Here is a 111,460-nt window from a genome sequence, read left to right as displayed (position 1 = left end):
CCCCGATCGTCGGCGATGGGGCGTTCATCCGACCAGACCTGCTCGATAGCTATCGGGAGGTTCGGGACCTTTCAGACAAAGCCCAGGTTGATCGCGTGGCGCGATCACTCTACTTTCCGCCGTTCGAACCGGCTTTCTTTCGTGTGGGCGAGCAGAAAATCTATCTGCTTCCATTCCACAGTCTTTCGCACAGGACACCGTTTAGCAAATGACACCGAACGTACTTCGCCGAATTACCAGCGATTGGGTTGAGGCCTACTTGCAGGAAGATGACTTGGCAGGCCTGCTGGATGAAGTCTCGTCCGAACAGGACGAACGCTTGGTCTGTCAAACCTGGCTGCGCAAGACGGCGCCCAAGCGCTTGATCTTTCGGGAACTGTATGGCGACCTCCTAAACCAGGGCGGGCGCGGCGTCCTTGATGTTGGCGGCGGACTAACCGCGCTCACGCGTCTTATGGCGGAACGCAATACTTTCGAATTGGTTGACCTGCTTGCACACGACGATCAGGCGACCGTTGACTCCTTCTTGGCTCGCACACCAGATCTCGCGATTTCCAGGACCGATTGGCTCGACTATGAGATAAAGCATGACCTCGACATTGTCGTTGCGAACGATTTGTTCCCAAATGTCGACCAGCGTCTTGAAATGTTCCTCGAGAAGTTTCTGCCGCGCTGCCAGGAAGTCCGCCTATCGCTCACATATTACAACGAGCCGCGCTCCTACCTCACGCGACGCCTAAATGGCGATGAAATCCTTTGCATGCTGGCGTGGGATGGCGCACTGACTGCACGATGTCTAGCCAAATTTGGCGCAGCCCAAAGCCAGGCGGAGGTGGATTTGCTCCAAAGAAATGATGATTCTGCGTACCAGAACGGCCGTCAGGTGAGCCTAATTGCGATCGAGGGGTATCGGCGGGACTGAGAGTTTGGGGGACGAGATGTGGGATAATCGGGAAAAAGTTATTTTCTTTGGTGATTCGATCTGTTTCGGGCAAGGGGTGTCACCCCATCGCACGTGGGTAACGCGTGTCTCCGCCGATGTGGAAGCCCTGGGGGCGCGTCATGGCGTAGCTCTGGCGACGGTAAACACCAGCATCAACGGAAATACCACGCGTATGGCTCTTGAGCGCATGCCATTCGACGTCCAATCGCACCGCCCGGACTTCCTGGTTGTGCAGTTCGGTATGAACGACTGCAATTTCTGGCGCACCGACGGTGGGGTCCCCCGGGTCAGCCAGGAGGGATTCCGTGCTAATCTCAAGGAAATCGTGAAGCGGGGACAGGTCTTCGGAGCGCGCAATGTGTTCCTGCTGACCAATCATCCCACCACACTCGATGCTGAACCTATGGCGTGGTGCGACATAACGTATCAAGCCAGCAACATCATTTATAATCGGATCATCCGCGAGCTGGCCGCAGAGCTTGAGCTATTGGGCGTCACATTAATCGATGTCGAGAAGCACTTTGACGCGGCCTTGCATCGAGATAGCAAACCACTAGGAGATTATCTGCTTTCGGACGGATTGCATCTTGGTTCCCGCGGCCATGACCTCTATTACGAAGCTGTTGCACCCCGATTGCTGACCGGCTTGGAGCAATGGTACCTGAGAACCCCATCCAGTGTCAGTGCTGAAAACACGACAACGGGGTGCTAGACATCGGACTGACCGTCGAATCCATCGTATCCTGAAACAAAGGTCACAGGCATACACGTTTATGAGCGCCAGCAACCGAATTGATTCGCTACCCAACCCTGGCGACGCGATCGCGGATGATCTGATCGCGCAAATCGAACGCCGCTCCAGCCGCGTTGGCATTATCGGCATGGGATATGTGGGGCTTCCTCTTGCCCAAAGCTTCGCAGCCCAGGAATTCGACGTCGTTGGTTTCGATGTGGATTCCGAAAAGGTGGCCCAGCTTAACCGCGGCGAAAGCTATATCCGTCATATTCCGTCGGACACCCTTGACGCAATGTGCCGTGACGGTCGCTTTCACGCCAGCAGTGAGCCAGACGCGCTTCGGTACATGGACATCATCATAATGTGTGTGCCCACGCCTCTCACCCGTTACAGGGAACCGGATATACGGGCGGTAGAAGCCAGCACACGGATGATTGCCGAGCGCCTACGCCCAGGGCAGTTGGTGATTTTAGAGTCAACAACCTATCCAGGCACAACCGATGAGGTCGTGAAGCCTATCCTCGAGGCAACTGGCCTGTTGGCGGGGAGAGAATTTTTCCTCGCTTATTCACCCGAACGAGAAGATCCTGGTAACGCCAAGTACCGAACCGTCGCTATCCCCAAGGTTGTCGGAGCAGACGACGATAACTCGCGACGTGTTGCCGAATGCTTATATAATCAGGTCGTGGTTCAGACCGTTCCCGTATCCAATTCCCGGACGGCCGAGGCGATTAAGCTGACCGAGAACATCTTCCGCTCCGTCAATATCGCCCTCGCGAACGAACTCAAAGTGATTTTCACGGAGATGGGCATCGACGTCTGGGAGGTAGTCGACGCAGCGAAGACCAAACCTTTCGGTTTCATGCCGTTCTACCCCGGCCCAGGTCTTGGCGGCCACTGTATCCCGATAGACCCCTTCTATCTCACCTGGAAGGCGCGCGAGTACGAAATCGCGACCCGCTTCGTGGAGTTGGCGGGGCAAATCAATACCTCGATGCCGCGGTATGTCATCGATCGCTTGGCCAAGGCGTTGGACGAACGGTTCAGCCGTGGACTTAACGGAGCCCGGATCCTGATATGCGGCATCGCCTATAAGAAGAATGTCGACGACATCCGCGAGAGTCCCGCCTTGCGTCTTATCGAGCTGCTCGAAGAGCGGGGCGCCCATGTCAGCTACCATGATCCCTATGTGCCCACGATTCCGCAGACACGGGAACACGGGCCCCTCGCTGGACGCACGTCGGAAGCACTGGCGCCAGATACGATCGGGGCCTATGACGGGATCCTGATTTGCACTGACCACGACGACGTAGACTATAGAGCCCTCGTCGATCACGGTGCACTGGTTGTCGATAGCCGCAACATCCTCGCCAAGTGCGGACTGCACGCCGGGAACGTCGTCAAGGCATGAGCACGAATTTGTTTGGCGGCAACTCACGCCTGTAAGAGTCCCGTCGCGGCTAATCGAAATTGTGTCCCGGAAAAGGACTAGACGCTGGAGCATGACAGCTAACCCGAACACCCCCCATATTGCGGTCGTCGGCTGCGGTTATTGGGGCAAGAATCTTGTTCGCAACTTCCACGAACTGAATGCCCTAGCAGCGGTTAGCGACGGAAACCCAGGAGTCGCCGCCGAGTTCGGTGCACGCTACGGGGTCCCGGCGCTTAGCTGGGAGAACCTGCTTGCTGATGACAAAGTCGACGCTGTTGCCATCGCAGCACCGGCGGCAAAGCACGCTTCTCTTGCCCGGGAAGCGCTAACCGCGGGCAAGGACGTGTACGTCGAGAAACCGCTTGCTCTCAAAGTCGGCGACGGTGAGGAACTATGCCGGTTGGCGGATGAACACGGCCGTGTGCTGATGGTGGGACACCTGCTGCAATACCACCCGGCCTTTCTCAAGCTTCGCGAGATGATCCGGCTAGGAGACATCGGGCGGCTCCAGTATGTCTATTCGAACCGGCTGAACCTCGGAAAATTCCGGCGCGAGGAGAACATTCTGTGGAGCTTCGCCCCGCACGACATCTCTATGATCCTGTCGCTGTGCGGAAGTGAACCTGAGACAGTCAGCGCTGTCGGCGCTTACTACCTGCATCGCCGCGTCGCCGACGTGACGACCACCCATCTCGACTTCCCGACCGGCGAGCAGGCCCACATCTTCGTTTCCTGGCTGCACCCCTTCAAGGAGCAAAAACTCGTCGTCGTGGCTGATGACGGCATGCTCACCTTTGACGATAGCCAGCCATGGGAAAGCAAGCTGACCCTTTATCCGCACAAGGTCGAGTGGCGCGACAATATGCCGGTGCCGACAAAGGCCGACGCCGAACCTGTGTCGGTCGAGCCGGCGGAACCGCTACGCAATGAATGCCAGCATTTCATTGACTGCGTCACTGACCGCTCCCGTCCGCGGACCGATGGCCGCGAAGGGCTGCGGGTGCTCAAGGTTCTGCACCGGGCGGAGACCTCCCTCGCGCAAGGTATTGACGGCAACGGCCCTTTGACATCGAGTGCCAAGGCCCCCGATGAGGCTTCATCGCGCTTTCCTGGTGTAAACGTCCACGAATCGGCCTACGTCGACGATGACGTTCAGATTGGCGAGGGAAGCAGGATCTGGCACTTCACCCACGTTCTGCCACGCACGCGTATCGGCCGTAACTGCGTCCTGGGCCAGAACGTTGCCGCCGGGCCGGAGGTCGTGATCGGCGACAACTGCAAGGTCCAGAACAACGTCAGCCTGTACAAGGGGGTCGTTCTGGAAGACGGCGTCTTCTGCGGTCCCTCCTGCGTTTTCACCAATGTGATGACGCCTCGCGCAAAAGTGGAGCGCAAGAACGAGTTCCTGGAAACCCGCGTCAAGCGCGGTGCGACCATCGGGGCCAATGCCACCATCGTCTGCGGAAACACCATCGGTGCATATTCGCTCATCGCTGCCGGCGCCGTAGTAACCAGCGACGTCCCGGCACATGCCTTGATGGCAGGCGTTCCCGCCCGGCGAATTGGCTGGGTCAGCCATGCCGGTGAACGCTTGGGTCCCGACTTGATCTGCCCGCGCGAAGGCAGGCGCTATCGCGAAATCGATGACAACACGCTTGAGGAAATCGCCGAATGAGTACCGCTAACGCCAGCACAGCCGAGCGTCCCGATGCGGCAGGACCAATCCAGTTCATCGACCTGGGCGCCCAGCGCCGTCGCCTGGGTGAGCGCATCGACGTCGCGATCAAGCGGGTGCTCGATCACGGCAAGTACATTCTCGGGCCGGAGGTCAAGGAGCTGGAGGCGAAGCTGGCGGAGTGGGCTGGCGTCAAGCACGCGATCGGTGTTTCCAACGGGACCGACGCCCTCGCGCTGGCCCTGATGGCCTGGGGCGTGCGGCCGGGAGACGCCGTCTTCGTTCCCGATTTCACCTTCGCGGCAACGGCGGAAGTGGTCGCGTGGCTGGGCGCCACGCCGGTGTTCTGCGACGTGCTGGAGGATACCTTCAACCTCGATCCGGCCAGCCTTGAAGCCGCCATTTCGAAGGCCAGGGACGATGGCCTGACACCGCGCGCCGTCATCGCCGTCGATCTATTCGGCCAGCCCGCCGACTATCGCCGGATCGAGCCGATCGCCCGGGATCATGGCCTGAAGCTACTGGCCGATGCAGCCCAGAGTTTCGGCGCTTCCCTGGACGGCCGGCCAGCTGGCGGCATCGGAGATATCGCCGCCACAAGCTTCTTTCCGGCCAAGCCCCTCGGCTGCTACGGCGACGGCGGTGCCGTGTTCACCAACGACGACGATGCCGCGCAAACCATGCGGAGCCTCCGTGTCCACGGCCAGGGCAGCAACAAGTACGACAACGTCGCGATCGGGATGAACGGACGTCTCGACACGGTCCAGGCTGCGATCCTGCTGGAAAAACTCAGTATCTTTCCCGAGGAACTCGAGGCTCGCCAAGCCGTGGCCGACCGCTACGCCGAAGCGTTGGGTGAGGTCGTGACCGTACCGAGTTTGATGGCTGGCAGCACGTCGGCCTGGGCGCAATACACGATCCGCACGCGCAACCGCGATGCCCTGGCGGCGCGCCTGAAGGACAAAGGCATTCCCACGGCGATCTACTATCCGAAGCCGCTCAGCACACAGACCGCGTATCGCAATTACCCGACGGCGCCCGGCGGAACTCCCGTCTCGGCGGAGCTGGCGGAAGAGGTCATCAGCTTGCCGATGCATCCCTATCTGGAAGCGGACGTACAGGCGCGAATCGTGACAGAGGTAAAACAAGCCATCTCTGCTGATTGACCCGCTGGCCCCCGCGTCCACGCGGAGGCCGAAGCCGGCTATCGCCCCTAAATAACCCCCCGCTGCGCCAGCATATCGACCACATCCTTCGCAAGCTGCTCAGCCTCGCGCTCGCCGGCCTCCAGGCGCAGTTCAGGGTTCTCCGGCGGTTCGTAGGGGCTGCCGATGCCGGTGAAGTTGGGGATTTCGCCGGCGCGGGCGCGCTTGTAGAGGCCCTTGGGGTCCCGCGCCTCGCAGACCTCCAGCGGCGTATCCACGAAGATCTCGAGGAATTCGCCGTCGTCCAGCATGTCGCGGGCCATCTGGCGCTCGCTGCGGAACGGTGAGATGAAGCTGACCAGCACGATCAGTCCGGCATCCACCATCAGCTTGCTGACCTCGGACACACGGCGGATATTTTCCACGCGGTCCTCGTCGGTGAATCCCAGATCACGGTTCAGGCCATGGCGGACGTTGTCGCCGTCAAGCAGCATCGTGTGCTTGCCCATGGCGTTCAGCCGCTGCTCCACCAGGTCGGAAACCACGGACTTGCCAGCGCCCGACAGCCCTGTGAACCAGAGCACGCATGGCGCCTGCCCCTTGGCCGCCGCGCGGACCCGTTTGTCCACCTTGGTGGCGTGCCAGTGCACGTTGGTGGACCGGCGCAGGGCGAAATCGATCATCCCGGCGCCGACGGTCGCGTTGGTCATGCGGTCGACCAGGATGAAGCTTCCCATCTGCGGGTTCTCCGCATAGGGATCGAAGGGCACCGGCCTGTCCAGATGCAGGTCGCCGATGGCGACGTCGTTCAACTCCAGGTGGGACGCGGCCAGCGCCTCCAGCGTGTTGACGTTGACGGTGTGCTTGATCCGCGTGACGCGCCCGCCGACGAAGGAGCTGCCGGTGTGCACCAGGTAGGAACGTTCCGGCAGCAACGCCTGCTCGCTCATCCACACGACGTGCACGGAGAACTGATCCGCCACGCCCGGCCGATGCTCGGCGGCGGCGATCACGTCGCCGCGGGAGATGTCGATCTCCTCGTCCAGCACCAGTGTCACGGCCTGTCCGGCGAACGCACGATCCAGTTCGCCGTCCATCGTCACGATCCGCTTCACCGTGGTGGTTTTGGCCGACGGCAGAACAACGATCTCATCGCCGCGCTTCACCGTGCCGCTGGCAATCGTGCCGGAGAAACCCCGGAAGTCGAGGTTCGGGCGGTTGACCCACTGCACCGCCATCCGGAACGGCCGGTCGGTGACATCCTGCCCGACCTTCACCTGTTCCAGATACTCGAGCAACGTCGGCCCGTCGTACCACGGCATATGCGTGGAGCTTTGCGAGATATTGTCGCCCTTGAGCGCGGACACCGGAATGCAGGTGACGTGCTCGATGCCGAGCCGGCCGGCGAAGGTGCGGTATTCGGCGGCGATGCTCTCGAAGGTCGACTGGTCCCAGTCCACGAGATCCATCTTGTTCACGGCCAGCACGACCTGCCGGATACCGAGCAGCGAGACCAGATAGCTGTGTCGCCGCGTCTGGGTCAGGACGCCCTTGCGCGCATCGACCAGCAACACGGCCAGATCCGTCGTCGAGGCGCCGGTGACCATGTTCCGGGTATACTGCTCATGTCCCGGCGTGTCGGCGACGACGAACTTGCGTTTGTCCGTCGTGAAAAAGCGATAGGCAACGTCGATGGTGATGCCCTGCTCACGCTCGGCGGCCAAGCCATCCACCAGCAGCGCCAGATCCAATTCGTCCGGCCCCTGCGTGCCGTAGCGGCCCGAATCGTTGTTCAGCGCGGCAAGTTGATCCTCGAACAGAAGCTGGCAGTCGTAGAGCAGGCGGCCAATCAGGGTCGACTTGCCATCGTCCACCGAACCGCACGTCAGGAACCGCAGAAGGTCCTTGTCCTCCTGGCTCTTCAGATAGGCCGCGATCTGCGCGGCCGAGTCGTTCTCCTGGTGTGGGGCCGGGCTGGTGTCGGGTGCCATGACGTCGCTCGCGCTGCTGCCGGTATCCGTGGTGTCTTCTCGCTCGGAGGCCATCAGAAATAGCCCTCCTGCTTCTTGGCTTCCATCGACGCGGCCTGATCTTGGTCGATCACGCGGCCCTGACGCTCGCTCGTCTTTGCCAGCAGCATCTCCAGGATCACCTCTGGCAGGGTGGTCGCGTCGCTCTCAATGGCGCCGGTCAGCGGGTAACAACCCAACGTGCGAAAACGAACCTGCCGGTATTCCGGCGTCTCGCCGGGCTCCAGCGGCATCCGCTCGTCGTCCACCATGATGAGCGTGCCGTCGCGCTCCACGACCGGACGCTTCTTGGCAAAGTAGAGCGGCACCACCGGGATGTCGTTCAGGTAGATGTACTGCCAGATGTCGAGTTCCGTCCAGTTCGAGAGGGGGAAGACACGAATGCTCTCCCCCTTGCCGATACGGCCGTTATAGAGGTTCCAGAGCTCCGGGCGCTGGTTCTTCGGATCCCAGCGGTGCGTGGCGGTGCGGAAGGAGAACACGCGCTCTTTCGCCCGGCTTTTCTCCTCGTCCCGCCGGGCACCGCCGAAGGCTGCATCGAAGCCGTACTTGTCCAGCGCCTGCTTCAGGCTCTGCGTCTTCATCACGTCCGTATGTACGGCCGAGCCGTGCGTGAACGGGCCGACACCCTGACGCACGCCCTCCTCGTTGATATGGACGATGAGGTCCAGGCCGAGCTCCCTCGCCCGCCGGTCGCGGAACTCCACCATTTCCCGGAACTTCCAGGTCGTATCGACATGCAGCAGGGGGAATGGCGGCTTCGAGGGATAGAACGCCTTGAGCGCCAGATGCAGCATGACGCTGGAGTCCTTGCCGATTGAATACATCATCACGGGATTGCGGAACTGCGCCGCCACCTCCCGCATGATATGGATGCTCTCGGCTTCGAGACGCTCAAGGTGCGTCAGACGCTCGGCGGTCAAGGCGGTCATAGGCTACGGCTACCTCGTTCGGTCTTCCAACGATGGAGAAAGCTGAAAGTAGGGATTACGATCTGTCCTCACAAGCTGCCTGAACGGCATCGGAAGCGAGCGATTCCGTGCTAACTCCAACTCACCGGAAAACCGCCCCCCGGCCTCATGCCACGCGTGATTATCGCGGCGCTGGCCGACAATGAAATCCAGCATTTTGAATATTAGATACTTCATATCTAGTCGCAACGCGAATACGCAGGCTTGTTAGATGACCCGCTTCATGTATGCAACACTTCGATGGGGTTCATGACAGCGGCCCTTCGAGGCCAGAGAGGCAGCACTTCAGAGGCAGCACTTCAGATGCCTGATATCCTGGTGACCGGAGCGGGCGGGTTCGTCGGCCGCCATGTGCTGGCCGCGGCAGAGGCCGCCGGTGCGCGGGCGGCCGGAACAGGCTCGGCGGGCCTGCCAAGCCTGGGCAATCGGCAAGCGCGGGACGACCTCGTCAGCGGCGAGGCGGCCTCGCATTGGCGGGAACTCATGCACGGGATCGACGCCGTCGTTCATCTGGCCGGACGCGCACACGTGCGCGATGGCGGGCAGGCCGATACCGAAAGCGCTTTCGAACGCGACAACACGGAGTTGACTTTCGCTCTGGCCAGGGTGGCCGCCGATGCCGGCGTCCGTCGATTCGTCTTCCTGTCCACCATCGGCGTCAACGGGACATCGACCGACGTGACGCCGTTCGCACCCGACGACCGGCCGAATCCGGCCAGCCCCTACGCCAGGTCCAAATGGCATGCCGAGCAGCGTCTGTGGGAGATCGCCAGCAATGCCGGGTTGGAGGTCGCGATCGTGCGACCGCCGCTGGTCTACGGCGCCGGCGCGCCTGGAAACATCCGCCGCCTTGCCCGCGTGGTGGAAAGAGGATGGCCGATGCCATTCGGCGCCGTGCGCAACCGCCGACACTTCATGAACGTGGAGGATCTCGCGGACCTGCTCGTACGCTGCGCGCTCCGCCCGGAAGCGGCCGGCCGTCTTTTCCTGGCCGCGGATGCGGTCGCGATATCGACGCCGGAACTGATCCGCTGCCTGGGTGATGCCCTGGGGCGGCCGGCGCGGCTTTTCCCGGTCCCGCCGTCCTTACTGGCGCTCGGCACGCGCTTGGTTGGGCAGCCTCAACTTGTTGACCAGCTTCTACGGTCGCTGGAAATCCGGATCGAGGAAACGAAACAGACTCTCGATTGGGTGCCGCGGCGCGGGCTGCATGAAGGGCTCCGTGCGATGGCGGCCGATATGCGTGGCAGTCAGGGCAATTCTGACACCTCACAGTAAGGACCGAAGGCTTCGGCCTTGCGCGAACGCGGCTGGCAGCGCACTCTCCCGGCTGCCCTGCACGGACCTTACAATCTGTCGCCGAAGCCCACTGTGAGACCTTTCCACGCCGCCTCCAGTCATCCGACAATCGACCACACCCGAACCTTGGCGCTTCCGGGTTCGTTGCGCTTCGCGATGCGGCTCCTTTTGCTGGCGCTGCCGGCCATGGCTCTGCTTGCCGACAAGGCCGTGGTGCCATGGCTGTTGATTGCGGCCACGCTTGCCGCGATCCCCGCGGTTCGGAAAAGGCGGCTCCCGTTGCGCGATGTCGCCACGGCAGTCTTTCTGGCGGTGCTCCTGGCCTACGCCGGAATCTCCGCCGCGTGGGGTCCGGACCCGATGGATTCCCTCGGCCTGGCCGTTCGGATTGCCGGAACCGTGGGAATCGGCATGATCCTGATCGGCGCCCTTATGGGACTGGCGGCGGATCAGCGCGCGGCACTGCTACCCTGGCTGCAGGCCGGCGTCGCGCTCGCGCTCGGCCTGTTGATCGAGGAGCAAATCAGCGACTTCGCAATCTGGCGTCTTCTGCACGATCCCGAGCCAAGCCGCTACCACATGATTTCCAGCTTCAACCGTGGCGTCACCCTGCTTGCGTTGCTGGTTTGGCCGGCCGCACTTTTTGCGCTACGGCGTTGGGGGCACCTTGTGGCAGCTGCATGTCCGCTCCTCGTGCTCGCACTCATCTCCGGTTACGAAAGCGCGGCGGCGATAGCGGCGCTGGGCATCGGCGGCGGCGTCGCCGTGCTGGCCTGGCTGAGCCCGATCATCGCCTTCGCCGTGCTGGTTGCGGCCCTGGGTTTTGCGTTCCTCGGCGCACCGCTCGTGCTCTGGGCGGCACCTGCGGACGTCCTTGCGAAACTGGACATTTCGGCACTGCCCGCGACGATTGATGTCCGTATCGACATTTGGCGCTTCGTGACAGCGCGCTTCCTGGAGAAACCCCTTTTCGGATGGGGCCTCGACGCCGCCCGCTTCATGAACGGTGCGGGGGAGTGGCCGGGCGAATCCCCGATCCGCCTCCACCCGCACAACAATGTGCTGCAACTCCTTATGGAGCTGGGGTTCGCGGCCGCGCTCCCGACCGTCATCTGGCTTGGCGTCCTGGCGCGTCGCGTCAGTCGCGCTGGCCGATCAGAACGTGCCTGCTTCGCCGGCTTTTTCGCGACCGCCCTGGTCATTGCATGCACCGCCTACGGCCTGTGGCAGACCCAGTGGCTTTCCAGCCTGCTCGTGGCCGTGGCGGTGCTTATGCTGGCCGCCCGCCCTTCTTCGGGCAGCAATGCCGAGCTGGAAAGCGCTAGCTCAGTTCATCGCCGACCGTCAGGAAATAGGTGATGTCCTGAACGTTGCCCGGCGTGCAGCCCGTTGCGCGCCAGTGAATGACGTGGTCGCCGGGCGATAGAGGAAATACGTACAGGTAAACCCCTTCTTCGGCCGAAGGACTGAGGACCAGTTCCGGGATCTTGCCCTCGTCACCGGGTCCCGCCTCGGCTCCAAAGATGTTGTCGGGGGGAAGCTGTACATTGAACAGAGGCGAAAGGCTGCCATCCGGACCGGTGCTGAAACGTTCCGGTCTCGGAATTCGGAAGCCGTCAATTTCGACAATCGCCTGAACAGGCTCCTGGCAAGCGGCAATGCTGCGAAGAAACTCCTCTGTCCGCTCCTCGGGCGGATCGTCCAATAGAGCGGAGAAAAACTGGTTGGCCAAGGGGAAGAACAACGCCTTGCCGGCCGGTATCGTGCACTCTCGCGTTACCGGGTGCGGTTCGTCGCCCGGAAAGAAAATCATGCCGGACAAGAACCACGTATCGTCGACCTGCCGCCTGTCGCAGTTCTCGCCCGTTTCGTCGAAAAGCGGGTTGGAGCCCGCTGGCACGCCTAGTGCCCACTGCCACCACTCCACCGCCCAGCGACCATAGCTTTGACCCCCCGGCCTCGTGCGAAGCTGCGCGATCCGCGCCCGTCCGCGAGACCCGCGAATATCGGTCACACGGTCGAGTATACCATCATCAAAAAACGCAGCCTGCGCATTATCCTCGGCGCGGGCAGTGGACTCCAAGGCAGCCGTTGCGGCCGCCACAGCCAGGATTGCGGCAATCGCTGACGCGAAGCTGCACTTGGCCACACTGGTCATGTAAGGAGCGCCCATCTGCTTTCTCCTTCAGGATAAGTTTTCGGAAGGAAAAATAATTTTACTCTTATTTGCGGATTTTATGGAATGAAATTGCGTATGCATTTCAGTCCTAAATTGTGCGTTCTAGTGTGTGAATACAGTCGTTCTCAAAAATTTATTTCTTATAACGTTTTATATGAGAGAAAAGTTAGACGGCGGGTCCGAAAGAACATGACGGAAAAAGCGGCCGAATCCCGGTCAAACGACGAGGTCGCCGTTAATTCGGTCGGATTGGAACGGCCTCGGCCTCACTCGAACCGCTCCCGGCCGTCGGCACCCAATCGGGCACGAGTTTACCAAGAAGACGCTTGAGCTCGCGGTCCTCGCCGTCGCGCGCGACGGCCGCAAGCCCATCGATCCCGCGCCTCAGCAGGGCAAGATTGGCGGTCCGCGCCTCCGCCAGCTTCAAGCTGGGGTGGCTGGTCGCGACCATGGGCTCGTTGGTATGGAACAGCTTCTCGTGCAGCTTTTCGCCGGGGCGCATGCCGGTAAAGACGATCTCGACATCCTTGTCCGGGCGCAAGCCGGCCAGCCGGATCATCTGACGGGCCAGGTCGACGATGCGGATGGGTTCGCCCATGTCCAGGACATAGATCTTGCCGATCTCGGCGGATTCGCCACCCGCCGTGCCTAGCGCCGAAGCCTGGAGCACCAGTTGCACGGCCTCGCGCACGGTCATGAAATAGCGCGTCATCTCCGGATGGGTGACCGTAATCGGCCCGCCACGGCCAAGCTGGCGCTGGAACAGTGGGACCACGGACCCGGTAGAGCCCAGGACATTACCGAAACGCACCGTGACGAAGCGTGTCGCCTGCCCATCGCCGTCGCCGCCCCGCTCGGCCAGGTCCAGCGCCTGGCAATAGCTTTCCGCCAAACGCTTGGTCGCGCCCATGACGCTCGTCGGGTCGATCGCCTTGTCCGTGGAAACCTGGATCATGGCGCGGGCGCCATGCGCGCGGCTGAGTTCCGCAACATTGCAGGTGCCCATGACGTTGGTCAGCACGGCTTCGCCCGGGTTGCTCTCGGCAAGCGGGACGTGCTTGAGCGCTGCGGCATGCAGGACAAGTTCGGGCGCCTCGTCCGCGAACAGCCGCTCAAGGCTGGACCGATCGCGAACATCGGCCAGAACCGGGCGGCGCGGCAGATCCGGGCAACGCTCCGACAACTCGAGGTCGATGTTGTAGAGCAGGTGTTCGGCGTGATCGACGAGGATCAGGCGGTCGGGGCCGAAGTCGGCCGCTTGGCGCACCAATTCCGAGCCAATGGAACCGCCGGCCCCGGTGACCAGAACACGCCGGCCGGCAATCAGACGTGCCATCGCCTCCCGATCCAGCGATGCCTGCGGGCGGCCCAGAAGATCCTCGATGGCGATCGGACGAAGCTCCGGCTTCTGCTCGCCGCCGGTCTCACCCGAGCCCGAGCCCGACTTGAACTCGGTCAGGCGTGGCAAGCGCGCGAGCGTCATGCCGTACTCATCCGCCAGATCCAGCAGCCGCGCCATCTGCTCCCGGCCGAGCGGGCGTGTCACGATAAGCCGCTGCGGCGACCGTCCACGCCTGCGCAGCGATTCGACGACTGTGGGCAGTCCGTCGAGCCCGTCCATGACCGGCACCCCCCGGATCTGCCGGCCGACCCGCGTGCCCTTCTCGTCAAGGATTCCGACGGGCTCGTAAGTGGCCTCGCGGTCACGGCGTAGATCGCGGATGAACATCTCCGCGGCGTCGCCGGCGCCGACCAGCAGCACCGGCACGCGATAGCCCGTCTGGCGCTCCAGTAGATGATCGAATCCCCGATCCTTGAAGACGCGGTAGATCATCCGCGACGCGCCAAGCAGGAAGATCAGGACGAACCAGTCGATGACGAGGAACGAGCGGGGAACCGCATCCAGGCGCGTGATCAGGAACGTCACCGGCAGGAAGATCAGAAGCGAGAGTGTCACCGCCTTTGCAATAGATACGAGATCCTGCAGAGACGCGTATCGCCAGATACCGCGATAAAGTCCGGTGAACCAGAAGACGACCGCGCAGACCGCCGTAAAGGCCACCCATGCGCGCAGCATGTCCGGATCGCCGATATCGCTCCAGACGTCGTCGCCCAGGCGCAGACCGAGGGCGAGGAAGAAAGACACCGCCGCCATGATCACGTCATGCACGAACGCGATCACGGCGCGCACGCTGACGTTACGCGGTAAGGGCAACGATACTTCCCCCATTCATCCAGGCGGCTGCGCAGGCTACCACGCCCACGAAACGCCACATAGCCGGGCCGACCATGGCCTGCGCAAACCTATCGGGCCGCCAACTGACTCATGATATCCCTAGCGATTTGCTGGGCGATGTCGTTCGCCCCGCGCTCCCGCGCGTCACGCTCGGCAACCGTGGTCGCATAGGGCTGGTCCAGCGTGTTGGCACTGTTGATCGACCGGGCGCGCCCCCGGCTGACGACCTGCCGCGTCGCCGCATCGACCAGCATGTAGAGGGCTTCGACTTCCAGATTCGCACGGGTCGAAGTTTCGTCCTTACGGAATCCGGTTTCCCGAACGTCCTCCTCGATTTGCAGGCTTAGCAAGTACGCCGGATCGCGGGGCTGCCCGCCGGGGTTAAGCCTTGCGACAAGCGCGTTGTGGACAAGCTGGCCGATACGATCGCGAGCCGGCTGAACGCGCACGCTGGCTGCTTTCGCATGCGTCGTGTCGCCGGTTTGCCCACCAGAATACACCGGCTGGAAACCGCAGCCGGCAAGGATCAGCAAGCAGAAGAGAACGAGATTGCGCAACATCGCATCGCGCTCCAAGACGTTATCGACCTAGCCAACGGTTCCACGAACAGTGGCGCGTGACCGCTCAGAATACGTCAATATCTCAAGAACGCCTGGAACACCACCGCTACCACCGGGACACGCAGGGAATCTTGCTTTGGTCGCATCGCTCGGCATAGCGGCGCGCGACGTCGCTGACCTCGTGCATCAGGCCCTGTTCCAGGGTGATTGGCTGCAGTCCCAGGCTCTTCAGCGCCTCGTTCCTGACGAAGAGGTCGTTCGCATCCGCCTCTTTGCGTGGATTATCCAGATGCTCGATAGGCACGCCCGTGGCGTCCGAGACCATCCGGGCGAGTTCCATCACGCGGTGCGTTTCCGTCATCTGATTCATGATGCGCACACGTTCGCCCGTCTGTGGCGGGTTCTCGACCGCCAGTGCGATGCAGCGAACCGTGTCTCGGATATGAATGAACGCCCGCGTCTGCTGTCCGGTGCCGTGCACGGTCAATGGATAGTCGATGGCGGCCTGCATCAGAAAGCGGTTCAGGACGGTGCCGTAGTCGCCATCGTAGTCGAACCGATTGATGAGACGCTCGTCCAGCCCGGTCTCCTGCGTTTCGGTCCCCCAGACGATGCCCTGGTGCAGATCGGTGACCTTCACGCCGTCGTTCTTGTTGTAGAAGGCGAAGAGGAGTTGATCCTGCGTCTTGGTCAGGTGGTAGATGCTTCCCGGGCTGGCGGGGTAGAGGATCTCCTGTTTCACCTCCCGCCCGTCCCGGCTTTCCACCTTCACCTGAAGGTAGCCTTCCGGAATCTCGATGCCGGCATTGCCATAGCCGTAAACGCCCATCGTGCCCAGGTGGACGAGATGCGCATCCACGCCCGATTCAACGATAGCCGCCAGGACGTTGCTGGTCGCGTTGATGTTGTTGTTGACGGTGTAGCGCTTGTGCCACGACGACTTCATCGAGTAGGGGGCCGCGCGCTGCTCGGCGAAATGCACGATGGCATCAGGCCGCCAGTCCCGCAGTAGCGTCAGCAGCCGATGGTACTGCTCCGCCACGTTGAAGTTGTGGAAGCCGATCCGATGCCCCGTCAGCTCTTGCCACGCGCGCAGCCGTTCCCCCATCGGACGGATCGGTGTGAGCGATTCGGCCTCCAACTCATTGTCGATATTACGGCGGGAAAGATTGTCGACGATGACGACGTCGTGGCCTGTCCGCGACAAATAAAGCGAGGTCGGCCAGCCGCAAAAGCCGTCCCCGCCGAGGACCAGCACCTTCATATTCCCTGGACGCCCCCTTCGTGTCCCCTGGAAAGGCACGATAGTCGCGGACGCGCCATCCTGGCAATGCGGCACCGGCCCGTCAGGTCTTGTCGGGCAGCGTATCCGGCCGGTCCCCCAGCCGCGCCGGCTGATTCAGCCGCTCCAGCTCCAACAGCACGGCGCTGTGATCGTAACCGCCGCCGCCATGCGCGACCAAATCCTCGAACAGCTTGGCGACTGCCTCCGACAGGGGCAGATGGAGATGATTCTGTTTCGCCGCCTCCAGGATGGTCCGAAGGTCCTTCAGGTGAACCTTCGCCGGACCGCCGGGGATGAAGGTCCGCTCTAACATCCGCTGCCCGTGGATCTGCAGGATCTTGCTGTCGGCAAAGCCGCCGGTCATCGCCTCGCGCACCTTAGCCGGGTCGGCGCCCCCGGCCTGCGCCAGCAGCAGCCCCTCGCCCACCGCGCCGATGGCAAGCGCGACGATCACCTGGTTGGCAAGCTTGGCCATCTGCCCGGCCCCGGCCGGCCCGACCCGCGTGGGACGGCCAAGCACCTCAAGAAGTGCCCGGACACCGTCGAAGGCATCCGCCTCGCCACCCGCCATGATGGCGAGGGTTCCGTCCTCCGCCCCGCTCGGGCCGCCGGAAACCGGCGCGTCCAGGTGCGAAACGCCGCGATCGCCGAGGTAGCGCGCATGCTCGCGCGCCGTGTCGGGCGGAATGGAGGAGCAGTCGATCACCACCGTCCCGCGAGCCAGCACGTCGGCAACCCCGTGCTCGAACAGCAGTTCCGTGACCGCAGGGCCATCGGTCAGCATCAGGAAGACCGCCTCGGCGCCGCGCGCGGCCGCGGAGGCGTTCTCCGCCGCCCGGCCGCCGGCGTCGACGACAGGCTGCGCCTTGGCGGGCGTGCGATTCCATGCGGTGACTTCATGACCGGCCTTGACGAGGTTCACCGCCATGGGTGCGCCCATCAGCCCGGTTCCAAGGAACGCTATTTTCGCCATGCCGTGCCTCCAGAATGTGCTCCTCGTTCCGTGTAGCTATGCAGCCCTACCAAGGCAACACTCCACCGAGTGAAGACTTCGCACGCAGGGGCGGATTGCGCTACAAGGCGCGCATGACCGGCGAACCCCAGCTCTCGGCCCTCGTCGTCGCGCACAACGAGGCGGCGAACCTTCCAGATTGCCTGGACTCACTGCGGTTCTGCGACGAGATCGTGGTCGTCCTGGATCGCTGCACCGACGATTCGAAGGCGATCGCCGAAGCGGCTGGCGCGCGAACACTCGAAGGCGCCTGGCCGGTGGAAGGCGACCGCCGGAACGCCGGCAACGACGCCTGCCGGGGCGCCTGGATCTTCGAGGTCGATGCCGACGAGCGTGTGCCGGAAGCATTGGCACAGGAAATCCGCGCCACGGTCCGGGCATCCGACGCGGATTATCACCTCGTTCCCTTCGACAACTATATCGGCGGCCGTCTCGTGCGCCACGGCTGGGGCGCGTCCTTCGGGGTCAGTTCGGCGCCGCGCCTGTGCCGCAAGGGAGTCAAGACCTGGGGCCGACAGCGGGTGCATCCGGCACTCACCTGGAAGGACGGCGCGCGGCAGGGCGAGCGTCTGCGGGCGCGGATGGTGCACTACGCGGACGCCAGCATCTCCGACATGCTGGCGCGGCTCGACCGCTACACGACGGCGCGGGCGCGGGACCTGCGCGAATCCGGGAACCTCGGCTCGGCCGCGCGCAACTACCGGCGCATCGTCACGCGCTTCTGGAAGTGCTTCGTCTCTCGCAAGGGCTACCGGGAAGGGGGGCTCGGCTTCCTGGTTGCGGTATGCGCGGGACTATACCCGATTTTGTCGTACCTGAAGGCGCGCTACGACGAGACGGATTGAGCAGCCCCGGCAAGCCGCCACAGCAGCGCTGCGATAACCCCGGCCCCGACAGCGAGACCGGCGACAGGGGCAAACAGCGCGGCAAGGGCGCAAGCCACGAGCGCCAGATTCGCCACGGCGATGTTGAGCGCCACGCGGGCATGGCTCCATCCTGCGTCGACGGCTTTCTGATAGGCGTGCTCCCGGTGCGCCCGCCAGATCTTCTCGCCGCGGAACAGGCGCTTGAGCAGCGTGATCGTCGCATCCGCCAGATAGTAGCCCGGCAGGATCAGCGCCGGCGCCCACAGGCCCCTCGCGGCCGCGTCGAGGAGCAGCCACCCAAGCAGGAAACCCAGGCCGATGGACCCGGCATCTCCCAGGAAGATACGCGAGGGCTGCCAGTTCAGGACGAGAAACCCTGCAGCGGCGGCGGCCAGGAAAAGTGGCGGCAGCACTTGGTAGCCTGGCAAGCCGACGCTCCACGCCACCACGGACAGCCCACCGCCGATCGCAATGGCCTCCACCCCGCTGATGCCGTCAATCCCGTCCATGAAGTTGAACAGATTCACGAACCACAACCACGCGAGACCGGCCAGTAGCCTGTCCAGCCAGACCGGCAGCAACCCCTGAAACACCGGCCCGCCGTCGAACACGGCAAGGCCAAGGGCAACCGCCGCGACCTGCGCCGCGAATCGCGGCAGTGGGGGAAGACTCTGAACGTCGTCGATAAAGGAGACGCCCGCGAGCGCGACCGCGACTGCTAGAATCGCCCACGGGGAGTCTGGCAAGCCGATGACGGCCCATGTGGCAATCCACGCTACAGCCGTCGTCGAAATAACCGCGACTCCACCTCCGCGCGGCTTCGGCACGGTATGGGACGAGCGATCGTTCGGCGCATCAAAGACTTGCAGTTGAAGCAACGCTTTTCGAACGAATATGGTCGTTACCCACCCCAGCAGGCCGACAACAAGGCTGGCAGTGGCAACGAGGGCGATATCCGTAAACACCAACATGGCGCTATCCCTGCCACGGCAAAGCCGGAAGTGCCAGCCTCGTCCACGAATTCGCCGAATGCAGAAGTCGGGACTATAAGGAAACGCCTTCCGACCACCTCCCTGGAACCGCGCCATGCGGCAACGAGGTTCGTGCAGCCGTTCCTTACCGCATGCCAGGGACCGAAAGCATGCGGCGCGCGCCTTCGAGTGCAATTTCGGGGTCTTCGCCAAAGGGCCGTGCGAGAACAGCAATAACTTCCTCTGCCGCGAAAACCCTGTTGCGCCCGTATCCGGTTCGCTCCCGCGCGATGTGGTGGCGTTCCAGCATGTTCAGCGCGCTCGAGGCTGCTTGAAACGAAACGCCCAGTTCCCTTGCGAGCGTACGGGCGGTCAAGATCGGCATTCGCATCAGCACCGTCAGCGCACGCAGCGCCGAAGACCCTTTGCGAAAACGCCCGCGCGCTTCCCAAACGGCTGGAAGGCCGCCGATCAGGGCCTTGCTGGTTTGCTCTTCCGTGTGCGAAGCAACGATGGCGTCCGCCATGTACTCTGCGATGGCTCCGTAAGACAGCCGTTTCTGGGCAGCCTCCAAGGCGTGTCGGTATGCTGTACGGTTCCTTTCGATATAGCCGGAGACGTACAGGGGAAGGTGCCCCGAAGCGGCGATTTGCAGGGGCCAGAGAATGCGGCCGACGCGGCCGTTGCCGTCGCTGAATGGATGGATCGCCTCGAAGTGAGCATGACCGACGGCCATTCGCACGGGCAGAGTCATTCCCATGCCCGCGTCGCCCATTTCGATCAGGGTCTTGTCGCGCATCCAAGCCATGACGGCATCGAGACAACCGCTCACGTACTCTGGTGGGGCGGGGTTGTAGATCGACTCTTCCTTGCGGCCGAGGCTGCCAATCTGCACCACGTCGCCCGGCAGGCCCGGGGTTCGCATTCGCCCCGCTACGCCCTGAAAGCCCGGGTCCCGGTTCATCACCAACTCATGGAGCTTGCAGACAAGCTCAGTCGTCAGGGCCTCGATGCCGGCTCGCTGCACACGCGCGAAGCCGTATTCGAGCGCCGCAGCGTACCCCCGCACCGAAAGGTGCCCGGACTTGCCTTCCTGCTCGTCATGGACTTCACCCGGCGTCAGAACATTATCGATGGTGGACCAGGTCCCTTCCATACGTGAGGAGGAGACCGCCTCACGCCGGGCAAAGAGATAGGCCGTCAACTTGTCGAGGTCCGACGCTTCGGCCACGCACGGGCGGCCGTGGAGGATCGAGTTGGCCTTCCCAATCGCACCAGCTGGCAGCCCCGGCGGAAGGTCCAGAGGCGGCGCCGGCGGCACCACGAACCAGATGTTTTTGTAGTCGGGCTTGTCAACGTGCGTAATGCCGAATCCACGCTCCGGCGTGTACGGCTGCCTCAACTTCCCTGTCAATTCTGCCCGTCGCATGCGCTCTACAACCTTGAACATGCCACTCCATATTCAAGATTATAGAAAAAGGCTTGAATTTAAAGGGCTATGTTGAAGGTTCCACCCCCGTCCATCTACCAAGGATCAGCGAAACAGAGTTGAGCATGCAGGTCGACGGCGCTGCGTTACAATGGCAAACGGTTGCGGTTGCACGACCTTCGATCATCAAGACACGGGAGCCCCGGTTCCGCCATGGTACAAATTGAAACCACCTCGCGAACATACAAAATCGCCGCCATCCCCGGCGACGGCATCGGCGCCGAGGTGATCGGTGCCGGCCTGGAGGTCCTGCAGGCGCTTCAGGCGCGCCACGGCGGTTTCGCGCTCGATGTGGAGGAGTTCGAGTGGGGCTCCGACTACTATCGCAGGCACGGGCGGATGATGCCGGCGGACGGGCTGGCGCGGCTGGCGGACAAGGACGCGATCTATTTCGGCGCCGTGGGCGATCCGGAGATTCCCGATCACGTCACGCTGTGGGGTTTGCGGCTCGCGATCTGCCAGGGCTTCGATCAGTACGCCAACGTCCGGCCGGCCCGCCTTCTGCCCGGCATCGAAAGCCCGCTGCGCGGCGTCGCACGGGGCGACCTCGACTGGGTCATCGTGCGCGAGAACAGCGAAGGCGAGTATGCTGGCGCCGGCGGCCGCGTCCACCAGGGCCTGCCCGAGGAGGTCGGCACCGACGTCGCCGTCTTCACCCGCAAAGGGGTCGAACGGGTCATGCGCTTCGCCTTCGAACTGGCACGCAGCCGCCCGCGCAAGCACTTGACCTGCGTCACCAAGTCGAACGCGCAGCGCCACGGCATGGTGCTCTGGGACGAGGTCTTCGCCGAGATGGCGGGAAACTACCCCGACATCGCGACCGACAAGGTCCTGGTAGATGCCATGACCACCCGCATGGTGGGCCGGCCGCGCGATATCGACACCGTCGTCGCCACCAACCTGCACGCCGACATCCTGAGCGATCTGGCCGCCGCCCTCTCCGGCTCCCTCGGCATCGCGCCGACGGCGAACCTGAACCCGGAAAAGCGCTTGCCCTCGATGTTCGAGCCGATCCACGGCAGCGGCTTCGACATCGCCGGCAAGGGAATCGCCAACCCGGTGGGCGCCTTCTGGACCGCGGCGATGATGCTGGACCACCTGGGCGAGGGCGAGGCGGCGGGCGCGCTGATGAACGCCGTCGAGCTGGCACTCGCCGACGGAGAAGCCTTCACGCCCGACCTTGGCGGCAACGCCACCACGCGGCAAGTTACCGACAAGGTGCTAGCCGCGCTGAACGGGACCAACGCCTGAACCGCGCAAAGCCGCGCCCGCACGCGGCCTTCAACGCGATTTGATTGGGCCGTGTCCGGGCTTCGGGCGCATGCTCAAGGCATGAAACGAGGCATCCGTTCGACACTGACGCTTGGTGCGGCCCTTACGGCCTGGCTGGCACTGGCGACGGCCGCATGGGCGCAGGCCCCTGGCTCGTGGACCCGAGCCTTTCCAGAGACCGACTTCACGCAGCATTCGATCGAACTCGATTCGATCATGTCCGGCGGCGTGCCGAAGGACGGCATCCCTTCCATAGACGAACCGGCGTTCGAGGCCGCGCAGGCACGGCGCGACTGGCTGGCCCCGACGGAGCCGGTGATCGGCCTGGAGATCGGCGGCGACGCGCGCGCCTATCCGCTTCGCGTCCTGACTTGGCACGAGATCGTCAACGACAGCGTCGGCGGGCAACCCGTCGCCGTCACCTTCTGCCCGCTCTGCAACGCGGCCATCGTGTTCGATGCCAGGGTCAAGGGCCAACACCTCACCTTCGGCACCACCGGAAAGCTGCGCCACTCCGACCTCGTGATGTACGACCGCCAGACCGGAACCTGGTGGCAGCAGTTCACCGGTACCGGCATCGTCGGCGAACTGACCGGCACGAAGCTGGAGATGCTGCCGGCGCGTCTGGAGTCCTGGGAAAGTTTCCTGGAACGCCACCCGGATGGAAGAGTGCTGGTCCCGAACGACCCGAACGCCCGCCCCTATGGCCGCAATCCCTACGCCGGCTACGACAGCGCAAGCTCCCCGTTCCTCTACCGCGGACCGATGCCGGAGAAAATGCCGGCCATGTCGCGCGTCGTCGTCGTGGGCGACGAGGCTTGGGACCTGCGCCTGCTGCAAGACAAGGGCCGGGTGGAGACCGCAACGCACGTCATCGAATGGCGGGCCGGCCAGAACTCGGCCCTGGACACCGCCGACATCGGCCAGGGCCAGGACGTGGGCAACGTCATCGTCCGCGAGAAGACGGATGACGGCCTGAAGGATGCCGTCTACGACGTAACCTTCGCCTTCGTCTTCAAGGCCTTCCACCCCGAAGGCACGTGGCACGTCAAGGGCGACGGCGGCGAAGGGTGAGCGGCTCAGCCCCGGCGGATTCCGCTGCGCTGCCCATCCCTCCAAGCGGACGGATCAACACCGTATCGGGCCTTGAACGCACGCGTGAAGTAGCTACGGCTGCGATAGCCGGCCCGAGCGGCTACTGATTTCACCGGAAGAGCCGTTGCGGCCAGGAGTCTCGCCGCCTGCTGCAAACGGATCTCAGTGAGAAAGGCATGCGGCGGCTGTCCGAAAACCTGCCGAAAGCGCGCAGCGAAGCTGGAACGGCTCATACCGGACAACGCGGCGAGATCATCCAGGCTGGCATCCTCCGCGGGTTGCGCAAGCATCCTGGCAACGGCAGGTGCAAGCTGCCGGTCGGCCATCGCTTTCAGCCATGGCAAGCGGTCGTCGCCACGCTCGGCCAATCGGCGGAGCAGCAGGATCAGCCACTGCTTCATCAGGCTCTCCGCCATCGCGCGGCTGCCCAACCGCGGCGTGGCAATCTCGTTTAACAACACCTGAAAGGTCATAGCCAGCGCGCTTTCAGGACCGGCAGCCTCCACAAGCGGCGCCGGCAGGCCATCAAAGGGCGTCGCCAGCGCGCCGCCCGCGGCTGCGATGCGCCCGCAAGCCAGAAGCACCTGCGGCCCGTCCTCGCCAGCGGCCAGCCATTCCAGCCCGAGCTTGGGATCGACGCAGCGCGTAGCGCCTCTCTCTCCCGCCGTGGCCTTGATGCTCTGAGACAGGCCGCGTGGACAGACCACAAGCGTGTCCGGCCCTACATCCACTATGCTCCCGTCAGAGAACCTCAAACGGCCCCGCCCGCGCAGCGCATAGTGGACGGTTGCCTCTTTCTGGCCGGACACCTCCAGCGTCTGCCCCTCGCGGACATCGCAGAGTGCAAACGGCTCGACGTTGAGGTCGAGACCGGAAAGCAGGTCGTCTATCGCGGCCACACCGCCTCCATTACGGACGCTATTTGGACGCAAGCGCACACTATGAGCACCATAAGGCACGCGCGCCCGAATAGTATCAAAGGCTGTCAAATACAGGCATATCAAGAGGCAAGGACACTTTCCATGTGCGATAGCCACGACAATGTGAACAGCCGAACGGATGCGATCGTAACGGCCACGGAGAACGAACACGCGCAGTCCGTCAACCGGCGGACCTTCCTGCGCTCCGGGGCGGCCGTCGTCGCCGGCGCCGCGGTGGCGGGCACCGTAATTCAGCAGGCGGATGCCCACGAGGCGACCTATGACGCGCCGGAGAAAGGCGCGTTGCCCGACACGGGTTTCCAGCTTGATGCCACCCGAGCCGCGCTGGTCGTCACCGACCCGCAGATCGATTTCCTCAGCCCGGAAGGCGTTACCTGGAAGGTGGTCGGCGAGAGCGTCGAGCAGAATGGGACGGTTCCGAACATCGAGCGGCTGTTCAAGGCGGCGAAGGAGAGCGGCATGACCGTCGCGATCTCGCCCCACTACTATTACCCGCAAGATCATGAATGGGATTTCGGCGGGCCGCTGGAAAAGCTGATGCACAATATCGGCATGTTCGACCGCAGCAGCCCGACGGATACCGCCGGTCTCGATGGCTCCGGCGCAGATTTCATGCCGCAGTACAAGCCTTACATCGAGGACGGCCAGACCATCGTATGCTCGCCGCACAAGATTTACGGTCCGGAGCAGAACGATCTGATCCTGCAGCTTCGCAAGAAGCGCATCGACCAGGTAATCCTGGCCGGCATGTCAGCGAATCTCTGCGTCGAGGCCCATCTGCGTGAATTACTGGAACAGGGCTTCGAGGTCGCGGTCGTCAAGGATGCCACCGCCGCGGCAAAGTTGCCTGAGGGCGACGGGTATCTCGCCGCGCTGATCAATTTCCGCTACATCGCCAACGCGTTGTGGAGCACGGAGGAAGCCGTGCGGCACATAAACGACGGCGCGTAAGGCTGCTCCTCAGCAGGTCAGCGGGAAGCCCACGGGCGCGGCCCCTACGACGCCGCGCCCAGGCGCTCTCGCAGGCCGTCCAGATAGGCCCTGACACGCGCGGCGTTGGCGCCGACGTCGCTGATGCCCTTGCGCGAGGCGGAGCGAACGTCGATGCGAGTGCGGCCGTCCTCGGTTTCGCGGATGCGGACGACGACATCGTCCTTGAAGCCGTACCACAGGCTGGTTTCCGTTGCCTCGATCCGTCCGGCCTGTGCGTCTTGGGCGGCAATCGCCCATCCGGCCTCGCGCACCTGCGCCAGCGCCGCGTCGAATGCCCGCTCCGGCGTGGCGTCGACGACGAGAGGCTGGATATCCGGATAGGCCTCTTTCTGCTGCCTCGTCGTCTCCCCGCCCGGATACGCGACCTCGTTCGGCGCCGCCTCGCGGGCGTCGCGTACGGCCATGAACTCCGGCGGGTTCTCCAAATCGGTGGTGATGTCGTGTATGCGCGGCACCGTCTCGGCATACTGCAGGTAACTGAGCGGCACCGCCACCACCAGCAGGCCCAGCGCCAGGGCCGGCAGCGCCGCCAGCATCAATGCCTTCCGCCGCAGCAACGCGGCCGCCAGGAAGCCGACGACGGAAAGTCCGGCCCCGGCAAGGGCGGCATAGACCGCCCAGCGCAGCACGGTGAATCCGGTGCGGAAATGCCACCAGTCCCATCGGTGCCCGAGGCCCGAGAGCGCCGCCGCCAGCGCGGCCCCGCCCGCCAGCGCAAAGCCCAGCCAGAGAAGCAGGCGGATGAAGGCGAGGCGGCGTGGCGCGGCTTCGCTTCCGGTCGGCTGCTGTTCCGTCATTGCGCGGCGATCTCCCGTTCATCCACTTCTTCGGCGCCGAGCGGGCGCTCAACATGCGCGAAGGCCTCGGCGATGACCTCCGGCCCGGCATCCTTGTCCCGCCCGACCTCGCTGAGGTGGCGGCGCCACGCCCGGGCACCGGGCAGACCGGCGCAAAGCCCCATGATGTGGCGCGTCAGAACTTTGACTGGCAAGCCTTCGCTTTGCAACCGCTGAGCGTATCCCATCAGGGCCGCAATGACATCGGCGCGCGTCGGGAGCGCTGAAGCGGCGCCGAAGAACCGCCGGTCGGCCTCGGCCAGGATCCAGGGCGTGTGATACGCCGCGCGCCCCAGCATGACGCCATCCATGCCGGCGTCCAGATGCGTTTTCGCGGTGTCCAGGTCCGGCACGCCGCCGTTGATGATGATCTCAAGGTCCGGCCGCGCCTGCTTCAGGCGATAGACCCGACCGTAATCGAGCGGCGGAACGTTCCGGTTCTCCTTGGGACTGAGCCCCTGCAGCCAGGCCTTGCGCGCATGAACGATGAAGGTCCGGCAGCCCGTCGCCGCCACGGTATCGACGAAATCGCGCAGCGCCGCCTCGCTATCCCGATCGTCGATGCCGATGCGGGTCTTCACCGTCACGGGGATCGACACCGCATCGCGCATTGCGGCCACACAGTCCGCCACCAGCCGGGGCTCAGCCATCAGGCAGGCGCCGAAGCGCGCGTTCTGCACCCGGTCCGAGGGGCAACCGACGTTCAGGTTGACCTCGTCATAGCCCCAATCCTGGGCAATTGCCGCACAGTCCGCGAGCGGGCGCGGCTCCGCCCCGCCCAACTGGAGCGCCACGGGATGCTCGACGGGATCGAAGCCCAAAAGCTTCTCCCGGTCGCCGTTCAGCACCGCGCCCGTCGTCACCATCTCGGTATAGAGCAGCGTGCGCCGGGTGATCTGGCGCAGGAAGAAGCGGTCGTGCCGGTCGGTGCAGTCCATCATCGGCGCGACCGACAGGCGGCGATCCGGGTATGTCCCTGTGTGGCTCATGCGGACCTATATAGGCGCAAGAACCCCGTGATGACCATGATCGATCGGAAGCGACTCGGCGCGGGAAGCGATCCCGGTTAGACTGAACGGCGGGCGCGCGCAGCCAACGGAGGGCCGTGATGCTGCGATGGATCGTGCTGGCCGCTGCGGTGCTCTGGGCCGCACCGCAAGCGTCGGCGGACGAGTTCGCCGAGGCACGGCAACAGATGCTGTTGGGCATCGCCGCGCAGACCGAGGCGGCGGCACCCTTGACCGGCGTGGAGGAGATCGACGAGCGCGTGCTCGACGCGATGGCAAGCGTGCCGCGCCACCTGTTCGTACCGGGGCCGCTGCAACCCTTCGCCTACCTGCCGACACCGCTGCCGCTCGGTTACGGACAGAATCTCGCCTCGCCCTATCTGGTCGCGCTGATGACCCATCTGGCCGACATCCAGCCAAGCGACCGCGTCTTCGAAACCGGCACCGGAGCGGGCTACCACGCCGCGGTGATCGCAAGGCTGGCCGAAAAGGTCGTCAGCGTGGAGGTCGTGCCGGAGATCGCCGACGAGGCCCGCATCCACCTTGCCCGCGCACGTGCCGGCAACGTCGAGACACATATCGGCGACGGCTATTATGGCTGGCCCGAGGGCGCGCCCTATGACGTGATCCTGGTCAAGGAGGCGCTGGACCATGTGCCCGACCCATTGATGAAACAGCTCGCGCCCGGCGGGCGCCTGGTCCTGCCGCTGGGCCCGCTCGACGATGCGCAGGAACTCACCGTGATCCGCAAGGGACCGGACGGAGAGGTCAGGCGCCGGCAGGTGCTCTCGGTGCGCTTCTCACCCCTGCAGGGCGGCCAGCGGCTCTAAGACGGATACTCGGCCGTCCTCAGGGCTCGACGGCATAGACGAGGCCGGCGGAGGCATCTTTGATCCTGTCCACGCGCCCGCCGTTCCAGTGATAGGCCAGATGCCGGCCCTGCGTGGGGACGGTGACGACATCCGGCCAGAACGCGGCGATGCAGTCGCCATCGGGATAGCGCACGCTGGGATAGACGACCCCGTCGGCCCCCTCCTGACGCAGCCGGCGGGCGAGCGACTGCGAACGGCTGTAATCGTCCGGATCCAGGCAAGGTGTGAAGATGCTGTCGCCACGAAGGTCATGCAACTCCGCGTCGATGGACCCGATCAGTTCCCGGAACTCCGATGTCCAGCCCGGCGGCTCCGCCGTGCGGGCCATGAAGCGGCCGTGGTGATAGACCGTCTCAAACAGGGCGACCTCGAAGCGATCGCCGGCGGAATAAACGCCCCACGTGCCGTCCGTGAAGCGCCCTGGCCGGTCGGTCGAGACGTGCACGAAGGGCGCCATCACCCAAGACGCGCCGGCCCCGCCGACACGCCGCTCCGGCGGCACGAGGTCCAAGTTGCCGACGCTCTCCGACAGGCGCGGGTTGGTCCTTGCCTCCCCGGCGGCGATCAAGGGCCAGTCGGCCGGGTCGGCTATATCCTCGAACAGATCGATGGGCGGGAAGCGCGAGCGGATGATGCGGTGAGTTTTCGGCCAGGCGACCCGGCGCAGCGGCGGGTCCGGCAGGCTCACCAGCCACCCCGTTCGGCGTCCAGATAATGCCTGACGCGCATCAGATCGGTGATCTCGCCGCCCAGCATGACTTGGAGCGCCGAGCGGCCGCCGAACGCCGCGTTCGGGCGCTTGACCCAGGCATAGGCGCGCTCCTTGTCGGCAAAGACGATGCGCAGCGCCTTGTGGATGCCCATCAGATTGGATAGCCGCGTGCGCAGGTCACGGCCGATACGGCCGAACCGCCCCGCCTTCCAGCGGGCATAGGTTCTGAGCGAGATACCGCCCAGGAGCACGGTGGCTTCGTGGTCGCTGACGCCCCACCGATCGAACAGCTTCACGGCGGCGCGGGCCATCGCGGCCGCCTCGGCGTCGCTCGGCTCGGCGACGGGCGGAACATCCTCCGCCGTGTGGATCAGTCGCAATTCCGGCATTGCGCGCCTCCTGTCATACGGCAAATATATGCTGTCTTATGCCAAATGGCAATTTCAACAACGCAAGCCGGATCATCCCTGCTGTCCACGATGCAGGCGCGTAACTCCCCGCGGCGGATTGCTCAGGGGCCGCACACCGGGCTAGAGTGCCGCTTCTGTCCTCAGCGGCGAAAGACCGGAGAACCGTGCGTTACGTTTCCACACGCGGCCAGGCGCCCCGCCTGTCCTTCGACGACGTCCTGCTTGCCGGGCTGGCCCGCGACGGGGGCCTCTACCTGCCCGAGGAATGGCCAACGCTGTCACCGGAAGAGCTGGCGGGCTTCGCGGGACGGCCCTACGCCGAGGTGGCGGCGGCGGTCATGCGCCCGTTCCTGGCGGAGTCCTGCGCGGCGGAAGCGCTGGACGACCTGACGGCGCGTGCCTATTCAAGCTTCGCGCGCACCGGGACCTGCCCGCTGGTCCAGCTCGACGAGGGGCGGTGGCTGCTGGAGCTTTTCCACGGGCCGACGCTTGCCTTCAAGGACGTGGCGCTGCAGCTTCTGGGCGAGCTGTTCGATCACGTCCTGGCCAGGCGCGGCGAGCGCATCACCATCGTCGGCGCGACCTCCGGCGACACCGGATCTGCGGCGATCGAGGCGTGCCGGGACCGCGAGCGCGTGGACATCTTCATCCTGCACCCGAAGGGCCGCGTTTCAGAGGTGCAGCGCCGGCAGATGACGACGGTGGAGGCCGCGAACGTCCACAACATCGCGGTCGAGGGCACCTTCGACGACTGCCAGGCGCTGGTGAAGGCGATGTTCAACGACCCCGCCTTTCGCGACCAGCAGAGGCTGGCGGCGGTGAACTCCATCAACTTCGCACGCATCCTGGCGCAGATCGTCTATTACGTGACCGCCGCCGTCGCGCTGGGCGCGCCGCACCGGCGCGTCGCGTTCTCGGTACCGACCGGCAACTTCGGCAACGTCTTCGCCGGCTATGCGGCCAAGCGCATGGGCCTGCCGGTGGAACGGCTGATCGTCGGCTCGAACAGCAACGACATCCTGACCCGCTTCTTCGAAACCGGGGCGATGGAAGCGCAGGGCGTCATCCCAACGTTGTCGCCGTCGATGGACATCCAGGTTTCCAGCAATTTCGAGCGGCTGCTCTTCGACCTGCTGGACGGCGACGGCGCGGCGGTGGCGCGGGAGATGGAGCGCTTCAAGCAGAGCGGACGCTTCGCCGTGGAGCGGTCCCGACTGGAGAGAGCGCTTGAGACCTTCTCGGGCGCGCGATATGACGACGCGCGGACCAGGGCGGAAATCGCGCGCGTGCGCCGGGAGACGGGCCTGCTGGTAGATCCGCACAGCGCCATCGGCATCGCCGCCGGGCGCGAGCTTCACGGCAAGAGCGACGTGCCACTGATATCGCTGGCGACCGCGCATCCGGCCAAGTTTCCCGATGCCGTCGAAGCCGCGACGGGCGAGCGGCCGGCCCTGCCGGAACGGCTGGCCGACCTGTACGAGCGCCCCGAACGTTGCACCGCGCTGCCGAACGACCTTGCCGAAGTCGAGGCGTACGTGCGCGCGCACAGCCGGGCGGGCGAGCGCGCGCCGAGCGCTTGAGCGGGGGCGATGACGTGCGGCGGGGGACGCACCATTTGATAGGATCGCATTCAAGGAAAGAGGATACGCCAGCATGACCGTGCAGGTGACACGCCTGGACAATGGGCTGACCGTCGCGACGGATACCATGCCGCACGTCGAGACCGTGGCGCTCGGCGCCTTCGTTGGCGTCGGCACGCGCCAGGAGCCTTCGGAGATGAACGGCGTCGCCCACCTGCTGGAGCACATGGCGTTCAAGGGCACCGCAAAGCGCAGCGCCCGCGACATTGCCGAGGAGATCGAGGCCGTGGGCGGCTACCTGAATGCCTATACCGGCCGCGAGACCACGGCCTACTACGCCAAGGTCCTGAAGGAGCACGCGCCGCTCGCGCTCGACATCATCTCCGATATCCTGCTCCATCCTCGCTTCAGCGAAGAGGAACTGCGCCGGGAGCGACAGGTGATCCTTCAGGAGATCGGCCAGGCGCACGACACGCCGGACGACATCATTTTCGACCACTTCCAGGAGACGGCCTATCCCGAGCAGGGCATCGGCCGTCCGGTCCTCGGCCGCTCCGAGATCGTGCAGACCCTGGGACGCGACGATATGATTTCCTACATGCGCCGGCATTACGGCGCCCAGCGGATGGTCGTGGCCGCCTCGGGCAATATCGAGCACGAGCGCTTCGTCGATATGGTGGCGGATGCCTTCGCGGAGCTGCCGCAGGCCACCGCCGCGCCGGTGGAGACGGCCCGCTACTCGGGCGGCGATTTCCGTGAGCGCCGCGACCTGGAGCAGGTGCACGTCATTTTAGGCATGCCGGGTGTGGGCTATCTGGACGACGACTATTATGCCTGCGCCGTGCTGTCGACGCTGCTTGGAGGGGGCCTGTCCTCGCGTCTGTTCCAGAAGGTGCGCGAGGAGCGCGGCCTCGTCTACAATATCTTCGCCTTCCATGCCGCCGCCAGTGACAGCGGCCTGTTCGGCGTTTATGCCGGCACGGGCGAGAGCGAGGTGGCGGAACTGCTGCCGGCCGTGTGTGACGAGATCGCCGCCGTCGCCCGCGAGGTCGGGGACGCGGAGATGGAGCGCGCGCGGGCCCAGCTCAAGGCCAGCATCCTGATGGGCCGGGAAAGCACTGGCGGGCGCTGCGAGCAGCTTGCCAGTCACCTGCTGATCCATGGCCGGCCGCTGTCGCCGGAAGAGATCGTCGCCGCCATCGAAGCGGTCGACATGCCGCAGGTCCAGGCACTGGCCGAACGTCTGGCCGGCAGCCGGCCGACGCTTACCAGCATCGGCCCGATTGACCGGGTCGAATCCTTCGATACCGTCGTTCGACGCTTCGCGGCATGATTTCGTTGTTCACCGGCCCATGCTTTCCTGGTTGCGCCTGCCTCCCGACCGCGGCCCGACGCTAAGTTACGGGCGCGTGCGCCTGCGCCCGGCCCGGCCGGGCGACTGGCGCGAGTGGGCCCGCCTGCGCGAGCACAGCCGGCAGTTCCTGACCCCGTGGGAGCCGACATGGCCGGCGGATGCCCTGTCGCGCGGCGCGTTCCGCAGGCGCCTGAACCAGTACCTGACGGAGATGCGGGACGGCCACGGCTACAACTTCCTGATCTTCCGGAAGAGCGACCGGGCGCTGGTGGGCGGCATCTCGATGAGCAACGTGCGCCGGGGCGTGGCGCAATCGGCCAGCCTCGGCTACTGGATCGGCGCGCCCTATGCGCGCCACGGCTATATGTCCGAAGCCCTGACGGCGGTCCTGAACTTCGGCTTCACCACGATTGGCCTGCACCGGATCGAGGCCGCCTGCCTGCCCAGCAACGAGGCCTCGCAAGGCTTATTGCGCAAGGTCGGCTTCACTGAAGAGGGATATGCGCGGGAATACCTGCGCATCAACGGCGTCTGGCGCGATCACGTGCTGTTCGCCGTCCTGCGCACGGACCAATGGGGCATCGACGCGGGCGCGATCGCGGCGGACGGCGACAGTCGCCGCCGCGAGGTCGGCTGACGAAGGGCGCCCGCGGACGGCGCGCGCTTCAGGCGTGGCCAGCTTCGCCGGACAGGCTGCTGGGATCGAAGCCGAGCTTGCCGATGGCCTGCTCCCACTTCGCATCCAGGTTCTCGTCGAATACCAGGCCTTCGTCGGCATCGACGTTCAGCCAGCCGTTTGCCTGGATCTCCGAATCGAGCTGCCCCGGTCCCCAGCCAGCATAGCCAAGGGCCAGCAGGCTGCGCCGCGGCCCACGGCCGTCGGCGATGTCGCGCAGGATGTCGATGGTCGCCGTGAGAGCGACCGTTTCGTCCACCTGCATCGAGCCCGACTTCACGTAGTCCGACGAGTGCAGGACGAACCCGCGCCCACGCTCCACCGGCCCGCCGAAGTGGACCCGTATCTCCTCCGCCGTCTGGCCGGTCTCGATGCCAACCTGCTCCAACAGCTCATGGAACGTCAAAGACCCCATCAGCTTGTTGACGACTAACCCGATTGCGCCCTCCTCATCGTGGGCGCATACATAAATCACGGAACGCGAGAAGCGCGGATCGCTCATGTTGGGCATGGCGACCAGAAGCTGTCCCGCCAGAGAGGTGTGTTGCTCATCCGTCATATCGAGACACCCACTTTACACCTGTCGCGATAAGTCGCAACCTAACAGGACCAGCCACGGGAATGTGACTGCGGACATGTCACCTTGAATTGCTATATAGGGTGCATGGCCGATGATATTAACGCCCCTGGCGGATCGAATGTACGAGATGTCGGAATGATGCTGCGTCGCTACGCCATAGCTGCCCTGTCAGCGATCTTTCTATCACTGGTTGTATTAGCGCAGCCCCAGGCAGCGGGGGGCGATGGCGCCACGGCCAGCGACTGGGCGGCGCACGAGAACGGGCGCATGCGTCTGATCTCGGCTTCCAGCGGCGTCGGAGAGCGGGAAACCCTGCGCCTGGGCCTGCACTTCCAGCTTGAGCCCGGGTGGAAGATCTACTGGCGCTCGCCGGGCGAGGCGGGTTACCCACCGAAGGTGGATTGGAGCGGTTCGAAGAATCTGGCGGAAGCAAATCTGCGCTGGCCGGTGCCGCATCGGTTCGAGCTGTTCGGCCTGCAGACCTTCGGTTATGGCGGCGAGGTGGTGCTTCCGATTGTCGCACGCGTCGAACGCGCCGGCGAAGGCGTCACACTGAACGCCAGCGTCGATTACCTGACGTGCGAGGAGATCTGCATCCCCCGGAAGGCGCAGCTCTCGGTGACGCTGCCGCCCGATTCGGCGCAGCCCTCGGAGCACGCCTACCTCATCGACCGGTTCCGCGCCCGCGTGCCCGGTGACGGTGCCGGAAGCGGCCTGTCTCTGGACGAAGCCGCCCTGTCCGACGGGGACGAAACCCCAGTCCTCTCATTGGCCGTGACCAGCACAGCCGAGCCGTTCGACGCACCCGACGCCGTGGTCGAGGGCGCGGACGGCTATGCCTTCGGCAAGCCCATCGTCGCACTGAAGGACGGCGGCAAGCGCGCCGTGCTGGACCTGCCGATCCAGGCGGATCCCACCGCCGAAGGCAAGCTGGAAGGCCGGCAGGTGACCGTCACCGTTTTCGACGGGGAGCGCGGGCTGGAAAGGGACATCGCGCTGCGGACCGGCGACATCGGCGCCGGCGGCGCACTGCTGCCGGGCCTCGGCGAGGACAGCGGCGATGGCCTGCTTCGCCTGGCGGGCATGCTCGGCCTTGCCGTGCTGGGGGGGCTGATCCTCAACCTGATGCCCTGCGTCCTGCCGGTCCTCTCGCTCAAGCTGTTGAAGGTGGTCGGGCACGGCGGCCGGGAACTGGGTCACGTCCGGGCAAGCTTCCTCGCTTCGGCGGCGGGCATCCTTGTCTCGTTCCTGGTCCTCGCCGGCGGGGCCATCGCGCTGAAATCGGCAGGCGCGGCCGTCGGCTGGGGCATGCAGTTCCAACATCCGGCGTTCCTGGTCGGCCTGACGCTAGTGGTGACGCTGTTCGCCTGCAACCTGTTCGGCTTCTTCGAGATTCCGCTGCCGCGCTTCATCGCCGATTCGCTCGGCGGCCAACATCAGGGGCACGAGGGGATGGCCGGTCACTTCCTGACCGGCGCGCTGGCGACACTGCTGGCAACGCCGTGCTCCGCGCCGTTCCTGGGCACCGCCATCGCCTTCGCCCTGTCGCGCGGGGCCATCGAGATCCTGGCGATCTTCATCGCACTGGGAATCGGCCTTGCCCTGCCCTATCTGGCCGTAGCCGCCGTCCCGTCGGTGGCCGCGCGCATGCCAAGGCCGGGACGCTGGATGCTGACCGTCAAGAAGGTCCTGGGGCTTGCGCTGGCGGGCACGGCGGTATGGCTGCTGACCGTGCTGGCGGCGCAGGACGGCACGCTCGCCGCCGGCGCCGTCGGTGGCCTGATGGCGGCGCTCATCGCGGTGCTCGGCCTCAAGGGCCTGGCCCCCGGACAGTTGCGGCGGGCGGTGCCGATCCTCGTCGCGGTTATCGGGGCCGCGGCCTTTGCCGCGCCGCCGGGTCTCGGCTCGGCGCCGCAGCCGGCGAAGCAGACGGCCGCGTCCGATTGGCAGACGCTCGACCGCACGAGAATCCAAGACATGGTCGACGCCGGCAAGGTGGTCTTCGTGGATGTGACGGCGGATTGGTGCATCACCTGCAAGGTCAACAAGGCCGCCGTCATCAATACGGAGACTGTGCAGGCAAGACTGGACGGCAAGGACGTGGTACGCATGCGCGGCGACTGGACCCGGCCAAGCGACGAGATCGCGGAATACCTGGCCAGCTTCGGGCGCTATGGCATTCCCTTCAACGTCGTGTACGGCCCGAACGCGCCCAAGGGAATCGCGCTGCCGGAAATACTGACGAAGTCGGCCGTGCTGGATGCGATTGACACGGCGCGGGCCGGCTAGGGATTCTCTGCGCCACGCGGGCCCATGGCCCCGCAAAAGTTCTCACGGCAACGAAAAACGGGAAAGACCGCAATGATCAAGGTGGGTGACAAGATTCCGAGCGCCACGCTCCGCCGCATGAACGACAGCGGCATCGAGGAGGTGCAGACAAGCGACTACTTCGCCGGGCGCAAGATCGCCATGATCGGCGTTCCGGGCGCCTTCACGCCGACCTGCTCGCAGCAGCACCTGCCCGGCTACATCCAGAAGGCCGCCGACTTCAAGGGCAAGGGCGTGGACGAGATCGCCTGTCTGTCGGTGAACGACCCCTTCGTGATGCAGGAATGGGGCAAGGCGTCCGGCGCCGAGGGCAAGGTGACCCTGCTGGCCGACGGCAACGGTGAATTCACCAAGGCGATGGGCCTTGAATTCGACGGCAGCGGTGCCGGCCTCGGCACCCGCAGCAAGCGCTTTGCCATGATCGTCGAGGACGGCGTCGTGAAGAGCCTGCACGTGGAGGACAGCCCCGGCGCGCTGCAGGTCACCGGTGCGGAAAAGCTGATCGAGGAAGTCTGATCGGGTGGCTCGCGATCCTGTCGCGAGCCTGATCCGGATTGGTCGGCCGGGCGGCATGAATGTCGCCCGGCCGATTTTCGTTGCTACTTGAACTGCTTCAGCGCCTCGCGCGCCAGGACGTCGGCGCGCTCGTTCTCCGGATGGCCGGAATGGCCGCGCGTCCATTCCCACTCGACCCGGTGCGTCGCAAGCGCCTGTTCCAGCCGCTGCCAGAGGTCGCGGTTCTTCACCGGCTTGTTGTCCGCCGTCTTCCAGCCCTTGCGCCGCCAGTTGTGGATCCACTGCGTGATCCCCTGGCGCAGGTAGTTGCTGTCGGTGACGATGCGCACGGTCGCCGGACGCTTCAGCGCCTCAAGCGCGCGAATCGCCGCCATCAGCTCCATACGGTTGTTCGTGGTCTCCGCCTCCCCGCCGGACAGTTCCTTCTCGTGCCCGCGCCAGCGCAGGATCGCACCCCATCCGCCCGGCCCCGGATTGCCGGAGCAGGCGCCATCGGTGAAGATCTCGATGAGTTCGCTGCCGCTCATCAACCCAGCCCGTAGGCGGCCGGGCCGCGAACATCGCGGTGGAAACGCAGCTTCTTCAGGTACTCGACCGGGTCTTTCGGTTCGACATAGGCGCCCGGCGGGTGGTTCAGCCAGTCGAACAGTCGCGTCAGCAGGAACCGCAGCGCACTGCCTCGTGCGAGCAACGGCAAGGCCGCCATCTCTTCATCCGAGAAGGGGCGAACACTGCAATAGGACTGCAGAAGCGCCCGAGCCTTCGTCGCATTGAACGAATCGTCGGGCTCGAAGCACCAGGCGTTCAGGCAGATCGCCAGGTCATAGGCAAAGAAGTCGTTGCACGCGAAATAGAAGTCGATGAAGCCCGACAGCCGGTCACCCTGGAAGAACACGTTGTCGGGGAACAGGTCGGCGTGGATGACTCCCTGCGGCAGGTCACCGGGCCAGGCCTGCTCCAGCACGCCGACTTCGCGTTCCAGTTCTTCCGTCAGGCCCGGCATCACCTCGTCGCCGCGTCCGTCGCACGACTCCAGAAGCTTGCGCCAGCCTTCCACTGAAAGGTTGTTCGGCCGATACATCGGGAAATCCCGGCCTGCCACGTGCATTCTTGCCAGCGCCCCGCCCAGCAGGCGGCAGTGTTCCGCCGTCACACGCTTCGGCCAGAGGCCCTGCAGGAACGTCACGATAGCCGCCGGACGACCGCACAGTTCGCGCAGCGCCTCGCCGTCGCGGCCGTGCACGGGCGTAGGACAGGGAATGCCCCGGTCGCTGAGGTGATCCATCAGCGCCAGGAAGTACGGCAGATCCTCCCGCCGGACGCGCTTTTCATAGAGCGTCAGGATGTAGTTGCCGGTGGTCGTGGAGAGCAGGTAGTTCGAGTTCTCGACCCCCTCGGCGATGCCCTTGAGGGACACCACCTCGCCCAGGTCGTACTCCGCGACAAACGCCGCCACGTCGCTGTCGGTGACTTCGGTATAGACCGCCATGCCCGCGCCCGGTCGCCGAACCGTCAGGCCGGAACGTTCTCGAAGAGGACGCGCGGCAGCTTGAACTGCACATCCTCCTCGGTGACGCGGACCTCTTCAAGCGTTACCTCGAAGCGCTCGCGCAAGGCGGCGATCACCTCCTCGACCAGCAGTTCCGGCGCCGAGGCGCCGGCAGTGATGCCAAGGCTGCGCACGCCCTCCAGCCGGGTCCAGTCGATGTCGTGCGCGCGCTGCACCATGAACGATTCGCTGCCCGCCCTTTGCGCGACATCCACCAGGCGCTGGGAATTCGACGAGTTCGGCGCACCGACGACGATCATGGTCTCCGCCCTGCTGGCCAGGGCCTTCACCGCCTGCTGCCGGTTGGTGGTCGCGTAGCAGATATCCTCCTGCTTCGGCGCCCGCATCGCCGGGAAACGGCGCTGCAGCACCTCGACGATGCCGGCCGTATCGTCCACCGACAACGTCGTCTGCGTCACGAAAGCCAGCCGCTCCGGATCCGCCACGTCCACGATCTCGGCATCTTCGCGCGTCTGGATCAGCTTGATCGCGCCCGCCGGCAACTGGCCGAGCGTGCCCTCGACCTCGGGGTGACCGGCGTGGCCGATCATCAGGATGGTGTTGCCTTGGGCATACTGGCGCTCGGCCTCGCGGTGCACCTTGGAGACCAGCGGACAGGTCGCGTCGATATAGAACATCTTCCGCCGCTCCGCCTCGGCGGGAACGGCCTTCGGGACGCCGTGGGCGGAGAAGACCACCGGCTTGTCGGCGGGCACGTCCGCCAGATCCTCGACGAACACCGCACCCTTGGCCTCGAGCTGCTGGACTACGAAACGGTTATGGACGATCTCGTGGCGCACGTAGACCGGCGCGCCATACTTGCGGAGCGCATGTTCGACGATGTCGATGGCACGTTCGACACCGGCACAGAATCCGCGCGGACCTGCGAGATAAACCTTCAGCGGCGGCTTGCCCATGATGATCCTCTATGAGCCGGCATGGCGAGGTGACGGCCGGGTCTTGTCCTGGCCCAGGCGCTTGCCTAGAGTCCCCTCGCGCACGAAAATGGCCGCGCCGGTGGCTTCCACCGCCGGCGGGCCCTGCGGTGCGCCGCGGACAGTAATACAAACGGGGTGAGGGAAGGAAGGGGTCATGAGCGAACCCATCGTCGCACAGAAAGCGCCTTACAAGGTTTCGGTCGAAGCCGGCCGCACCTACGCTTGGTGCGCTTGCGGGCGCAGCAAGAAACAACCGTTCTGCGACGGCTCGCACAAGGAGGTCGGCCTCTCCCCGATCACCTTCAAGGCCGACAAGGACAAGGACGTCTACCTCTGCGGCTGCAAGCAGACGGGCAAGCAGCCCTTCTGCGACGGCACCCACAGCAAGATATAACGGCAGCTCCCCCAATGGCTTCATCGTATCGGACGTCTCGCCGGGGCGGCATTCTCGCCGCGACGCTCACGCTCGCGCTGGCTGCATGCTCCAGCGACGACGGCCCGGCCCCACCCTGTCCCGAGGTCGTATCGCTGCGCGACGCGGCGCGGATCGTCGCGTTCAGCGGAAGCGGACGCGACCTGACGGACGTCCGCTTCGAGACGCGGATCGACGGGGCTGCGCTGGCCTGCGAATACGATGAAGACGACGGCAATCAGGTCGTGGAGGCCGAGCTGCAAATCGCCTTCACGGCCGAGAAAGGCCCCGCCAGCAAGGAAGGGACGGCGGAGTTCACCTACTTCGTCGCCATTGCCGACAATCAGCGCAATATCGTGGCGCGAGAGGAGTTCCCCGTCACCTTTTCGCTGGAGGGCAACCAGACCCGCGGCCGCTTCGTTCAAACGGTGTCGCCGACCATCCCGTTGAAGGAAGGCGAGACAGGCGCAAGCTACCGCGTCTACGTCGGCTTTGCATTGAACAAGGAACAGTTGAAATATAACCGCCGAAACCCTGTTTGACTTGGACATAGGGCGTGGCGATCCTGTGTTCATCCAAGACCTCTCGAACCACAGCACTTGTCAGATCGTTCAATTCATGGCGCGATAACTGCCGTCGGCCATCATTGCTGTGGCATGTCGCGCGCATGCCGTAGAGAAACGAGAGGGGATGGAATGAAAGTGACCAACAGTTTCAAGAAGTTCGGTGTGATCGCCCTGCCCGCCCTGCTGATCGCGGGCTGCTCGCAGCTCAGCGCGGAGGACAGGGCGACCCTCGCAGAGATTCGTGCAACGTCTCAGGAGGCGAAGGACGAAGCCATGCAGGCCGCCGCCGACGCCAGGGCCGCGCGCGAAGCGGCCGAGGCCGCGCAGGACAGCGCGGCGGCGTCCGAGCGCGCGGCTGAGCAGGCCGCGGCCGATGCCCGCGCGGCGGAGGAGCGGTCCTCGCGCATGTTCGAGAAGTCGATGCAGAAGTAAGCCTGCGTCGGCGGCATTCGGGGCGGAGCGCCGGCTACTCGCTGACTTTCACGGGTACACCGCGGCGCTCCGCCGCCGTTTTCTCGATCAGTTGCCAGTCGAGCGGTACCAGACGGCCGCCAAGCGCGCGCCCCACGAGGCGCGCCAGCTGCAGGTCCTCGTCGGGCTCGAAACTGCCCGATTCCTCCAGTTGTTCCGCCTGAGCCTGGGTCGTGTGCGCTTCCATATAGAGCGCCCCGTCCATCCAGGCAAACTTGATCGGCTGGTCGACAACGTTGGTTGGCGTGCCGGGCTTCACCTGGGCGAACAATCTCTCGATATCCTCTGGATACATCCGGATGCAGCCACGGCTGACTCGACGGCCGATGCCCCAGACATTGTTCGTCCCGTGGATCAGGTAAGCGGGCCAGCCCAGATCGAGCGCATGGGCGCCAAGCGGGTTCTCCGGTCCGGCCGGCACGACTTTCGGCAGCTCGGGGTTGTCCTTCCGCGTCGCCTCGGTCGGGTACCAGATCGGATCCTTGCGCTTGGACGCCACCTTGGTGAGACCAAGCGGTGTCGATTTCCCGGAACGCCCGATGCCGACGGGATAGGTTTGCACCGCAGCGCCGTCCGGCGGATAATAGTAGATGCGCATCTCCGCCAGATTGACGACGATGCCCTCCTGTGGTGCGTCGGGCAGGATATGCTGCTTGGGCAACACCACGCGCGTCCCCTCGCCAGGCAGCCAGGGGTCCACGCCGGGGTTCGCGGCGACCAGTTCCACGAAACCCACGCCATGACGGTAAGCGACATCCAGCAGCGTGTCTTCGTACGCGGTCGTCGTGCTGGCCATCCCGCCGACGATTCCGAGCGCCTCCGCCGATGACTCCTCCGCCGGCGGATCCTTCGGCGGCTCGGCCGAGGCACAGGCGGCAAGCTGGAGCATACCGATGAATGCGGCCGCAAGGATGCGAAAACCCTTAAAGGCAATTGGCATGTCAACGTTGTCCGCTATGTTCGTTCCAGTTTCCGCAGCGTTCGGCTTGTGGCCCCGGAAATTGATGGAGCCTCGGTAAATGTGGGCATGGCGCCGCCAACTTGGCAATGTTCTTCGCGTGACGTTCGCGGGCATCCTTCTAGCGATTGCCTCGCCCCAGGCTTTCGCGAGCGAGCTTCGCGACCTGATCGAAAGCCGCATCGAAGCCGGCCTTGCCGGCAACGGGGATATGGTGTGGTCCCAGGACGACGGTGAGCGCGGCGCCGCCCTCTCCCGCTTCTACGCCGAGCGCGATCATGCACCGTTATGGGTCGGGGAAGACGGCGCCCTGCCCAAAAGCGGCGTCCTGCTGAGCGTCCTGCGCAACGCGGAAGCCGAAGGGCTTCGCTCCCAAGCCTATGCGCCCGGCCGGATCGCCCGGTTGATCGACACACGCACGCCACGGGAACTCGCGCGGCTGGAACTGCTGCTCAGTCACACGCTGCTCATCTATGCCAGCGATCTTCGCCATGGCCGTCTGCGGCCGGAAATGGTGGCCCCCGACCTCGCCGCGCAGCCGCCGAGCCAGGACATCTCGCGCATCCTGCGTGGCGCGGCGAACGCGGACGATCCGGCAGGTTATCTGAAGGACCTGGCGCCGGCCAATCCAGGGTACCATCGCCTGCGCCGCGCGCTGACGACCTATCGCCGCATTGCCGCTGCCGACGGCTGGCCACGGGTGAGCGACGGCCGCTGGCTTGAGTCGGGGATGAGGGGGCGGGAGGTCGCCACGCTGCGCCGACACCTCCAGGCCACCGGCGATCTGACGGTCACGAGCAGCGACCCGGAATTCTTCGGCCTCGCGCTGAAGCAGGCCGTGGAGCGCTATCAGGCGAGGCACGGACTGAAGTCCGACGGTGTGGTCGGCCCACGCACACGCGCACAGCTTGAAATCCCGGTCGAGACGCGCATCCGCCAAATCGAGATCAACATGGAGCGCTGGCGATGGATGCCGGACGACCTGGGCGAACGCTACGTCCTGGTGAACCTTGCCGGCTTCGAGGTCGAGCTGGTGGAAAGCGGCGCCACCAGCCTGTACATGCGCGCCGTCGTCGGCCGCCCCTACCGAAAGACGCCGGTCTTTTCCGACCGGATCACCTATGTCGAGCTGAACCCCACCTGGACGGTTCCGCCGACGATCATGAGGAAGGACGTACTGCCCAAGGTCCGACAGGACGTCGGCTACCTCGCCGAGCACAACATGCAGGTCTATGCCGGCTGGTCGGCCGAGGCTCCCCGTGTCGATCCCACGAAGGTCGATTGGGCGGCGCTCGACCCAAGGCGCATTCCCTACCGCTTCGTGCAGGCGCCCGGCCCGAAAAATCCGTTGGGCCGGGTCAAGTTCATGTTCCCGAACCGCTTTCACGTTTACCTGCACGACACGCCGCAGCGTGACTTGTTCCTGCAGGCCCAGCGCACCTTCTCCTCCGGCTGCATCCGGGTGGACAAGCCGATGGAGCTTTTGGACCACCTGCTTGCCGGACAGGCGGAATGGGACCGGGCGCGCGTGCAGGCCGTCCTAAAATCCGGCAAGACGACCCGTGTGCCGCTGAAGCATTCGCTGCCGATTCACCTGATCTACGCGACCGCCTGGATCGGCGAGGGCGGTACGATCCACTTCCGCGACGACGTCTATGGCCGCGACGAACTGGTGGACCAGGCATTATCTGCCCTGGAGTTGTCACAGACTTCGGTGAGGGAAACAGCCTCGCAATCGGCCAAGTGATATGTCAATATCACATGACTGAAGGTGGAAATTCGTCTTCGCCTTTCAGGGGACATAGCCTTTTCCGACTGGGGTAAACAGACTTGGGAGAATGTCGCGTGGCCGATCGCGAGACCGACCATCGTCACCCGACTCGTCGCAACGTGCTCACTTTCGCCGGCGCCGCCGGCCTCAGCCTTCTAAGCGCGCCGGCCCTCGCGCACTTCCCCGCGCCGCGCCCGGCCGAGCGCAAGCTCAGCTTCCACAACCTGCATACCGGGGAACGCCTGGAGACGACGTTCTGGAAGAGAGGCAGCTATCGCCGCTCGGCCTGCCTGGATATCGACCACATCCTGCGCGACTGGCGCACGGGCGACGTGAAGCGCATCGACCGTGAGTTGTTCGACCTGCTGCACGATCTGGCACAACGGGTCGGCAGCGACGCGCCGTTCCAGGTGATCTCCGGCTACCGCTCGCCGGAGACGAACGCCATGCTGGTCAAGGCCAGCAACGGCGGCGTGGCCCGCAAGAGCTATCACCTTCGCGGCATGGCCATCGACATCGCCTTGCCGGACTGCGGCTTGAAGCGGCTTCACACCAACGCCGCACGTTTGAAGCGCGGCGGCGTCGGGTACTACCCGAATTCGGGCTTCGTCCACGTCGACACGGGGCCGGTGCGCTACTGGTAGACGGCCACCCCCGCCACGTCACTTGGACACGAAATCCAGCGACCGCGGAGGGGTGGGCGGCGCCCACCCTTCCGGGTTGCTGTTGACAATCCGCGACTGGGGTTTAACCTGTCCGCGACATAACACGACGCCGAATATGCCCATCAGGCTATTGCGGGAGAGACTGACCCACCCTTGCGGGCGGGTTGGCGCCGAAGGAGCAACCGCCCCGGAAACTCTCAGGCAAAAGGACCGCAATGGCCGGGCTCTCTGGAGAGCGGGCGCCGCCGGAACCCGGCCCGCCCCGCCGAAGGAGTAAGCCCCGCGCAACAGCGACGCGCAGGGTGAATCTCTCAGGTCCGTCGACAGAGGGGGCGGTGATGGCTCGCAATCCTGCGGGCCACGCTCGTCGACGGGAGAATCTGGGAGCATGGCCGATCCATCCGACGTCAACCTGAAGCATACGCCGCTCCACGCGCTGCATGTGGAGCTGGGGGCCAAAATGGTGCCCTTCGCCGGCTACGAGATGCCGGTGCAGTATCCCTCCGGCATCGTCACGGAACACAACCACACCCGCGCCCATGCCGGGCTGTTCGACGTTTCGCACATGGGGCAGGCGTTCCTGCGCGCCGGCACGCAGGCGGCGGACAAGGCAATCGAATGCCTCGTGCCCGGCGATATCCAGGCGCTGAAGCCCGGCCGCCTGCGCTACACACTGCTGCTGAACGCCGAGGGCGGCATCATCGACGACTTCATGGTCACCCGTCCGGCCGACGGCGGCGATGACCTGTTTCTGGTCGTCAACGCGGCCCGGAAGGACGTCGATTTCGCCACCATCGCCGACAAGCTGGGCGGCACCGCCGGGCTGGAGCCGCTGACGGACCGGGCGCTATTCGCGCTGCAGGGGCCCGAGGCCGTGCAAGTGCTGCGCCGCCTTGCCCCGGATTGCGCCGGGATGGCCTTCATGTCGGGTGCCGCGATGCGAATCGACGGCGTGGACGCGCTCGTCAGCCGCTCCGGCTACACCGGCGAGGACGGCTTCGAGATCTCCGTCCCCGCGACAGAGGCGGAGGGCCTGTGCCGCAAGCTGCTGTCGCAGCCGGAGGTGAAGCCGATCGGCCTGGGCGCGCGGGACACGCTGCGCCTGGAGGCCGGCCTGTGCCTCTACGGCCACGACCTGGACGAGACCACGACGCCGGTCGAGGCCGGCCTTGCCTGGACCATCGGCAAGCGCCGGCGGGAAACCGGCGACTTCCCCGGCGCCGAACGCATCCTCCGCGAGCTGAAGGACGGCCCGGCGCGCAAGCGCGTCGGCCTGCGCCCGGAGGGCAAGGCACCGGTACGCGAGGACGCCGGGCTCGTCGACCCGGCAGACGGCCGCGCCATCGGGAACGTTACCAGCGGCGGCTATGGCCCGACGGTCGGTGCGCCGATTGCGATGGGCTACGTCGAGACCGCCTATGCCGCGCCGGATACCGAAGTTCACGCGATGGTCCGGGGCAAAGCCCGGCCATGCCGCGTCGTCAAACCGCCATTCGTCGAACACGGCAGCAAGTCCACAAGCTGAGGAACAGGGGACAGCGATCATGAGCGATATCCGCTACACCGAAGACCATGAATGGATCCGCGTCGAAGGCGACACCGGCACCGTCGGCATCACCGACCACGCACAGGAGCAGCTGGGCGACATCGTCTTCGTCGAGACGCCCGAGGTCGGCAAGACGCTGAACCAGGGCGACGAGGCCGGCACTGTCGAGTCGGTCAAGGCCGCGAGCGAGATCTACGCGCCGGTTTCCGGCGAGGTCGTCGAGGCCAACGAGGCCCTGGGCGACGAGCCGGGGCAGGTGAACAGCGATCCCTTCGGCGGCGGCTGGATCTACAAGATCAAGATCCAGGACAAGGGCCAGCTCGAAAAACTCATGGACGAGGCCGCCTACAAGAAACACGTCGAAGCCGAGGGCTGAAGCACGCGCGTCCCTTCGCCCACGCCACGCGGCGTGGCGAGGGGACGGCCGCGACCGCGCCACGGCGCGCCGGATCGGAGGACTATCCGCAATGAGCGAGAAACGACCGTCGTTGAGCGACCTGGAATCCAGGTCGGACTTCGTCCGCCGTCACATCGGGCCGGGCCAGGAAGACATCGACGCCATGCTGAAGGAGTTGGGCCTCACATCGCTGGACGCGCTGATCGAGCGCGCCGTGCCCGAATCCATCCGCGACACCAGCGGTCTTGAGCTTGGCGCGGACTTTACCGAGCACGAGGCGCTGGACTACCTGCGCGGCGTCGCGCGCAAGAACGAGGTGAAGACGTCGCTGATCGGCCTGGGCTACCACAACACCATCGTGCCGCCGGTTATCCAGCGCAACGTGCTGGAGAACCCCGGCTGGTACACCGCCTACACGCCGTACCAGCCGGAGATCAGCCAGGGCCGCATGGAAACGCTGCTGGCGTTCCAGCAGATGACGATGGATCTGACCGGCATGGAGTTGGCCAACGCCTCCCTGCTCGACGAGGGCACGGCGGCGGCCGAGGCGATGACCATGCTGCACCGGGTCGGCAAATCGAAGAGCGAGCGCTTCCTGGTCTCCGACGAGGTGCATCCGCAGACTATCGCGATCATGCGGACCCGCGCGGAGCCCCTGGGTATCGAGATCGAGGTGGGCGACGCCGGCGGCTTCGGCGATGCCGAGTGCTTCGGCGTCATGCTGCAATATCCCGGCACCACGGGCGAAATCGCGGACTACCGCAAGCTGACCGAAAAGGTGCACGCCAACGGCGGCATGGCGGCGGTGGCCAGCGACCTGCTCGCGCTGACGCTGCTCACGCCGCCGGGCGAATGGGGCGCGGACGTTGTCGTCGGCAATTCGCAGCGCTTCGGCGTGCCGCTTGGCTATGGCGGTCCCCACGCGGCGTTCTTCGCCACACACGAGCGGTTCAAGCGCTCCGTGCCGGGGCGGATCATCGGCGTCTCCATCGACAGGAACGAGCAGCCGGCCCTGCGCATGGCGCTGCAAACCCGCGAGCAGCATATCAGGCGCGAGAAGGCGACCTCGAACATCTGCACGGCGCAGGTGCTGCTGGCGAACATGGCCGCGCTCTATGCCTGCTGGCACGGGCCCGACGGCCTGACGACCATCGCGCGGCGGGTCCACCGCCTGACGGCAATCCTGGCGGCGGGGCTGGAAAAGCTGGGCTTCAAGCGCGTCAACAAGCACTTCTTCGACACCCTGACCGTCGAGGCGGGCGACGTCGCCGAGGAGGTACACCAGCGCGCGCTCAACAAGGACCTGAACCTGCGCCGGATGGACGGCGGACGCATCGGCATTGCACTGGACGAAACGGTGGGCGCCGAGGAAATCCGTGCCGTCTGGCAGGCCTTCGCCGGCACCGACAATATCGACCTCAGTGTCAACGCGCTGGATTCCGCAGCCGGCGACGGGCTGCCGCAGGCTCTGCGGCGGAAGAGCCGCTTCCTCACCCACGAGGTGTTCAACTCGTATCACTCCGAGACGGAGATGATGCGCTACCTGCGGCGGCTGCAGGCGAAGGACATCGCGCTCGACCGCTCGATGATCGCGCTCGGCTCGTGCACCATGAAGCTGAACGCGGCAAGCGAGATGATGCCGGTCTCCTGGCCGGAGTTCGCCAATATGCACCCGTTCTGCCCGCGCGAGCAGGCGCGGGGTTACGCCCAGCTCACCCGCGAACTTGAGCGGATGCTGGCGCGGTTGACGGGATTCCATGCCGTCTCGCTACAGCCGAACTCCGGCGCGCAGGGCGAGTACACCGGCCTGCTGATGATCCGGGCCTATCACCGCAAGAACGGCGAGACGCATCGCAACATCGTCCTGATCCCGACCTCGGCGCACGGCACCAATCCCGCCAGCGCCAAGCTTGCCGGCTGCGATGTCGTGCTGGTGGAGTGCGACGAGAACGGCAACGTCGATGTCGAGGACCTGAAGGACAAGACCGAGCGCCACCGCGAGGAACTGGCGGGGCTGATGATCACCTACCCGTCCACGCACGGCGTCTTCGAGCAGGAGATCCGGCGGATCTGCGAGATCGTCCACGACGCCGGCGGGCAGGTCTACATGGACGGCGCCAATCTGAACGCGCTGCTGGACGTTGCCTTCCCCGGCCGCTTCGGGGCGGACGTGTGCCACATGAATCTGCACAAGACGTTCTGCATCCCCCACGGCGGCGGCGGTCCGGGCGTCGGCCCGGTGGGCGCGGCGGAGCATCTTGCGCCCTTCCTGCCCGGCCATCCGTTGAGCCCGGATGTCGGCGGCGAGCACGCCATCGGCCCGGTCTCCTCCGCCCCGTGGGGTTCGGCCGGCATCCTGCCGATCTCCTGGATGTACATCACCATGATGGGGGTCGAAGGCCTGCAGAAGGCGACGCAGGTCGCGGTGCTAAGCGCCAACTACCTGGCAAAGCGGCTGAACCGCGACTACGACATCCTCTACACCGGCAAGAACGGCATGGTGGCGCACGAGTGCATCGTCGACACCCGGCCGCTGAAGGACGATGCGGGCATCAGCGTCGACGATATCGCCAAGCGTCTGATCGACTTCGGCTTCCACGCGCCGACGATGTCGTTCCCGGTTCCAGGCACCCTGATGATCGAGCCGACCGAATCGGAATCGAAGGCGGAGATCGACCGCTTCTGCGAGGCCATGCTGCAAATCCGCGCCGAGGCCCGCAAGGTCACCGAAGGCGAATGGCCGCAGGACGACAACCCCCTTACCAACGCCCCGCACACGCTGGCGGCGGTGACGGCGGATACGTGGTCGCACGCCTACAGCCGCCAGGAGGCCGCCTATCCCAGTGCCTACCTGATGCAGGACAAGTACTGGGCGCCGGTCGCCCGTGTCGACAACGTCTACGGGGACCGGCATCTGGTCTGCAGCTGTCCGCCGATCGAAGCTTACCGCGAAGCGGCGGAGTAGCCCTCCGCTATCCGATGCGTGTCCCCGTGGCTGCATACAGCCCCGGGGACACGCAGGGGTCTTTTTCCCAATATTGAAGCAAAAGGCACCGGGCGACGGCCACGGCCGAGCGCCGCCGCCGCGCATGTGTGTCTTCATACAACGCACACCCTCTTTCGCCTTCAATTATTTCTTCGAATCTTATCTCCTCACTATCAAATCAAATCTGAGTTTTAATGCATAAGTTCTATGCTCAAATATATAAAACTTGTCCATTTTTAACTTTCCTTTATATCATTTCATGCGAAACGCGAGGGCAGAGAAAAGAAATACACGAAACTGCCCATTTGATGATCGGTGGAAATGCCAGGTAGCAGGTCGATTACAACGGCAATAAATGACCGTCACCAACCGATCCAAGTGGGCCCGACACCGAAGCGGGGTCGTCCATGAAGGTGATTTCGCTCGCATCTCGGCAATGCGGGTCGGGCAAAACTGTCCTTGCAATCCATCTGGCCCACGCGGCCGCGCAGCTTGGAAGCCATCGCATCGCGCTGATCGATACCGATCAGCACGGCAGCCTGGATTACTGGCGGCGAAAGGGGGGCAGCGCAGGCTTCACGGCGGACTCCTCGGTCGAGGTCTTTCGTACGGCCCCCGAAAAGCTGCCCGAAATGCTGCACGACCTGTCTTGCCAGGGCTTCCACATCGCGCTGATCGATACGGTCTGGCGGCCCAGAAGCGCGACGGAAGCCGCCGTTGAACTATCGGACCTGGTCGTCGTCCCGGCCGCGCCGACTGAGGACGAGCTGATCGCCGCCACGGCCACCGCGACGACGGTTCGTGCCGCCTCGCGCCAGATCCTGTTCGTACTCAACCGCGACATGGGCGAGGCCGAGGTGACGGCCCAGGCGCACGACAGGCTGGCGCGCCTCGGCCCGATCGCGTCGGTGACCATCCCCTATGTCCGCACCCTGCCCCGCAGCGTCGTCGCGGGCCGCACGGTCATCGACGACGACCCGCATTCGGATGTCAGCCGCAACCTGCTCTGGCTTTGGCGCGACGTCGTGAACGTCCTAGAGGCGCAGCGCAGGCCCGTGCATCGCCCACCCACCGACGCCGAGATCGCGCGAGGTCCCGTTGTGGTGAAAGCGCCGCCGAAGGATGAGGATCCAGAGGCGCAACCCGCCGAGGCAGCGGACGCGGCGCCCGCGGCGGCCGAGTCCCCGGCACCTTCGCCCGGCGGGTATGGCGGGCGCGTGGTCGTCGTCGGTAACCAGAAGGGCGGCTCCGGAAAGTCGACCATGGCGATGCACTTCGCCATCGGCTTCCTGTATCAGGGCCTGCGCGTGGCGACGGTCGACCTCGACGCAGGGCAGCGCACCCTGACGCACTATCTGGAGAACCGCCGGGCCCATGCGCGAGCAACCGGCGCGGAACTCGCACTGCCGGGCGGCCACATACTGGGCGGCGACACCCACACGGACCTCAGCTTCGGCGATCTGATGTCGCGCCTTCGCGACACGCACGACATCGTCATCGTCGACACGCCGTCGGGCCTGACGAAGTTGTCGCGAAAGGCCCACAGCGAGCTGGACATCCTGGTCACGCCGATCAACGACAGCTTCCTCGACCTCGACGTTCTGGGCGGCATCGATGCCGAGACGCTGGACCACCGCGAAGACGGCGCCTACGGCCGCATCGCGCGCCACGCGGTCACGCGCGGCGTCACCAGGGACGGGAAGACGCCCTCCTGGATCGTCTGCCGCAATCGGCTCAGCAACCTGGATGCCCACAACAAGCGGAACGTCTGCGACGCGCTGGAGCGGCTGGCGCAGCGCCTCGGCTTCACCGTGGCGCCGGGTTTCAGCGAGCGCGTGATCTATCGCGGACTGTTCCTGCGCGGACTGACGCTTCTCGATCTGCGCCGCGCCAGCGTGGACACGCCGATGTCGATGTCCCACGTCGCCGCGCGTCAGGAACTGCGGGCATTGCTCGAACTTGTGGGCGGGCGCCTCTGGCCCGGATGGCAGCCCGACCTGGACCGGACGACTGGCGGCGCTGGCGCAAGGGGTCAAGCTTCAATGGGGTAACTTGGCCATGACCAAGGGGCTGATCATGGTCGTCGAGGACGACGCCAGGATCCGTAAGCTGCATTGCGATCTGCTGCGTCACGACGGTCATACCGTGTTCAGCGCGCGTAACGGGGGCGAGGCATTGAGCTACCTGTACTCCGTTGTGCCGACGGTCGTGCTTCTGGACATAAGGATGCCCGGCCTCGACGGGCTGGAGGTCTGCCGGCGCATCCGCAAGGCCAACCTGCACCACGTCCCCGTGGTGTTCCTTACCAACTTCGACGGTGCGGAAATCGTCAGGTCGGCTTTCGAGGCGGGCGGCGACGATTACGTGCTCAAGTGCAACGGCACGAAGGGCGTCGTCGAGCGGGTACGCTACTGGTGCCGGCGGGGCCGCGACTCAGAAATGCTGCGCCGGCGGGAGTCGATCCTTGCCGCCCTGCGCAGCGGCGAGTCGCCGCAGCTCGTGGAGGAAGTCAGGGAGCCGGAAACCGCCAGCCCCTCAGGCACCGACGGTTGAACCCGACAGCCGTCAGTTGGGTAGGTATCGCTGACGCAGATGCGCCTTGAAGACCTCCGGGTCCAGCGGCTTGCCCGTGGCGTGTTCCAGCACCTCGTCGGTCGAGAAGCGCGAGCCGTGGCCGTGCACGTTCTCCCGTAGCCAGCCGAGCAGCGGCTTGAAGTCGCCGCGTGCCAGCGCCTCCGGTATCCCGGGGACCGCGCGCCGTGCGGCGTCGAACAACTGCGCGGCGGCCATCGCGCCAAGCGTATAGGTCGGGAAATAGCCCCATCCGCCATCGTACCAGTGGATATCTTGCAGGCAGCCCAGCCGGTCGTCCGGCGGCTGAATGCCGAGAAGATTCCGCATGCCCTCGTTCCAGGCCGCCGGCAGGTCGTCCAATTCCATGTCCCCGGCCACCAGCGCCTTCTCCAGCCGGTAACGCAGGATGACGTGGGCGGGATAGGTGACTTCGTCGGCGTCGACGCGGATGTGGCCCGGTTCCACGTGCGTGTAGAGGCGTCGCAGGTTCCCCGGGCTCCAGGCCGCGCCCTCGCCGCCGAAGGCATCCCGCGCGATGGGCGCCAAGTGGCCGATGAACTCTGGACTGCGGCACGCCTGCATCTCGATCAGCAGCGACTGGCTCTCGTGCAGGCCCATGCCCCGCGCCTCGCCCACGGGCTGGCGCCGCCACGCGGCTGGCAGGCCCCGCTCGTAGAGCGCATGGCCGGTCTCGTGCAGCACGCCCATGATGGCCGAAGTGAAGTCGCTCTCGTCGTAGCGCGTGGTGATGCGCACGTCGTCGGCGACGCCGCCGCAGAAGGGATGCAGCGAGACATCGAGGCGGCCGTAGTTGAAATCGAAGCCCACCCCCTGCATCAGCCGTTCGGCCAGCGCGATCTGGCTCGCCTGCGGGAACGGCCCAGCCGGCACGGCCGGTGCCGGCTCTTGCGCCTGCCGGTCCAGCACCTCTTGCAGGAAGCCGGGCAGGAAAGCGGCGATATCCTCAAAAATGACGTCGATGCGGGCGGACTGGCCGTCAGGCTCGTACTGGTCCAGCAAGGCGTCGTAGGGCGCGACGCCAAGCGCGTCCCCCTTCGCCTGCCCCTCTTCGCGCACCAGCGCCAGCACGTCCGCCAGATAAGGCTTCACGCGTGCGAAATCCGAGGCTGGCCGCGCCTCGCGCCAAACCATCTCGCAGCTTCGCGTGGCCCGGCTCATGGCCTCGACAAGACGCGACGGTACGGCGGTCGCGTGCAGCCATTCGCGGCGCATCTCGCGCAGGTTCGCCTGCTGCCAGTCGTCAAGCTCCGCCGCATCGTCCGCGGCCGTCGCGAACAGCTCCGCCAGCCGCGGGTCGGTCAGCATCTCGTGGCAGGTCACTTCCAGCGCAGCCAGATGCTCGCTGCGCGCCTCGGCCCCGCCACTTGGCATCAGCACCGCCGAGTCCCAGTGGAGCATTCCCGCCGCTTCGCGCAGGGCGTAGAGGCGGGCGAAGCGTTGTTCGAGGGTCTTGTAGGCTTCACTCATCCGCTGTCTCGTGTTGTGTCGCGGTCATCGACCGGCCGCCAGTGGAATAGCACGTAAATCGCCACAAGCCCCAGCGCCAGGGCGAACCAGGTCAGCGCGTAGTTCAGATGGTCGTTGCGCAGGTTGACGCGGGTCTGTCCGCCGACGGGATAGGCGCCGGGCGTCTGCTCCGCCGCCAGATCGACATAGACATTCGTGACGGGGTTTTCGAGTCCGGCCTCGCGCGCCATACGGTCGAGATCCATCCACAACCATTCATTGGCTTGCGGGTCGTTGGCCGGGCGAAGCCATTCCATGCCCTGCCAGCCGCCCAGGCGGATCACGCCTTCGACCGTGACCGTGCCGGATGTCAGGCTATCGGGGCGTGCGGCGGGCTCGCGCTTGTCCAGCGGCACCCAGCCGCGATTCACCAAGACTTCGCGGCCATCCTCAAGGCGCATCGGCGTGATCACGTACAGCCCACGGGTATTCCGCAGCGGCTGTGCCACGCGGTAAAGCTCCCCGTCGTTGAGGAAGCGCCCGGTAAGCTCGACACGATAGAACTGCAGCGCCTCGGGCTCTTCTATAGGCTGCGGCAGTTCGATCGGCGCCGCCTCCATCCGGCCGCGCATTTCCTCGATCAGGTCGTTCTTCCACTCCAGGCGCTGAAGCTGCCAAACGCCCAGCCCGATCAACACGGCCAGCATCGGCACTACGGCCAGGGTTGCCCACAGGGTCGGGCGGAAACGCCGCTTATTGCGGCTCGTCATGATCCAGGGAACCGGTGTCTTCGGCCTTGTTCTTGAACTGCAAGGCGATCAGGAGGGCTTTGGCCGGGCGCAGCATCGCGACCGCACCCGCGATGATCACAACCGGCCAGATCGCGAGGTGCACCCAGATCGGCGGTTCGACCCACGATTCCAGCAGCAGCGCGAACAGAACGACAACCGCGCCGAGGATCAGGATGATGAAGACGGCCGGACCGTCGCCGCTGTCGGCCTTTTGAAGGTCGAGGTCGCAAACCTTGCAGCGCTCTGCCACCTGCAGAAGGCCGTCGTATAGAGGGCCCTCGCCGCAACGCGGGCATCTGCAGTGCAGGCCCGCGTAGAGCGGCGAGACGTGAGGGTGCGTATCCTCCCAGGACATGCCTGCCGTTTAGGCGCTCCCCCACCAATAGACACAGGAGAACAGGAACAGCCAGACCACGTCCACGAAGTGCCAGTACCAGGCTGCCGCCTCAAAACCGAAGTGGTGGTCCGGCGTGAAGTGGCCGGCATAGGCTCGGAACCAGCAGACGGCCAGGAAGAGTGTGCCGATGATGACGTGCGCGCCGTGGAAACCGGTCGCCATATAGAACACCGAGGTGTAGATATTCTCGCCGAAGCCGAAGGCGGCGTGCGAGTACTCGTAGGCCTGCAGCGAACTGAAGATGACGCCCAGCAGAACCGTCAGCGCCAGCCCTTGCAGCATGCCCTTCCGCTCGCCCTCGCGCAGAGCATGGTGCGCCCAGGTCACGGTACAGCCGGAGAGCAGCAGGATCAGCGTGTTGAGGAATGGAATGTCGAAGGGATCGAAGGTCTCGATCGACGGCGGCGGCCACACGCCGCCAATTTCGTCCGTCGGGAACAGCGCGCCGTTGAAATAGGCCCAGAAGAAGGCGGCAAAGAACATCACCTCCGAGGCGATGAACAGGATCATGCCGTAGCGCAGGCCGAGCTGCACCACCGGCGTATGATGCCCCTGGAAGGTGGCCTCACGTACCACCTCGCGCCACCAGCCGGCCATCGTCCCCAGCACCATGGCGATGCCGAGGAACATCACCAACGCCGTGACTTCGTGCATGAACAGCACGATACCCGTCGCCAGCACGCCGCCGGACAAGGACCCGATCAGCGGCCAGGGGCTGGGATCCACCAGATGATAAGGATGTTTCTTCTCATGCGCTTGGGCCATCGTCGTCCCCTTGCCCGTTCCGTCTAGCCTCTCGTACGCCCCGCCTTGGGCGGCGCTCAATCTAGCGAAGCCGGGCGGGCCGTGGAAACCGGCTCCGCCGCGGCGGTCTGATCCATCCCGGCCGCCGGCGCCTTGGCATCGGGGTCGGGAAAGAATGTGTAAGACAGCGTGATGGTGTCGACGTCATCCAGCGACGGGTCGTCCTCGATCGCCGGATCGACGAAAAAACTCACCGGCATGTCGGCGCTTTCGCCGGCCGCCAGCGCCTGTTCGGTGAAGCAGAAGCACGCGACCTTGTTGAAATACACGCCCGCCTTCAGCGGCGTCACGTTGAATGCCGCGGTTCCCGCCGTAAAGCCCTGGGAGTTGTTCTCCGCCTCGTAGTACGCAACCGTCGGCTCGCCCACCCGCACCTCGATGCTGCGCTGCTTCGGCTGGAAGCGCCAGGGCAGGTCCGGCGAAATGTCCGCGTTGAAGCGGATCGTCATCATCCGTTCGCTCGCCGCCTCGGGCTCGACGTCCGCCACCTGCGTCGTGCCGCCATAGCCGGTCACCTGACAGAACAGGCGATAGAGCGGCACGGCGGCAAAGCTGAGACCGATCATGCCGACCAGCACGACGCTCAGCAGCATCGCGACGCGCGCATTCTTCCGGTTGGCTCCGCCCGCCATGGCTTAACCGCCCCCCATGCGGACGATCGCCACGATGTAGACCAGCACGACGAAGGCGAACAGCAGCGCCATCAGCGCGAGATTCTTGCCGCGGCGCTTACGGCGGAACGCCTCGCGCTTCTCCTTGGTCCACTCGACGTCAGGGAATTCGTCGTTGTTCGACATCGCGCTCACACCAGTGCCCCCGCCGCGCCGTCCACGATCAGCATGGCAAAGACCAGGAACAGGTACAGGATCGAATAGCCGAACATCTGTCGCGCGGCGCGCTGGCGTTCATCCTCGTCGCGCAGCACGCGCACCGCCGCCACCACGAACAGCAGGCCGAGCACGGCGGCCACCGCCGCATAGAGCGGACCCGCAAACCCAAGGAGAAACGGCGCCGGCGCGATCGGCAGAAGCACCAACGTGTAGAGCAGCATCTGCCGCTTTGTCGCGCGCCGGCCGGCGACGACAGGCAGCATCGGGATGCCTGCGCGACCGTAATCCCCGTCGGTATAGAGCGAAAGCGCCCAGAAATGCGGCGGCGTCCAGAAGAAGATCAGCGCGAACAGGACAAGCGACTCGACACTGACGCCGCCGGTCACGGCCGCCCAGCCGATCATCGGCGGGAACGCGCCCGCCGCGCCGCCGATCACGATGTTCTGCGGCGTCCGCCGCTTCAGCCAGGCCGTGTAGACGAAAACGTAGAATCCGTTCGCCAGTGCCAGAAGCGCCGCCGCGGTCCAGTTCACCGCCAGCCCCATCAGCATGACGGAGAACAGACTTAGTACCACGCCAAAGCCCAGCGCCTCTTCCGGCGCGACGCGGCCCGAGGGAATCGGCCGTCCCGCCGTACGGCGCATCACCGCGTCAATGTCGCGGTCGTACCACATGTTGATGGCGCCCGCCGCCCCGGCCCCGACGGCGATGCACAGCACCGCCACGGCCGCCAGGAAGGGATGCAGATGCCCCGGCGCCGCCAGCATCCCGGCAAAACCCGTGAACACGACAAGCGTCATGACCCGCGGCTTCAGCAACTGGACGAAATCGCAGACCTGTGCGCCAGCCAGCATCGTGGCGCCCGCCACATCCGCCGCGGCGTCCGTCCGCTGTCCATTGCTCAGGTCGACCGTCGTATCCGTCACGTCACTCTCACTTTTCCGGGTAACGCGCCCGGACCGTCGGTGCGGTCCGGGCGTTCGCCATGATTCAGCTTTGCCAGGGCCGCCGTGCTACTTGATGCGCGGCAGCTCCTCGAAGGTGTGGAACGGCGGCGGCGACGACACCGTCCACTCCAGCGTCGTGGCACCCTCGCCCCACGGGTTGGCTTCCGCCTTCCGTCCGGCCAGCAGCGTGTAGAGCGCGACGCCGAGGAAGAAGACGGTCGCGGCCATGGTGATGTAGGCACCGATCGACGACACGTAGTTCCAGCCCGCGAAGGCATCCGGATAGTCGATGTAGCGCCGCGGCATGCCGGCCAGGCCGAGGAAGTGCTGCGGGAAAAAGATCAAGTTCACGCCGACGAAGGTGACCCAGAAGTGCAGCTTGCCCGCCCACTCCGGATACTGCCGGCCGCTCATCTTGCCGATCCAGTAGTAGAAGGCGGCGAAGAGGCCGAACACCGCCCCCAGCGACAGCACGTAGTGGAAGTGCGCGACAACGTAGTAGGTATCGTGCAGCACGGTGTCCATGCCGGCGTTCGCCAGCACCACGCCGGTGACGCCGCCCACGGTGAACAAGAAGATGAAGCCCAGCGCCCACAGCATCGGCGTGGTGAAGCGGATGGAGCCGCCCCACATCGTCGCGATCCAGGAGAAGATCTTCACGCCCGTGGGCACGGCGATCACCATTGTCGCGGCCGTGAAGTACGCCTTCGTATCCACGTCCATGCCGACGGTGAACATGTGGTGCGCCCACACGATGAAGCCGATGAAGCCGATCGCCACCATCGCGTAGGCCATACCCAGGTAGCCGAACACCGGCTTGCGGGAGAAGGTGGAGACAATATGGCTGATGATCCCGAAGGCCGGCAGGATCATGATGTAGACCTCGGGGTGGCCGAAGAACCAGAACAGATGCTGGAACAGCACCGGGTCGCCGCCGCCAGCGGCCTCGAAGAAGGTCGTGCCGAAGTTGCGGTCGGTCAGCAGCATGGTGATGCCACCGCCCAGCACCGGCAGCGCCAGCAGCAACAGGAACGCCGTCACAAGCACCGACCACACGAACAGCGGCATCTTGTGCAACGTCATGCCGGGCGCGCGCATGTTGAAGATCGTGGTGATGAAGTTGATGGCGCCCAGGATCGACGACGCGCCCGCCAGGTGAAGCGAGAAGATCACCATGTCGACCGACGGTCCCGCATGCCCCAGCGAGCTTGAGAGCGGCGGGTAGATGGTCCAGCCGGTGCCGGCACCCGTCCCGACGAAGGCCGAGCTCAGCAGCAGCAGGAACGACGGCACCAGCAGCCAGAACGAGATGTTGTTCATCCGCGGGAAGGCCATGTCCGGCGCGCCGATCATCAGCGGCACGAACCAGTTGCCGAAGCCGCCGATCAGCGCCGGCATCACCATGAAGAAGATCATGATCAGGCCGTGCGCGGTGATGATGACGTTCCACGTCTGCCCGTCCGGCTGACCGGCCTGCAGCAGGTACTGCACACCCGGTTCCGCCAGTTCCAGGCGCATAATGAGCGAGAAGGCGCCGCCGATGATGCCCGCGATGATCGCGAAAATCAGATAAAGCGTGCCGATGTCCTTGTGGTTGGTCGAGCAGAACCAGCGGGTGAAGAAGCCCGGCTTATGGTCGTGATGCTCGTGACCCGCGGCTGCGTGCTTGGCTTCGGCCATCGTGTGAACCCTCTCTCCCGCTTACTCGGCCTTGTCGGCCTTGTCGGCCTTGTCGGCCTTGGCGAGCCTGCGCTCGTCCGGCTGATCGATCCCGAACTCTGCCTGCTTGGTCTCGATCCAGTCGCTGAACTCGTCCTTCGGAACGGCCTTGACCATGATCGGCATGTCGGCGTGCCCCACGCCGCAAAGCTCGGAGCACTGACCGTAGTAGGTACCCGGCTCGTTGATGCGCACCCAGGTCTCGTTCAACTGGCCGGGAATGGCGTCGGTCTTGATGCCGAAGGCCGGCAGGGCGAAGGAGTGCAGGACGTCGCTGGCGGTTACCAGGATGCGCACGTTGGTATCCACCGGCAGCACCACCTGGGTATCGGTGGAAAGCTGCCGGATCTGGCCCTTCGACGGGTCAATCTGGTCGTCCGGGATCAGGAAGGAGTCGAACTGGAACCCGCCGTGGTCGGGGTATTCATAGCTCCAGTACCACTGCCGGCCGATGGCCTTGATGGTCATCTCGGAATCGACCACCACGTCCTCGTAGTACAGCAGCTTGAAGGACGGGATGGCGATCACGACAAGGATGATCACCGGCACCGCCGTCCAGACGATTTCGATCAGCGTGTTGTGCGTCGTCTTCGACGGGTTGGGGTTCGCCTTCTCGTTGAAACGGAAGCAGACGAACAGCAGCAGCCCCAGGACGAAAATCACGATTGCCGTGATGATCACCAGAAGCAGGTTATGGAAGGCCTGAACCTGCTCCATCACCGGCGAGGCAGGTGCCTGCAGACCCATCTGCCACGGTTCCGGCTTGCCGGTGTCCGCGGCCAGGGCCGGGTCGGTAAGAAGCGTCAGGCCCACCGCGAGCATGCCGGCAAGTGCGGCAAATCGTCCAAGGCCGAGTTGACCGGCGATCCCCTTCAGCATCGTCATTCCTCGATCCGTCGTTCGTCGCTGTCGTGACGTTGTGCCCGAATGACGTCGCGGCGCGCTGCACCGGGTCCGGCTGGCGGATTGTCCCGGCTCGTCGCCAGGCCGCTTCAACCCCGCGTCTCGAGCGTGCGGCAGAACCTAGACGAAGCGCCGGGAGCGCACAAGTCCGAGCCATCGCGTTCCTCCGGCCTCGCCACGGTTCCGCACCGTCATCCAGCGCTCGCTAATCTAACAGACGGCTTATAACCTGACGGCCCCTTGCGACCTTATGTCGCAAAGCCGATTGACGTGGGTCATTTCGCGCAAGGGGCGCGTTTCCAGGCCCACAGACGCCGCCCCTATTCCGCCGCGGCGTGCTTCTCGATCATGCGGCGGACGCGGCGGATGGCGTACCAGACCGTGCCGGCGACGACGGGAATGGCGGCGCCCGTCACGATGTCGACGGGCAGATCGACGCCGACGTCCTTCAGCGCCTTCGCGGCGTAGCCGACCAAGCCAACGGCATAGTAGGTGATCGCCGCCACCGACAGCCCCTCGACCGTTTCCTGCAAGCGAAGCTGGAGCCGTGCGCGGCGGTCCATCGAGGCCAGCAGGTCGCGGTTCTGGCCCTCGACCTGGATGTCCACCCGCGTGCGCAAAAGCTGGCCAGCGCGGGTGACGCGGCGGGAAAGCGTGTCCAGGCGATCGCGCACAGCCTCGCAGGTGCGCATCGCCGGGGTCAGGCGGCGATCCACGAACTCGGTGAAGGTCTGGTAGCCTTCGACGCGTTCCTCACGCAGTTCCTCGATTCGCCGCTGCACCAGGGCGTGGTACGCGCGGGCGGCGGAGAAGCGGTACTGCGTCTGGGCGGCGATCTTCTCGGTCTCGGCGGAAAGCGTCGTGATCTCTTCCAAGAGACGCCGCTCGTCCTCCAGCGCACCGATTTCCGTCATCGTCTGGGTGATCTCGCTCAGGCGCTCGCCAAGTCGGGTCAGCGACGCCCCCTCGCTCCGCGCCACCGGGAAGGCCAGCAACGCCAGCATGCGATAGGTCTCGATTTCCAACAGCCGCTGCACCAGCCGGCCAGCCTGCCGGGGTTTCAACCAGCGGTCGCGCACGAAGATGCGGCAGAAGCCGGCCTCGTCGATGGCAAAGTCCATGAAGGCGACCGCCGCGCCGCCGGAAACCTGCGCGGCGGCGAAGTTGCCGGATCCCAGTATCTCCGGCACCATGTCGAGCGCGCGGTGCGGCGCGTCGCGCGGCTCCAGCACCAGGTTGGCCGCTGCCAGAAGCTCGCCCGGCATTTCGCCGAGCCAGTCGCGCGGCACGAGGTCCAGCGCCGATTCGCCGAAGGGGTCTCCCTCGGGCAGCGGTCCACCACGGAAGAAGGTGTAGGTGCAGAACTCGGTGTGCCGCTCCCACTTCAGGCGGAACTCGCCGAAGTCCAGCAGCACGTGGTTCGCGTGCGGTTCCGGCGCCTCAACCCCATAGCGGGTACACAGCGCTTCCAGATGCCGGCGGTCGGCGTCGGTGCCCTCGCCGGTCAGAAGCGCAAGATGGCTTGCCCGCTCCGGCGCGCTTAGCAGGGCGAAGGGGCGTGCATGCACCTCGTCGCTGAGCCGGCGGCGCAGAGGATGCTCGCCGGGGAGCGCCGCCGTCTCCGCCCCGTCGCTTTTCGCTTGCCTGGCCTCGTTCATCCCTGCCACTCCTTACGGCGCTGACGTGCGGTGCATCCGGCCCCATATCATGGGGCAGCGCAATGACACGCACGTTGTAGCGGGCGCGCCGAAGCTGGCCAAGCGCTCGCGACGCATCGCCACAGGAGGCCGTATGTCGAGCATTTCCGCAACCGACAGCTTGTTCTTCGAACGTGCCGGCCTGGACCGGGACCGCGTCCAGCGCTTGGTGGACGGCACGCTGCAGGGCGCCGACGACGGCGAGCTGTTCCTGGAGTACCGGCAGTCGGAGGCTGTCGCCTTCGACGACGGGCGGGTGAAGAGCGCCAGCTACGACACCAGCCAGGGCTTCGGCCTGCGCTCGGTTTCGGGCGAGGCCGCCGGCTATGCCCATTCCACCGAGTTGTCGGAGGACGCGATCAAGCGCGCCGGAGAGACCGTGCGCGCCGTCCACGCCGGGCGCAGCGGGACCATGGCAGAGGCGCCGATCGGCACCAACCGCCTGCTCTACAGCGACGACAATCCGCTCTCGGCCGTACCGTTCGAGCGCAAGGTGAAGCTGCTGTCCGACATCGACGCCTATGCCCGCGCCAAGGACCCGCGCGTCAAGCAGGTCAGCGCCTCGCTGTCGGGATCGTGGCAGGCGGTGCGCATCCTGCGCCCGGACGGCCATACCGTCGCCGACATCCGCCCGCTGGTCCGGCTCAACGTCCACGTCGTCTGCGGCGAGGGCGACCGGATGGAAAGCGGCAATCACGGCTGCGGCGGGCGCACCGGCTATGACCTGTACCTGCAGCCGGAGACCTGGCAGGCGGCGGTGGACGACGCGCTGCGCCAGGCGCTGGTGAACCTGGAATCTATCGACGCGCCGGCCGGCGGCATGCCGGTGGTGCTTGGCCCCGGCTGGCCCGGCATCCTGCTGCACGAGGCCATCGGTCATGGCCTGGAGGGCGATTTCAACCGCAAGAAGACCTCTGCCTTCGCGGGGCTGCTGGGCGAGCGGGTGGCCGCGCCCGGCGTCACCGTGGTGGACGACGGCACTATCCAGGACCGCCGCGGATCGCTCACCGTGGACGACGAGGGCACGCCCAGCCAGCGCACCGTGCTGATCGAGGACGGCAAGCTGGTCGGCTATATGCAGGACAGGCAGAACGCGCGGCTGATGGGGGTACAGCCCACCGGAAACGGGCGGCGGGAGAGCTATGCCCACATACCGATGCCGCGCATGACCAACACCGTCATGATGAACGGCGACAAGGATCCGGGCGAGATCGTCTCATCGGTGAAGCGCGGGCTCTATGCCGTCAGCTTCGGCGGCGGACAGGTGGACATCACCTCGGGCAAGTTCGTGTTCTCCTGCACCGAGGCCTACATGATCGAGGACGGCAAGGTGGGCGCGCCGGTCAAGGGCGCAACGCTGATCGGCAACGGCCCCGACGTGCTGACGAAAGTCTCGATGGTCGGCAACGACATGGAACTCGATACCGGCATCGGCACCTGCGGCAAGGAAGGCCAGGGCGTGCCCGTCGGCGTCGGCCAGCCGACGCTGAAGGTGGACGAGATCACGGTGGGCGGCACGGCGGCCTGAGCGCCGCTGCCATCCACCACGCCCGACGGCGCTCAGGTGAATACACCTAAAAGTTGAAATAACTATTGCGTTATACTCCTAGTAGTGATTCACTTGTCATTAAGCCAGACGCTTAAAGGGACCTTAAGCCCCTAAGCGTAGAGTCCGGTCTTCAGAAGGCTGGACAGGCCTCCCTCCTCTCCGTGAGTTCCCTTGTCACCTTGACCGCGGCGCCAGCGCCGCGGTCCTTCTTTGCGCGACAGGCCCACCGTCTTGGCTCCGGCGCCTCAACGAAGAAGCCCGGCAACGCGGTGGCGCCGCCGGGCCGGAATCGCATCGCCGCGATGGGAACGGCTAGTAAATGTAATGCTTGTAGAGCGGCGCCGTCTTCTCGCCCCACTCCTCGTGGAACCGGCGCAGTTTCTCGTCGGCCGGAGTTTCGCCGGTCTCGACGATCTGACGCAGCGCCGTCAGGAACTGCCGCTCGTCCTGGCCATAGCTGCCATCCATCGTGTCGCGCCGGCGCAGGCCGTGGTCGGCGATCTCCAGCACGCGCTTGGCAAGGTCGCGGACGGTACCGTCCCGGAACGGCGCGCGCAGCCCCTGGCGCGGCACCACGTCGCGCAGCGCCTGCCGGTCGGCATGGGTCCAGTCCTTGACGAGGTCCCAGGCGGCGTCCAGCGCCTCGCTCGAATACAGCAGCCCGACCCACAGCGCCGGCAGCGCGCACAGGATGTTCCACGGCCCGCCGTCGGCGCCGCGCATCTCCAGGAACTTCTTGAGACGCACTTCCGGGAACAGCGTCGTCAGGTGGTCCGACCAGTCGCTCATGTACGGCCGCTCACCGGGCAGGGCCGGCAGCTTTCCGTCGAGGAAATCCCGGAACGACTGGCCGCTTGCGTCGATGTACTTGCCGTCGCGGTAGACGAAGTACATCGGCACGTCCAGCACATGCTCGACGTAGCGCTCGAACCCGAAGCCCTCGTCGAACACGAAGGGCATCATGCCGGTGCGGTCGGGGTCGGTGTCCGTCCAGATGTGGCTGCGGTAGGATACGAAGCCGTTCGGCCGCCCCTCGGTGAAGGGCGAGTTCGCGAACAGCGCCGTCGCCACGGGCTGGAGCGCCAGGCCGACACGGAACTTCTTCACCATGTCGGCTTCGCTCTTGAAATCGAGGTTCACCTGCACCGTGCAGGTTCGCACCATCATGTCGATACCCAGCGAGCCGACGCGCGGCATGTAGCGGCGCATCACGTCATAGCGGCCCTTCGGCATCCACGGGACATCCTCGCGCCGCCAGTCCGGCGCGAAGCCCATGCCCAGCATGCCCACGCCCAGCGGCTCGGCCACCTGCTTTGCCTGGGCCAGATGCTGGTTCACCTCGTTGCAGGTCTCGTGCAGGTTGCGCACCGGCGCGCCCGACAGCTCAAGCTGCCCGCCCGGCTCCAGCGTGATATTGCAGCCGTCGTGCTTCAGCGCGATCGGGTTGCCGTTCTCCAGAACCGGTTCCCAGCCCAGGGCCGCCAGGCCTTCCAGGATGTCCCGAATGCCGGGACGCTCGCCTTCCCCCTCGTACGGCAGGGGCTTCAGGTCGTCGGTGGTGAAGACGAACTTCTCGTGCTCGGTTCCGATGCGCCATTCGTCCGGCGGACGGCACCCGGATTCGAGGTACTCGATCAGTTCGTTCTTTCCGGCGATGGGAGCGCCCTTCTCGGTCGGCGGTGCAGACATACGACTCGGTCCCGTCAGAATGGTTTCGATGACCGGTGGGAAAGCGGGTGACGCGATGCTCCAGAGCGGGGGGCCGGGGCGTCCCGGCGTCAATCGGCACGAAACGGCGGTCGCGCGCGACCGTCGCCAAGCCAGGCCTGCCAGCAGGCGAGAGCCGCCAGCGCGGCGGTGTCGGCGCGAAGCACGCGCGGCCCCAAACCGACGGGCGTAACAAAGGGAAGTTTCGCTAGGGCGTCAAGTTCGGAAGCGTGGAACCCGCCCTCCGGCCCCGTCATAACAGCCCAAGGCCCTGAGACCGCTTGGTCTTTTTCCTGCCCGACAAACCCCGCCGAGATGTCCGCCAGGGCCCCGGCGATGGGCCGCGCCTCGCCGGACTCGGCGCACAGCAGCAGACGGCGCTCCGCCGGCCACCCGTCCAGTAGGTCGCGGAACTGCTTCGGCTCGTGCACCTCGGGCACGCTCAGCCGTTCGCACTGCTCAGCCGCCTCGCGCGCATTCGCGGCAAGCCGGTCGGTGTTCACGCGGCTAACGTCGGTGTGCTGGGTGAAGATCGGCTGCAGCACCGACACGCCCAACTCCGTCGCTTTCTCGATCATGAAATCGAGGCGGGCGCGCTTGATCGGCGCGAACACCAGCCAGAGGTCCGGTTCGCCCTGCTGCGGCCTGGATTGCGAGAGCACCTCCAGCGAGGCCCAGCCCTTGCCCAGCCCCTCGACCCTGGCCAGCCACTCCCCGTCGCGGCCGTTGAAGAGCGCCAGTTGCGCCCCGCGTCCGAGGCGCAGGACAGAGCGCAGGAAATGGGCGCGGGCATGGTCCAGCCCCAGGACACGGCCGGCGGCCAGATCCTCCTCCACGAAAAGGCGCGTGGCGGTACCCGTCCGGCTCAACTGCCCCTCCCTGGCGTCAGCGATGCCCGGCCCGACGCATCGGCCCGGCGTGCCCTAGACCCGGCACGGCATCAGCACGGTGTAGTCGAGGTCGAGCACGACCGCCGGATCCACCTTGCCGTCCGGCCCTTCCAGCGGGAAGTCGGCGCACGCCCGGTCCTTCGTCGCGACGGTGCGCAGGCGCAGCGCGCCGACGTCGCGCCGCCCCGGAATCTCGTGCTTGCCGAGGACTTCCGACCAGGCATAGATCGTGTCACCGGCAAAGCTCGGATTGATGTGGCGCCCGCCGTTGATCGCCGCCACGGCGATGGCGTTGCCCAAACCGTTGAAAGACAGCGCGCGCGCGATGGAGATGATGTGCCCGCCGTAGACGATGCGCCGGCCGAAGCGGCCCTCCTTTTCCACATGCTGGTTGAAATGGACCCGCGCCGTGTTCTGGTAGAGGCGCGTCGCCATCTGGTGCTCGGCCTCTTCGATGGTGAATCCGTCGACGTGGTCGATACGCTCGCCCACCTCGTAGTCCTGGAACAGATGCGGCTGGCCGGAAAGCTGCGTGTCGTAGGCGGAGAAATCCACGCCCGGCGGCAGGCCCAGGTCCGCCGGCGCGACCGCTTCCGGCAGGTCGGGCACATGCGGTTCGGGCGCCGGGCTCTCGGGATCGCGCTTGCGCACCATGGCCCAGCGCACGTAGTCCAGCACCGTCTTGCCGTCCTGGTTCGTGCCGACGGAGCGGACGTAGACCGTCCCGGTCTTGCGGTTGGAGTTCTCGCGCAGGCCGATCACCGTCGAGACCGTGGACAGCGTGTCGCCCGGATAGACCGGCCGCGCGAAGACGCCGCCGGCATAACCCAGGTTGGCGATGGCGTTCAGCGAGATATCCGGCACGGTCTTGCCGAAGACAACGTGAAAGGCCAGCATGTCGTCCATTGGCGCACGGGCATAGCCAAGATGCCGCGCGGCCTCGTCCGAGGACTGCATGGCGAAGCGCGAGCCATAGAGCGCCATGTACAGCGCCGCGTCACCCGCGGTCACTGTCCGGGGCGTGGCATGCCGGATCTCCTGACCCAGCGCGAAATCCTCGAAGTAGTTTCCGGCGATCTGTTTCGTCATACGTCCCGCTCGCTCGTTTCGACCCAACCCAGGCGCCATGCCGCCCGCGATATTGCCGCCTGGTATCCAGGCGACAGGTTCGCGCCGCACGCGAATGCGTATGCCCGCGGACGCGCCGATGCTTGCGCGTCCGCTGTTATTATGCTTCCAGACGGCAGAGGCCAGGAACCATTAGCAGTCCGGCAAGCCGCTGGGGAGCCCCCAAAGGCTATCGGGGGGTATGAGATGCAAGCAAACGTCCACGCCGGTCGGCCGCCACGCCGGACACCGGGCCGTTTCCGCCGGTCAGTCCGCTCCGCTGTCGGATTCGCGCGCCTGGATGGCCTCGTGCAGCGCGACGATTCGCCTGGCGTTCAGCACGTGCAGGTTCTCGATAAGCTGGCCGTCCAGCACGACAACACCCTCGCCGCGGCGTTCCGCCTCCGCGTGCGCCTCGATAATGCGGCGGGCGCGGCCCACCTCGTCCTCGCTGGGCGCGAAGATGCGGTTCGCCGGCTCGACGGTCTTGGGATGGATCAGCGTCTTGCCGTCCATGCCGAGTTCCAGCCCCTGCCGGCACGCCGCCTCGAAGCCCTCCATGTCCTGCAGATCGAGGTGGACGCCGTCGACGACCGCCCGGCCATGGGCCCGCGCGGCCAGCACGCAAAGGCTGAGCGAGGTCAGCACCGGCAGTCGCTCCGGCGTGTGCTGGGCCTGAAGGTCCTTCACCAGATCGCTGGTGCCCATCACCAGGACCGCAAGGCGGTCGCTGGAAGCGGCGATCCCCTCCGCATGCAGGATACCGAGCGGGGTTTCCATCATCACCCAGATCGCCATGCCGTCCGGGGCGCCGTGCCGCGCCATCCGCGCTTCCAGGTCGCGCACCATCGCCGCGCTCTCCACCTTGGGCAGCAGGATCGCATCCGCCCCGCAGGTTGCGGCGGCCTCGACGTCGGCCTGCCCCCATTCGCTGTCCAGCGGATTGACACGCACCGCAAGCTCGCGTTTGCCGTAACCGCCGGCCTTGACCGCCTCCACGACGTTCTTGCGCGCCTCCGCCTTCGCGTCTGGAGCGACCGCGTCCTCCAGGTCGAGGATCAGCGCGTCGGCGGGGATCGTCTTCCCCTTTTCGAGCGCACGGGTGTTCGATCCCGGCATGTAAAGCACGCTGCGGCGCGGCCGCGCGTTCAACGGATCCGTCATGTCGTTCCCCATCCTAAATTGCGATTGTATGCCTTTCGCGGATCGGCCATGACGATAGAAGCGTTCTGCACAGTGACAAACCCTCTAGCATCATGCCCGTGATCTGTCTCAATTCGCATGTTGCGTTCGGCTACGTCGGCAATGACGCGGCCGCATTCTGCCTGCGCCGCCTGGGTATCGAGGCTTGGCAGGTGGATACCGTCATATATTCGAACCATCCGGGCTATGGCGGGTGCACCGGGCGCGTGGTGCCGCCATGCGAACTGCGCGCGCTGATGGCCGGCTTGCAGACGCGCGGCTCTTTCAATGGCTGCCGGGGTATTTTGACTGGCTACATCGGCGCGGCGCAACAGGGAGACGAAATGCTGGCCGCGATCGCGGCGGTGCGGCGGGCCAACCCCGAGGCCGTCGCCGTCGTCGACCCCATTATCGGCGACAGCGGACCGGGCCTCTACGTCGCACCCGAAGTGGCGGCCTTCTTTGCCGAAGAGGCTGTGCCGCGCGCCGACGTCGTCACGCCCAACGCCTTCGAGCTTGGCCACCTGACGGGCCGCGACGTGGCAGGTATCGAGGATGCGGTGAGTGCCGCGCGCAGCATCATCGCCAGGGGACCGCGCATCGTGCTGGTAACATCGCTGCCGCTGGGCACGGATACCCTGCTGACCCTGGCCGTCACCGACGAGGACGCCTGGTCGCTGCAGGTGCCCCGCCTGGACTTCCCGGTTCCGCCCAACGGTGCCGGGGACGCGATGGCGGGGCTGTTCACGGCCCACTTGCTGCGCGGCAGCCCCCTGCCCGACGCGCTGGCCGACAGCGCCAACGCGATCCATGCCGTGCTGGAGGCCACGCAGGCATCGGGCCGCCGCGAACTCGATCTCGTGTGCGCGCAGGATGCGCTGGCCGCGCCGCCGCGACGCTTTCGGGCACAGGCGCTTTAGAACCGCCGCCTTCACGCGGCCCGCTTCGGAGCTTATTGCTGGCGCGACGATGTCAGTCACGAGAGCCGCTGGATGAACGTCAGGGACTTCGTCGGATACGCGCTGGGAACCGCCTTCGTGCTGGCCGTGACGGCGGGCGCGGTCGGCGCAATCGTGGTTCTGGTGACCGCCCTGCCGATGATCCTGCTGGTCTTCCCTTTGACGGCCGGCGCCATCGCGCTCGTGCTCTCGATCGGCTACCTGCGTCACCGCCGCCAGCGCGCACGCGGGCGCCGGCGCCGCTGAACCACCGGATGCGCGCCGGGGAGACGCGCCCCGGCGACTATGCGTTTTCGCCCGGCATGCTATAGTCTGCGGATACCACCATTTCGGCGCCAAACAACAGGGAGGGCTCCGGCCATGATCGAAGTCTCGATGAGCACCGCACTGCCGGCGTCGCCGGACGAGGTCTGGAAGAAGGTGGGCGCCTTCGACGCGCTGCACACCTGGCACCCCGCGGTGCAATCGAGCGAGGTCGAGGGCAAGACGCGCCGCCTGCATCTGGCGGGCGGGACCGAGTTGGTCGAGGAACTGGTCGACAGCGACGAGGCCGGCCATTCCTATACCTACCGGATCATCGACGCCGGCCCGCTGCCGGTCGAGGGATACGAAAGCACGATCCGCGTCGAGGGTGGCAAGAACGGGGGCAGCACGGTGACCTGGAGCAGCCGCTTCGAGCCCGTGGGCGACCCCATGGCGGCGCGAAGTGCCATCGAAGGCATCTATCAGGCCGGGTTCGATAATCTTGGCAAGCTCTTGAGCTAAAATCGCCAGCCGGGAGCGAACGTCGGCGCCGGGCGTTGAGAGTCCCGGCACCGGCCGATTCCCGCTCGTCGATCAGGCCGGCTGCTTGGCGAGATAGCCTTCCACCAGCCGCTCGGCGATCTGCACGGTGTTCAGCGCCGCCCCCTTGCGCAGGTTGTCGGAAACGACCCAGAACGACAGGCCGTGTTCGACCGTCGGATCATTGCGCAGACGGCTGACGAAGACATCGTCGTCCCCGGCGCTCTCCACCGGCGTGACATAGCCGCCGTCCTCGCGGTGGTCCACGACGGTGATGCCGGGGAAGCTGCGCAACGCCTCGCGCGCCTGCTCTTCCTCGATGGCGCTTTCGAATTCGACGTTAACGGCCTCGCCGTGGCCGATGAATATGGGCACGCGCACGCAGGTGGCGGACACCCGGATATCCGGATCGAGGATCTTCCGGGTCTCGTTCACCATCTTCCATTCCTCCTTGGTCGACCCGTCCTCCATGAACTTGTCGATGTGGGGAATGGCATTGAAAGCGATCTGCTTCGTAAACTGCTGCGGGCGCGCCGGCTCGTTCATGAAGATGCCGCGGGTCTGGTTAAACAGCTCGTCCATCGCCTCCTTGCCCGAGCCGGAGACGGACTGGTAGGTGGCGACGACGACGCGCTTGATCGGCGCGATCTCGTGAAGCGGCTTCAGCGCCATCACCATCTGGATGGTCGAGCAGTTCGGGTTCGCGATGATGTTGCGCTTGGTATAGCCGCCGATTGCCTGCGGGTTCACCTCCGGCACGATCAGCGGAACATCCGGCTCCATCCGGAAGTGGGAGGTGTTGTCGATCACCACCGCGCCCGCTTCGGCGGCCTTCGGCGCGAAGGCCTTCGCCACCGACGCGCCCGGCGACGACAGCACGATATCGACGCCCTTGAAGTCGTAGGTGGAGAGATCCTGGACCTGGAGTTCCCGATCCTCGCCAAAGGAGACCCGCTTGCCGGCGGAGCGCTCCGAGGCCAGCGCCACCACCTCGTCGGCGGGGAATTCGCGCTCGGCCAGCGTGTTCAGCAGCTCACGCCCGACATTGCCGGTGGCACCGACGACTGCAACCTTGTAACCCATCGGAAATTCTTTCGGTTTCGATTGACGTAAATTGGCGTTCTGAATCAGGGAATTTAGAGGTCGCCCCCCTTCTTTGCAAGGCTCGATGCTGCGCCGCACAATCGGATAACGGGCATTGAAAGCCCCTTCAGACGGCGAAAAACCGCGGCACGGAGCCCCGGCAAAAGCCGGGACTCCACCGTTGCGATATCACTCCGGGATAAGCACCTGATTGCCCTCGAACCGGATCTCGTCCGTCACCGCCGGGTTCTGCTGGATCGCCGGAAGGTTGACGGCCTCGACGATATCGGGCGCGCCGCCGTCCGGACCGCCACGGGGGACGGTTCGGACCACCTGGCTGGGCGGCAGCGGAAGGCCGTCCTTCAGGTGCGCGAACATGATATCCAGCGCCTGAATGAAATAGTGGTGCAGCGGGATGAAACGGTTGTCAAAACCGGGGAACTGGTTGAAGGCGTCCAGGTGTTGCGCGTTCAGCACCTCGATATAGCGCAATTCGCTGTCCGTCCCCTCTTGCAGTCTGTTCAAGCCGAAATAGGCCCGCGAGGTATGGTTCGGCGGCAGGATCGCGTCGCTGCGGCCGGTGACGAAGATCGCCGGCTTGCCGTTCAGGTCGCCGCTGGCCCGGATCTCGCGGATACCGTTCAGGATTTGCTTGTGGCGTGCCTGTTGCCGGCCGCGCAGCTTCTCTCCGGTCACGGTGTCCACGCCGGTCGCAAGGTCACGCAGGCAGAGGTTGCCGTCGATATTATGGTCCTGGCGTCCCGTCGACGGCGAGGTCGAGTGGCGGGTCTCCCGCGAGCCCTCGACCGCCCGGTCGTTGATCAGATTCACGCCGCTCGTGGGCGGAATGCCGTTGGAGGTCGCGAACAACGCATTCTCGGCCGCCAGGGCCAGCGGAACGGGAACGCCGTCGTCGGGATTGCCCAGGTCCGGGATCAGGCTGTTGCCCGTCGTCGCGCCGAAGCTGTAGCCGCACAGCCTCTCCAGCACCGAAAACTGCCCATAAGCGTTGGCGTAGGTAACCGCGATGGCCTGCGGCACGAACACCCAGTAATGCGAGGGCTGGACGATATTCTGCTCTTCGAGGATGCCGAAGTCGTTGATGATTTCCTGCGCCTCGGCGGCCTGTCCGGCCAGCGTCCCGCTGGTCAGCAGCCCCAATTCCGCCAGCGACGCACAACGGTTCTGCTGGATGGCCGTCAGACCCAGGAAATTGAACGGGGCAGCGGGGTTATCCAGGTTGGCGCATGCCTGATAGAGGTTCAGCAACGTCGTGTAGTCGTAAAGGCTCTTGCTGTGATCGAAGAACGGCGGGCCCTCGCCCTGCTTGATGGCGAAATCGCCACCGGGTTCCGGGTTCACGTTCGGCTCCGACACCGCGACGCCGTCGATCAGGCCCTGCTTGTCCTGTTCCGCCGCCAGAACGGAGCTGCCGCCGCCGTTTGAGACGCTGGAGGCGATAACGACGGTGTTGCCGGGCCGGATGTCCGCGTCCGGGTGGGCCTCGTTCAGCGCCCAGAAGGCGAAGCGGATCGACTGCAACACGTTCTTGCCCCAGTCCGCCTCGGGATTGTTCTCGGAGTGGGCGTGCTTGAAGGCGAAGCGATGCGGGGTTTCGTCGTCGTAGTCGGCCTGCTTGCGGTCATTGATCCCGGCGGTGAAGATTGAGTCCTTCCCGGCCTCATCCGCCGTTACCCGCTCGCCGGTAATGAGGTCGACGGTGTCGTCGCCCAGGTTATGGGCGCCCGTTCCGGTCCCCTTGTCGGTGTAAGCGACCGCGCAGCCGTTCTTCAGGCCCCACTCCCCGCTGGTCCCGATGGCGCCGTAGACACCGCGCGAGCCGGACGACGGGCCGGTTACGATGCAGGGCGCGTCCGGGTCGAAGATATCTGGAACCTGGACCAGCAGGCTGACGTTGACGTGACCTGATGCCGGACCGGCGAAAGCCAGGTATTCGCGTCCAGCGATCATTCCCGGCCCCTCGCCGGGAACGCCGGCCGCGCTGACGTCCGGCCCATAAAGCGTGCCGTAGCCGCCCCCGGTGGTGACGTCGACCAGGGCGCGATAGTTGTTGTAAATCGCCAGCCGGCGCAGTTCCGCCGCCGTCGGCGGGTCCGACAGCGCCGGCGGCGTACCACTCTGCAAACCGGCGGCGCCCAGACCGGCCGTCAGCAGGTCGTCGGTGACGCCGTCGAACTCGGTAATCCGGACATCGCCCTTGATGAAGGCGGGCGGATCGGCGGCAAGCACCGGGCTCGCGGCCAGCATGACAGGCGCCGCCAGGGCGGCGCCGATGACCTTTGCCGTCACTCGCATGAAATGAAGCCTCCCACTCGCTAGTTGGGTGGCGCCCCGTCCCCCGGCACTCGAAGTACAACGACTGCTCGAAAACCGTAGTTCGAATCCTTTCGAAAAACCATGACGGCATGGAAATGTCATGACGCCGGCCGCCGTCACGATTAGGCTTCGCGCGGCGCTGGGGGGAATCCGAAACCACCGACCGGATGAGGGCATGTTCGCGCGTCTTCACCTGCGCCGCCGCCTGTCGAACTGGGCCGTCCTGCTGGTTGCGCTGCCGCTGTGCGGGGGCGTGGCGGTCTGGGGCCTGGGCGATCCGGCCGGCTTGGCCGACTGGGCCGGCAACATCACCGGCGTCGCGTTCCGCGCGCTGGATTGGCTTTACATGCTGCTCGTCACGGGGTTGCTGGTGCTGGCCGCCTGGCTGGCGATCAGCCGCTATGGCCGGGTGAAGCTGGGCCGAGAGGACGACATGCCCGAGTTCTCGCTGCCCTCGTGGCTGTCCATGCTGTTCGCCGCCGGCATGGGTGTGGGCCTGCTGTTCTGGGGCGTCGCGGAGCCCGTGCTGCACTTCGACGGCGCCCCCGGCGCGGTGCCCGGCACGCGCGAAGCGGCGCGCCATGCGCTCACCGTCACGTTGTTCCACTGGGGCTTTCATGCCTGGGCGATCTACGGGATGGTCGCGCTTGCGCTGGCCTACTTCGCCTTCCGCCGGGGCAGCGGCTATCAGCCGGGCGCCGGGCTGCGCGCGGAATTGCACGGACGCTGGGTGGAGGGGCTGGCCTACATCGCTAACGTCACCGCCGTCGTGGCCATCGCACTGGGTGTCGCCGGCTCCATCGCCATGGGCGTATTCCAGCTTCAGCGCGGCCTCTTCGTCTTCGCCGAGGTCGACCCGAACTCGCTGACCGTCTCCGGCTATATCCTCGCGGCCCTGGTGGTGGCGTACTGCCTGCCGCTGGTCATGCCGCTGGACAAGGGCGTGAAGTGGCTGTCGAACGCGAACATGCTGCTGGCCGTCGCGATCATGCTGTTCCTGCTGCTGGCCGGGCCGACGGCGTTCCTGATGCGCGGTTTCGTCACCGCCTTCGGCGACTACCTGACCGAGCTGGCGCGGATGTCCTTCCAGCTTTTCACCTTTCAGGACCGCGACGTGGCCGGCTGGTTCCAGGGCTGGACGCTGACCTATTTCTTCTGGTGGATCGCCTGGGCGCCCTTCGTCGGCGTCTTCATCGCCCGGATCAGCCGCGGGCGCACGATCCGGGAGTTCATCGTCGGTGTCATCCTGGTGCCGACGCTGTTCTCCATCCTATGGTTCGCCGTGTTCGGCGGCTTCGGCCTGTACGAAGAAATGTACGGCCTGGGCGGCGTCGTCGCGATGGTGCGCCATGATGTCTCCATCGCGCTTTTCACCCTGCTGGAACGCCTGCCCTTCGCCGGCCTCCTGAACGTAGCCGCGATGGTGCTGGCCTTCGTCTTCCTGGTCACCAGCGTGGTCAGCGCCGCCTATGTCCTGGGGCTGCTGAGCGGACCCGGCAGCAATCCCTCATGGCGCAGCAAACTGGCCTGGGGGATGGTATTGGGTGTCCTGGGCGCGGCCATGATCGTCGCCGGCAACATCCAGGCGGTGCGCGCCCTGTCGGTTCTCGGCGCCCTGCCCTTCGCGGCCATCATGGTCCTGCAGGTCGTGGCACTGCTGCGTGCCTTGCGCGCGGACGCGGCGACCGAGCGGATCTGGGAGGGCCTGCAGTGATGCGCCGCGCCGCCCTCCTCGCCCTCGCAGCGACGCTCATCGTCCTGGCCGGCTGCGCCCAGCGGCCCAGCCTGCGCATCGGCCACCTGGCGGAACAGCCGGACAGTGCCCTGATGGCGGAGATCGTCGCCGAGACGCTGCGTCAGGCGGGCGCCCGCGCCATCGCCGTCGCCTGCCCCGACCTTGTGAACTGCGGGCGCAGGCTGCAGGCAGGCGATATCGATCTGCTGCCGGGATATTCGGGTTCCGCGCGCGTGTTCTTCCGCTCCCGCGCCATTCAGGACGGCGGGCTGGAAGCAGTGCGGCAGGTGCTGGCATCGACCGGCATATCGGTGACGCCGGGCCTCGGCTTCAGCGCGCCCTACGTCCTGCTGATGGACAGCAACAAGGCCCTGGCGAAGGACATGACCTCCGTCGAAGACCTGTCGCGCCTGGAGGATGCGCGATTCGCCGTACCGCCGGGCTACACGCGCCAGCCGGGCGACGGCTTGCTGGCGCTGGCGCGCCGCTATGGCCTCGATATCCAACCCTCGGCGGTTGAAGAGGTCGCCTCGCCCGGAGAGCGCATGGCCGCGCTGCTGGCCGGGCGCACCGACGTCGCCGTAATCCGCGCGCCCTACGTGCGACCCGACCTCGGGTTGAGCGAGTTGGCAGACACGCTGGACTTCTATCCCCGCTACGAGGCGACGGTGGTGATCGGCCCCCGCGCCGAAGAGCATCGAGGCTTCGTCGAATCCGCCTTGAAGCCACTCTACGGCGCGCTGATGGCGACGGAGGTCGAGCCGGCCATCCGTGAGATCATCGTCCAGGGCCGTGACACCGAAACCGTAGCTCGGCGAATCCTTGTCGCCGAGGGGGTGATCGACGCCGAGTCGCCGACCGTCCGCCGGCCCGAGATGGTCGTCGCCTACACCGGGGCCGAGTCGCTCAGCCCACTTGGCGGGCAGGCGATCCTGGCGCTGCGCCGCGCCTACCCGGAGCGGCCGGTGAACATGCTCTCCGTCGCCGCACCGCTGGCCGCACTGGAGCAGGGCAAGGCGGACCTGGCGCTGGTCCACACCTCGGATTTCTTCGAGTTGACCTGGGACGGCCTGTTCCGCGGACGCGACAGGCGGGGCGAGGCCATCGCCGCCATTGGCCGGCGCCACTTCCTGCTGCTGGTGCGCGAGGGCATGCCACCGGAGGCCAATCCGCTTTCCGGGCGGATCGGCACACCGCCGGGCTGGACCGCCGGCGGCAAGGTGGCGGCGCGCATGCTGGTCCTGGCCGGGCGCGGCCCCGACTTGCGCGCGACGGGCCCCAGCCTGATCCGCGCCGTTCGCGCGGGCGAGCTGGACGCCGCCATCGTGATGCTGGACGCCGATACCCAGGCGGCGTTGCAGGAGCTGCCGGCGGAAGCGCCAAAACTCCGTGCCGCCAGCCTCACCGACTGGCTTATCGGCGCACCATTCTTCCTGAACGAGGTGCGCCTGCCCACCTCTCCGGTGCCGGGACAGAAGGCGCCGGTGGACACCTTCTCGATGCAGGTTCTCCTCGCCGGGCCCGCGCCGCAAGGCCGCACCGGACCCGTTCACGGCGGCCCGGCCTCCGCCATCGCAACGCGCAACCTGCCGCTGCCGCTGCGCGAGGCGGAGTCCATCGCCAACGCCGCCGAGTCGACGGAGGTGCCGGACCCCGTCCTGCCGAGCTTCCGCGACCGGCAGGCCGTCACGGCCAACGGCATCACCGAATCGCCCTGGCTGGAGACGATACTGATCATCGTCGGCATCGCCTTCATGGCCTGGGCCGGCTGGCTCCTGGCCCAGCCGGTAACGCGCCGGGGCTCATGAAGGCGGCGCGCGGAAGGTTTATGATCTCATTCCTTGCGGTTGCTGATTTTTGACCGTTTCATGGGCATATCTTGCCGGTTTGACTGATATGACGGTCAAAGGGCTGCTGCATGAAGGCAAAGAGTCATCACGCTATTTGCCGTAAAGCCCAGTCCTGCACTTTGGTTCGATGGAAGTCGACAATTATACGCATGGCCATGCAACTTAGCCGCTTGCATAATTTGCCGGGCAGTATACGGACAGTGGTAATCTAACGAAAAGAGGGGCCGCTCCAGGGAAGGAGCGGCCCAACGGAAGGTTCCCAGTTCAGGGTGTCGCGTGCGGTCGTGGCGATCACTCGACCGGCTAGGCCGGAGAGCAATCGAATGTATGATGCCCAAAGTTTTCGCTACGCGCAAGCCTCACGTGTCATGAAATTTGTTCATGCAACTGCTGAGCTAAGCTGTTCCAGCAGTGCATCGCCCATTTCGCGCGTCGAAACGGTGGTCGTGCCCTCCTGGACGATGTCGGCGGTGCGCAGACCGCGCGCCAGAACGGCCTCCACCGCCTGCTCCACCAGCCGCGCCTCGCTGTCCAGATCGAAGGAATAGCGCAGCATCATCGCGAAAGAGAGCAGCGTGGCCAGCGGGTTGGCGATGCCCTGACCGGCGATGTCGGGTGCGCTGCCGTGCACCGGCTCGTAGAGCGCGCGACGGCGGCCGGTGGCGTCGGCGGCGCCCAGCGAGGCCGAGGGCAGCATGCCAAGAGAGCCGGTCAGCATCGCCGCCTCGTCCGAAAGCATGTCGCCGAACAGGTTGTCGGTGACGATGACGTCGAACTGCTTGGGCCGGCGGACGAGCTGCATCGCGCAGTTGTCGGCATACATGTGGGTCAGTTCGACGTTGGGATAGCTTTCGTCGTGCAGGCGCTGCACCTCTTCGCGCCACAGCACGCCGGCTTCCATGACGTTCGCCTTCTCGACCGAGCAGACCCTGTTGCCGCGCTTGCGCGCCAGCTCGAAGGCGACGGCGGCAACGCGGCGGATTTCCTCGGTCGTGTAGACCTGCGTGTTGACGCCGCGACGCTGGCCGTCGGGCAGGGTCTCGATGCCGCGCGGCTCGCCGAAATAGACGCCGCCGGTCAACTCGCGCACGATCATGATATCGAGGCCGCGCACCAGATCCGGCTTCAGCGAGGAGGAGTCGACCAGCGCGTCGAACACCATCGCCGGGCGCAGGTTGGCGAACAGCTCCATGTCCTTGCGCAGGCGCAGCAACGCGCGCTCCGGCTTCTGCTCGAACGGCAGGCCGTCCCACTTTGGGCCGCCGACCGCGCCCAGCAGCACCGCGTCGGCGTCCATCGCCTTTTGCATCGTGGCCTCGGAGATCGGCGCGCCCTCGGCGTCGATGGCCGCGCCGCCGACCAGGCCTTCCGCGATGTCGAATCCGACCGCGCGCTCCGCGGCCAGCCAGTCGGCGACGCGCCTGACCTCGGCCACGACTTCCGGGCCGACACCGTCGCCCGGCAGCATCAGGATATTCTTGTTCGCCGCCATGAGACCCCCAGAAACGGACAGGAAAGAGCGCGCATGGTATACGCGCGACGGCGCCCGATATACCGGGTCCGGTGGGCGCACTCAAGGCACGCGCGCCAGTCTCCGCTTCAAGGGGCCAGCCAGCGCCCCAACGGGTCCCCCGTCTTGAAGTCGAACAGGGCACGACGATGGCCCCGCGCGCCAAGATACAGCCACTCCATCTGCCTGATGGCGATGCGCACCGCGGCGAAGTTCTCGAAGCCATCGCGGGGATCCCGCGCGCTGGCGATTGTCGTTTCATCGGGACGGGACAGCGGCGTCCCGGGTCTTGGCTGTATGCGGTACATGGCAAGGGAATCCGGATGACTCCCCGTCCAGGCGTCAAGCGCCACGGCGTCCCCGATATGCGCCACGGCCTTGCCGCCAACGCGGAGCTGCACCTTCGCACGCGGGTCATAAAAGTGGAGCGACACTCGTGGCTCCCGGCGGATTTCGCCGATCTTCTCCGAGCGGATATCCGTATGGAGTTGCAGCACGGCATCCGCACGGCTCGTGACTCGAAGCACCACGGTCCTGGCAACGGGCGCCCCGTCTCGGCCGATGCTGGCCAGCGTCGGCGTGCGAAACGGCGCATCCCGGTCGTCCACACTGCGTTCGAGCAGACGCCACGCCTCGTCGAGGCTTGCGTCGAGGTCGTTGTAGAAGGCCGGAAGCTCGCTCACGTTCGCTCTGGATTCCTGGGGTGTGCCGGATTTCCGGGGTGTGACGGCCGTCACACGCGGGAAACCAAACCGGCCTCATCTCACATGGTGAACGGTTAACACCGCAACCCGAATAACCAAGGAGACCGATATGCTTCGCACCACCGCAATCGCCTTGAGCCTGACCGCCCTTGTCTCCGGTGCCGCGCTGGCCGATGCGCCAGGTGACCGCGGCAAGCTCGCAAAGCCCGGCGTTTCCGTCGCCGCAGTCCAGATGGACACACCCGCGAAGGCCGCCGAGAAGTCCGAGCAGGTCCGCGTCACCATCGGCGAGGCCCGCGGCCAAGGTGGCGGCCAGTAAGACGCTTCAGCTCAAACCTCTCCGCAAGAAACGGGCGCCTGGAAACGGGCGCCCGTTTCTCGTTCCGCAATTGGTTGTCGCCAAACCCCCAAATACGGACGCGGGAAAAATCCTCACCGAGATCGTCGCGCGGTGTGACGGCCATCACCGCAAGATCGGCGGCTTCGGCTTAAGTTCTTAACCAACAGCGGTTGGAACCGCACTGGACAATCTGAACATCGCAGGAGAAACCCAATGTTCCGCAAGACTCTTCTGGCTCTGACGATTGCAACCCTGTCTGGCGGCGCCGCGATGGCTGCGGGTCAGCCCCAGACCGTGGGTACCGAGAACGACGGCAAGCCGGTTGCCACGCTGGCCGGGCACGCCGACGCCCGCGGCGAGCACAACACCCGCATCAGCCAGTATGGCGAGACCTCGGAAGGCTTCCGGCAGATCGCTGTCGTACCGAATGGCGCCAGCGGCGTGAACGACGGCCGGTAAGCCGTCAAAGAAGCCTCCCTCTCCATTCAAGTCCCCCTTGAAAGCCTTGGCGGGTGTCCGAAAAAGGGCACCCGCTTCTTTCTTGCCGGCCATGGCTGGCTGGTTTATCGCTGGCGCTTTCCGTTGCGATGGAGCGAAATCGGAATGAAACGGAGTATTCTTTTGACGGCGACGTTTCTCGCGCTCAGTGCCGGCGCGGCATCCGCCGACAATCGGCCCAGTTCGAGCGACGAACCGGCGAACAGCACGCCCGCCGTCCAGGTCACGGATGAAACGGCCAAGGCACGCGGCAAATACCACAGCCGCGTCGGCAGTCAGGGCAGCACTTCAGCATCCGAGCACTCCGAGACGGAACCCCGAACAACGGCACCCTATGGCGGCGAGATCAAGAAAGGCATGAGCGGCGGCAGGCAATAGGCGTGCCGCCGCGCACGATCCGTCGTCAGCTATACAGCCACGGCATGGCCTGACGCTGCTTGCCCTCGAAGGCCGAAATGGCGTCGGCGTCCTCAAGCGTCAGCGCGATGTCGTCCAGGCCGTTGAGCAGGCAATGCTTGCGGAACGGCTCGACCTCGAAGGGGAAGCTGTCGCCGTCCGGCGTGGCAACCGTCTGGCTTTCCAGATCGACCGTCATCATCGCCGCCTCACCCCCGCGCTTGGCGATTGCCATGCAGGCGGCCAGCTGCTCGGCCGGCAGCTTCACCGGCAGGATACCGTTCTTGAAGCAGTTGTTGTAGAAGATGTCGGCGAAGCTCTCGGCGATGACGCAGCGGATGCCGTGGTCCAACAGCGCCCAGGGCGCGTGCTCGCGCGAGGAGCCGCAACCGAAGTTCTCCCCGGCAACGAGAATCTGCGCGCCCTTGTATTCGGGCTTGTCCAGCACGAATTCGGTCGGCTTGCCGTTCTCGTCGTACCGCAGTTCGTAGAACAGCCCCCTCGACAGCCCTGTTCGCTTGATCGTCGTCAGGAACTGCTTGGGGATGATCATGTCGGTATCGACGTTGTCCCGCTCCAGCGGAACGGCGATGGCGGTCAGCTTGGTGAATTTGTCCATGTGTCCCGATCTCGTCACTTGTTCTGGTCTTCGCTGAGGGTCCCGCTCCAGGCTGGAACGTGGCCAACTCGGCGGACGCTCAAGACGATGCCAGTTCCCGCACGTCGGTGATGTGCCCGGTCAGCGCGGCCGCCGCGGCCATCGCGGGGCTCATCAGGTGGGTGCGGCCGCCGCGGCCCTGCCGGCCCTCGAAGTTGCGGTTCGAGGTGGAGGCGCAACGCTCGCCCGGCTGCAAGCGGTCGGCGTTCATCGCCAGACACATGGAACAGCCCGCGTCGCGCCAGTCGAAGCCGGCCTCGACGAAGACCTTGTCCAGGCCCTCTTCCTCCGCCTGCTCCTTCACCAGGCCGGAGCCGGGAACGATCATGGCGTGCACACCGTCGGCGACGTGCCGGCCGCCGACGACCTTGGCGACCTCGCGCAGATCCTCGATCCGGCCATTGGTGCAGGAGCCGATGAACACCTTGTCCAGCTTCACGTCGGTCAGCTTCGCGCCCGGCGTCAGCCCCATGTACTCCAGCGCGCGCTCTATCGCCCGACGCTGCCCGTCGTCCCGCGCGTCGGCCGGGTTCGGAATCGCGCCCGAGACCGGCAGCACGTCCTGCGGGCTGGTGCCCCAGGTCACCTGCGGCTCGATCTCGCTGGCGTGCAGCGTGACCTCCTTGTCGTAATGCGCGCCCGGATCGGACGGCAGCCCGCGCCAGACTTCCAGCGCCTGCTCCCAGTTGCCGGCCTTTGGCGCCATCGGGCGGCCCTTCAGGTACTCGAACGTCGTCTCGTCGGGCGCGATCATGCCGGCCCGGGCCCCCGCCTCGATTGACATGTTGCAGACCGTCATTCGTCCGGCCATGGACAGTTCCCGGATAGCCTCGCCGGCGTATTCGATCACGTGGCCGGTGCCGCCGGCGGTACCGATCTTGCCGATGATGGCCAGGATCAGGTCCTTCGCCGTCGTGCCGATGGGACGCTTGCCGTCGACGGTGACGCGCATGTTCTTCGCGGGCCGCTGGATCAGCGTCTGCGTGGCCAGGACGTGTTCCACCTCGCTGGTACCGATGCCGAAAGCCAGCGCCCCGAAGGCGCCGTGCGTCGAAGTGTGACTGTCGCCGCAGACGATGGTCATGCCCGGCTGGGTCATGCCCTGCTCCGGGCCGATGATATGGACAATGCCCTGGCGCGGATCGTCCATGCCGTACATCTCGACGCCGAACTCGCGGCAGTTCTTCTCCAGCGTCTCGACCTGGATGCGGCTGTCCTCTTCCGCGATGCCCTTCTCGCGGTGAGCGGTGGGCACGTTATGGTCAGCCACGGCCAGCGTCGCGTCGGGCCGGCGCACCTTGCGGCCGGCCATGCGCAGCCCTTCGAACGCCTGTGGGCTGGTGACCTCGTGCACGAGGTGCCGGTCGATGTAGAGCAGGCAGGTCCCATCGTCCCGGCGCTCGACCACGTGATTGTCCCAGATCTTGTCGAACAGCGTTCGCGGCTGGCTCATCGTCTCTGTCATCCTCTTCCTTCGAACGCATGCCGCTTGGAATACGGCATGCCGGGCGCGCAGCTAGTAACATAGTCAGCACAAACTCCGCCACAACGGGGCGAAGACAGGCCGCGCGCGGCTTACTCCTCTGGGTCCAGTCCCACCAGGGCGCGGGCGAAGGCGCGGGCGGAGAAGGGGCGCATGTCCTCCGCCGACTCGCCGACGCCGATGGCGTGCACCGGCAGGCCGAACCTGTCGGCCAGGGCCACAAGTACGCCGCCGCGCGCCGAGCCGTCCAGCTTGGTGACCACAAGGCCGGTGACGTTCACCAGTTCCTTGAAGGTCTGCACCTGCTGCACCGCGTTCTGGCCGATGGTGGCGTCCAGCACCAGCAGCACGTCGTGCGGCGCGCTGTCGTCCAGCTTTTTCAGCACGCGCACGATCTTCTGCAACTCGGCCATCAGGTTGGCCTTGTTGTGCAGCCGTCCCGCCGTATCGACCAGCAGGACGTCCGCGCCCTCGCGCTGTGCCTGTTGCAGGGCGTCGTAGGCAAGCCCGGCGGCATCGGCGCCAGTATCCCGCGCGGTCACGGGGGCGCCGGTGCGCTGTCCCCAGATCTGGAGTTGTTCCACCGCGGCGGCGCGGAAGGTATCGCCGGCGGCCAGATGCACCTTGTGCCCCGCGTCGGCCCATTGCTTCGCCAGCTTGCCGATGGTGGTCGTCTTGCCGCTGCCGTTGACGCCGACGACGAGGACGACGTGCGGCTTGCGGCTGCCGTCGAGGTCCAGCGGCTTCGCCACCGGTTCCAGCCGCTCCGCCACCTGCTCGGCCAGGGCGGCGCGTACCTCCTGCGGATCGACCTCCTTGTCGAAGCGCTCCTTCGCCAGGCCCGCCGTCATCTTGGCCGCCGTGGAGACGCCCAGGTCGGCGGAGATCAAAAGTTCCTCAAGCTCCTCCAGCGCCGCGTCATCCAGCTTGCGCTTGGTGAAGATGGCGCCGATGCCGTCGCCCAGCTTGCCGGACGAGCGCGACAGGCCCTTGCGCATGCGGCTGAGCCAGCCCTCGCGCTTGCCGTTCCCGACGTCGCCGGCGGCCGGCGCGGCATCCCGCTGTTCCGGGGGCGGGTCCGACGGCGCGTCTTCCGCGATCTCGGCCGCCTCGGCGGATCGCGGCTCCGCCGCCGCCTCGCCGGGTTGCTCCTGCCCGGATTTCTTACGCCAGCGCTTCGGCCACAAGATGGTTCTCCTCGATCCCCGTGATGCGGACCCGCACGGCCTCGCCAACCTGTCCGCCGGCCACCCGGACCGGGGCGAAATGCTCGGTGCGGCCCTTCATGCGCCCCGCCTCGTCCGCTTCTTCCAGCAACACGCTTGCCGTCGATCCGACGCTGGCATCCAGGAAGCGGCGCACCGCCTCGGCTCCCTTCTCGCGCAGTTTGGCGGCGCGGGCCTTGCGCACGGCCTTCTCCACCGCCGGCATGCGCGCGGCGGGCGTGCCGGGGCGCTCCGAATACGGGAAGACGTGCAGGAACGTCAGGTCCAGTTCCGCCACCGCCGCCAGAGTGTTCTCGAATGCCGCGTCGCTCTCCGTCGGAAAGCCGGCGATCAGATCGGCGCCGAAGACGACATCGGGGCGCATCCGCCGTGCCCGCGTCACCATCGACCGCGCGTCCGCCATCAGGTGCCGGCGCTTCATCCGCTTCAGGATCAGGTCGTCGCCCGCCTGCAACGACAGGTGCAGGTGCGGCATCAAGCGCGGCTCGTCCGCCAGCAGCCGGTAAACGTCGTCATCCAGCTCCACCGGATCGACCGACGACAGCCGCAGGCGCGGCAGGTCCGGCACCAGCGACAGCAATCGGCGGCTGAGCTGCCCCAGCGTCGGCTGGCCCGGCAAGTCCTTGCCGTAGTCGGTGATATCGACGCCGGTCAACACCACCTCGCGCACCCCGTTCTCGACCAGGAGGCGCACCTGCCGCACCAGCTCGCCCACCGGCACGGAGCGGTTGTTGCCGCGCGCGTAAGGGATGATGCAGAAGGTGCAGCGGTGGTCGCAGCCCTGCTGAATCTGCACGAAGGCGCGGGTCCGGGTCTCGAAACCGCCAAGTAGGTGGGAGGCGGTCTCCCGCGCCTCCATGATGTCGTCGACGACGATCTTGCCCGCGTGGTCCGGCGCATAGCTGTCCGGGCGCAGCTTCGCCTCGTTGCCCAGCACGCGCCCGACCTCCGGCATGGCGGCGAAGCCGTCGGGATCGAGCTGCGCGGCGCAGCCGGCGACGACGATCTCGGCCTCGGGGTTCTCGCGCTTGGCCTTGCGGATCGCCTGCCGGGCCTGGCGCTCGGCCTCGGCGGTGACGGCGCAGGTGTTGACGATGACCGCCTCGCCCAGCCCGGCGGCGCGCGCCTGGCGCAGCATGACCTCGGACTCGTAGGCATTCAGCCGGCAGCCGAAGGTGATGACCCTCGGCTCGGCCGCGCCCGTCTGGTCCGCGCCGTCGTTGTGTTGTGCTTCGCGGTTGCGGGTTGCGACGGTCATGCCGCCAGAAGGCTCCCGTTCAATGTGCCGGTGAAACTCTCGGCGACCGGGCCGGTCATGATGACGTGGCCGTCCCCGGCCCGCCATTCGAGGCCAAGCTCGCCGCCGTCAAGGGCAATGGTGACCTTGCGTTCCGTCAGTTCCCGCCGGACCGCCGCCACCGCCGTGGCGCAGGCGGCGGTGCCGCAGGCGCGGGTGATGCCGGCGCCGCGCTCCCACACCCGCAACCGGATGTGCGTGCTGTCCAGCACCTGCGCGGCCGAGATGTTGGCACGCTCGGGGAACAGCGCGTCGTACTCCAGTTCCGGGCCCACTCGCTCAAGCTCCACCGCCTCGGCATCGTCGACGAAGAACACCGCGTGCGGATTGCCGACCGACACGGCCACGGGATCGCGCAGCCCATCGGCCTCCAGGCCCAGGTGAAGCGTGTCCATCTCCCGCGCCAGCGGGATCTCGTTCCAGTCGAGGCGCGCCGCGCCCATGTCGACGGCGACCTTGCCCTCGGCCGCGTGCTTCGCGTGCAACAGGCCGGCCAGCGTCTCCACCGTCACCTCGCGCGTCTCACGCTCGGTCATGACGCGGGCGGCGACGCAGCGGGTGGCGTTGCCGCAGGCCGCGACCTCGCTGCCGTCGGCGTTACGAATACGCATGAATACATTTGCGCACGGATCTCGCGGCGGCTCCATCACGATCACCTGATCGCAGCCGACCCCCTCGCGCCGGTCGGCAATCCGCCGCGCCGCCCCGGCATCGAGGTCGAACGGCTCCCGTCGGGCATCGACGACCACAAAGTCGTTGCCCAGCCCGTGCATCTTGATAAATGGCCGCCCGCGCGCGTTCTGCATGGTGCGGGTTATATGGGGAGGTGGGGCAGGGTGTCTACACGTCCGCGGGCATGACAGATGGGCACGGAGTGCAGTGGGCGGGGGCGCCCGGCATGATTGACTGTTCTTGGCAATATCCCACCCACTTGACGCCCCACCCCTGGCGCCGTAAGTTCCGCGCGACCAAATTCCCGACAGGGAGAGATCCCGGCTTCCGAGTAACCGCATGCGGCGGGGAAGCTCCGTCAGTCCGCGAGGGTTCGCGCACTGGCGGCAATGGTGTTTGGTTCGGCGCCCCGGGCCATGAAATCGTCCGGCGGCACAGGGATACGAAAGCGGGCTGATGTTCGACAGCTTACAGGAACGTCTCGGCAAGGTCTTCGAGGGGCTGAGCAAGGTCGGCACCCTCAACGAGAAGGATGTCGACAACGCGCTGCGCGAGGTGCGCGTGGCGCTGTTGGAGGCGGACGTCGCCCTGCCGGTCGTCAAGCAGTTCGTCGCCGACCTGCGCGAGCGCGCGGTCGGGCAGGAGGTGCTGCGCTCGGTCACGCCCGGTCAGCAGGTCGTCAAGATCGTGCACGACCGCCTGGCGGAGATGCTGGGCGGCGAGCAGTCGGAGATCCAGCTTCGCAAGGAACCGCCGACGGCGATCATGCTGGTGGGCCTGCAGGGCTCCGGCAAGACGACGACGACCGGCAAGATCGCCAAGCGCCTGAAGGAAAAGCAGAAGCAGAAGGTCCTGATGGCCTCGCTGGACGTCCGTCGTCCGGCCGCGCAGGACCAGTTGCGCCAGCTTGGCTGGCAGGTGGGCGTCGACACGCTGGACAACGTTCCGGGCGAGCCGCCGAAGGCCATCGCCAAGCGCGCCCTGCAGAAGGCGGCGCTGGAAGGCTACGACGTCGTGCTGCTGGACACCGCCGGCCGCCTGTCCATCGACCAGGAACTGATGGACGAGGTCAAGGAGGTCGAGGCCGCGGCGAAGCCCTCGGAAACGCTGCTGGTCGCCGACTCCATGACCGGCCAGGACGCGGTGACGACGGCGCAGAACTTCCAGGAGGCGGTCGAGCTGACCGGCATCGTCCTTACCCGCGTGGACGGCGACGCGCGCGGCGGCGCGGCGCTGTCGATGCGGCAGGTGACGGGCCGGCCGATCAAGCTGATCGGCGTGGGCGAGAAACTGGACGCGCTGGAGGCTTTCCACCCGGACCGGATCGCCAATCGCATCCTGGGCATGGGCGACGTCGTCTCGCTGGTCGAGAAGGCGCAGGAGTCGTTCGAGGAAGAGCAGGCGCAGAAGCTCCAGAAGAAGCTGGAGAAGGGCAAGTTCGACCTGGACGACCTGGCCCAGCAATTCCGCCAGCTTCAAAAGATGGGCGGCATGCAGGAGCTGATGGGCATGATCCCGGGGCTCGGCAAGATGGGCAAGCAGGTCAAGAACGCCCAGTTCGACGAGAAGGCCATCGGCCGCCAGCTCGCGATCATCTCCTCGATGACGAAGAACGAGCGGCGCCGGCCGGAGATTATCAAGGCGTCGCGCAAACAGCGCATCGCGCGCGGCTCCGGTACCACGGTGCAGGACGTGAACAAGCTTTTGAAGCAGTTCACCGAGGCGCAGCGCATGATGAAGCGCGTCAAGAAGATGGGAAAGAAGGGCCTGATGCGCCACGGCCTGCCCGGCATGGGCGGCGGCGGTGGCGGCATGCCGGGCGGCGGGATGCCCGGCGGCGGCTTTCCTGGCGGTTTCCCGGGCGGCCGGGGCTGAGCGAGGCCCGCCGCCAATACGACTGGAATACAGGCAATAACAGCATACGCCGACGAAGGAAGAGAGAAGGACGACGATGGCTCTTGCGATTCGACTGGCCCGCGGCGGCGCCAAGAAGCGGCCGTTCTACCGTATCGTGGTGGCGGATACGCGCTCCCCGCGCGACGGCCGCTTCATCGAGCGGCTGGGCTTCTTCAACCCGATCGTGGCGCCCGACAACCCGGAGCGCTACCGGATCAATGCCGAGCGGGCCAAGTACTGGCTGGAGCAGGGCGCGAAGCCGACGGACCGGGTGCATCGCCTGCTGACCCAGGCTGAGCTGATGCCGGCGCGCGACGTTCCGAAACAGACGAAGAAGAACCAGCCGAAAGCGAAGGCGCAGGAGCGCGCCGCCGAGGAAGCCAAGCGCAAGGCCGAGGCCGAGGCCGCCGCGAAGGAAGCCGAGGAAACCGCCGGGGCGGCTGACGAGAGCGCCGAGGCGGCCGAGGGCGGCGGCGAAGAGACGGCCCAGAGCGAGTAAGCGCCCGCTCAAGCCAGCGGCGGCGAGGACGGTATGGCCCCACCGGCGAAACAGGATGTCGGCCAGCGGGTCTGCCTGGGCGTCGTCGTCGGCGCCCACGGCGTGCGCGGCATGCTGCGCATCAAGCCGTTCACGGAGCAGGCGGAGGATGTCGGCGCCTATGGCCCCGTCGAGGACGAGGCCGGGCGCCGCCGCTTCGAGCTGACCATCCACGGCGTCCACAAGGGCGTCGTGCTGGCCTCCGTGAAGGACGTGGCCGACCGCGACGCGGCGATGGCGCTGAAGGGCACGCGCCTCTACGTGGACCGCTCGGTGCTGCCGGCGCTGGAAGAAGAGGACACCTTCTACCACGCCGACCTGATCGGCCTGCCGGTGGAGGACCGCCAGGGCCGGCCGCTGGGCCGGGTGGTAGCGGTCGCCGACCATGGCGCCGGGGACCTGCTGGAGCTGGCGGACGACAAGGGGCGCGAGCGGGTACTGCCGTTCACCAGGGAAGCGGTTCCCGTTGTGGACCTCGCCGCCGGGCGAATCGTTGCCGAGCCGCCGGAAGAGGTGGGCGAGCCCGAACCCGCCGACAACGCTGCGGATAACGACGGGTCGGAAGGCGATTGAACGGTCCCGGCAGCCTTCCCGGGGTGGACAAATTGGCTGCGAATGGGCATAAAGCGCAGCCTTGGAGCGGACGATGAGCGATGGCGCGACCGGCGCCGGGGCCGCAACGGAGGGTGCCGAGGCCTGGACGGCAACGGTCCTGACGCTGTTCCCGGAGGTGTTTCCGGGGCCGCTTGGGATCAGCTTGGCTGGCAAAGGGCTTGAGCGCGGTCTGTGGCGTTTGGAAGCCCTGGACATCCGGGACTTCGCGCGCGATAAACACCGCTCCGTCGACGATACGCCGCTCGGGGGCGGCGCAGGTATGGTGATGCGCCCCGACGTGGTTGACCGGGCGCTGGAATCGGTGGCCGGCCGGCCCGGCCCCGTGGTTTACCTGTCGCCCCGAGGCCGTGTCCTGACCCAGGACGTGGTGCGCGAACTGGCGGCGGAGCCGGGGCTGACGCTGCTGTGCGGACGCTACGAAGGCGTTGACGAGCGCGTGCTGGAGGCCCGCGGCGTTCAGGAATTGAGCGTCGGCGATTTCGTGCTTTCGGGCGGCGAGGTCGCGGCGATGCTGGCGCTGGACGCGATCGTTCGCCTGCTGCCCGGCGTGATGGGCAACGAGGCGAGCGAGACGGACGAGAGTTTCGAGCGGGGGCTTCTGGAGTACCCGCAGTACACACGCCCGGCCGACTGGCAGGGCCGCCCGGTGCCGGAGGTGCTTCTCTCCGGCCATCACGAGCGGATCCGGCAGTGGCGCCGGGAACAGGCGGAGCGGATCACCGAGGCGCGGCGCCCGGACCTCTGGGCGCGCTACGTCGCGGAGAAAACGCCGAAACAGAACGACCAGGCGACGAAGGACGACGAGTGATGAACGCGATTATCCAAGAGCTCGAAAAGGCGGAGATGGACCGCCTCAGCGAAGGCAAGACCATTCCGAACTTCTCCGCCGGCGACACGGTGCGCGTCAACGTCAAGGTGGTCGAGGGCAACCGTGAGCGTGTTCAGGCGTTCGACGGCGTCGTCATCGCCAAGAAGAACCGCGGCGTGAACTCCTCGTTCACCGTGCGGAAGATCTCTTACGGCGAGGGCGTCGAGCGTATCTTCCCGCTCTATTCGCCGCGCATCGATTCGATCCAGCTTCTGCGCCGCGGCGACGTCCGCCGGGCGAAGCTGTACTACCTGCGCGGCCTGCGCGGCAAGGCGGCCCGCATCGCCGAGAAGACGACCGGCGCCGCGGCCAAGGAAGCCGCCGCCGAGCGCGCCGCCGCGAAGGCTGGCAAGAACCCGGCCGCCAAACGCTGATCGCCGGCCACCGGCCCGGCTGTCACGACCTTTGCACGCCCGCTGCCCGGCCCGTCCGGTGCGGCGGGCTCGTTGTGCCAGCGCTTGGCGCCAAGGCGTTCCAAGGCGCTGAGCCGGTCGTCGCGCTGGCTGTCACACGCTTGAGCTGACCTGACGGCTTCGGCCACGACGAAAAGAAAGGCCCTGTCCGGCGCTCGGACAGGGCCTTTTCGTATCGGCCTTCGCTGGTTGCGCGGGCTCAGTGGAGCAGCGTCGCCAGATGGGAGGGCCGCTTTTTCAGGAACGTCAGCAGCCGCTCGGGGAAGTCGGCGACGACGGCATCCCGGACGGACGGATGACCGGCCAGTGTGCGGCGCCAGGCCTGCACCTTCGGCGTATCCTGGAAGAAGCCCAGATCGCCCGCCGTCTCGAAGGCGTCGAAATAGCGGAAGACGGGGCCGAAGACGGCGTCGACCATCGAGAAGCGCTCCCCGTCGAAGAACGGGCCGTCACCCAGCACCGTTTCCAGGCGGGCGAACCGCCGGGCGATCTCCGCCCGCCGCTCCTCGAAAGTCTCGGCGTCCGGCGCGGAATAGAACTTGGCAATCTCGTTCAACAGACTGGAGCCGAACTCGATCCACGCGCGCTGCTTGGCCTTGGCGATCGGCTCCACCGGCAGCAGCGAATCCGGCGTCACCTCGTCGAGGTATTCGCAGATCACCGCCGATTCGAACAGCACCTCGTCGTCCACGCGCAGAACCGGCACCTTGCCCAGCGGCGAGATCTCCAGGAACCAATGCGGCTTGTTGGACAGGTCGATGTAGGTGCGCTTGTGCGCAATGTCCTTTTCCAGCAGCACGATGATGGACCGCTGCACATAAGGGCAGAGGTGGAAGCTCACGAGTTCGAGCTTGTCGTCGGACATTTCGATCCTCCGATTGGCCGGATGGGCAGCCGGCTTCGTCACGCCGGTGACCGTGAGCCCGCGCTCGAAAGCGTGGGCTTGAGCGCATGCGCGCCGCTGCCGATGAGCCACTGTACGAGCGATGCGACCGCCAGGAAGATCGGGTACTCCCAGCCGCCGCCCTCGTTCGAGAACACCCAGCCGTTGGGAAGATGGACCGTCGCCGCGGCCAGCAGGATCGGCACCAGACTCATCGCCACCCACGGCGCCAGCACGCCCAGGATCAGCATGAGCCCACCGACAACCTCGGCTGTCACGACCGGATAGACGCTCCAGCCGGGGAAGCCGTGCGCCTCGAAGAATGCGGCCGTTCCCGCCAACGAGAACGTGAAGATCTTGAGCCCGGCATGGGCAAGGTACATGACGCCCAACGCCACGCGAAGCGTCAGCGCGCCGTAATCGGCTGCGCGGTTGTTCATGGCGAATTCCTTTCTCTTCATCGCAAATCGTTCCGCCAACCTCCCGCGATGCATCCGCAGGGGCTTGCGTCATTGCCGGAAAAGGTATGACATGCCCTTACGCATTGCATTTTGCGATTTCACGGATGCGCTTTGCATGAATGCAAAGGGAAAACGGATGGACTGGGACGATCTGCGGTACGTGCTGGCGATCGCGCGTGGGGGTTCGCTTGCCGCGGCCGGCCGCGCCCTGGCCGTGAACGCCTCCACTGTTCATCGGCGGCTCGATGGGCTGGAGGCGCGCCTGGCGGTCCGCCTTTTCGACCGCACGCCAAGCGGTTTCCATCCAACCGGCGCCGGCGAGCGCATGATCGATGCCGCCGACCGGGTGGAGCACGAAATCATCGCCGTCGACCGCGACCTGACCGGCCGGGACACACGGTTGTCCGGACGGCTGCGCATCACCTCGTCCGAGACGCTGGCCTACCGGCTGCTGACCGACGAGCTGGCAAGTTTCCGCCGGCACCATCCCGGCATTCACCTGGAACTGCTGCTCGACAACAGGCAGTTCGACCTGTCCCGTCGCGAGGCCGACATAGCCCTGCGCGCGACCCGGCCCACGCAGGGCGACCTGTTCGGCCGCAAGATCGCCGATATCGTCTGGGCGCTCTACGGCAGCGCGGAGTATCTGGCCGGGCACGGCGGCGGCGACGGCGATGACGATCCGCTTCGCGGCCACGACCTGATCGGCTGGGAGCAGGCCGTCACCCAGGTGAAGGTGGCCGGCTGGCTGGCCGCCAACGCGGCGGATGATGCCGTCGTCTACCGCAGCAGCAGCATCATCAACCAGCTCGTGGCGGTGAAGGCCGGCATCGGGCTGGCTATCCTGCCATGCTATCTGGGCGATCCCGAGCCCGACCTGCGCCGGGCCGGCCCCATCATCGACGACGTCACCACCGAGCTGTGGGTCATCACCCACAAGGCCCTGAAGCAGACCGCGCGCGTGCGCGCCTTCCTCGACCTCGTCGGCGAAGGCCTGTCGCGCCGCCGCGCGCTGCTCGAAGGCCGGCAGGCGGCGGCGCAGGCGCCTTCAAGGGCCGTGGGCTGAGACCTCAGGCGCCGTCGCCGAGCACCTCCGCGCGCCAGCGGTAGCGGAAGGCGAAGGCCGAGGACTCGTTTTTCTCCGGCCAGCGCTCGACGTCGAGGCGGATCCGATCCCCGGCCTTGACCCTCAAGGGCCGTGCCAGCGGCATGTAGCAGTGCTTCCAGCTATCCGACGCCGTGCCCGAAACGGGATCGTCGCCTGAGATGTCGAGAACGTCCCGGTCGGTCAACTGGGCGATGAAATATCCCTTGATGCCGGTCACTTCGCCGTCAGCCGTGGCCGTGAAGGTCAGGCTGAACGAGTAGGCGGTTTCGCCCCCGTCACTAAAAAAGTCGAGGGTCCGACCCGCCAGCGGCTCGGCCAAATGCCGGCTGCGCGGGATCACGACATCGTAGTAGACCTCGCAAGGGTCCGCCACGCCAAGCCGGTCCAGCAGCACCTGCAGATCCTGTTCCGCACTGATCGACTTGCACACGCCGCGCTGGATCTGCGCGTTCGTCGCCGGCGAGGCCACCGGCACGAAATACGGCGTCAAGCGCTGGGGCAGCATGGTGCCCCCCGGCTTCAGGAAGCGGTCGCGCGCATCCGCCAGGATCGGCGCGCAGTCCTCGTTGTCGCCGATGTTGCCGATGATCTCGGAGACGATGATGTCCACCTTCTCCGGCAGCTCGACGTTGTAGGACAGGTCGTTGATGGGCGTGAAGCGATCCGCGACACCCGCCTGCGCCAGGTTGGCCTCGGCGATATCCAGGATCTTGCGGCTGACCTCGATGCCGTAGACACGTGCCGCACCCGCTTCCAGCGCCCAGCGCGCCAGGATGCCCGTGCCCGTGCCCAGGTCGAGGACCGCCATGCCCGGCTCGATCGCGTTCTTCACCGCCTTCTTGTAAACGGCCATCCGCAGCCGGTCGTTGAGCATCAGGTTGTGGAAATGCTCGTCCCATCCCATGATGTCCAGGGAACAGGGAAACCACAGTTCCTCCGGCTCGTACTTCGTCGATACCTTGGTTTCGACTGTCATGCGTCCCTCTGTGCCCAGCCGCCCAAGCCCGGCTGCGCGGCAATCGGGCGGACGATATCTAAGGTTGATATTTCCAGCGTGCATTAACCTAACAGATGCAATTGCGCCAATCCGCATAAACCTGTGCGCGCTGCTGCGAACGCAACTCGCACGCGTGCGAGTTGGCGGCCCGCTGGCTACACGGGTATCTCGGCATCGAACTCGATCATCCCGCTCCCGCCGCCAAGCAGGCGGACGGTCAGACACTGGAAACCGCCGACGCGCCTGGCCCGGAACATGCCCGCGATACCGCCGGTTTCCAGGCTCAACCGGGCCAATGCCGAGGCGCTGGAATCCACGGCCCCGTTCCCCACGGCCTCGATACGCAGCGGCGGCTCCAGGGGCCGGATCGCCGGCACCGAGCGCAGGGTCACGGGCGTGGGAATGAACACGCGCGCATCAGCCGTCTCGGCCGTCATGCCGGCATAGAGCGCGGTGTCTCCGGCCCGCAGGAAATAGTACCGCTGGCAAAGCGCCTCTTCCGTCGCGCGGAAGCGATGCTCGAACGGCGTGGCGACGCGGCCCGGTTCAAGCTGCACACGGCGGAAGGTTGCGGGCTCGCCCGCAACCGCCAACTCAACATGCACGGTTTCCGTCACGGTGCGGGGAAGCTCGAAGCTGGCGCCCCGGCGGCCGTAACCGGCGACGACGCGCCGCGTCATGCCGGCAACGGACACATCCAGATCGGCCGACGGCTCCTCGACCGAAACCGTGACTGTCTGCCCCGCAAGTTCCGGCGCCTCCATGGGCTGCACCACCGAGCCACCTCGCAAGGTGACGAGCCCTCCCGGTCCAGCCGTGACGTCCGCCCCGTCGGGGCCGGCCGCCCAGCGGTCGTAGCCGTAGGCGCCGGCGGCCAGCCAGCCGCCGCCAAAGCCGCGCTGATTGATGCGAAAGTCGCCGTTGATCAGGCGATTGCGCATCCCCGCCAGCGGCCCGCCGTTCAGCGCGTCCACACCGTCCAGCGCCCCGGCATCGGCACGGTCCAGCACCGGGTCGACGAAGCCATCGAAGGCGCGCGCGGCCGCGCGATCCAAGCCGTGCGTGCGAAGGATCTCCTCCCACTGCGTCCCGCTGCGCTTCAGCAGCAGCCACTTGCCCGGCGCGTCCAGCGTCAGATCCCTGCCGTCGGCCAGCCGCACCTCGCCCGCGCCGCCGGCTTGATGCCTCACCACGACGGTCCGCTCGGCGGAGGCCACCCGGATCAGCAGCAGGCGGCCGTCCGGGTGATTGGCCTGGACGATGTTCGCCACCTCGTCGACGCCGGCGCGGTCCTGCGTATCTATGGCATGCACCGCGGCGCTCGGCGTGACCCTGCCGCCCGCGATGACGAGCGGGCTTTCGGCCGCGCCGCCGGGCAGCCCCCGCGTGGCGGCGAGCGCGTCTTCCAGCCGGCTGCCGATGCCGGCAAGGCGCATGCCGGCTTCCTCAAGATGCATCGCGATGTCACCGCCCGCCGTCTCGAACAGGCCGCAGGGGGGAAGGTCTGTCATGCACGGTCTCCAATGGATCGAATGGAACTTGAAAGGGGGATGGGCTTGTGCGGCCGAACGGCCCGCCGCCGCGTCTCTGCACTCACAGAGAAGAGGGACGGACGGAAAATCCCGCTGCGGTCGTGACCTTCGGCACACGAATGCATATGCTGGCCGCAGCCGCGCGGAGAGATCGTCATGCCTGCATTTTCCTGGCCGAAAGAAACCGGAGCCGGTATCCGACGGGTATCAGCCGCAACGTTCGTGGCGCACTTTATACACGATAATGTTTATCTGTAAACATAATTATGGTTGCAGTCCAAGCGTCAGGAAGGCGCACCCGACCCTGCCCGGATAGGACATTGATATGTATCCGATTTTAGGAGAAGAAAGAGCCGTGTCCGTCGCCGGAGCCCATCGGGCGCCTTCGGATTGATCATGAATAACCACTATCGTGTCATGAATACCCTTGGTGAAAAACTCAAAGATGTGCGGGGCGCGACGGCGCGGGCGGCGTTTGCCGAAATGCTGGGCGTCCACCCGAACTCCCTGGCGATGTACGAGCGCGGCGAGCGGCTGCCGGATATCGACTTCCTGGCGCTTTTCGCCTCGCAGACCGGCACGCCGTTCAGCGAACTGCTGAGCCTTCGCCTGCAGAACGGCTCGAACGAGGCGGCTCGCACCGCCGGTCAATCGGGCGACTGGAGCGTCCCCGGCCTTGGCGAGCAAGCCATGGACTGGAGCCCCGTCGCGGAGGAGCCGGGCGAGGGGCTGGTGTTCCTGCCGCTTTACGCCGCGCGGCCGTCGGCGGGCGGCGGCAGCCTGGCGCAGCCCGACGATGTCGTGGACCACCTCGCCTTCAAGGGAAGCTGGGTGCACGAGGAGCTTGGCCGTAACGCGCGCGACCTCGCGGTCCTGCGGGCCAGCGGCGATTCGATGTCGCCGCATATCCAGGACGGCGATCTCGTGGTCGTGGATACCGCCGACCAGGAGTTGCAGAACGGCCGGATATATGTGCTGAACATCGCCGGCGCCCTGGTGCTGAAGCGTCTGGACTTCCAGCCACCGGCCACGGTCCGCCTGTGTTCCGACAATCCGACATTCCCGGCGGCGGAACTCGACGCGGACGAATTGCAGCGCCTGACCATCATCGGGCGCGCCGTCTGGCGCGGCGGACGGACGTAGGCGTCATCCTTGTGCGCTGAACGCCAGGCGGTCTTCAGGCAATTTTGTCTGGACGGCCCCGGTTCCGCGCGCTAACCCCAATTGGCCGGGGGTCTCAATCCATAGGGAGTGAACACGTGCTGGAAGCCGGCGCCGCGGCGGCGGTCATCTTCGCAGGGGTCATACACGCGACCTGGAACACCATGGTCAAGACCGGCGACGACCGGACGGCGACGCTCGCCCTGGTCATGGCCGGCGCAGCCCTGCCGTGGATCCCGGTGGCCGTCGTCCTGCCCCTGCCCGCCGTCGCAAGCTGGCCGTTCATCGCGGCCTCCTTCTTTATCCACCTTTTCTATTACGCCTTCCTGCTGGCGGCCTATCGCACCGGAGACCTCAGCCAGGTCTACCCGATCGCCCGCGGCATGGCCCCGGCGCTGGTGGCCACCGGCGCATGGCTCTTTGCCGGCGAAGCGTTGAGCCTGCCGGAAGCCGGCGGCATCGCCCTGGTCTGCCTTGGCATCCTCAGCCTCGCGTGGCGGCGCGGCGGTCTTGGCGGCGACGCCCGTAGCGTCTTTTTCGCGGTGCTGACCGCCTTCGCCGTCGGCGGCTATATCGTCGCCGACGGCATGGGCGTCCGCCGTTCGGGCGAGGTGTTCGCCTACATCGCTTGGGTGTTCCTGACCGAGGGCTTCGCGATGGCGGCGATCTGCGCCTGGCTGCGCCGGCGGAGCCTCGCTTACACGGTGCGGCGGAACGCGTTGCGCGGCCTGCTGGGCGGCCTGCTGTCGAGCCTGTCCTACGGCATCACCATCTGGGCGATGAGTTTCGGCGGCATGGCGCACGTGGCGGCGTTGCGGGAAACCTCGGTCCTGGTCGCCGCCGTGATCGGCACGCGGCTGCTGGGCGAGCCGTTCGGCACCCGGCGAGTCGCGGCGGCGGCCGCCGTCGCCTGCGGCGCTGTCGTGCTGCAGGGAAGCGGCGCGTTGTGAGTGCCGGTCACACTTCCTGACGCATGCTCCCGGTTGCGCCTTCCGGGTTGCGGCGCGGGGGGAAGGTCGTCTGCGCCCGCGTTTCACGGAAGTGGCCGAGCGCCCAATTGACGGAAGGAAAGGCGATCTCCGCCCAGGGGATCTCCTCCCAGCGGAACAGTGCGACCTCCGCCGACTCGGGGCCTGCCTCAACGTGCGGGTTTCGCAGGCACGCCCGGTAAATCAACTGCACTTGGCTGATCCGCTCTATCGAATAAACGCCCAGGAGCTGCTCGATCTCGATATCGGCGCGCGCCTCTTCCCAAGCCTCCCGCCGCGCGCCCGCCTCGGGGCTCTCGCCAAGTTCCAGATAGCCGGCCGGCAGCGTCCAATAGCCCAGGCGGGGCGGGATGGCCCGGCGGCACAAGACGATGCGCTCGCCAAGATGCACCACCGCGCCGACGACGATCTTCGGGTTCTCGTAAACGACGAAACCGCAGTCGTCGCAGACGAGCCGGTCCCGGTCGTCGCCGGCCGGGACGCGTCGGGAAAAGTTGTTGGCGTGCTCGCTCATCGGCGCAAGTGTGGCGTCGCGACGGGGGCACGGCAAGACCCGGGGCGCTCAAGGCTGACGTCGCCGTCACGGCAGCCTGGAACAAGGCGCCCGCAATGGCGTTTTACCAGTCCGTTACCCGCTCGATGGGCAGGCACCGGTTACAGGTGCTTCCCCACCTCGGTAATGACGTCGCGGACCGCCGGCGAGAGCGTCTTGCCGGTTTCCTTCGCCACCTTGTCCGGGTCGCCGGAAAGAAAGACCGCCTTTTCGTCGTGGCTTAGCCGCGCTTCCGACATCGCCTGGTGCGGATCGTTCTTCACGAAATCCCTGTATTTCGGATCCTCTTCCAGGATGTCGAGATACTCGTTCAGATGCTCGCCCATCGCCGTGCTCCCGAGCTTGTCGAAAGCCGCATAATCACAGTTTTAAGCCGAGGGGACGTTGATTCGGCTCAAATCCGCTTGGAGGGAGACCGTACGGCCTTTCAATCGCCATATGCCGGTTCCCGCCGACTTTACGGTGACAATTTCGTCATCGCGGCATGTCGATTTTATTCAACGGCCATTTACGGCCGGCGTGAGATTGTAAACGCCGATCGTTCGGGTTAGTCCCCGAAGCGGATTCAAGTCGATGGCGGCAAGAGGAGTTATCGCGATGCGGTCAGGGGCTTTGAGCGTGGCGCTGGCACTCGCACTCGCCGTGGCGGGTTGCGCGCAGAACGGGGGGCCCGGCACCAAAGAGACCATTGGCGGCCTCTCCGGCGCGGCAATCGGCGGCTTCCTCGGGTCAAAGGTGGGCGACGGCAGAGGCCAGCTTGCGGCAACGGCAGCCGGCGCGGTGATCGGCGGGCTTGCCGGGCTTTCCATCGGCCGCTCACTGGACCGTGCCGACAGGGCCAAGGCCGCGGAAACCACCCATGACGCGCTTGAACACAACAAGACGGGCGAGGTTTCCAGGTGGGAGAATCCCGACAGCGGCCATAGCGGCAGCGTGCAGCCGACCGAGACCTATCAGCGCAACGACGGCACCTATTGCCGGGAGTTCCAGCAGACGGTGACCATTGGCGGCAAGACCGAGCAGGCCTACGGCACCGCCTGCCGCCAACCGGACGGTTCGTGGAAAATCGTCAACTCGTAGCCTCCACGCCCCGTCCCCCCCGGCGCGAGCGGCTGGCGTCACATCCTGACGACGGAAAGCACGCGGTCGTCGCGCAGCAGGCGGCGGCTATCGTCGCCGATGCGGCCGACGGGCAGCACGGCGGGGCCGGCAGGCTCCATCAGGACATAGGTGCGGCCGTCCAGCTTCATCGTCCGGTCGCCGGCACGCACCGGCAGCGCCGCGGCCAGGATCGCGTGACCTGGCAACAGCAAAATCGCATTCTCGACCGCAGGTGCCAGATGGTCCATCAGCATGGCCAGCATCGTGGCCTTGCTGTCGCAGTCACCACGATTGAGGTGCAGCATCTGGGCGGGCACGGCGAAGCCAATGCCGTTCGAGGCGTCCCGGTCGGTCAATCGGTCATAAGGGATGCCCTGCAGGAACGCCAGCGCCAACTCGATCCGCGCGCGGCGGTCGCCGCCAGCCTGTTGGGCGATCGCATCGGCCAGGGGCCGCATCAGCGCGGCGGACCGACTCGCGACCTTGCGGTAGTCAGGGCGCAATAGGTCGTTCCCCAATCCAGGGTCGCGGGTGAATGCAAGCTCCCGGTACATGTCCTCGCGAAGCCGCTCGGCATAGCTTCGCACCTCGCGCTGCTTGCTTGCCTCCAGTCGGCGGCTGGCCTGAGAGATCCGCTGGCTCATCTGCCGGCCCAACTCGTTCAGGCGGTCGCGGGTAACGCCCTTGCCGTTCAGGCTCCAGCTCAGCTTGCCGTCCTCGAAGCTGTGGGACAGCGTTACACCGTCGGGAAGCGTGTCCGCCAAGACCTCCAGCCTGGCGGTCAGCGCCGTTTGCCACTCCGTGCGGCTGCGCGCGACCCTTTCCGCCATCCGGTCGCGGAAGCGACGCTTCACCGCATCGTCGTCCGGCCGCTCCAGCCCGTGCCGCGCCGCGCGGTAGGCACCTGCCGGCAGCCTGAAGCTGAGCTGGTGGGTTTGCCCGGAAGCATCCTGAAAGCGGTAGCGGAACGCCACCGCGCCGCCGGCCTCACGAATATCCCGCTCGATCTGGCCGACCGGACCGGCGCCCGACGCGTCGTCGAGAAAACCGGTCGTAGCGAAAAGGCAGACTATAGCAATTGCCAGCGCGCGCATCGCGACCATGATCCGGCTCCTGGATTCGAACACAAATCCAGAATGCTCCGCCGACGTCAATTTCCAGTGAATGACTGCGGGGCCATCGCTCCCGGCGGCACGGAAACGGGCAAGCCTCAACCGGCCTGGCCGCCCACCGTTTCGCCCTGGCGCATCTTGCCCCACAGCCGGCGCTCCGGCACCACGACGACGGCCTCCACGTTGCCCAGCTTCAAAAGGCGATCAGCCCCGTCGTAGTCGCGCAGTTGCCGCTTGAAGCGTTCCAGGTCCTTGCGGCTGCGCACGACCTCGGCGCCCTTGCAGAGATAGACGCGCTTCGACTTCACGGACTCGACCTCGCCGGGGAAGTCCTCGTCCCAGATGCGGCGCACCCGCGTGATCCGATGCATGACGCGCAGCAGGATGGCCTGCTCCGGCCAGTTCACCTTGCTCGCGTCGAGGCCGTCGCTGGCCGGGAGCTGGCGCTGCTCCAGCTCGGCGTCGTAATGGCCGAAGAAAAAGCCGTGGTGGGTGATGATCCGGGCAACCTCGACGCCCGTTCCCTCGCCGATGATGACTTCATTCTCGGCCATGACGCGTTCTCCTTCCTGGCCGTGACGGTGGATTCAGGCGCCTGGAAGATCGCGGGCAACGACGGCCAGCGTGTCGCCGCGCGCCGTCCATCCCTGCACCCGGCGGCTGTACAGGACGCCGCCGATGGCGGCGTGAAATTCGACCGGCTCGCGCTCCGGCTCCTCCACAAAATGGACGCGGCCCAGAAGCTGCCCGGCCTCGACCTCCTCGCCAAGCTCGACCACCGGCTCGTAAAGGCCGTCGGCGGTGGACATCGTGAAGGCGCCGTCCGGCGTGTTCATCATTCGCGTCGGCTGCTCCGGCGGTGTCGGCTCTCCCTCCAGCATGCCGAAGTGCTTCAGCAGGTTGTCGAGGCCGCGGTCGGTGACGCCGACGGTCTCCGGCGTCACCATCGCCGCACCGCCAAGCTCGGTCGAGATGAACAGCTTGCCCATCTCCTCCGCCGCCGTGTCCAGCATGCCCACGGCGTCCAGCTCCTTCAACTGCAGCGAGATCGGCGCGCCGAAGGCCCGCAGCGCGGCCTCGGCGCGCGCCATCATGTCCTTGTCGTCCAATTCGTGCATCACCGCCGACGGCACGAAGTTCAGCGAATGGCCGCCGGAGTGCAGGTCGATCACGCAGTCGGCCAGCGGCATCAGCTCCGACCACACATAGTGGGCGATACGCTGCGTGATGGTGCCGCGCGGGTGGCCGGGGAAGCTGCGGTTCATGTTGCCGTTGTCGATGGGCGAGATGCGCGCGTCCGCCCGCATCGCCGGCAGGTTGAGCGCGGGCATGGCGATCAGGCGCCCGTTGAACCGGGCCGGATCGATCCGGCGCAGCAGCTTGAGGATCGCGAGCGGCCCCTCGTACTCGTCGCCGTGGTTGCCGCCGGTCAGCAGCATCGTCGGCCCGTCGCCGTTGCGGATGCAGACGATCGGCAGCATCAGCGTGCCCCACGCCGACTCGTTGCGCGAGTTCGGCACCATCAGGTGGCCGAACTGCTTGCCGTCGGCGTTATAGTCCACCGTCGTGCCGATCATCGACCGCTCGCTCGTCATATCGCCTCCTTTAATGCGTTGTGCTGGCTCGTTCGTGTCCCGTCGGATTCGCTTGAGGCCAGACTACTTCGAGATGACCTTGCGGTCGAAGCCGTCGAACAGGGTCTCGCAACCATCCTTCGTCACCAGCACCGTCTCGGAAATCCCGACACCGGCGATGCCCGGCACCTGCAGCCAGGGTATCAGGTGAAAGGTCATGTTCTCTTCCAGATAGCGGTGCTCGTCCGGTTGGATCGAGAGGATATGCCCCTCCCCCCAGTCCGGCGCGAAGGCGATGCCGACGGAGTAGCCGGAGCGCGTCGACTGGGTGCCGCCCTTGGAATAACGGGCCAGGTACTGCCGGCACATGTGGTCGATGTCGCCCGCGGTGATGCCCGGCCGCATCTCCGCGCGCGCCACGGCCACCGCCTCGTTGATGACCTCCTCGGCCTCGGCCACCTCGTCGCGGATTTCGCCGCAGACCACGGTGCGCATCATCGGCGCGTGATATCGGTTGCGGCAGCCGCCGACCTCCAGGAACACGCATTCGCCATCCTGGATGATCCGATCCTCCCAGGTGGCGTGCCCGACCGCGCAGCGCCAGCCCGAGGCCACGAACGGCGAGATCGCCGGATAGTGGCTGCCGGCCTTGATCATGGCGTAATGAATCTCGGCGGCAATATCGTTCTCGCTGATCCCGGCGCGGGTGGCATCAATGCCGGCCTGCATGCCGGCCATGGTGGTCTTGCCCGCCTCGCGCATCATGGCGATCTCGTCCGGCGACTTGATGAGGCGCAGGCTCTCGACGATGCCGGTGCAATCCTGAAGGTGGGCCTCCTCCATCGCGAAGATAAGCTGCTCCTGCTCGCCCGCCCGGAAGAAGTAGGAGCTTTTCTCATAGCCGATGCGGGCACGCGACAGCCCGAACTCGCTCATCGCCATGTGCAGCGAACCGATGGGCGAATCGGTATCGGCGTAGGGACGGCTGTACTCCACCCACGTGCGCGTCTGGACGTTGGAATCCTCCAGCAGCCGCGTCACCATGAAGGCCTCGCCCTCCAGCGGCACGACGAGGCACTGGAAATAATAATAGCCCGGCGTCTGGTAGCCGGTCAGGTAGAACAGGTTCTCCGGCGTGGTGATAATGACCGCGTCCAGGGCGCGCCGCTCCATCTCCGCGCGCAGGTTGCCGAGTCGGCGTTCATACTCCGCCATCGAGAATACCAGGTCGTCGCGCCGCCGCATGTCTCCCCCTTCGCTCAAGCCCGAGCGCATTTTTCTGGATACCGCGGCACGATGCCGTCGGCTTCCGCAGTGGCTTCCCGGCAGCGATAGGGGAGCAGGCGAAACAAATACCCCACAGGACGCGACCCGTCCGCGTCTAACCGCGACATTCCCGCTCAAGTCGCATCGCGATTTCGTCACCGGATCAAGCGCGCAGCCCGCGGGACAGGAGAAACCTCCCGCCCCGATTTCGTTTTCAGGAAGGTCCTTAGCCCCGCTCGGCCAGCGGCAGGTTCACCAGCAGGTTCTGCGGCTTGAGCTTGAGGCGCCCACCCTCGTCCGTCATCAGGCCCAGATAAACCGGGCGGCCGGCGATGGCTTGCGGCATCATGCCGGGGTCCTTGAATTCCATCCGGAACAGCGACAGCAGGCGGGCGAGGCGCGCCTCGTCCGGCTCCACCCCGTTCCACAGGTCGTCCAGCAGCCGGCTGGCCTCGCGGTCCAGGCCGATGTGCCAGACCCAGCGTTCGTCGCTGATCTGCTGGACTGGCTGGATGGAGACGTCGACGTCGAGGAAATGCCGTATCCAGGCTTCCAGCACACGGCACAGCGCATCCAGGCCAGCGCCGGCGAAGTTCAGGTTGAGGACGGTATCGAAGCGCTCCGCCCGCTCCCAGTAAATCGCCGCGTTGTCCTCGTTCAGCACGTCGAGGTCGAGTGTGCGCAGCGGCGTCTGCGCCTGGCTGACCAGGCGTCCCAGATCCCCGAACCCGCCGCTGGAGGCGTGCGTCTCCACGGTTTCCGCGTCGGCGGCCATGATGAAGCCGTCATTGATCGTCACCGCCTGCTCGCGGAAGAACAACTCACCCGCGCGGATGCGCAAGGGGTCCGTGCAACCATCGAGAACGTGGCGGATCAGGACATGGGCCAGTTGGTCGACGAACAGCGGAGGTACCGGCACGCGCCCGTTTTCCAGGAACAGGCCCAGATAAGCGTCCTCCAGGCACGCGGCCCGCACCAGCCGGTCGCGGAACGACAGCACGATCCGATAGTTCTCTTGCGCGTCCGGATCGGCCAGTTCTTCGAGCCGGGCGGCGGATACCGCCTCGCGCGGGTTGTCGAGCAGAGCACGGTGCAGGCGCCGCTCGGCGTCGCAGGATTCCTCGACCGGCTGCACCTCCGGGCGCAGGAAGTAGGCCCGAAGGAAGTCGTCGGTGACCTGCAGGCGGCCATCCGGACAAGCCGTCAGCAAGAGATACCCGCTGTCGCGCCAGAAATCGTGCATGCCCCCTCTTAAGGCCCGGCGACCGGCGCTGTCCAGAGGTACCGAGTTTTAAGTAAAATATTTGGCTTAAATTAACGGTACCTTAAGGGCGGTACACCTAGCAATTGCAGCGCTACCACACCCGTATTCCACACGGGTCAACGCAAAATACCAGTATCGGCAATCGCAGGATGGGGGCGGACCTCATGGCAAGCGCGCGCGACGACGACCGCTATCTCGAGTTTCTCCAGATCGACCAGCACACGCGGGAAGCACTGGCCGAGGTCAGGCCGCTGATCCAGCGCGAGCTGCCAGGCATCATGGACGAGTTCTATCGCCACCTGCGCGGCTGGTCGCACCTGATGGAGATGTTCAACGGCGAATCGGGGGTGAACTACGCCCGCGACAAGCAGATCGAGCATTGGAGCGAGATCCTCTCCGGCAATTTCGGGCCCGACTACGTCGAATCGGTGCGCAAGATCGGCGAGACCCATGCGCGCCTTGGTCTCTCGCCGCGCTGGTACATCGGCGGTTACAGCTTCATCCTGACCCGCATGCTGGACCGGGTCAGCCGGCATTACCGCGACCGCTTCGGCCGTTCGAACGAGGACAAGCGCAGCGCCGCGACCGCCGCCATCACCAAAGCGGCGATGTTCGACATGGAGCGGGCGATCTCCATCTACCTCGACGAGGGCGAGGCGACGAAACAGCGGCTGGTGGACGAGATCGCCGGCGCGTTCGACGAAAGCATCGGCGAGATTGCCGGCAAGATCGCCTCGGCCGCCGGACAGCTCGATCGGACAGCTTCCTCCCTGAACGGCATCGCGGAGAACGCGGGCTCGCAGGCGACCTCGCTGTCCGCGTCGTCGGAGCAGGCCTCGGCCAACGTCGAGACGGTCGCGGCGGCGGCGGAGCAGTTGACCGGCTCGATCGACGAGATCAGCCGGCGCGTGGGCGAATCGACGCGCATCGCCAACTCGGCGCGGGGAGAGGCAGACAACGCCACCTCCCAGGTGCGCGGCCTGAACGAGGCGGCGGACAAGATCGGCGACGTCGTCAAGCTGATCCAGGACATCGCCGAGCAGACCAATCTCCTCGCGCTCAACGCCACCATCGAGGCCGCGCGCGCAGGCGAGGCCGGCAAGGGCTTCGCCGTGGTCGCGAACGAGGTCAAGTCGCTGGCCGGGCAGACCTCCAAGGCGACGGAAGAGATCTCCGGGCATATCGAGCGCGTGCAGACCGCGACGCAGGATGCCGTCGGCGCCATCGAACGCATCTCTGACACCATCCGGCAGATGGACGAGATCTCCACCACCATCTCCTCCGCGGTGGAGGAGCAGGGCGCCGCGACGCGGGAGATCACCCGCAACGTGCGTGAGGCCGCGACCGGCACGCGGGACGTCAACAATGGCGTCGGCGAGGTCAAGGAAGCCGCCAGCAATACGACATCGGCCGCCGCACAGGTCGTCGATGCCGCCAAGGAACTCGGCGAGCATGCGGATCGCCTGCGCCGTGAAGCGCCCGAGTTCCTGCGACGCGTCAAGGCCGCCTAGATCGACCGAGCCGTCCGCGTTCAGGCGCCCCTTCAGCCCTTCGGGCAGCTTCCCCCGTCGGGGAAGCCACCGAGTGGCTGATCGCGCCACGATCAGTCGTCTCCCCGGCGGGGGAGACAGGTGGCCGAAAGGCGACCGGAGGGGGGCCGCCCACCCCGCCGGGGCAGCGACGACTGAAAGCCTAGATCGCCTTCCGGCCCATCTCCTCGGCGATGTAGTCGGCCTGGCGGATGGCCAGGGAGACGATGGTCAGCGTCGGGTTCTCGGCGCCGCCGGTGGTGAACTGGCTGCCGTCGGAGATGAACAGGTTGGCCACGTCGTGGCTCTGGCCGAACTTGTTGCACACGCCGTCGGCAGGTTTGGCGCTCTGCCGGCAGGTGCCGAGGTTGTGGGTCGAGGGGTAGGGCGGGGTCTCGATGGTCTTGGTGGCCCCGGCCGCCTCGTACACCGCCGAACCCTGCCTGTAGGCGTGGCTGCGCATGGCGATATCGTTCGGGTGGTCGTCGAAGTGGACGTTCGGGATCGGCATGCCGTACTGGTCCGTCTCGCTGTCGTGCAGCGTGATGCGGTTGCCCTCGCGCGGCATGTCCTCGCCGACCAGCCACATCCCGGCCATGTGGTCGTAGGCGTCCATGTCGCCGGCGAACTCCGCGCCCCAGGCGCCGGGATCCAGGAACGCCGCCATGAACGGCGTGCCCAGGAACAGCGTCTCCATCTCGTAGCCGCCGACGAAGCCGCGGGCCGGGTCGTTGTGCGCCTCGTCCTGGACGATGCCGGCCATTGTGGTGCCGCGGTAGGCGTTCACCGGCTTGTCGAAGACGCCGTAGACCGAGCCGGTCATGTGGCGCATGTAGTTGCGCCCGACCTGGCCGGAGGAATTCGCCAGGCCGTCCGGGAAGGCGCTGCTGGCGGAGTTCAGGAGCAGCCGCGGCGTCTCGATCGAGTTCCCGGCCACCGCCACCACGCGCGCGGCCTGGCGCTGCTGGTTGCCGTCCTTGTCGACGTAGACCACGCCGCTGGCCTTGCCGCTGTCGTCGTGCTCGATGCGCAGCACATGCGACTGCGGGCGCAGGTCCAGCTGGCCGGTCGCCTCCGCCTTCGGGATCTCGGTGTAGAGCGTCGACCACTTGGCGCCCGACTTGCAGCCCTGGAAGCAGAATCCGAGCTGCATGCAGGCGTTGCGGCCGTCGCGCGGCCGGCTGTTGATCGCCATGCGCCCGGTGTGCACCTCCTTGTAGCCCAGCCGCGTGGCGCCGGCGTACATCACCTTGAAGTTGTTGTTGCCGGGCAGGCCGGGGATGCCGTTGGTGCGGGTCACGCCCATCTTGTCCTCGGCCTTGGCGTAGTAGGGCTCCAGCTCCTCCAGCGTCAGCGGCCAGTCCAGCAGGTTGGCGCCGTCGATCTCGCCGTAGGTGCTCCGCGCCTGCAGTTCGTGCGCCTGCAGGCGCAGGCTGGCGCCGGCCCAGTGCACCGTGGTGCCGCCCACGGTCTTGCAGATCCACGCCGGCAGGTTCGGGAAGTCCTTCGCCACCCGCCAGTTGCCCGAGGTGGTGCGCTTGTCCAGCCAGGAAAGCTGGCCGAACGCCGCCCACTCGTCGTTGGTGAAGTCGTCGATAGTGTGGCGCTTGCCAGCCTCCAGTACCACCACCTTGATGCCCTTCTGGCACAGCTCGTTCGCCAGCGTGCCGCCGCCGGCCCCCGAGCCGATGATGACGACCGCGCTGTCGTCCTTGTATCCGATCTTGGCCATGACCGCGTCCCTCCCCTATTCAGCTCTGCTTCGGCGGACTTGCTTCCGCCGGCGGCTCGGGCAGCCAGGCCAGGTCGTCGAAGCCGCGATTTATGTAGCCGCCGTAGGGGTAGGACGCGCCCTCGTAGCCGAAGTGGCGCCAGACGAGCTCCTGGTTGTAGAGGGACACGATGGTGGTGGAGCGCACCTTCTCGAAGAAGGCACTGTCGCTCATGCCTTCCAGCACCTTGAGCTGGTAGCCATCGGACAGGTCCAGGAAGTCGATTTGCAAAGCCCGGTCCAGCTTCTTGACACCGTCCTTCAGAAGCTTGGCCACCTGCTCGTCGGACTTCGCGGCCCGATCCAGGTCCTCCACCACATAGCCGTAGTAGATGTCGCTCAGCGTCGAGTGCGGGTAGAGCCGCCGGACCATCTTTAGAAGCGTATCGGCCGTGTGCTGGTCCAACGCGCCGCTCAGCTCGATCGCCCAGGCGCGGTCGGCCGCCGTAAGCAGCGGCGCGGCAAATGCCGTCCCCGCCGCCGTCAGTCCGCTGGTCTGCAGGAACTGCCGGCGGTTCATGCCTTTGATTCGCCGTTCCATGATAAGCGTATGCCTCCCGTATGACTGCCGCGCCGCGTTTTCGTTCTGATCTGCGCGGTGCGAAGCCCGGCGGCTCGCAAGATGAGGCCGCGCCCAGGCTTCGAAAGGAAAGCTTACGCCGTCAAACGGGCGCGTGGTGTTAGCGGGCTACTACACCGCATCCGCCGCCGGCACCGCCTTGGCCAGAGTGTCCGCGACGGGCAGATTCTGCGGGCGGCGGAGGTATGTGACACAGGCATTGCGCAAAAGCGAGGCGAAGTTCGGCACCTCGCCGTGAATCTCCAGGGCCTCCTGATGCAGCGTGGAGAGAAAGCGCGGCGTGGTCATGCCTTGCAGCGCCGCGATCTCGTCCAGGATGTTCCAGAACTGCGCTTCCAGGCGAATGCTCGTCGCGTGACCGCCCAGCCGCACGGAGCGCGTCACGTAGGCGTAGGTCGCGGGGCTTTGGCCGGCGAAGAGGTTGCACATCTGCGCCTCCCATATCGCGCTTGCGAGAGAGGTTCCAGGGGTCTACCGCCGCTCTCGCCGTCACGGTCACTATATCTCGCATTCATATAAACGAAAATATTTCGGCCATGCTCCAAGCGCCGCGACAGGCCGTCGCCCTGGACCGCTTGGCATGTCGTCTCCACATGGAAGTTGTGGGTCGCGATTTATGGCTCGCGGCCCCGGGGATTGGGCGAGGCGGCCGCTTGACCGCAAAGCGAAAGGAGCGACGCAATGGCCCAGACGAAGGAACGCAAGGTCCCCGTCAACCTGCGGCAAAGCGGCGACAGCGACGTGAAGATGCTGATTGGCACGCGCGTGCGCAAATCGCCGTTCTGGCACAAATCGGTGGAGCACGGCGTGCGCGCCGTGACCGTCTACAACAAGGTCTACCATCCGCGCCTCTACTTTTCGCCCGAGGCCGACAGTCTGATGGGCGAGTACGAGTACCTGACCCGCCATGTGACGCTATGGAACGTTGCCTGCGAGCGGCAGATCATGGTCAAGGGCCCGGACGCGCTGAATTTCGTCAACCGCGTCGTCACCCGCGACATGAAGAAGAAGCTGCCCGTGAACAGGGCGCGTTACGTCATCCTCTGCGACAATGACGGCGGCGTGGTGAACGATCCCGTCCTTCTGCGCGTGGCCGAGGACGAGTTCTGGTTCTCGATCTCCGACAGCGACCTGCTGCTGTGGCTGAAGGGGCTGAACACCGGCTGGGGCTTCGACGTGGAGATTGCCGAGATCGACGTCTCCCCCGTCCAGGTGCAGGGGCCGAAAGCGCAGCCGCTGATGCACGACCTCTTCGGCGCACAGGTGGACGAGATTCCCTATTACGGCCTGTGGCAGACTACGCTGGATGGCCTGGAGGTCGTCATTTCGCGGACCGGCTTCTCGGGCGAGGTCGGCTACGAGGTCTATCTACGCAATGCCACGCGCGACGCCGACGGGCTCTGGGACGCCATCGTCGAGGCGGGACAGCCCTATAACCTGCGGGTCATCGCCCCCGGCCACATCCGCCGGATCGAGGCCGGCATCCTGTCATACGGCCAGGACATGGATATCGAAACCAACCTGTTCGAGCTGCCGCTGGAATGGCAGTTCGACCCCGACAAGCCTGACTGGTACGTCGGCCGGGACGCGCTGCACCGCATCCGCGAGCAGGGCGTCGGCCGCAAGTTGACCGGCGTCGTCATGGGCGGCCCGCGCGTCACTTGGTACAACGCCGACTTCTGGACCGTGCGCGACGGCGGCGACGGCCACGACATCGGCTATGTCACCAGCGCCTTCTACTCGCCGAAGCTGGAAACCAACATCGGTCTTGCCATGGTGCCCATCGACTACACGAAGGTGGGAACGCAGCTCGCCGTCGACCTGCCGGGCGAGGCCGAGGCGGTGTCGGCGGTCGTCCACGCCGTGCCGTTCTACGACCCGAAAAAGGAGATCCCGCGCGGCGGCAAGCCGGGCGCACAGGCCGCCGAGTAGGGTCTGGCGCGACGCTTACCTGAAGCTGTCGTCCACGGGGACCTGATAGCCGTTGGCCAGCCGGTTGGTCTGGTTCGCCAGGCCAACCACGGCCAGCAGTTCGGCAAGCTGCGCCTCGGTCATGCCCTTGGCACGCGCACCGGCGGTATGCGAGCGGATGCAGTACTCGCAGTTGTTCGTGGCCGAGACGGCGACGTAGATCATCTCCTTTGTCAGCGGGTCCAGCGCGCCGGGCGCCATCACGGCCTTCACTTGCTCCCATGTCCGTTTCAGCGTGGCGGGATCGTTTGCCAGGACCTTCCAGAAGTTGTTGATCCAGTCGGTACCGCGGGTGGCCATGATGTCATCGTAGACCACGCGCACCTCGTCGCTCGCCTGCTCATACTCGATCAGCGGAACCATTGGCGACACCTTGCACCTCCTGCGTTTCGTGACGATGGGCCAGAAATGAACGGCCCTCCCGCCAAGGGTGCGGAAGGGCCGCGCAAACGTCTACAGGAACGTCGGGAAAGGCGGAAACGCCTCAGTCCATGTACTGGCCGCCGTTGGCCGTCAGCGTCGAGCCGGTGATGAAACCGGCATCGTCGGCCGCCAGGAACACCACACAGCGGGCGATATCCTCGGGCTCGCCCAGCCGGCCGACGGGGATCTGCTTGACGATCTTGTCCAGCACGTCCTGCGGCACGGCGCGGACCATGTCGGTGCCGATGTAGCCCGGCGCAATGGCGTTGACCGTAATGCCCTTGCTGGCGTTCTCCTGCGCAACGGACTTGGTGAAACCGATCAGGCCCGCCTTCGCGGCGGCGTAGTTCGACTGGCCGTACTGCCCCTTCTGGCCGTTGATCGACGAGATGCAGATGACCCGGCCGAAGCCGCGCTCGCGCATGCCCTCGATCACGTTGCGGGTGCAGTTGTAGGCGGAATTCAGGTTGGTATGGATGACCGAGTTCCACTTGTCCGGGGTCATCTTGTGCAGCGTGGTGTCGCGGGTGATGCCCGCGTTGTTCACCAGCACGTCCACCGGACCCAGGTCCTTCTCGACCGCCTCGATGCCGGCCTTCGTGGCGTCGAAATCGCCGACGTCGAACTTGTAGACGGGGATGCCCGTCTCTTCCTTGAACGCGTTCGCCGCCTCGTCGTTACCGCCGTAGTTCGCCGCAACGCTATAGCCGGCGTCGCGCAGGGCAATCGAGATGGCATGTCCGATACCGCGAGTACCGCCGGTTACAAGTGCTACGCGAGCCATACTGGTCCTCCCTTTATTATCCGTCGCTCGAATGCTGGATCAGGCCCGACCGGATCCCATGGGCAGCGCCACCGCACGACTGGCTTTGCCATGAAACCATTGACCGGTCGGTGCCGGTCAACCGCTCGTAGGTGAATACTGGAGCGATTCGGCATAAAGGACGGGCCCAGCCCCGACGTCCTTGAGGCCGGGCCCGACTCGTGACGGTCTGACTTGACCGAATTGGTTGGGCTGGATATGCGCCCGGCTCAGCCGCGCTCGACGCACATGGCGATGCCCATGCCGCCGCCGATGCACAGCGTCGCCAGGCCCTTCTTCGCGTCGCGGCGCTGCATCTCGTACAGCAGGGTGACCAGCACGCGCGCACCCGACGCACCGATCGGGTGCCCGATGGCAATTGCGCCGCCGTTGACGTTCACCTTCTCCGGATCCAGGCCAAGGTCCTTCACGACCGCCAGCGACTGCGCGGCAAAGGCCTCGTTGGCCTCGATCAGGTCCAGGTCGTCGACGCGCCAGCCGGCCTTTTCAAGCGCCTTGCGGCTGGCCGGGATCGGGCCGACGCCCATGATGGAGGGATCGACGCCGCAGGTCGCCCAGGAGACGATGCGCGCCATCGGATCGACGCCGCGCTTCTCGGCTTCCTTGCCAGTCATCAGCACCACGGCGGCGGCGCCGTCGTTGATGCCCGAGGCGTTACCGGCCGTCACCGTACCTTCCTTGTCGAAGGCAGGCTTCAGGCTGGCCAGGCCTTCGGCCGTGACGCCCGCGCGCGGGAACTCGTCCTTGCTGACCGTCTGCTCGCCCTTGCGGGTCTTGATGGTGACCGGGACGATCTCGTCCTGGAAGCGGTCGGCCTTCATCGCCGCCTCGGCCCGGTTCTGAGAGCGCGCGGCGAACTCGTCCTGCTGCTCGCGCGTGATCTGCCACTGGCGGGCGATGTTCTCGGCGGTGTTGCCCATGTGATAGCCGTTGAAGGCATCCCACAGGCCGTCCTTGATCATCGTGTCGACGAACTTCAGGTCGCCCATCTTCTGGCCGTTACGCAGATGCTGGGCGTGCGGCGCCTGGCTCATGCTCTCCTGGCCGCCGGCGACGATGATGTCGGCATCGCCCAGCGCCAGCGCCTGATACCCCAACGCGACCGAGCGCAGGCCCGAACCGCAAAGCTGGTTGATGCCATAGGCCGTGCGCTCCACCGGGATACCAGCGTTGACCGCGGCCTGACGGGCCGGGTTCTGGCCCTGCGCTGCGGTGAGGATCTGGCCCATCACCACCTCGTCCACCTCCCCGGCCTCCACCTTGGAGCGCGACAGCACCTCCTTGATGGTCGCAGTGCCCAGATACGAGGCCGGCACCGAGGACAGACCGCCCCCGAAAGTGCCGACCGCGGTGCGAACGCCGCTGGCGATCACGATGTCCTTGCGGACAGCCTCGCCGGCTTCTCCCGCTACCGTCATAGCGTTTTCCTCCTTGCCGTGACGTATCGATGCGAATGGATTGCCAGCGTGCCGGCGCGTGGCACGCTGCACCGCACCAAAGGTAAACCACTCCGCATATCATTGGCCACCTCGAACCTTGCAAGGATCCCGAGACGGCCGACAGGCGCGGGTTTTATTTGCGCCGCAACATTCGCGCTTTGAGCCACGTCAATAAAGGCGACCAAACTTTGTCGCGCGCCCGCCCGCTCACGACCATGCCGATGTGACCCAGTGGCGG

108 protein-coding genes and 2 riboswitches (2 of these 110 only partly in view) are annotated in these 111,460 nt (G+C 65.9%); of the genes, 48 read left to right on the top strand and 60 right to left on the bottom strand.

The window, feature by feature from the left end; genetic code table 11:
• From DRB17_RS03780 to DRB17_RS03755, 6 genes are all read left to right on the top strand, one after another.
• On the top strand, window positions 1-212 hold the end of the coding sequence (locus DRB17_RS03780; RefSeq protein ID WP_114580823.1) for a formyltransferase family protein. It extends 574 nt beyond the left edge of the window; only the last 212 of its 786 coding nucleotides appear in the window; its start codon lies off the left edge, out of view; its stop codon occupies window positions 210-212.
• Entirely contained in the window at window positions 209-922 is a 714-nt protein-coding gene (locus DRB17_RS03775) for a class I SAM-dependent methyltransferase (protein WP_114580822.1), read from the top strand. Before DRB17_RS03780 ends, DRB17_RS03775 begins: the two co-directional genes overlap by 4 nt.
• Window positions 923-938: 16 nt before the next feature.
• Entirely contained in the window at window positions 939-1,655 is a 717-nt protein-coding gene (locus DRB17_RS03770; protein ID WP_147274794.1) for an SGNH/GDSL hydrolase family protein, read from the top strand.
• A 61-nt stretch (window positions 1,656-1,716) separates the two neighbouring features.
• The gene (locus DRB17_RS03765) at window positions 1,717-3,090 is read left to right on the top strand and encodes a nucleotide sugar dehydrogenase (protein WP_114580820.1); all 1,374 of its coding nucleotides are present in this window, start codon (window positions 1,717-1,719) and stop codon (window positions 3,088-3,090) included.
• 91 nt (window positions 3,091-3,181) lie between these two features.
• A complete protein-coding gene (locus DRB17_RS20800) occupies window positions 3,182-4,786 on the top strand; it encodes a Gfo/Idh/MocA family oxidoreductase (protein WP_114580819.1) in 1,605 nt (534 codons plus the stop codon).
• Complete coding sequence (locus DRB17_RS03755; protein WP_114580818.1) at window positions 4,783-5,952, top strand: DegT/DnrJ/EryC1/StrS family aminotransferase; 1,170 nt, start codon at window positions 4,783-4,785, stop codon at window positions 5,950-5,952. Before DRB17_RS20800 ends, DRB17_RS03755 begins: the two co-directional genes overlap by 4 nt.
• A 47-nt stretch (window positions 5,953-5,999) precedes the next feature.
• Here the strand turns inward: DRB17_RS03755 and cysN are convergent, their stop codons facing one another.
• Window positions 6,000-7,922, bottom strand: a complete 1,923-nt coding sequence (gene cysN, locus DRB17_RS03750; RefSeq protein WP_164496324.1) for a sulfate adenylyltransferase subunit CysN — start codon at window positions 7,920-7,922, stop codon at window positions 6,000-6,002.
• A 53-nt stretch (window positions 7,923-7,975) separates the two neighbouring features.
• Entirely contained in the window at window positions 7,976-8,869 is an 894-nt protein-coding gene (cysD, locus tag DRB17_RS03745; RefSeq protein WP_241503736.1) for a sulfate adenylyltransferase subunit CysD, read from the bottom strand.
• Between the two features lie 366 nt (window positions 8,870-9,235).
• Between cysD and DRB17_RS03740 the strand changes: the two genes are divergently transcribed.
• Window positions 9,236-10,210 carry an NAD-dependent epimerase/dehydratase family protein gene (locus tag DRB17_RS03740; RefSeq protein WP_193725720.1) on the top strand — a complete coding sequence of 325 codons (975 nt, stop codon included), beginning with the start codon at window positions 9,236-9,238 and terminating at the stop codon, window positions 10,208-10,210.
• 18 nt (window positions 10,211-10,228) lie between these two features.
• Entirely contained in the window at window positions 10,229-11,590 is a 1,362-nt protein-coding gene (locus DRB17_RS03735; RefSeq protein WP_147274793.1) for an O-antigen ligase family protein, read from the top strand.
• On the opposite strand, the gene DRB17_RS03730 is transcribed toward DRB17_RS03735, so the two are convergent.
• The 5 genes from DRB17_RS03730 to DRB17_RS03710 all read right to left on the bottom strand — a co-directional run bounded on the left by DRB17_RS03730 (window position 11,553) and on the right by DRB17_RS03710 (window position 17,464).
• Complete coding sequence (locus DRB17_RS03730; protein ID WP_114580815.1) at window positions 11,553-12,404, bottom strand: hypothetical protein; 852 nt, start codon at window positions 12,402-12,404, stop codon at window positions 11,553-11,555. The two genes, DRB17_RS03735 and DRB17_RS03730, sit on opposite strands and share 38 nt — an antisense overlap.
• A 241-nt stretch (window positions 12,405-12,645) precedes the next feature.
• Entirely contained in the window at window positions 12,646-14,565 is a 1,920-nt protein-coding gene (locus DRB17_RS03725) for a polysaccharide biosynthesis protein (RefSeq protein ID WP_479680569.1), read from the bottom strand.
• A 149-nt stretch (window positions 14,566-14,714) separates the two neighbouring features.
• The gene (gene lptE / locus DRB17_RS03720) at window positions 14,715-15,206 is read right to left on the bottom strand and encodes an LPS assembly lipoprotein LptE (RefSeq protein WP_147274792.1); all 492 of its coding nucleotides are present in this window, start codon (window positions 15,204-15,206) and stop codon (window positions 14,715-14,717) included.
• Between the two features lie 106 nt (window positions 15,207-15,312).
• Complete coding sequence (locus DRB17_RS03715; RefSeq protein WP_114580812.1) at window positions 15,313-16,470, bottom strand: NAD-dependent epimerase/dehydratase family protein; 1,158 nt, start codon at window positions 16,468-16,470, stop codon at window positions 15,313-15,315.
• Window positions 16,471-16,552: 82 nt separating this feature from the next.
• On the bottom strand, window positions 16,553-17,464 hold the full coding sequence (locus DRB17_RS03710; protein WP_114580811.1) for an NAD(P)-dependent oxidoreductase: 912 nt from the start codon (window positions 17,462-17,464) through the stop codon (window positions 16,553-16,555).
• 113 nt (window positions 17,465-17,577) lie between these two features.
• Between DRB17_RS03710 and DRB17_RS03705 the strand changes: the two genes are divergently transcribed.
• Window positions 17,578-18,348 carry a glycosyltransferase family 2 protein gene (locus tag DRB17_RS03705; protein WP_114580859.1) on the top strand — a complete coding sequence of 257 codons (771 nt, stop codon included), beginning with the start codon at window positions 17,578-17,580 and terminating at the stop codon, window positions 18,346-18,348.
• Here DRB17_RS03705 and DRB17_RS03700 read toward each other — a convergent pair.
• Together DRB17_RS03700 and DRB17_RS03695 are read right to left on the bottom strand one after the other, a co-directional pair.
• Entirely contained in the window at window positions 18,330-19,340 is a 1,011-nt protein-coding gene (locus DRB17_RS03700; RefSeq protein ID WP_114580810.1) for an MraY family glycosyltransferase, read from the bottom strand. The two genes, DRB17_RS03705 and DRB17_RS03700, sit on opposite strands and share 19 nt — an antisense overlap.
• 145 nt (window positions 19,341-19,485) lie before the next feature.
• Window positions 19,486-20,790 (bottom strand): Fic family protein, encoded by a 1,305-nt coding sequence (locus DRB17_RS03695; RefSeq protein ID WP_114580809.1) that lies wholly within the window; start codon window positions 20,788-20,790, stop codon window positions 19,486-19,488.
• 192 nt (window positions 20,791-20,982) lie between these two features.
• Between DRB17_RS03695 and DRB17_RS03690 the strand changes: the two genes are divergently transcribed.
• Window positions 20,983-22,080, top strand: a complete 1,098-nt coding sequence (locus DRB17_RS03690) for a tartrate dehydrogenase (protein ID WP_114580808.1) — start codon at window positions 20,983-20,985, stop codon at window positions 22,078-22,080.
• An 81-nt stretch (window positions 22,081-22,161) separates the two neighbouring features.
• Window positions 22,162-23,175, top strand: coding sequence for a DUF3179 domain-containing protein (locus DRB17_RS03685; RefSeq protein ID WP_114580807.1), 1,014 nt, complete (start codon window positions 22,162-22,164; stop codon window positions 23,173-23,175).
• A 5-nt stretch (window positions 23,176-23,180) separates the two neighbouring features.
• Here DRB17_RS03685 and DRB17_RS03675 read toward each other — a convergent pair whose 3' ends face one another.
• Window positions 23,181-24,095 carry an AraC family transcriptional regulator gene (locus tag DRB17_RS03675; protein WP_161958687.1) on the bottom strand — a complete coding sequence of 305 codons (915 nt, stop codon included), beginning with the start codon at window positions 24,093-24,095 and terminating at the stop codon, window positions 23,181-23,183.
• Between the two features lie 123 nt (window positions 24,096-24,218).
• On the opposite strand from DRB17_RS03675, the gene DRB17_RS03670 reads away from it, so the two are divergent.
• Entirely contained in the window at window positions 24,219-25,088 is an 870-nt protein-coding gene (locus tag DRB17_RS03670) for a cysteine hydrolase family protein (RefSeq protein ID WP_114580805.1), read from the top strand.
• A gap of 44 nt (window positions 25,089-25,132) precedes the next feature.
• Here the strand turns inward: DRB17_RS03670 and DRB17_RS03665 are convergent, their stop codons facing one another.
• Complete coding sequence (locus tag DRB17_RS03665; RefSeq protein WP_114580804.1) at window positions 25,133-25,927, bottom strand: DUF1499 domain-containing protein; 795 nt, start codon at window positions 25,925-25,927, stop codon at window positions 25,133-25,135.
• Window positions 25,924-26,955 carry a tRNA dihydrouridine(20/20a) synthase DusA gene (gene dusA / locus DRB17_RS03660; protein WP_114580803.1) on the bottom strand — a complete coding sequence of 344 codons (1,032 nt, stop codon included), beginning with the start codon at window positions 26,953-26,955 and terminating at the stop codon, window positions 25,924-25,926. The genes DRB17_RS03665 and dusA overlap by 4 nt, the downstream gene beginning before the upstream one ends.
• A gap of 119 nt (window positions 26,956-27,074) precedes the next feature.
• On the opposite strand from dusA, the gene DRB17_RS03655 reads away from it, so the two are divergent.
• Window positions 27,075-27,803 carry a protein-L-isoaspartate(D-aspartate) O-methyltransferase gene (locus DRB17_RS03655; RefSeq protein WP_114580802.1) on the top strand — a complete coding sequence of 243 codons (729 nt, stop codon included), beginning with the start codon at window positions 27,075-27,077 and terminating at the stop codon, window positions 27,801-27,803.
• A gap of 19 nt (window positions 27,804-27,822) precedes the next feature.
• Here the strand turns inward: DRB17_RS03655 and DRB17_RS03650 are convergent, their stop codons facing one another.
• Complete coding sequence (locus tag DRB17_RS03650) at window positions 27,823-28,533, bottom strand: RES family NAD+ phosphorylase (protein ID WP_241503726.1); 711 nt, start codon at window positions 28,531-28,533, stop codon at window positions 27,823-27,825.
• A complete protein-coding gene (locus DRB17_RS03645) occupies window positions 28,530-28,946 on the bottom strand; it encodes an antitoxin Xre/MbcA/ParS toxin-binding domain-containing protein (RefSeq protein ID WP_114580800.1) in 417 nt (138 codons plus the stop codon). The genes DRB17_RS03650 and DRB17_RS03645 overlap by 4 nt, the downstream gene beginning before the upstream one ends.
• A gap of 185 nt (window positions 28,947-29,131) precedes the next feature.
• Here DRB17_RS03645 and thrC point away from each other — a divergent pair, with 185 nt between their 5' ends.
• The 3 genes from thrC to DRB17_RS03630 all read left to right on the top strand — a co-directional run bounded on the left by thrC (window position 29,132) and on the right by DRB17_RS03630 (window position 32,538).
• Window positions 29,132-30,547: a threonine synthase gene (gene thrC / locus DRB17_RS03640; protein WP_114580799.1), complete on the top strand. Its 1,416-nt coding sequence runs from the start codon at window positions 29,132-29,134 to the stop codon at window positions 30,545-30,547.
• 73 nt (window positions 30,548-30,620) lie between these two features.
• Complete coding sequence (locus DRB17_RS03635; RefSeq protein WP_114580798.1) at window positions 30,621-31,880, top strand: M16 family metallopeptidase; 1,260 nt, start codon at window positions 30,621-30,623, stop codon at window positions 31,878-31,880.
• 19 nt (window positions 31,881-31,899) lie between these two features.
• Window positions 31,900-32,538 carry a GNAT family N-acetyltransferase gene (locus DRB17_RS03630; RefSeq protein WP_114580797.1) on the top strand — a complete coding sequence of 213 codons (639 nt, stop codon included), beginning with the start codon at window positions 31,900-31,902 and terminating at the stop codon, window positions 32,536-32,538.
• Between the two features lie 28 nt (window positions 32,539-32,566).
• Here DRB17_RS03630 and DRB17_RS03625 read toward each other — a convergent pair whose 3' ends face one another.
• Entirely contained in the window at window positions 32,567-33,136 is a 570-nt protein-coding gene (locus DRB17_RS03625) for a YqgE/AlgH family protein (protein ID WP_114580796.1), read from the bottom strand.
• A 156-nt stretch (window positions 33,137-33,292) separates the two neighbouring features.
• Here DRB17_RS03625 and DRB17_RS03620 point away from each other — a divergent pair, with 156 nt between their 5' ends.
• Both DRB17_RS03620 and DRB17_RS03615 read left to right on the top strand, forming a co-directional pair.
• Window positions 33,293-35,446 (top strand): protein-disulfide reductase DsbD family protein, encoded by a 2,154-nt coding sequence (locus tag DRB17_RS03620; RefSeq protein ID WP_161958686.1) that lies wholly within the window; start codon window positions 33,293-33,295, stop codon window positions 35,444-35,446.
• A 72-nt stretch (window positions 35,447-35,518) separates the two neighbouring features.
• Entirely contained in the window at window positions 35,519-36,001 is a 483-nt protein-coding gene (locus DRB17_RS03615; RefSeq protein ID WP_114580794.1) for a peroxiredoxin, read from the top strand.
• 83 nt (window positions 36,002-36,084) lie between these two features.
• On the opposite strand, the gene rnhA is transcribed toward DRB17_RS03615, so the two are convergent.
• From rnhA to ispH, 3 genes are read right to left on the bottom strand one after another with little or no spacing between them, the layout of a single operon-like run.
• Window positions 36,085-36,528: a ribonuclease HI gene (rnhA, locus tag DRB17_RS03610; protein WP_114580793.1), complete on the bottom strand. Its 444-nt coding sequence runs from the start codon at window positions 36,526-36,528 to the stop codon at window positions 36,085-36,087.
• On the bottom strand, window positions 36,528-37,490 hold the full coding sequence (locus tag DRB17_RS03605) for a homoserine kinase (protein WP_114580792.1): 963 nt from the start codon (window positions 37,488-37,490) through the stop codon (window positions 36,528-36,530). The genes rnhA and DRB17_RS03605 overlap by 1 nt, the downstream gene beginning before the upstream one ends.
• 23 nt (window positions 37,491-37,513) lie before the next feature.
• Entirely contained in the window at window positions 37,514-38,467 is a 954-nt protein-coding gene (ispH, locus tag DRB17_RS03600; RefSeq protein ID WP_114580791.1) for a 4-hydroxy-3-methylbut-2-enyl diphosphate reductase, read from the bottom strand.
• Window positions 38,468-38,642: 175 nt separating this feature from the next.
• Here ispH and DRB17_RS03595 point away from each other — a divergent pair, with 175 nt between their 5' ends.
• The 3 genes from DRB17_RS03595 to DRB17_RS03585 all read left to right on the top strand — a co-directional run bounded on the left by DRB17_RS03595 (window position 38,643) and on the right by DRB17_RS03585 (window position 39,898).
• Window positions 38,643-38,882, top strand: coding sequence for a CDGSH iron-sulfur domain-containing protein (locus tag DRB17_RS03595; RefSeq protein WP_114580790.1), 240 nt, complete (start codon window positions 38,643-38,645; stop codon window positions 38,880-38,882).
• 14 nt (window positions 38,883-38,896) lie between these two features.
• Window positions 38,897-39,442, top strand: coding sequence for a hypothetical protein (locus DRB17_RS03590; RefSeq protein ID WP_114580789.1), 546 nt, complete (start codon window positions 38,897-38,899; stop codon window positions 39,440-39,442).
• 153 nt (window positions 39,443-39,595) lie between these two features.
• Complete coding sequence (locus tag DRB17_RS03585) at window positions 39,596-39,898, top strand: Lpp/OprI family alanine-zipper lipoprotein (protein WP_161958685.1); 303 nt, start codon at window positions 39,596-39,598, stop codon at window positions 39,896-39,898.
• Window positions 39,899-39,932: 34 nt separating this feature from the next.
• Here the strand turns inward: DRB17_RS03585 and DRB17_RS03580 are convergent, their stop codons facing one another.
• The gene (locus DRB17_RS03580; RefSeq protein WP_161958684.1) at window positions 39,933-40,877 is read right to left on the bottom strand and encodes a L,D-transpeptidase family protein; all 945 of its coding nucleotides are present in this window, start codon (window positions 40,875-40,877) and stop codon (window positions 39,933-39,935) included.
• A gap of 79 nt (window positions 40,878-40,956) precedes the next feature.
• Here DRB17_RS03580 and DRB17_RS03575 point away from each other — a divergent pair, with 79 nt between their 5' ends.
• From DRB17_RS03575 to DRB17_RS03545, 7 genes are all read left to right on the top strand, one after another.
• A complete protein-coding gene (locus tag DRB17_RS03575; RefSeq protein ID WP_114580787.1) occupies window positions 40,957-42,642 on the top strand; it encodes a L,D-transpeptidase family protein in 1,686 nt (561 codons plus the stop codon).
• Window positions 42,643-42,740: 98 nt separating this feature from the next.
• Window positions 42,741-43,310: a peptidoglycan L,D-endopeptidase MepK gene (mepK, locus tag DRB17_RS03570; protein WP_241503725.1), complete on the top strand. Its 570-nt coding sequence runs from the start codon at window positions 42,741-42,743 to the stop codon at window positions 43,308-43,310.
• A gap of 144 nt (window positions 43,311-43,454) precedes the next feature.
• Window positions 43,455-43,554: riboswitch (glycine riboswitch) on the top strand.
• A 1-nt stretch (window position 43,555) separates the two neighbouring features.
• Window positions 43,556-43,662, top strand: a riboswitch (glycine riboswitch).
• A 57-nt stretch (window positions 43,663-43,719) separates the two neighbouring features.
• Window positions 43,720-44,856 carry a glycine cleavage system aminomethyltransferase GcvT gene (gcvT, locus tag DRB17_RS03565; protein ID WP_114580785.1) on the top strand — a complete coding sequence of 379 codons (1,137 nt, stop codon included), beginning with the start codon at window positions 43,720-43,722 and terminating at the stop codon, window positions 44,854-44,856.
• Window positions 44,857-44,875: 19 nt separating this feature from the next.
• Window positions 44,876-45,253 carry a glycine cleavage system protein GcvH gene (gcvH, locus tag DRB17_RS03560; protein WP_114580784.1) on the top strand — a complete coding sequence of 126 codons (378 nt, stop codon included), beginning with the start codon at window positions 44,876-44,878 and terminating at the stop codon, window positions 45,251-45,253.
• A gap of 91 nt (window positions 45,254-45,344) precedes the next feature.
• On the top strand, window positions 45,345-48,239 hold the full coding sequence (gcvP, locus tag DRB17_RS03555) for an aminomethyl-transferring glycine dehydrogenase (protein WP_114580783.1): 2,895 nt from the start codon (window positions 45,345-45,347) through the stop codon (window positions 48,237-48,239).
• Window positions 48,240-48,667: 428 nt separating this feature from the next.
• Window positions 48,668-50,311: a division plane positioning ATPase MipZ gene (locus tag DRB17_RS03550; protein ID WP_241503724.1), complete on the top strand. Its 1,644-nt coding sequence runs from the start codon at window positions 48,668-48,670 to the stop codon at window positions 50,309-50,311.
• A gap of 7 nt (window positions 50,312-50,318) precedes the next feature.
• Complete coding sequence (locus DRB17_RS03545) at window positions 50,319-50,813, top strand: response regulator (RefSeq protein ID WP_147274790.1); 495 nt, start codon at window positions 50,319-50,321, stop codon at window positions 50,811-50,813.
• 12 nt (window positions 50,814-50,825) lie between these two features.
• Here DRB17_RS03545 and DRB17_RS03540 read toward each other — a convergent pair whose 3' ends face one another.
• The 10 genes from DRB17_RS03540 to DRB17_RS03500 all read right to left on the bottom strand — a co-directional run bounded on the left by DRB17_RS03540 (window position 50,826) and on the right by DRB17_RS03500 (window position 60,350).
• A complete protein-coding gene (locus DRB17_RS03540) occupies window positions 50,826-52,322 on the bottom strand; it encodes a carboxypeptidase M32 (protein ID WP_114580781.1) in 1,497 nt (498 codons plus the stop codon).
• Window positions 52,319-53,071, bottom strand: a complete 753-nt coding sequence (locus tag DRB17_RS03535) for an SURF1 family protein (protein ID WP_114580780.1) — start codon at window positions 53,069-53,071, stop codon at window positions 52,319-52,321. The genes DRB17_RS03540 and DRB17_RS03535 overlap by 4 nt, the downstream gene beginning before the upstream one ends.
• The gene (locus DRB17_RS03530; protein WP_114580779.1) at window positions 53,055-53,447 is read right to left on the bottom strand and encodes a DUF983 domain-containing protein; all 393 of its coding nucleotides are present in this window, start codon (window positions 53,445-53,447) and stop codon (window positions 53,055-53,057) included. Before DRB17_RS03530 ends, DRB17_RS03535 begins: the two co-directional genes overlap by 17 nt.
• 9 nt (window positions 53,448-53,456) lie before the next feature.
• Window positions 53,457-54,254: a cytochrome c oxidase subunit 3 gene (locus tag DRB17_RS03525; RefSeq protein ID WP_114580778.1), complete on the bottom strand. Its 798-nt coding sequence runs from the start codon at window positions 54,252-54,254 to the stop codon at window positions 53,457-53,459.
• A gap of 56 nt (window positions 54,255-54,310) precedes the next feature.
• Window positions 54,311-54,925 (bottom strand): cytochrome c oxidase assembly protein, encoded by a 615-nt coding sequence (locus tag DRB17_RS03520; protein ID WP_114580777.1) that lies wholly within the window; start codon window positions 54,923-54,925, stop codon window positions 54,311-54,313.
• 3 nt (window positions 54,926-54,928) lie between these two features.
• Window positions 54,929-55,099, bottom strand: a complete 171-nt coding sequence (locus DRB17_RS20405) for a hypothetical protein (RefSeq protein ID WP_153242352.1) — start codon at window positions 55,097-55,099, stop codon at window positions 54,929-54,931.
• The gene (gene cyoE / locus DRB17_RS03515) at window positions 55,096-55,977 is read right to left on the bottom strand and encodes a heme o synthase (protein ID WP_114580856.1); all 882 of its coding nucleotides are present in this window, start codon (window positions 55,975-55,977) and stop codon (window positions 55,096-55,098) included. Before cyoE ends, DRB17_RS20405 begins: the two co-directional genes overlap by 4 nt.
• Window positions 55,978-56,136: 159 nt before the next feature.
• A complete protein-coding gene (gene ctaD, locus DRB17_RS03510) occupies window positions 56,137-57,750 on the bottom strand; it encodes a cytochrome c oxidase subunit I (protein WP_114580776.1) in 1,614 nt (537 codons plus the stop codon).
• A gap of 21 nt (window positions 57,751-57,771) precedes the next feature.
• Window positions 57,772-58,674, bottom strand: a complete 903-nt coding sequence (coxB, locus tag DRB17_RS03505) for a cytochrome c oxidase subunit II (protein ID WP_114580775.1) — start codon at window positions 58,672-58,674, stop codon at window positions 57,772-57,774.
• Window positions 58,675-59,012: 338 nt separating this feature from the next.
• Complete coding sequence (locus tag DRB17_RS03500; RefSeq protein ID WP_114580774.1) at window positions 59,013-60,350, bottom strand: DUF3422 family protein; 1,338 nt, start codon at window positions 60,348-60,350, stop codon at window positions 59,013-59,015.
• 133 nt (window positions 60,351-60,483) lie between these two features.
• Between DRB17_RS03500 and tldD the strand changes: the two genes are divergently transcribed.
• A complete protein-coding gene (gene tldD / locus DRB17_RS03495) occupies window positions 60,484-61,917 on the top strand; it encodes a metalloprotease TldD (RefSeq protein WP_114580773.1) in 1,434 nt (477 codons plus the stop codon).
• Between the two features lie 333 nt (window positions 61,918-62,250).
• Here the strand turns inward: tldD and DRB17_RS03490 are convergent, their stop codons facing one another.
• From DRB17_RS03490 to DRB17_RS03475, 4 genes are all read right to left on the bottom strand, one after another.
• Window positions 62,251-63,627 carry a glutamate--cysteine ligase gene (locus DRB17_RS03490; protein WP_114580772.1) on the bottom strand — a complete coding sequence of 459 codons (1,377 nt, stop codon included), beginning with the start codon at window positions 63,625-63,627 and terminating at the stop codon, window positions 62,251-62,253.
• Between the two features lie 89 nt (window positions 63,628-63,716).
• Window positions 63,717-64,514: a 16S rRNA (uracil(1498)-N(3))-methyltransferase gene (locus tag DRB17_RS03485; RefSeq protein WP_114580771.1), complete on the bottom strand. Its 798-nt coding sequence runs from the start codon at window positions 64,512-64,514 to the stop codon at window positions 63,717-63,719.
• A 54-nt stretch (window positions 64,515-64,568) separates the two neighbouring features.
• Window positions 64,569-65,624: a MaoC family dehydratase gene (locus DRB17_RS03480; protein WP_114580770.1), complete on the bottom strand. Its 1,056-nt coding sequence runs from the start codon at window positions 65,622-65,624 to the stop codon at window positions 64,569-64,571.
• 285 nt (window positions 65,625-65,909) lie between these two features.
• Window positions 65,910-66,806 (bottom strand): HpcH/HpaI aldolase/citrate lyase family protein, encoded by an 897-nt coding sequence (locus DRB17_RS03475; protein WP_114580855.1) that lies wholly within the window; start codon window positions 66,804-66,806, stop codon window positions 65,910-65,912.
• A 92-nt stretch (window positions 66,807-66,898) separates the two neighbouring features.
• On the opposite strand from DRB17_RS03475, the gene pdxY reads away from it, so the two are divergent.
• From pdxY to DRB17_RS03460, 3 genes are all read left to right on the top strand, one after another.
• Window positions 66,899-67,744 carry a pyridoxal kinase PdxY gene (pdxY, locus tag DRB17_RS03470; protein ID WP_114580769.1) on the top strand — a complete coding sequence of 282 codons (846 nt, stop codon included), beginning with the start codon at window positions 66,899-66,901 and terminating at the stop codon, window positions 67,742-67,744.
• 72 nt (window positions 67,745-67,816) lie between these two features.
• Entirely contained in the window at window positions 67,817-68,029 is a 213-nt protein-coding gene (locus DRB17_RS03465) for a hypothetical protein (RefSeq protein ID WP_114580768.1), read from the top strand.
• A 114-nt stretch (window positions 68,030-68,143) separates the two neighbouring features.
• Window positions 68,144-68,548, top strand: coding sequence for an SRPBCC family protein (locus DRB17_RS03460; protein WP_161958683.1), 405 nt, complete (start codon window positions 68,144-68,146; stop codon window positions 68,546-68,548).
• Window positions 68,549-68,620: 72 nt separating this feature from the next.
• On the opposite strand, the gene DRB17_RS03455 is transcribed toward DRB17_RS03460, so the two are convergent.
• The gene (locus DRB17_RS03455) at window positions 68,621-69,649 is read right to left on the bottom strand and encodes an aspartate-semialdehyde dehydrogenase (RefSeq protein WP_114580766.1); all 1,029 of its coding nucleotides are present in this window, start codon (window positions 69,647-69,649) and stop codon (window positions 68,621-68,623) included.
• 189 nt (window positions 69,650-69,838) lie between these two features.
• Entirely contained in the window at window positions 69,839-71,965 is a 2,127-nt protein-coding gene (locus DRB17_RS03450) for a 3-hydroxybutyrate oligomer hydrolase family protein (protein WP_114580765.1), read from the bottom strand.
• Window positions 71,966-72,161: 196 nt separating this feature from the next.
• Between DRB17_RS03450 and DRB17_RS03445 the strand changes: the two genes are divergently transcribed.
• The gene (locus DRB17_RS03445; protein WP_114580854.1) at window positions 72,162-73,700 is read left to right on the top strand and encodes a BCCT family transporter; all 1,539 of its coding nucleotides are present in this window, start codon (window positions 72,162-72,164) and stop codon (window positions 73,698-73,700) included.
• Window positions 73,700-75,529 (top strand): glycine betaine ABC transporter substrate-binding protein, encoded by a 1,830-nt coding sequence (locus tag DRB17_RS03440; RefSeq protein ID WP_114580764.1) that lies wholly within the window; start codon window positions 73,700-73,702, stop codon window positions 75,527-75,529. Before DRB17_RS03445 ends, DRB17_RS03440 begins: the two co-directional genes overlap by 1 nt.
• A gap of 421 nt (window positions 75,530-75,950) precedes the next feature.
• On the opposite strand, the gene leuB is transcribed toward DRB17_RS03440, so the two are convergent.
• Complete coding sequence (gene leuB / locus DRB17_RS03435) at window positions 75,951-77,063, bottom strand: 3-isopropylmalate dehydrogenase (RefSeq protein ID WP_114580763.1); 1,113 nt, start codon at window positions 77,061-77,063, stop codon at window positions 75,951-75,953.
• Window positions 77,064-77,170: 107 nt separating this feature from the next.
• Window positions 77,171-77,764, bottom strand: coding sequence for a pyridoxamine 5'-phosphate oxidase family protein (locus DRB17_RS03430; protein ID WP_161958682.1), 594 nt, complete (start codon window positions 77,762-77,764; stop codon window positions 77,171-77,173).
• 130 nt (window positions 77,765-77,894) lie between these two features.
• On the opposite strand from DRB17_RS03430, the gene DRB17_RS03425 reads away from it, so the two are divergent.
• From DRB17_RS03425 to DRB17_RS03415, 3 genes are all read left to right on the top strand, one after another.
• Entirely contained in the window at window positions 77,895-78,104 is a 210-nt protein-coding gene (locus tag DRB17_RS03425; RefSeq protein WP_114580761.1) for a hypothetical protein, read from the top strand.
• A gap of 234 nt (window positions 78,105-78,338) precedes the next feature.
• Window positions 78,339-78,584 (top strand): hypothetical protein, encoded by a 246-nt coding sequence (locus DRB17_RS03420; protein WP_114580760.1) that lies wholly within the window; start codon window positions 78,339-78,341, stop codon window positions 78,582-78,584.
• Window positions 78,585-78,746: 162 nt separating this feature from the next.
• On the top strand, window positions 78,747-79,001 hold the full coding sequence (locus DRB17_RS03415; RefSeq protein ID WP_147274789.1) for a hypothetical protein: 255 nt from the start codon (window positions 78,747-78,749) through the stop codon (window positions 78,999-79,001).
• Window positions 79,002-79,026: 25 nt separating this feature from the next.
• On the opposite strand, the gene leuD is transcribed toward DRB17_RS03415, so the two are convergent.
• From leuD to dapF, 5 genes are all read right to left on the bottom strand, one after another.
• A complete protein-coding gene (gene leuD / locus DRB17_RS03410) occupies window positions 79,027-79,638 on the bottom strand; it encodes a 3-isopropylmalate dehydratase small subunit (RefSeq protein WP_114580758.1) in 612 nt (203 codons plus the stop codon).
• 79 nt (window positions 79,639-79,717) lie between these two features.
• Window positions 79,718-81,130, bottom strand: coding sequence for a 3-isopropylmalate dehydratase large subunit (gene leuC, locus DRB17_RS03405; protein ID WP_114580757.1), 1,413 nt, complete (start codon window positions 81,128-81,130; stop codon window positions 79,718-79,720).
• Between the two features lie 122 nt (window positions 81,131-81,252).
• Entirely contained in the window at window positions 81,253-82,158 is a 906-nt protein-coding gene (ftsY, locus tag DRB17_RS03400; RefSeq protein ID WP_241503735.1) for a signal recognition particle-docking protein FtsY, read from the bottom strand.
• A gap of 166 nt (window positions 82,159-82,324) precedes the next feature.
• Entirely contained in the window at window positions 82,325-83,644 is a 1,320-nt protein-coding gene (gene mtaB / locus DRB17_RS03395; RefSeq protein WP_114580755.1) for a tRNA (N(6)-L-threonylcarbamoyladenosine(37)-C(2))-methylthiotransferase MtaB, read from the bottom strand.
• Window positions 83,641-84,489 (bottom strand): diaminopimelate epimerase, encoded by an 849-nt coding sequence (dapF, locus tag DRB17_RS03390; protein ID WP_114580754.1) that lies wholly within the window; start codon window positions 84,487-84,489, stop codon window positions 83,641-83,643. Before dapF ends, mtaB begins: the two co-directional genes overlap by 4 nt.
• 322 nt (window positions 84,490-84,811) lie before the next feature.
• Here dapF and ffh point away from each other — a divergent pair, with 322 nt between their 5' ends.
• From ffh to rplS, 5 genes are all read left to right on the top strand, one after another.
• Entirely contained in the window at window positions 84,812-86,230 is a 1,419-nt protein-coding gene (gene ffh / locus DRB17_RS03385) for a signal recognition particle protein (protein ID WP_114580753.1), read from the top strand.
• 76 nt (window positions 86,231-86,306) lie between these two features.
• Window positions 86,307-86,750, top strand: a complete 444-nt coding sequence (rpsP, locus tag DRB17_RS03380; protein ID WP_114580752.1) for a 30S ribosomal protein S16 — start codon at window positions 86,307-86,309, stop codon at window positions 86,748-86,750.
• A gap of 33 nt (window positions 86,751-86,783) precedes the next feature.
• Complete coding sequence (gene rimM / locus DRB17_RS03375) at window positions 86,784-87,362, top strand: ribosome maturation factor RimM (RefSeq protein WP_114580751.1); 579 nt, start codon at window positions 86,784-86,786, stop codon at window positions 87,360-87,362.
• A 73-nt stretch (window positions 87,363-87,435) separates the two neighbouring features.
• Window positions 87,436-88,212: a tRNA (guanosine(37)-N1)-methyltransferase TrmD gene (gene trmD, locus DRB17_RS03370; RefSeq protein WP_114580750.1), complete on the top strand. Its 777-nt coding sequence runs from the start codon at window positions 87,436-87,438 to the stop codon at window positions 88,210-88,212.
• A complete protein-coding gene (gene rplS, locus DRB17_RS03365; RefSeq protein WP_114580749.1) occupies window positions 88,212-88,646 on the top strand; it encodes a 50S ribosomal protein L19 in 435 nt (144 codons plus the stop codon). The genes trmD and rplS overlap by 1 nt, the downstream gene beginning before the upstream one ends.
• 238 nt (window positions 88,647-88,884) lie before the next feature.
• On the opposite strand, the gene DRB17_RS03360 is transcribed toward rplS, so the two are convergent.
• Both DRB17_RS03360 and DRB17_RS03355 read right to left on the bottom strand, forming a co-directional pair.
• Entirely contained in the window at window positions 88,885-89,550 is a 666-nt protein-coding gene (locus tag DRB17_RS03360) for a glutathione S-transferase family protein (RefSeq protein ID WP_114580748.1), read from the bottom strand.
• 38 nt (window positions 89,551-89,588) lie between these two features.
• Complete coding sequence (locus DRB17_RS03355; protein WP_114580853.1) at window positions 89,589-90,008, bottom strand: DoxX family protein; 420 nt, start codon at window positions 90,006-90,008, stop codon at window positions 89,589-89,591.
• A 157-nt stretch (window positions 90,009-90,165) separates the two neighbouring features.
• On the opposite strand from DRB17_RS03355, the gene DRB17_RS03350 reads away from it, so the two are divergent.
• On the top strand, window positions 90,166-91,095 hold the full coding sequence (locus tag DRB17_RS03350; RefSeq protein ID WP_114580747.1) for a LysR family transcriptional regulator: 930 nt from the start codon (window positions 90,166-90,168) through the stop codon (window positions 91,093-91,095).
• Between the two features lie 4 nt (window positions 91,096-91,099).
• On the opposite strand, the gene DRB17_RS03345 is transcribed toward DRB17_RS03350, so the two are convergent.
• Together DRB17_RS03345 and DRB17_RS03340 are read right to left on the bottom strand one after the other, a co-directional pair.
• Window positions 91,100-92,113, bottom strand: a complete 1,014-nt coding sequence (locus tag DRB17_RS03345; RefSeq protein ID WP_161958681.1) for a methyltransferase domain-containing protein — start codon at window positions 92,111-92,113, stop codon at window positions 91,100-91,102.
• A gap of 176 nt (window positions 92,114-92,289) precedes the next feature.
• Complete coding sequence (locus tag DRB17_RS03340; protein ID WP_114580745.1) at window positions 92,290-93,645, bottom strand: hypothetical protein; 1,356 nt, start codon at window positions 93,643-93,645, stop codon at window positions 92,290-92,292.
• A 417-nt stretch (window positions 93,646-94,062) separates the two neighbouring features.
• Here DRB17_RS03340 and DRB17_RS03335 point away from each other — a divergent pair, with 417 nt between their 5' ends.
• A complete protein-coding gene (locus tag DRB17_RS03335) occupies window positions 94,063-94,809 on the top strand; it encodes an XRE family transcriptional regulator (protein ID WP_114580744.1) in 747 nt (248 codons plus the stop codon).
• Between the two features lie 116 nt (window positions 94,810-94,925).
• The gene (locus DRB17_RS03330; protein ID WP_114580743.1) at window positions 94,926-95,777 is read left to right on the top strand and encodes an EamA family transporter; all 852 of its coding nucleotides are present in this window, start codon (window positions 94,926-94,928) and stop codon (window positions 95,775-95,777) included.
• A gap of 7 nt (window positions 95,778-95,784) precedes the next feature.
• Here DRB17_RS03330 and DRB17_RS03325 read toward each other — a convergent pair whose 3' ends face one another.
• Both DRB17_RS03325 and DRB17_RS03320 read right to left on the bottom strand, forming a co-directional pair.
• Window positions 95,785-96,330 carry an NUDIX hydrolase gene (locus DRB17_RS03325; protein ID WP_114580742.1) on the bottom strand — a complete coding sequence of 182 codons (546 nt, stop codon included), beginning with the start codon at window positions 96,328-96,330 and terminating at the stop codon, window positions 95,785-95,787.
• A gap of 140 nt (window positions 96,331-96,470) precedes the next feature.
• Complete coding sequence (locus DRB17_RS03320; RefSeq protein ID WP_114580741.1) at window positions 96,471-96,695, bottom strand: hypothetical protein; 225 nt, start codon at window positions 96,693-96,695, stop codon at window positions 96,471-96,473.
• A 271-nt stretch (window positions 96,696-96,966) separates the two neighbouring features.
• Here DRB17_RS03320 and DRB17_RS03315 point away from each other — a divergent pair, with 271 nt between their 5' ends.
• On the top strand, window positions 96,967-97,449 hold the full coding sequence (locus DRB17_RS03315; protein ID WP_114580740.1) for an RT0821/Lpp0805 family surface protein: 483 nt from the start codon (window positions 96,967-96,969) through the stop codon (window positions 97,447-97,449).
• Window positions 97,450-97,487: 38 nt separating this feature from the next.
• On the opposite strand, the gene DRB17_RS03310 is transcribed toward DRB17_RS03315, so the two are convergent.
• The 5 genes from DRB17_RS03310 to DRB17_RS03290 form a co-directional block, all read right to left on the bottom strand.
• Window positions 97,488-98,573 carry a hypothetical protein gene (locus DRB17_RS03310; RefSeq protein WP_114580739.1) on the bottom strand — a complete coding sequence of 362 codons (1,086 nt, stop codon included), beginning with the start codon at window positions 98,571-98,573 and terminating at the stop codon, window positions 97,488-97,490.
• 107 nt (window positions 98,574-98,680) lie between these two features.
• On the bottom strand, window positions 98,681-99,136 hold the full coding sequence (locus tag DRB17_RS03305; RefSeq protein ID WP_114580738.1) for a hypothetical protein: 456 nt from the start codon (window positions 99,134-99,136) through the stop codon (window positions 98,681-98,683).
• A gap of 33 nt (window positions 99,137-99,169) precedes the next feature.
• Window positions 99,170-100,177: a succinylglutamate desuccinylase/aspartoacylase domain-containing protein gene (locus DRB17_RS03300; protein ID WP_114580737.1), complete on the bottom strand. Its 1,008-nt coding sequence runs from the start codon at window positions 100,175-100,177 to the stop codon at window positions 99,170-99,172.
• A 63-nt stretch (window positions 100,178-100,240) separates the two neighbouring features.
• The gene (locus DRB17_RS03295; protein ID WP_161958680.1) at window positions 100,241-101,401 is read right to left on the bottom strand and encodes a M24 family metallopeptidase; all 1,161 of its coding nucleotides are present in this window, start codon (window positions 101,399-101,401) and stop codon (window positions 100,241-100,243) included.
• A gap of 247 nt (window positions 101,402-101,648) precedes the next feature.
• Complete coding sequence (locus DRB17_RS03290; protein ID WP_114580735.1) at window positions 101,649-102,665, bottom strand: DUF6352 family protein; 1,017 nt, start codon at window positions 102,663-102,665, stop codon at window positions 101,649-101,651.
• 185 nt (window positions 102,666-102,850) lie between these two features.
• On the opposite strand from DRB17_RS03290, the gene DRB17_RS03285 reads away from it, so the two are divergent.
• Window positions 102,851-104,197, top strand: a complete 1,347-nt coding sequence (locus tag DRB17_RS03285; RefSeq protein WP_206607763.1) for a globin-coupled sensor protein — start codon at window positions 102,851-102,853, stop codon at window positions 104,195-104,197.
• 181 nt (window positions 104,198-104,378) lie between these two features.
• Here the strand turns inward: DRB17_RS03285 and DRB17_RS03280 are convergent, their stop codons facing one another.
• The 3 genes from DRB17_RS03280 to DRB17_RS03270 form a co-directional block, all read right to left on the bottom strand.
• A complete protein-coding gene (locus tag DRB17_RS03280; RefSeq protein WP_114580733.1) occupies window positions 104,379-105,947 on the bottom strand; it encodes a GMC family oxidoreductase in 1,569 nt (522 codons plus the stop codon).
• Window positions 105,948-105,966: 19 nt separating this feature from the next.
• On the bottom strand, window positions 105,967-106,527 hold the full coding sequence (locus DRB17_RS03275) for a twin-arginine translocation signal domain-containing protein (RefSeq protein ID WP_114580732.1): 561 nt from the start codon (window positions 106,525-106,527) through the stop codon (window positions 105,967-105,969).
• Window positions 106,528-106,677: 150 nt separating this feature from the next.
• Window positions 106,678-106,995, bottom strand: coding sequence for a ribbon-helix-helix domain-containing protein (locus tag DRB17_RS03270; protein WP_114580731.1), 318 nt, complete (start codon window positions 106,993-106,995; stop codon window positions 106,678-106,680).
• Between the two features lie 252 nt (window positions 106,996-107,247).
• On the opposite strand from DRB17_RS03270, the gene DRB17_RS03265 reads away from it, so the two are divergent.
• Entirely contained in the window at window positions 107,248-108,498 is a 1,251-nt protein-coding gene (locus DRB17_RS03265; RefSeq protein WP_114580730.1) for a glycine cleavage T C-terminal barrel domain-containing protein, read from the top strand.
• 15 nt (window positions 108,499-108,513) lie between these two features.
• Here DRB17_RS03265 and DRB17_RS03260 read toward each other — a convergent pair whose 3' ends face one another.
• The 4 genes from DRB17_RS03260 to DRB17_RS03245 all read right to left on the bottom strand — a co-directional run.
• The gene (locus tag DRB17_RS03260; protein ID WP_114580729.1) at window positions 108,514-108,900 is read right to left on the bottom strand and encodes a carboxymuconolactone decarboxylase family protein; all 387 of its coding nucleotides are present in this window, start codon (window positions 108,898-108,900) and stop codon (window positions 108,514-108,516) included.
• A gap of 121 nt (window positions 108,901-109,021) precedes the next feature.
• Window positions 109,022-109,744: an acetoacetyl-CoA reductase gene (phbB, locus tag DRB17_RS03255; protein ID WP_114580728.1), complete on the bottom strand. Its 723-nt coding sequence runs from the start codon at window positions 109,742-109,744 to the stop codon at window positions 109,022-109,024.
• A 248-nt stretch (window positions 109,745-109,992) separates the two neighbouring features.
• Window positions 109,993-111,201, bottom strand: coding sequence for an acetyl-CoA C-acetyltransferase (locus DRB17_RS03250; protein WP_114580727.1), 1,209 nt, complete (start codon window positions 111,199-111,201; stop codon window positions 109,993-109,995).
• 154 nt (window positions 111,202-111,355) lie between these two features.
• Window positions 111,356-111,460 carry the 3' end of an alpha/beta fold hydrolase gene (locus tag DRB17_RS03245; RefSeq protein WP_114580726.1) on the bottom strand. Its footprint extends 1,128 nt past the window's final position, so the window shows 105 of its 1,233 coding nt (coding positions 1,129-1,233); the start codon falls outside the window, past its right edge; it ends in the stop codon at window positions 111,356-111,358.

Source organism: Ferruginivarius sediminum, from assembly GCF_003344765.1.
GTDB classification, from domain to species: domain Bacteria; phylum Pseudomonadota; class Alphaproteobacteria; order Kiloniellales; family Rhodovibrionaceae; genus Ferruginivarius; species Ferruginivarius sediminum.
The sequence above is the reverse complement of the archived record's forward strand: the minus strand, read 5'-3'. Positions and strand labels throughout refer to the sequence as shown.

Excerpts from the sequence above, each read along its gene's own strand:
- DRB17_RS03775 (WP_114580822.1), top strand. The coding sequence starts at position 209 with ATGACACCGAACGTACTTCGCCGAATTACCAGCGATTGGGTTGAGGCC.
- DRB17_RS03770 (WP_147274794.1), top strand. The coding sequence starts at position 939 with ATGTGGGATAATCGGGAAAAAGTTATTTTCTTTGGTGATTCGATCTGT.
- DRB17_RS03765 (WP_114580820.1), top strand. The coding sequence starts at position 1,717 with ATGAGCGCCAGCAACCGAATTGATTCGCTACCCAACCCTGGCGACGCG.
- DRB17_RS20800 (WP_114580819.1), top strand. The coding sequence starts at position 3,182 with ATGACAGCTAACCCGAACACCCCCCATATTGCGGTCGTCGGCTGCGGT.
- DRB17_RS03755 (WP_114580818.1), top strand. The coding sequence starts at position 4,783 with ATGAGTACCGCTAACGCCAGCACAGCCGAGCGTCCCGATGCGGCAGGA.
- cysN (WP_164496324.1), bottom strand. The coding sequence starts at position 7,922 with ATGGCACCCGACACCAGCCCGGCCCCACACCAGGAGAACGACTCGGCC.
- DRB17_RS03740 (WP_193725720.1), top strand. The coding sequence starts at position 9,236 with ATGCCTGATATCCTGGTGACCGGAGCGGGCGGGTTCGTCGGCCGCCAT.
- DRB17_RS03730 (WP_114580815.1), bottom strand. The coding sequence starts at position 12,404 with ATGGGCGCTCCTTACATGACCAGTGTGGCCAAGTGCAGCTTCGCGTCA.
- DRB17_RS03725 (WP_479680569.1), bottom strand. The coding sequence starts at position 14,565 with ATGGCGGCGGTGTCTTTCTTCCTCGCCCTCGGTCTGCGCCTGGGCGAC.
- lptE (WP_147274792.1), bottom strand. The coding sequence starts at position 15,206 with ATGTTGCGCAATCTCGTTCTCTTCTGCTTGCTGATCCTTGCCGGCTGC.
- DRB17_RS03715 (WP_114580812.1), bottom strand. The coding sequence starts at position 16,470 with ATGAAGGTGCTGGTCCTCGGCGGGGACGGCTTTTGCGGCTGGCCGACC.
- DRB17_RS03710 (WP_114580811.1), bottom strand. The coding sequence starts at position 17,464 with ATGGCGAAAATAGCGTTCCTTGGAACCGGGCTGATGGGCGCACCCATG.
- DRB17_RS03705 (WP_114580859.1), top strand. The coding sequence starts at position 17,578 with ATGACCGGCGAACCCCAGCTCTCGGCCCTCGTCGTCGCGCACAACGAG.
- DRB17_RS03700 (WP_114580810.1), bottom strand. The coding sequence starts at position 19,340 with ATGTTGGTGTTTACGGATATCGCCCTCGTTGCCACTGCCAGCCTTGTT.
- DRB17_RS03695 (WP_114580809.1), bottom strand. The coding sequence starts at position 20,790 with ATGTTCAAGGTTGTAGAGCGCATGCGACGGGCAGAATTGACAGGGAAG.
- DRB17_RS03690 (WP_114580808.1), top strand. The coding sequence starts at position 20,983 with ATGGTACAAATTGAAACCACCTCGCGAACATACAAAATCGCCGCCATC.
- DRB17_RS03685 (WP_114580807.1), top strand. The coding sequence starts at position 22,162 with ATGAAACGAGGCATCCGTTCGACACTGACGCTTGGTGCGGCCCTTACG.
- DRB17_RS03670 (WP_114580805.1), top strand. The coding sequence starts at position 24,219 with ATGTGCGATAGCCACGACAATGTGAACAGCCGAACGGATGCGATCGTA.
- DRB17_RS03665 (WP_114580804.1), bottom strand. The coding sequence starts at position 25,927 with ATGACGGAACAGCAGCCGACCGGAAGCGAAGCCGCGCCACGCCGCCTC.
- dusA (WP_114580803.1), bottom strand. The coding sequence starts at position 26,955 with ATGAGCCACACAGGGACATACCCGGATCGCCGCCTGTCGGTCGCGCCG.
- DRB17_RS03655 (WP_114580802.1), top strand. The coding sequence starts at position 27,075 with ATGCTGCGATGGATCGTGCTGGCCGCTGCGGTGCTCTGGGCCGCACCG.
- DRB17_RS03645 (WP_114580800.1), bottom strand. The coding sequence starts at position 28,946 with ATGCCGGAATTGCGACTGATCCACACGGCGGAGGATGTTCCGCCCGTC.
- DRB17_RS03635 (WP_114580798.1), top strand. The coding sequence starts at position 30,621 with ATGACCGTGCAGGTGACACGCCTGGACAATGGGCTGACCGTCGCGACG.
- DRB17_RS03630 (WP_114580797.1), top strand. The coding sequence starts at position 31,900 with ATGCTTTCCTGGTTGCGCCTGCCTCCCGACCGCGGCCCGACGCTAAGT.
- DRB17_RS03625 (WP_114580796.1), bottom strand. The coding sequence starts at position 33,136 with ATGACGGATGAGCAACACACCTCTCTGGCGGGACAGCTTCTGGTCGCC.
- DRB17_RS03620 (WP_161958686.1), top strand. The coding sequence starts at position 33,293 with ATGATGCTGCGTCGCTACGCCATAGCTGCCCTGTCAGCGATCTTTCTA.
- DRB17_RS03615 (WP_114580794.1), top strand. The coding sequence starts at position 35,519 with ATGATCAAGGTGGGTGACAAGATTCCGAGCGCCACGCTCCGCCGCATG.
- rnhA (WP_114580793.1), bottom strand. The coding sequence starts at position 36,528 with ATGAGCGGCAGCGAACTCATCGAGATCTTCACCGATGGCGCCTGCTCC.
- DRB17_RS03605 (WP_114580792.1), bottom strand. The coding sequence starts at position 37,490 with ATGGCGGTCTATACCGAAGTCACCGACAGCGACGTGGCGGCGTTTGTC.
- ispH (WP_114580791.1), bottom strand. The coding sequence starts at position 38,467 with ATGGGCAAGCCGCCGCTGAAGGTTTATCTCGCAGGTCCGCGCGGATTC.
- DRB17_RS03595 (WP_114580790.1), top strand. The coding sequence starts at position 38,643 with ATGAGCGAACCCATCGTCGCACAGAAAGCGCCTTACAAGGTTTCGGTC.
- DRB17_RS03590 (WP_114580789.1), top strand. The coding sequence starts at position 38,897 with ATGGCTTCATCGTATCGGACGTCTCGCCGGGGCGGCATTCTCGCCGCG.
- DRB17_RS03585 (WP_161958685.1), top strand. The coding sequence starts at position 39,596 with ATGAAAGTGACCAACAGTTTCAAGAAGTTCGGTGTGATCGCCCTGCCC.
- DRB17_RS03580 (WP_161958684.1), bottom strand. The coding sequence starts at position 40,877 with ATGCCAATTGCCTTTAAGGGTTTTCGCATCCTTGCGGCCGCATTCATC.
- DRB17_RS03575 (WP_114580787.1), top strand. The coding sequence starts at position 40,957 with ATGTGGGCATGGCGCCGCCAACTTGGCAATGTTCTTCGCGTGACGTTC.
- gcvT (WP_114580785.1), top strand. The coding sequence starts at position 43,720 with ATGGCCGATCCATCCGACGTCAACCTGAAGCATACGCCGCTCCACGCG.
- gcvH (WP_114580784.1), top strand. The coding sequence starts at position 44,876 with ATGAGCGATATCCGCTACACCGAAGACCATGAATGGATCCGCGTCGAA.
- gcvP (WP_114580783.1), top strand. The coding sequence starts at position 45,345 with ATGAGCGAGAAACGACCGTCGTTGAGCGACCTGGAATCCAGGTCGGAC.
- DRB17_RS03550 (WP_241503724.1), top strand. The coding sequence starts at position 48,668 with ATGAAGGTGATTTCGCTCGCATCTCGGCAATGCGGGTCGGGCAAAACT.
- DRB17_RS03545 (WP_147274790.1), top strand. The coding sequence starts at position 50,319 with ATGACCAAGGGGCTGATCATGGTCGTCGAGGACGACGCCAGGATCCGT.
- DRB17_RS03540 (WP_114580781.1), bottom strand. The coding sequence starts at position 52,322 with ATGAGTGAAGCCTACAAGACCCTCGAACAACGCTTCGCCCGCCTCTAC.
- DRB17_RS03535 (WP_114580780.1), bottom strand. The coding sequence starts at position 53,071 with ATGACGAGCCGCAATAAGCGGCGTTTCCGCCCGACCCTGTGGGCAACC.
- DRB17_RS03530 (WP_114580779.1), bottom strand. The coding sequence starts at position 53,447 with ATGTCCTGGGAGGATACGCACCCTCACGTCTCGCCGCTCTACGCGGGC.
- DRB17_RS03525 (WP_114580778.1), bottom strand. The coding sequence starts at position 54,254 with ATGGCCCAAGCGCATGAGAAGAAACATCCTTATCATCTGGTGGATCCC.
- DRB17_RS03520 (WP_114580777.1), bottom strand. The coding sequence starts at position 54,925 with ATGGCGGGCGGAGCCAACCGGAAGAATGCGCGCGTCGCGATGCTGCTG.
- cyoE (WP_114580856.1), bottom strand. The coding sequence starts at position 55,977 with ATGCTGGCTGGCGCACAGGTCTGCGATTTCGTCCAGTTGCTGAAGCCG.
- ctaD (WP_114580776.1), bottom strand. The coding sequence starts at position 57,750 with ATGGCCGAAGCCAAGCACGCAGCCGCGGGTCACGAGCATCACGACCAT.
- coxB (WP_114580775.1), bottom strand. The coding sequence starts at position 58,674 with ATGACGATGCTGAAGGGGATCGCCGGTCAACTCGGCCTTGGACGATTT.
- DRB17_RS03500 (WP_114580774.1), bottom strand. The coding sequence starts at position 60,350 with ATGAACGAGGCCAGGCAAGCGAAAAGCGACGGGGCGGAGACGGCGGCG.
- tldD (WP_114580773.1), top strand. The coding sequence starts at position 60,484 with ATGTCGAGCATTTCCGCAACCGACAGCTTGTTCTTCGAACGTGCCGGC.
- DRB17_RS03490 (WP_114580772.1), bottom strand. The coding sequence starts at position 63,627 with ATGTCTGCACCGCCGACCGAGAAGGGCGCTCCCATCGCCGGAAAGAAC.
- DRB17_RS03480 (WP_114580770.1), bottom strand. The coding sequence starts at position 65,624 with ATGACGAAACAGATCGCCGGAAACTACTTCGAGGATTTCGCGCTGGGT.
- DRB17_RS03475 (WP_114580855.1), bottom strand. The coding sequence starts at position 66,806 with ATGACGGATCCGTTGAACGCGCGGCCGCGCCGCAGCGTGCTTTACATG.
- pdxY (WP_114580769.1), top strand. The coding sequence starts at position 66,899 with ATGCCCGTGATCTGTCTCAATTCGCATGTTGCGTTCGGCTACGTCGGC.
- DRB17_RS03465 (WP_114580768.1), top strand. The coding sequence starts at position 67,817 with ATGAACGTCAGGGACTTCGTCGGATACGCGCTGGGAACCGCCTTCGTG.
- DRB17_RS03460 (WP_161958683.1), top strand. The coding sequence starts at position 68,144 with ATGATCGAAGTCTCGATGAGCACCGCACTGCCGGCGTCGCCGGACGAG.
- DRB17_RS03455 (WP_114580766.1), bottom strand. The coding sequence starts at position 69,649 with ATGGGTTACAAGGTTGCAGTCGTCGGTGCCACCGGCAATGTCGGGCGT.
- DRB17_RS03450 (WP_114580765.1), bottom strand. The coding sequence starts at position 71,965 with ATGCGAGTGACGGCAAAGGTCATCGGCGCCGCCCTGGCGGCGCCTGTC.
- DRB17_RS03445 (WP_114580854.1), top strand. The coding sequence starts at position 72,162 with ATGTTCGCGCGTCTTCACCTGCGCCGCCGCCTGTCGAACTGGGCCGTC.
- DRB17_RS03440 (WP_114580764.1), top strand. The coding sequence starts at position 73,700 with ATGCGCCGCGCCGCCCTCCTCGCCCTCGCAGCGACGCTCATCGTCCTG.
- leuB (WP_114580763.1), bottom strand. The coding sequence starts at position 77,063 with ATGGCGGCGAACAAGAATATCCTGATGCTGCCGGGCGACGGTGTCGGC.
- DRB17_RS03425 (WP_114580761.1), top strand. The coding sequence starts at position 77,895 with ATGCTTCGCACCACCGCAATCGCCTTGAGCCTGACCGCCCTTGTCTCC.
- DRB17_RS03420 (WP_114580760.1), top strand. The coding sequence starts at position 78,339 with ATGTTCCGCAAGACTCTTCTGGCTCTGACGATTGCAACCCTGTCTGGC.
- leuD (WP_114580758.1), bottom strand. The coding sequence starts at position 79,638 with ATGGACAAATTCACCAAGCTGACCGCCATCGCCGTTCCGCTGGAGCGG.
- leuC (WP_114580757.1), bottom strand. The coding sequence starts at position 81,130 with ATGAGCCAGCCGCGAACGCTGTTCGACAAGATCTGGGACAATCACGTG.
- ftsY (WP_241503735.1), bottom strand. The coding sequence starts at position 82,158 with ATGCGCAAGGGCCTGTCGCGCTCGTCCGGCAAGCTGGGCGACGGCATC.
- mtaB (WP_114580755.1), bottom strand. The coding sequence starts at position 83,644 with ATGACCGTCGCAACCCGCAACCGCGAAGCACAACACAACGACGGCGCG.
- dapF (WP_114580754.1), bottom strand. The coding sequence starts at position 84,489 with ATGCAGAACGCGCGCGGGCGGCCATTTATCAAGATGCACGGGCTGGGC.
- ffh (WP_114580753.1), top strand. The coding sequence starts at position 84,812 with ATGTTCGACAGCTTACAGGAACGTCTCGGCAAGGTCTTCGAGGGGCTG.
- rpsP (WP_114580752.1), top strand. The coding sequence starts at position 86,307 with ATGGCTCTTGCGATTCGACTGGCCCGCGGCGGCGCCAAGAAGCGGCCG.
- rimM (WP_114580751.1), top strand. The coding sequence starts at position 86,784 with ATGGCCCCACCGGCGAAACAGGATGTCGGCCAGCGGGTCTGCCTGGGC.
- trmD (WP_114580750.1), top strand. The coding sequence starts at position 87,436 with ATGAGCGATGGCGCGACCGGCGCCGGGGCCGCAACGGAGGGTGCCGAG.
- rplS (WP_114580749.1), top strand. The coding sequence starts at position 88,212 with ATGAACGCGATTATCCAAGAGCTCGAAAAGGCGGAGATGGACCGCCTC.
- DRB17_RS03360 (WP_114580748.1), bottom strand. The coding sequence starts at position 89,550 with ATGTCCGACGACAAGCTCGAACTCGTGAGCTTCCACCTCTGCCCTTAT.
- DRB17_RS03355 (WP_114580853.1), bottom strand. The coding sequence starts at position 90,008 with ATGAACAACCGCGCAGCCGATTACGGCGCGCTGACGCTTCGCGTGGCG.
- DRB17_RS03350 (WP_114580747.1), top strand. The coding sequence starts at position 90,166 with ATGGACTGGGACGATCTGCGGTACGTGCTGGCGATCGCGCGTGGGGGT.
- DRB17_RS03345 (WP_161958681.1), bottom strand. The coding sequence starts at position 92,113 with ATGACAGTCGAAACCAAGGTATCGACGAAGTACGAGCCGGAGGAACTG.
- DRB17_RS03340 (WP_114580745.1), bottom strand. The coding sequence starts at position 93,645 with ATGACAGACCTTCCCCCCTGCGGCCTGTTCGAGACGGCGGGCGGTGAC.
- DRB17_RS03335 (WP_114580744.1), top strand. The coding sequence starts at position 94,063 with ATGAATAACCACTATCGTGTCATGAATACCCTTGGTGAAAAACTCAAA.
- DRB17_RS03325 (WP_114580742.1), bottom strand. The coding sequence starts at position 96,330 with ATGAGCGAGCACGCCAACAACTTTTCCCGACGCGTCCCGGCCGGCGAC.
- DRB17_RS03320 (WP_114580741.1), bottom strand. The coding sequence starts at position 96,695 with ATGGGCGAGCATCTGAACGAGTATCTCGACATCCTGGAAGAGGATCCG.
- DRB17_RS03315 (WP_114580740.1), top strand. The coding sequence starts at position 96,967 with ATGCGGTCAGGGGCTTTGAGCGTGGCGCTGGCACTCGCACTCGCCGTG.
- DRB17_RS03310 (WP_114580739.1), bottom strand. The coding sequence starts at position 98,573 with ATGGTCGCGATGCGCGCGCTGGCAATTGCTATAGTCTGCCTTTTCGCT.
- DRB17_RS03305 (WP_114580738.1), bottom strand. The coding sequence starts at position 99,136 with ATGGCCGAGAATGAAGTCATCATCGGCGAGGGAACGGGCGTCGAGGTT.
- DRB17_RS03300 (WP_114580737.1), bottom strand. The coding sequence starts at position 100,177 with ATGACGAGCGAGCGGTCGATGATCGGCACGACGGTGGACTATAACGCC.
- DRB17_RS03295 (WP_161958680.1), bottom strand. The coding sequence starts at position 101,401 with ATGCGGCGGCGCGACGACCTGGTATTCTCGATGGCGGAGTATGAACGC.
- DRB17_RS03290 (WP_114580735.1), bottom strand. The coding sequence starts at position 102,665 with ATGCACGATTTCTGGCGCGACAGCGGGTATCTCTTGCTGACGGCTTGT.
- DRB17_RS03285 (WP_206607763.1), top strand. The coding sequence starts at position 102,851 with ATGGCAAGCGCGCGCGACGACGACCGCTATCTCGAGTTTCTCCAGATC.
- DRB17_RS03280 (WP_114580733.1), bottom strand. The coding sequence starts at position 105,947 with ATGGCCAAGATCGGATACAAGGACGACAGCGCGGTCGTCATCATCGGC.
- DRB17_RS03275 (WP_114580732.1), bottom strand. The coding sequence starts at position 106,527 with ATGGAACGGCGAATCAAAGGCATGAACCGCCGGCAGTTCCTGCAGACC.
- DRB17_RS03270 (WP_114580731.1), bottom strand. The coding sequence starts at position 106,995 with ATGTGCAACCTCTTCGCCGGCCAAAGCCCCGCGACCTACGCCTACGTG.
- DRB17_RS03265 (WP_114580730.1), top strand. The coding sequence starts at position 107,248 with ATGGCCCAGACGAAGGAACGCAAGGTCCCCGTCAACCTGCGGCAAAGC.
- DRB17_RS03260 (WP_114580729.1), bottom strand. The coding sequence starts at position 108,900 with ATGGTTCCGCTGATCGAGTATGAGCAGGCGAGCGACGAGGTGCGCGTG.
- phbB (WP_114580728.1), bottom strand. The coding sequence starts at position 109,744 with ATGGCTCGCGTAGCACTTGTAACCGGCGGTACTCGCGGTATCGGACAT.
- DRB17_RS03250 (WP_114580727.1), bottom strand. The coding sequence starts at position 111,201 with ATGACGGTAGCGGGAGAAGCCGGCGAGGCTGTCCGCAAGGACATCGTG.